Source organism: Pseudomonas sp. No.21 (assembly GCF_054558415.1).
The window spans coordinates 1-115,343 of the sequence record NZ_BAAJNO010000001.1 but is presented as its reverse complement, the minus strand read 5'-3'; the positions used below and the strand labels follow the sequence as shown (position 1 = coordinate 115,343).

Here is a 115,343-nt window from a genome sequence, read left to right as displayed (position 1 = left end):
ACCCCGGCCCCGGTGCAACGGGCCGGCGAATCCTGGACCCGCCAGGTACTGGTGGCCGACGACATGCCACTGGGCGAGCTGATCACCGCCCTCGCCCGCTACCGCCACGGTCACCTCGGCTGCCACCCGGCGGTCGCCCAACTGCCGGTGATGGGCGCCTTCCCCCTGGGCGACACCGAGCAGGCGCTGGAACTGCTCAGCGCCGCCCTGCCCATCCGCGTGCACCGCCTCACCGACTGGTGGCTCAGCGTCGAGCCCGCCTGAACACCCCGCTGAACCCGTCACGCCGACGCCCCGGAAAATAATTTTCAGCGAGCGGTTCCCTTTTTCATTTCTCGTTCGGTTCAACCAGATAACAACGCCATCCGCCACCGAACATTTCCAGGGGACACCATGCACTTGCTCGCCAACCCGACCCTCCGTTTCGCCCTGCGGCCGCTCGCGCTCGCCATCCCGGTCACCCTGCTCGGCGCCGCGCAACTGGCCCTGCCCGCCTCGCTGGCCCAGGCCGAAACCGCGCAACAGGGTGTCGCCGAGCGTCAGTACGACATCGCCCCAGGCCCTCTGGTCGCCTCGCTCAACGAATTCAGCAGCCAGGCCGGCATCTACCTCGCCGGCCACAACAGCCTGGCCGCCGGCAAGACCAGCGCCGGCCTGCACGGCCGCTACAGCGTCGCCCAGGGCCTCGCCCTGCTGCTGCAGGACAGCGGCCTGCGCGCCATCGACCAGGGCAACGGCGGCTACGTCCTGCAGCCGGCCCCCCAGGACGGCGTGATGCAACTGGACCCGACCTCCATCGTCGGCGCCGGCCTCGCCAGCGGCCCGGGCCAGGCCGACCGTGGCTACCGCGCCGAAGTCAGCAGCACCGCCGGCAAGACCGCCACCGCCCTGGCCGACACGCCGCGCTCGGTCTCGGTGGTCACCCGCCAGCGCATGGAAGACCAGAAGTCCCAGACCCTCACCGAAGTGCTCGGCTACGTGCCCGGCATCTTCGCGCCGCCCTTCGCCGCCGGTGACGGCCAGGCCGGCGACCTGTTCTTCGTCCGTGGCTTCAACGCCACCGACTGGGGCTACGGCCTGCTCCGCGACGGCCTGCGCGTGCAGGGCAACCGCTACGACACCAGCAGCGAGCCCTACGGCCTGGAGCGCGTCGAAGTGTTCCGCGGCCCGACCTCGATCCTCTACGGCGAGAACGCCCCGGGTGGCGTGGTCAACATGGTCAGCAAGCGCCCCACCGCCAACCCGCGCGGCGAGGTCGAATTCACCTACGGCAGCAACAACCGCCGCCAGTTGGGCATCGACGTCTCCGGCCCGCTGAGCGAAGGCGACAACGTCCTCGGCCGCCTGGTGATGCTGGGCCGCAACGCCGACAGCCAGGTCGACGGCCAGCCGGATGATCGCCTCTACATCGCCCCGTCCATGACCCTCAACCTCAGCGACGCCACCTCGCTGACGCTGCTGTCGACCTACCAGCGCGACCGCACCCTGATGGAGCTGGGCTACCCCGCCGCCGGCACCCTGCTGCGCAACCCCAACGGCAAGATCGACAAGGACACCCTGCTCGGCCACCCCGACTGGGACAAGTTCGAGCGCGAAACCTGGACCTTGGGCTACGAGTTCTCCCACCAGCTCAACGACACCTGGCAGTTCCGCCAGAACTCGCGCTACATGCAGTCGCGCATCGACCGCCACGAGATGTGGCCCGGCAACCTCAACGCCGGCGGCTTCGGCACCACCCTCGCCTACACCGCCTACGACCGCACCAACAAGTCCATCGCCTACTCCCTGGACAACCAGTTCGAAGGCCACTTCGCCAGCGGCGACTTCGACCACACGGTGCTGCTCGGCGCCAGCCTCGACCGCACCTCGTTCAACCAGAACTGGGATGCCGGCGCCGGTGGCCAGATCAACGTCTTCAACCCGGTCTGGACCAGCACCCCGACCACCCCGGTGCACATCCAGAACGCCCAGCTCGACCAGTCGATGTACGCCGCCTACAGCCAGCTGCAGACCCGCTACGACAACTGGGTGCTGCTGCTCGGTGGCCGCCTCGACCGGGTCAACAGCCAGTACCGCAACAAGCCCGGCACCACCAACGCCGCCGCCGACCTCGACTACTGGGACACCGACTTCACCTGGCAGGCCGGCCTGATGTACCAGTTCGACAACGGCCTCTCGCCCTACGTCAGCTACTCCACGGCCTTCGCCCCGACCCAGCAGACCTCCAGCCGCTCCGGCCCCCTGGACCCGACCACCGCCGAGCAGTACGAAGCCGGCATCAAGTACGAGCCCAAGGGCTGGAACACCTCCTTCACCGCCTCCGTCTACGACCTGCGCAAGACCGATGACGTGATCTTCGACAGCGCCGCCAACGACTACCGCCAGGTGGGCGAGAGCCGCGCCAAGGGCGTGGAGCTGGAACTCAACAGCGACGTCACCGAGAACATCAACCTCACCGCCGCCTACACCTACACCGACTCGCGCATCACCAAGGACGCCCAGGGCTCGCTGCTCGAAGACCACCAGATGACCGGCGTACCGCGCAACCAGGCCTCGGCCTGGGCCAGCTACCGCTTCCTCGACGGCGCTCTCAAGGGCCTGCGCATCGGCGGCGGCGTGCGCCACTTCGACAGCACCTTCGCCTACACCGCGCCCTCGCTCTACGGCCGCCTGGACACCGGCGACGTCACCCTGCTGGACGCCGCCGTCGGCTACACCATCAACGACAACTGGTCCGCCGAGGTGAACGCCAAGAACCTCCTCGACAAGGAATACGTCGCCGGCTGCAACAACGCCGGGCGCTGCTACTGGGGCGAAGAACGCAGCCTGCTGGGCTCGGTCTCCTTCCACTGGTAAGCGGCCCCCCCAAGCCACCACGCCGACCGATGCGTAGGGTGGACGACGCTCTTTTCGTCCACCGAACGGTGCCACCAGGGAGCACGGAGCCAGGGCAGCCCTGCGGACTGCTTGGCGACTGAAGTCGCCCCTACAAATGATTGCCGCCTGGGAGCGCGGAGCCTGTAGGTCGGCGATCAATTCCGAGCCGCCCCCTTGCCGGCGAACGAGGGCCCATGCCAGGATTCGCGCCATGAACAGCTTCCCGAGCAACCGCATCCATCATCACGGCACCCCTTCCGGGCGCCGTGATTGCTCATGCCCGTTGCAAGCCGACTGAACCGGCTGCGATGGACACGCAAAGGCGCCCAAGGGCGCCTTTTTTCATGCTTGTAGAAAACCAGAGAGGAACCAGAAATGACCATGCTACGAGGAACCCGGATCATCACCGGCGAAGAAGCCAAAACCATGCGCGAAATCGAGGGCCGCTTCCGGAGCTGGCTTCATCGACGCCGGGGCTGAGGAAGCGATAGTCCCCGCGCTGTGGGGCCAGGACACCTTCATCGAGAAGACCGGCGGCAGCGAGATCATGGGCCAGATGTGGACCTTCGACGACAAGGCCGGGCGCCCCTGCTGCCTGATCCCCGAAGCCACCGCGCTGTTCCAGGAGCGCAGCGCCCTCCTGCTGGCCGGGCGCCGGGAAGCCACCTTCTTCTACGCCGCGCGCTGCTACCGCTACGAGCGCCCCCAGGCCCTGCGCTACCGCGAATTCACCCAGCTGGGCGTCGAGGTGCTCGGCGACCCCGAGCGCGGCCTGGCCTGCAGCCAGGCACTTTGCATCGGCTTCCTCGACTCGCTCGGGCTGGCGTATGAGCTGGACCTGCGCGCCAACCGCGGGCTGACCTACTACCTGGGTGGCCAGGGCTTCGAAGTGCGCTGCCCGGTGCTCGAGAACCAGCGCCAGGTGGTAGGCGGCGGCGCCTATGCCGAAGGCGCCGGCTTCGGTATCGGGCTCGAACGCCTGGCCATGGCGCTGGCTCTGCAGCGTGGCCGGGAAACACCCACCTCTTCGTAGGTTGGACTGAGGCACGAAGCCCAACGTTGTACGGCTGAACATCGCTGCGTTGGGCCTCGCTGCGCTCGGCGCCAACCTACGGTGCCGTACTCACCCAAACCCCCATGCCGCCCCATGCGTAGGGTGGACGACGCTCTTTTCGTCCACCAGACGGTGCCACCGGGGAGCGCAGAGCCAGGGCAGCCCTGCGGCCTGCTTGGCGACTGAAGTCGCCCCTATCGCCGTATGCGGAATGCCTTGGGCGATTGCCCCGTGCCGCGCTTGAAGAAGCGCGAGAAGTAGGCCGGTTCGGAGAAGCCCAGGCTGTCGGAGACCTGGTTGATGGTCATGGCCGTGTACACCAGGCTGCGCTTGGCCTCCAGCAGCAGGCGCGCGCTGATCATCTGCAACGCCGATTGCCCGGCCAGGCGCCGGCACAGGGCGTTGAGGTGGGCGGCGCTGATGCCGAGGGCGGCGGCGTACCAGTCGATGGGGCGGTGCTCGCGGTAATGGGCTTCGAGCAGGCGGGTGAAGCGCTGCAGGTGCTCGCGTCCCCGGTCCTGCACCGGCGCCTCGGCGCGGGAGAGATCCAGCGAGCGGCGCCCCACCCACACCAGCAGCGCGCTGATCAGCGATTGCAGCATCAACTCGCGCCCCGGTGCCTGCTCGGCGTATTCCTGGGCCAGGGATTCGAACAGCGCATCCAGGTAACGCTTCTGCCCCGCCACCGGGTAGCAGGCGGCGCGGGCCAGCGGCGGCTCGTCGAAGGCTGCGCCGAGCTGCTCCACCAGCGGCAGCGCCAGGCTCAGCACATAGCCCCGGATGTCCTCCGAGAAACGGAAGCCGTGCACGCAGAGCGCCGGCACCACCTGCAGCGCGGCCACATCCACGCGGTTGACCACGCCCTCCACCTCCAGCTCCGCCTTGCCGCCCTGCACGTAGAGCAGCTGCACCAACTCGCCATGGCGATGGGGGCGGATGTCCCAGTCGTGCAGGGCGCTGCGCGCGGGAATCGACTCGCAATGGATCAGGTCCGGCGTCGGCCAGGCGTCGGTCTCGCCATAGAGACGGAACACCGGGACCGGAGAAACCTGCGACATGAAAGCCTCGGAAAGTCCATGAAACCAACTGGATAGTGCCTTCAAAGGCACCCGCCATCCACCAAAAATACAGAGGATCACAACAACAATGGGCCAGGCGACGTGCCGACCGAGGCCCCCATGAGGACAACAACAATGAAGACTCGCATCGCCATCATCGGCGCCGGCCCCTCCGGCCTCCTGCTCGGCCAGCTGCTGCACAAGGCCGGTATCGACACCGTCATCCTCGAACGCCAGTCCGCCGACCACGTGCTGGGCCGCATCCGTGCCGGCGTGCTGGAACAGGGCATGGTCGAGCTGCTGCGCGAAGCCGGGGTCGGTGCGCGCATGGACCGTGAAGGGCTGGTCCACGACGGCTTCGAACTGGCCTTCGACGACCGCCGCGAACGCATCGATCTCAAGGGGCTCACCGGCCGCACGGTGATGATCTACGGCCAGACCGAAGTCACCCGTGACCTGATGGAGGCCCGCCAGGCCTGCGGCGGGCCGACCTTCTACAGCGCCACCGACGTCGCCCTGCACGGCCTACAGGGCGACAACCCCTACGTCACCTTCACCCACGGCGGCGAGGTGCACCGCCTGGACTGCGACTACATCGCCGGCTGCGACGGCTTCCACGGCGTGGCGCGCAGATCCATCCCCGCCGGCGTGCTCAGGGAATTCGAACGGGTCTACCCCTTCGGCTGGCTCGGCGTGCTGGCCGACACCCCGCCAGTGGCCGAGGAGCTGATCTACGCCGCCCACGAACGCGGCTTCGCCCTGTGCAGCATGCGCTCGCCGACCCGCACCCGGTACTACGTGCAGGTGGGCATTGAAGAGCGGGTGGAGGACTGGTCCGACGCGCGCTTCTGGGAAGAACTCAAGCGCCGCCTGCCGGCCGACACCGCCACGAGCCTGGTGACCGGCCCCTCCCTGGAAAAGAGCATCGCGCCCCTGCGCAGCTTCGTGGTGGAGCCCATGCAGCACGGCCGGCTGTTCCTGGTGGGCGACGCCGCACACATCGTCCCGCCCACCGGTGCCAAGGGCCTGAACCTCGCCGCCAGTGACGTCAGCACCCTCCATCGCATCCTCCTGGCCGTGTACCGCGAAGGCCGCCACGCCCTCGCCGCGCGCTATTCGGAAATCTGCCTGAAACGCGTCTGGAAGGCCGAGCGCTTCTCCTGGTGGATGACCTCGATGCTGCACCGCTTCCCCGACACCGACGCCTTCAGCCGGCGCATGCAGCAGGCCGAACTGGACTACTTCGTCGGCTCCGAGGCCGGCCGCACCAGCATCGCCGAGAACTACGTGGGGCTGCCCTACGAGCCGGTGGAGTGAGGGGTGGCCGTCAGCGCTTTTCCACGGTGATGGGGATGGCCTTCAGCCGATAGGCGTCGACTATGGCCTGCGCCTCCGTCTTCGACAGCACGTCGAGCTGCGCCTGGCGCAGGGTCTCCGCGGAGCTGTACATCGAGCGCAGCAACACCAGGCGGTAGACGTCCATGCGCTCCTCGGGTCGGCTGCAGCGGCTGGCGCAGAACTCGCGGTAGACCCGCGCCATCTCCTCGAAGATCACCAGGTTGGCCTCGGGGTCGGCGTCGCGCTTGTAGAGGTCGACCGCCCGCTCGTAGCTGATGCCGTCGATGGGCTCGAACACCTGGGTCACCGCACGGATGCGCGCCAGCAGTGGCGCCGGCAGTTGCTCGTGCACGCGGTCGTTGAGGCGCACGCTGTTGGGGTCGACCGTCTGGGCCGCCGGCACCTGGCCGCTGATGAGGAGTGCCAGGCAGGTGCCGGTGAATGTCTTGAAGCGCATGGGAAAGGTCCGTCTCTCGGGGAGCGTCATCCTAGCGCGCGAAGCCCGGCGCCGCACCGGGTCGCCGTCCGGCAGTGGGAAAACCCGGTGATGTTCCCGCAGGCGCCCGGCCCGGTTGACGTTGCCGAGGGGCCGGCGGCAGGATGGCGCCACCCCGGCCGCCACCGATGCGGTCGTCACGACAAGTACAAGAATGAAACGCAAGATCCCTGCCCTCAACGCCCTCAAGGCCTTCGAGATCGCCGGCAGCACCGGCAGCTTCACCCGCGCCGCCGAGCAGCTCAACGTCACCCAGAGTGCGGTCAGCCGCCAGGTGCGCCAGCTGGAAGAGCAGATCGGCGAAGCGCTGCTGATACGTCGCCACCACCACCTGGAACTCACCCGCGCGGGGCGCAAGCTGCTGGACGCGCTGAACCAGTCCTTCGACCGCATCGAGCTGGCGGTGCGTGCCATCCAGCAGAAGAGCCACCTCAACCGCCTGCGCGTCAACGCCCCGCCGACCTTCACCAGCCGCTGGCTGCTGCCGCGCCTGGGTCGCTTGCGCGAGCAGCACCCGGAGCTGGAGCTGAGCATCACCACCCGATTGCAGGACAGCCTGGCCGAGACCGGCACCCTGGATTGCGCCATCCGCTTCGGCAACGGCGAGTGGGAGCAGCTGGACGCCACCCTGTTGATGCAGGAGCGCCATATCGCCGTGTGCTCGCCGGGGCTGCTGGCCAGCGTGCAGGGCAACGGCGAGGCGCCGGACCTGGAGCGCATGACGCTGCTGCACGTGCTGGCCAGCGAGGACCGCCGCTACCAGACCTGGCAGCACTGGCTGGACGCCGCCGGAATCCGCGGCGTGGACACTCGCGGCGGCTATGAATTCGACCTGCTGGACCTGGCCATACGCGCCGCCCTGGACGGCCTCGGCATCACCATCGCCGACTGGCACATGGTCACCCGCGAGCTCGCGGCGGGCCAGCTCACCCAGGTGCTCAACGTGCACGTCGAAGGCCACCAGTCGTACTGGCTGGTGACCCGCCCGGAGCAGGCCGAGTCGGCCGCTCTGCGCACCTTCCAGGCCTGGTTGCAGCAGGAGGTGTGGCTGTCCACTCGCAACCTGGCGCCCTCCACCGCCGCAGGTGAAGAGAATGCGTGAACTGCCGTCGCTCAACGCCCTGCGGGTGTTCGAGGAAGTGGCCCGCCACAGCAGCTTCAGCCGCGCGGCCCTGGCGCTGAACGTGACCCAGGGCGCGGTGAGCCGGCAGATCAGGCAGCTGGAGGACTACCTCGGCGTGGCGCTGTTCGTGCGCACGCCCCAGGGGCTGGGAATGACCCCGGCCGGCAGCGCCCTGGTGCCCGGCCTCACCGATGCCTTCGACCGCATGCAGCAGGCCCTGCGCGAGGTGCGGGTGCCCAACCTGCGCCAGCGCCTGCGCATCCTCGCCCCGCCCACCTACGCCACGCGCTGGCTGTCGCCCCGGCTCAAGGGCTTTCACAAGCGCTACCCGGACATCGCCCTGAACGTGCGCAACGACGCCGGGCCGGAAAGCCCCAGCGAAATCGACTGCCGCATCCGCTTCGGCAAGGCACCGGCCCAGGGCTGGCACAGCCGCCTGCTGCTGTTGGAACGGCACCTGGCCGTCGCCGCGCCGGAGCTGTTCGAAGCAGGCCGGCCGCCGGTGCTGGCGGCCCACCCGCTGCTGCACATCCTCCACGAGGGCCGGCACCTGCAGGTGTGGGAGAACTGGCTGGAGGCCACCGGCCGCAGCGACATCGACCCCAGCCAGGGCCTGGAATTCAGCACCCTCGACCAGGTGATCCACGCCGCGCTGGCTGGCGGCGGGCTGGCGGTCATCGACCGGCGCATGATCGAGTACGAACTGGCCACCGGGCAGTTGCTGCCCATCAGCCCGGTGGAGGTGGAAGGCCCCTACGGTTACTGGCTGGACGTGCCCGCGAGCAGCCAGGGGCTGTCCAAGGTGAGCGTGTTCTGCGAGTGGATCGAGGCACAGAGCGCCACCCACGCCCCAGGCTGACTCAAGGCCGCTAGGCAGTCTTTGCCACGCGCCCGAGCGTGCCGCCCTCCTCGTCCGGCGCGCCGGCCTCCGCCAGGGACAGCGCCTTGGTCTCCGGCGCCCAGGCCATGGACACCAGGGCCCCGAACACCAGCACCCCGGCCAGCAGCGCCATGGTGGCGTTGAGGCCGATGCCGGCCACGCTCACCGGCAACAGGAAGGTGCTGATGGCCGAGCCCAGGCGGCTGGCCGCCGTGGCCAGGCCGACCCCACTGGCGCGCACCTCGGTGGGGAAGCTTTCCGCCGGGAACACCCCCACCAGGTTGCTCACCGCCGACAACACCAGGGTGAACAGCCCGAACAGCGCCACCAGCGCCCAGGCCATGCTGCCGGGCAGGATCGCCAGCAGGAGCAGCGTCACGGCCAGGAGCCAGAAGGAGCCGATGAGGAAGCCGCGCCGGGAGAACTTCAGCGTGCAGCCGATGCCCGCCACGGCACCCAGCACCAGCAGCGCGTTGAGCATCATCTCGGTGCCCATGCCCTCGGCCAGCCCCATCTTCGCCAGGATGGTGGGCAGGAAGGTGTAGATGGCGAAGTACGGCATCACGATGCAGATGAAGAACAGGCAGTTGAAGGCCGTGCGGGTGCGGTACTCGCGGCTGAACAGCACCGCGTAGCCGCCGCGGTTGCGCTGCGGACGCTCGTCGTCCAGCACCACGTTGGCCCCGATGTGCTTGCGCACGATGGCCCGCGCCTCTTCCACCCGGCCCCGGTTCACCAGCCAGCGCGGCGATTCCGGGGTGCCGATGCGGGCGATGAGGATGATGGCCGCCGGAATCGCCGAGGACGCCAGCATCCAGCGCCAGGCGTCATCCCCCAGGCTCAGCATGGCGGTGCCGATGAAGGTGGCGGCGACATAGCCGAAGGTCCAGATCACGCTGAAAGACCCCAGCAGCACGCCGCGATGCTTCCTCGGCGCGAACTCCGCCAGCAGGGTATGCCCGACGCTGTAGTCGCCACCCAGGCCGATGCCGATCAGCACCCGCAGGAGGAACAGCTGCAGCGCCGTCTCGGCATGGAACTGCAGCACCGAGGCCAGGGTGATCAGCGCGAAGCTGACGACGAAGATCTTCTGCCGGCCGACGTAGTCGGAGATCCAGCCGAAGAACAGGCTGCCGAGGAACAGGCCGATCAGCGCCGAGGCGCCGATCAGGCCCTGCCAGAACGGATCGAGCTGCATCTGCGGGCTGATCAGGGTGAAGGCGATACCGATCAGGCCGAGGATGTAGCCGTCGGTGAAGTGCGCGCCGAAGGTGAGGCCGGCGATACGGAGGTGGAAGCGCCCGAGGGGCGCGTCGTCCAGCTTGATGGTGGGTGACATGGTGAGCTCCCTTTTGTTTTTGTTCGCCGTAGCGTTGGGAACAGGGCTCCATGTGGAGCCCCGGATTGACGATCGAGCGGGCCGTGAAAGCCCCCGGTTCAAACGACCGCGAGCCCTCCCATCAGGAGGTACTTGATCTCCAGGTAGTCCTCGATGCCGTACTTCGAGCCTTCGCGGCCCAGGCCGGATTCCTTGATGCCGCCGAAGGGCGCCACCTCGGTGGAGATGATCCCCTCGTTGATGCCGACCATCCCCGCTTCCAGCCCTTCGGCCACGCGCCAGACCCGGCCGATGTCGCGGCTGTAGAAGTAGGCGGAAAGGCCGTATGGGGTGTCGTTGGCCTGGGCCAGCACCTCGGCCTCGTCCTTGAAGCGGAAGCAGGCCGCCACCGGGCCGAAGGTTTCCTCGCGGGCGATGAGCATCTGCGGGGTCGCCTCGGCCAGCACGGTCGGTTCGAAGAAGGTGCCGCCCAGGGCATGGCGACGACCGCCGCACAGCAACCGGGCGCCCTTCTCCAGCGCATCGCCCAGGTGCTGCTCGACCTTGGCCAGGGCGGCCGTGTTGATCAGCGGACCCTGGTCGCTCTCGCCCTCCAGCGCGGCCCCCACGCGCAGGGCGCGCACGGCATCGGCCAGCTTGGCGGTGAAGGCCTCGTAGACCCCTTCCTGGATGTAGAAGCGGTTGACGCAGACGCAGGTCTGCCCGGTGTTGCGGAACTTGGAGGCCATGGCCCCGCGTACCGCCGCGTCCAGGTCGGCGTCGTCGAAGACGATGAAAGGCGCGTTGCCACCCAGCTCCAGGGAGACCTTCTTCAGGGTGTCGGCCGCCTGGCGCATCAGCAGCTTGCCGGTGGCCGTGGAGCCGGTGAACGACAGCTTGCGCACCGCGCTGGAGGCCTGCAGGGCGCCGCCGATGGCCGGGGCGTCGCCGGAGACTATGTTGAACACCCCGGCGGGAATCCCCGCCTCTTCCGCCAGTACTGCCAGCGCAAAGGCCGAGAGCGGCGTCTCTTCGGACGGCTTGAGGATCAGCGTGCAGCCGGCCGCCAGCGCCGGGCCGACCTTGCGGGTGACCATCGCCAGGGGGAAGTTCCAGGGCGTGATGGCAGCGACCACGCCGATGGGCTCCTTGGTGACGACGATGCGGGCATCCGCCTTGTGGCTGGGGATGACATCGCCATAGACGCGCCTGGCCTCCTCGGCGAACCACTCAAGGAAGCTCGCCGCATAGACCACCTCACCCATCGCCTCGGCCAGGGGCTTGCCCTGCTCGCAGCTGAGCAGCTCCGCCAGCTCGCGCTGGTGGGCCAGCATCAGCTCGGCCCAGCGCCGCAGCGGCCGGCTGCGCTCCTTGGCGGTGAGCCCGCGCCAGGCCGGCAGCGCCCGTTGGGCGGCGGCGATGGCCTGGTCGGTTTCCGCCACCCCGGCTTTCGCCACCTCGGCGATCAGCGTGCCGTCCGCCGGGTTGCGTACCGGGTAGCGCGGGCCGTCTTCCAGCCAGCGACCGTCGATGTAGTGTCCCTTGCGCAGCAGCCGGCTCATGCAATGGCCTCCTTGAGGGTGAAGGTTTTGGTGGCCGGGCGTGCAACGCGCAGGATGCGCTTGCCGGCGGTGTAGTCGTTGATCAGGTCGCAGGGCGTGTAGTTGCGCTCCAGCTCGTGCAACTCGTCCGCCTCCAGGCGGGTGTCCAGGGCCGCCAGGGCGCTGTCGAACTGCTCGGTGGAGTCCGCCCCCACCAGCATGCAGTCCACCCCCGGGTGGCCGAGCACCCAGGCCTGGGCCACCTGCGCGTTGGACACGCCACGCCGCCGCGCCACGCGCTGCACCGAACGGGCGATCTCGAAGGAGGCTTCATCGGCGTACATCTGCTGGGTGAAGAAGTCGGTCTGGTTGCGGGTGGACTGCACATCGCCGGTCAGCAGGCCCCGCGCCAGCGGGCTGAACACCGAGACGCCCAGGCCCTGGTCGCGGCAGAACGGGATCATCTCCCGCTCTTCCTCGCGGTAGGCGCAGTTGAGCTGCAGCTGCATGTTGATGGGCCTGACCCAGCCATGGCGCTCGCAGGCCATGAGGATCTTCGCCAGTTGGCCGGTGAGCATGGTGGACACGCCGATGTAGCGCGCCTTGCCGGCTTTGACGATGTCGTGCAGGGCTTCCATCGTCTCTTCCACGGGGGTGTTCACGTCGAAGAAATGCAGCATGTAGAGGTCGACGTGATCCATGCCCAGGCGCGCCAGGGAGGCGTCGATGCTGTCCATGATGTGCTTGCGCGAATGGCCGCTGGCGTTGATCCCCTCGCGAGTGCCGTAGCCCACCTTGGTGGTGACCACGATGTCCTCGCGACGCACCAGGCGCTTGAGGATGCGCCCCACCACCTCCTCGCCGACACCGGCGGAATAGAAGTCCGCCAGGTCGATGAAGTTCACGCCCTTGTCCAGGGCATGGCGGACGATCGGCTCGCTCTGGCGCTCGTCGAAGATCCACGGCTTCCACTGCGGCGTGCCCATGTTCATGGTGCCGAGGCAGAGCTTGGACACCTGCAGGCCGGACTGGCCGAGACGGACGTACTGCATGGCGGCCTCCTCAGGCTTTCGGGGTGTAGAAGGGGTTGGCGATGGCGCCCACCACGTCGGCCAACTGGGCCCGGGAGGGCAACCCGGCCAGCGCCGCCTTCAGCGCCGTGCGGCAGGCGGTGTAGTTGTTGCGGTACACCGCATCCAGGTCGTCACAGGCGGGGTTCACCCAGTTGGCGGTGACGATGGCCCATTCGTCCTCGGCCTCCGGCGGCAGGGTGCCGTCCAGCAGGGCCTCGGTGATGGCCTTGGCGATGCCCGCCTGGGAGGCGCCCCAGGTGGCGTTGGCGTGCAGGTCGCCGCTGATCTCGGCCTTGTTCACGTACAGGGTCATGGGTTTGACCGGCACGTTGGGCTGGGCGATGACCATGAAGGGGCAGTGGCCCTGGCTGGGGGACGCCAGGCTGTTGGCGAAGGCCTGGCCGGCCGGCCCGTTGCGCGGGCCGATCAGCAGGTTGATGTGGGCGGCGTTGACGCCGGGGCCTTCGAAGCCCTCGCCGATGTAGAGGTCGAGCTGTTTCATGGGGTCATCCTCAGAGCTTGCAAAAAAGTCGGGTAGCTGCCGTGACCCAACGCTGTGGCCGGCTTGCGCCGGAGCGGCTGGGGGCACGTCGTCGGGGAGACGGGGCCGGGCGTCATCCACCAGCGCCAACGCGGGGCAGTGACGACCCGATGCAGAAGCGACTCCAGGGATGGAGGGGCATACATGGGTGCGGTGCTCGTTGTTGTTGTTGGAGGAGCGGTGCCGGTCGAACCAGCTGCGGCGATTTCTAGCACCGCCCGGGCGGCGGCCGGTAGCCAGGAAAACTCAAGGGGCCATGACTAAACCTCATGACCACTAACATGCGTTTTTCGAATGATCAGCCCCGAATTTAATCGTTTGTCCGACAACCGGGCGGCAACCAACATGGCGCGACCTCACACACAACAACAATCGAGGACGTCAACGTGCCCCACCCTGCCCGCTTACTGCCCAGGCTTCCTACCCTCACCCTCCTGCTCTGCGGCCTGCCGCTGCTCGCCACGGCCGAGGAGAAGGCTCCCGAGGGCTTCATCGAAGGCAGCTCGCTGAAGCTGATCAACCGCAACTTCTACTTCAACCGCGATTTCCGCTCCCGGGGGGACGGCCTGTTCAACGGCCGCCGGCAGAGCTATCGCGAGGAATGGGCCCAGGGCTTCCAGGGCTTCTACAGCTCCGGCTACACCGCCGGCACGGTCGGCGTCGGCCTCGATGCCCACGCCCTGCTGGGGCTGAAGCTCGACAGCGGTGGCGGCACCGCCGGCACCAACCTGCTGCCGCTGGACAGCCGCAACCATGCCGAGGACGACTACGCCGCCGCCGGCGCCGCGCTCAAGCTGCGCGCCTTCGACACCGAGCTGAAGCTGGGCGACCTGTTCCCCGTCACCCCGGTGTTCCAGCGCGGCGACGGCCGCCTGCTGCCGCAGAGCTTCCGCGGCGTCTCGCTGGAGAACCGGAGCATCGACGGCCTGAGCCTGCAGGGCGGCCACCTGCACGCGGCACGCAACAAGGCCAGCAGCAACCACGACGGCGAGATGAGCACCGAGTACGGTGGCACCGCCTATGAATCCGCCAGCTACTTCGGCGGCGACTACGACGCCCCCGACGGCACCCTGCTGAGCCTCTACCAGGCGCGCTACGAGGACGTGTGGAGCCAGACCTACCTGAGCCTGGCCCACAGCTTCACCCTCGATGACCACAGCGCCCTGGCCCTGGGCGCCAACCTCTACCGCACCCGCGACCAGGGCAGCGCCCGTGCCGGCGAGATCGATACCGACAGCTGGAGCGCCTACGCGCGTCTGAGCATCGGCGCCCACAGCTTCATGCTCGCCCACCAGCGCATCGACGGTGACCAGCCGTTCGACTACCTGGGCGATGGCGACTCCATCTACCTGGCCAACTCGGTGCTCTATTCGGACTTCAACTCGCCCAACGAGCGCTCCTGGCAGGTGCGCTACGACCTCGACCTGGCTCCCTTCGGCGTGCCGGGCCTGAGCCTGATGACCCGCTACCTGCGCGGCACCGGCATCGACAACTCCAGGGTCGACCCCAACGGCGCCTATGCCTACTACGCGCGCCTGGGCGACGGCGGCCGCCACTGGGAACGGGACGTCGAGGTCAAGTACGTGGTGCAGAACGGCCCGGCCAAGGACCTCTCCATCGCCGTGCAGCAGACCATCCACCGTGCCAACGCCGCCCAGGCCGATGGCGACGTGGACCAGGTCCGGATCATCACCCAGTACCCCCTGGAAATTTTCTGAGAGAGCGGCGCCCGGCCCCGTGCCGGGCACCATCCGCGCAACAAGGTAGAGAACCATGCGACACGAGCAGATATTCGTCGGCGGCCAGTTCGTCGAACCCAGGAGCGATGCGACCATCGCCGTGCACAACCCCGCCACCGAGGCGCTGATCGGCCAGGTACCTTCAGCCACCGCCGCCGAAGCGCTGCACGCGGTGGACGTGGCCGCCGCCGCGCAGAAGCGCTGGGGGCGCCTCACCAGCATCGAGCGCGCCGAGCACCTGCGACGCTTCGCCGATGCCCTGGTGGCCGATGCCGAGGCCATAGGCGCGGCACTGGCGGCCGAATCCGGCAAGAGCCTGGAGGACGCCAGCAACGAGGCGCGCTACGCCGCCGAGATCACCCGCTACCACGCCGAATGGGCGCGGCGCATCGAGGGCGAGGTGATCCCCAGCGACACCCCGGACGAGACCCTGCTGCTGCAGCGCGAGCCCATCGGCGTGGTGGCCTGCCTGATCCCCTTCAACTACCCGGTCTACACCCTGTTGCGCAAAGTGGCGCCGGCGCTGATCGCCGGCAACACGGTGGTGGTGCGCCCGAGCAACAACACGCCGCTGTCGGCCTTCGCCATCGCCCGTGCCGCCCAGCGTGCCGGGCTGCCGGACGGGGTGTTCAACCTGCTGACCATGGACCATGCCACCGCCGGCGCCCTGTGCACCCACCCGGCGGTGGGCATGATCACCCTCACCGGCAGCGTCAACGCCGGGCGCACGGTGCTGGAGTACTGCAAGGCCAACATCGCCAAGCCCTCCCTGGAGCTGGGCGGCAAGACGCCGGCGATCATCGCCGCCGACGCCGACCTGGAGAAGGCCGCCACCGACCTGGTGCGTTCCAAGACCACCCACTGCGGCCAGCTGTGCACGGCCATCGAACGGGTCTACGTGCAGGCCGGCGTGCACGACCGCTTCCTCGCCCTGCTGAAGGAGAAGATGGCCGCCGTGCGCAGCGGCGACCGCGCCGAGGACCCGACGTGCATGGGCCCGCTGGTCAATGCCGCCGCCCGCGAGCATATCCACGCCCTGGTGCAGCGCGCCCAGGCCGAGGGCGCGGTGCTGGAGACCGGCGGCGTGCTGCCGCAAGGGCCCGGCCACTTCTACCCCGCCACCCTGCTCAGCGGCTGCCGCCAGGCCATGGAGATCGTCCGCGAGGAAAGCTTCGGCCCCATCCTCCCGGTGCTCGCCTACCAGGACCTGGACGAAGCCATCGCCCTGGCCAACGACCACCAGTTCGGCCTGGCCTCGGTGCTCTACACCGAGGACTACCGCAGCGCCATGAAGGTGGCCAACGCCATCGAGGCCGGCGAGCTCTACATCAACCGCACCCCGGCCGACCCCTACCAGGGCTACCACGCCGGCTGGAAGCGTTCCGGCCTCGGCGGTGACGACGGCAAGCACGGCATGCTCGAGTTCACCCAGACCCGCCTGGTGGTCATGAAGTACTGATCCACGGCTGCCCCCCTGCACGGCGCAGCCGTGCGGGGCATACCAACAAGAACAATGATTGAGGTGCGCGCCCGGCGCGTGCCCGAGGATGCCTCGATGTCCAGAACCGCTGCCCAGATCGACGCCGCCCCCGGAACCGGGGAGAACGGCAAGGCCCAACGCTATATCCAGCTGATCCTGCTGGTGCTCGCCGCCGGCGCCATCTACCCCGTCCTCTACCTGCGCCAGGTGTACCAGAGCACCATGCTGGAGGTGTTCGCCATCAGCAACACCGAACTGGGCTACCTCTACTCCATGCTCGGCACCCTGTTCCTGGTCAGCTACCTGCCCAGCGGCTGGCTCGCCGACCGCCTGCCGCCGCGCCTGCTGATCAGCTTCTCCCTGGTGGCCACCGGCCTGCTGGCGCTCTGGTACGCCACCGCCCCCGGCTTCGACAGCCTGCTGGTGATCTATGCCGGCTGGGGCATCAGCACCGGGCTGACCTTCTGGGCCTCGGTGCTCAAGCGGGTGAAGATGATCGCCCGCACCGACGAGCAGGGCCGCTTCTTCGGCATCCTCGACGGCGGCCGTGGCCTGGTGGAAGCGCTGCTGGCCACGGTGGCCATCGCCCTGTTCGCCTACGCCACCGAGACCCGGGGGCAATCGACCCAGGTCGGCTTCACCCACGTCATCTACCTCTACGCCTGCACCTGCATCCTGCTCGGCGTGCTGATGCTGGGGGTGAAGGACCCGAAAGGTGCCGGCCGCGACCCGGCGGAGCGCCAGGCCAACAACCTGCTGCAGGACCTGCGCACCCTGGCACGCATTCCCGAGCTGTGGCTGGTGGCCGCCATCGTCTTCTGCGGCTACCACATCTTCTGGGCCACCTACAGCTTCTCCGCCTACCTGCAGGAAGGCGGCTTCGGCCTCAGCGCCGTGATGGCCGGCACCATCACCACCATCAAGCTGTGGATGCGCCCCATCGGCGGCATCGGTGGCGGCTACCTGGGCGACCGCTTCTCCACCATCTCGGTGCTGATCGCAGCCCTGGCCCTGGCCACCCTGGGCATGCTCGGCCTGATCCTCCTGCCCGCCCTGCACAACCTCGCCGTGCTGGTGGTGCTGGTGCTGTTCATCGGCCTGCTCACCTACGCCATCCGCGGCCTCTACTGGGCCATCCTCGACAGCTGCCACATTCCCCTGCGCATCACCGGCCTGGCCATCGGCATCATCTCGGTGGTGGGCTACTCCCCGGACGTGTTCATCCCGCTGATCAACGGCTGGATCGCCGACGCCTTCCCCGGCTTCCCCGGCTACCGGATCTATTTCGGCTACATCGCCGCCATCGGCGCCCTCGGCGTGCTGGCCGCATTCACCCTGAAAAAACGCATCGACCGCAAGGCAGGCAACCGCCCATGAAGATCGTCTCCCTGGAAACCCACGTCGTCGCCGTTCCCCCGCCCCACATCGGCGGCATGTACTGGCTGTTCGTGAAGCTCAAGACCGACTGCGGCATCGAGGGCGTCGGCGAGGTCTACGCCGCCACCTTCGGCCCCCAGGCCATGGTGCCGGTGATCGAGGATGTGTTCGCCCGCTACCTGCTGGAGCAGGACCCGCACCACATCGAGCGATTCTTCCGCCGCGCCTACTCCAGCGGCTTCACCCAGCGCCCGGACCTGACCATGATGGGCGTCGTCTCGGGCCTGGAAATGGCCTGCTGGGACATCATCGGCAAGGCCGCCGGCAAGCCGGTGTACGAGCTCCTCGGCGGCCTGGTGAACGAGCGCCTGCGCGCCTACACCTACCTCTACCCGGTGAACGCCAGGGGCGAGTACGACTACGACGACCCGGACCTCGCCGCCGAATGCGCGGTGAAGAATATGGAGCTGGGCTTCACCGCCCTGAAGTTCGACCCCGCCGGGCCCTACACGGCGTTCTCCGGGCACCAGCTGTCGCTGGAGGTGATGGACCGCTGCGAGACCTTCTGCCGGAAGATCCGCGAAGCGGTGGGCAACCGCTGCGACCTGCTGTTCGGCACCCATGGGCAGATGGTGCCCTCCTCGGCCATCCGCCTCGCCCAGCGCCTGGAGAAGTACGACCCGCTGTGGTTCGAGGAACCCATCCCGCCGGGCCAGGAAGCCGCCATGGGCCAGGTGGCGGCGAAGACCTCCATCCCCATCGCCGCCGGCGAGCGGCTGACCACCAAGTACGAGTTCCACAAGCTGCTGGCCGCCGGTGGCGCCTCCATCCTGCAGATGAACCTCGGCCGCTGCGGCGGCCTGCTGGAGGCGAAGAAGATCGCCAGCCTGGCCGAGGCCTACTACGCGCAGATCGCCCCGCATCTCTACAACGGCCCCATCGGCGCCGCCGCCAGCTTCCAGCTGGCCGCCTGCACGCCGAACTTCCTGATCCAGGAAAGCATCGAGACCTGGGGCGGCTTCCACGCCCAGGTGCTGAAGCGGCCGCTGCAGCTGGAGGACGGCTACATCATCCCGTCCCGCGAGCCGGGGCTGGGCGTCGAGCTGGACATGGACGTGGTGCGCGCCCACTCGCCCTATCGCGGGCAGCGCCTGCACCTGCAGATGGCCCCGGACCCGGTTGACGTGCGCGACACCGCGCCGGCCAGGGGCTGATCACGCATTCACGCCCCCCATCGGGGCACCCAACGGACAACGCGGTAATCGATCCATGAAGTACGACTACATCATCGTCGGCGCCGGCTCCGCCGGCTGCATCCTCGCCAACCGCCTCAGCGCCTCCGGCGAGCACTCGGTGCTGCTGCTGGAAGCCGGCGGCAAGGACAGTTCCCCCTGGTTCAAGGTGCCGGTGGGCTTCGCCAAGATGTACTACAACCCCACCTACAACTGGATGTACTACAGCGAGCCCGAGAAGCAGCTCGCCGGCCGCCGCATCTACGCCCCGCGCGGCAAGGTGCAGGGCGGTTCCGGCTCGATCAACGCGATGATCTACGTGCGCGGCCAGCCCCACGACTTCGACGACTGGGCGGCGGGCGGCAACGACGGCTGGTCGTTCAAGGACGTGCTGCCCTACTTCCGCAAGCTGGAAAGCCACCCCCTGGGCGACACCGCCTACCACGGCGCCGACGGCCCCATCCACATCAGCCCCATGAAGGGCCACACGCACCCCATCTGCGACACCTTCATCGAAGGCTGCCAGCAACTGGGCTACGGGCGCAGCGAAGACTTCAACGGGGCCGACTTCGAGGGCGCCGGGCTCTACGACGTCAACACCCGCAACGGCCAGCGCTGCTCCAGCAGCTTCGCCTACCTGCACCCGGTGCTGGGCCGGCCGAACCTGGCCATCGAGCACCACGCCCTGGCCCAGCGCCTGCTGTTCGACGCCCGGGGCCGGGCCACCGGCGTGGTGGTCAGCCAGCACGGCGTGGAGCGCAGCTTCAGCGCAGGCAAGGAGGTGATCCTGGCGGCCGGCGCGGTGGACACGCCCAAGCTGCTGCAGCTCTCCGGCGTCGCCGACCGCGAGCTGCTGGCCCGCCACGGCATCCCCCTGGTGCACGACCTGCCGGCCGTGGGCCGCAACCTGCAGGACCACCTCTGCGTCAGCTACTACTACAAGGCCAGGGTGCCCACCCTCAACGACGAGCTGAGCTCGCTGCTGGGCCAGGTGAAGCTGGGCATCCAGTACCTGCTGACGCGCAAGGGCGCGCTGTCGATGAGCGTCAACCAGGCCGGTGGATTCTTCCGTGGCGACGCGCACCAGCCGCACCCGAACCTGCAGCTCTATTTCAACCCGCTGTCGTACCAGATACCCAGGAACAACAAGGCCAGCCTCAAGCCCGAGCCCTATTCAGGCTTCCTGCTGTGCTTCAACCCGTGCCGCCCCACCAGCCGGGGCAGCATCGAGATCGCCTCGAAGGACCCCACCGACGCGGCGCTGATCCGCCCCAACTACCTGAGCACGCAAAAGGACATCGACGAAGCCATCCAGGGCAGCCGGCTGATCCGCAGGATCATGGCCGCCCCGGCGCTCAAGGCGATCACGGTGGAGGAAGTGCTGCCCGGCCCTGCGGTGGACGACGACGAGGCCATGCTGCGGTACTTCCGCGAGAACTCCGGCTCCATCTACCACCTGTGCGGGTCCTGTGCGATGGGCGCCGACCCGCGCACCTCGGTGGTGGACGCGCGGCTGCGGGTGCACGGCGTCGAAGGGCTGCGCATCGTCGATGCCTCGATCTTCCCCAACGTCACCTCGGGCAACACCAATGCCGCGGTGATGATGGTGGCGGAGAAAGGCGCCGACCTGATCCTCGCCGACGCCTAGCGGAGGGAGGGCGTGGAACTAGCCGATCTGCCGCGCCCTGCCCGCCAGCCAGCCGGCCACCGCCATGGCCAGGGACAGCGCCAGGCACAGGGCCAGCGCCAGGCCCCAGCCGCCGGCGGCGTCGTGCAGGCGGCCCATCAGCGGCGGGCCGAAGGCGGCCAGCAGGTAGCCCACGCACTGCACCATGCCGGAGAGCGCGGCGGCCTGCTGGGGGTTGCCGGCGCGCAGGCTGATGAAGGTCAGGCCGAGGATGATCACCGCCCCCGCCCCGGCGCCGAAGAGCATGGCCCAGAGGATCGACCAGCCCGGCGCCAGCATCAGGCCGAGCAGCCCGACACCCGCCAGCAGCGCCATGGCCAGGGCGATGAAGCGCTGGTCCTTCATGCGGTTGACCAGCGGCGCCAGCACCAGCCCCGGCAGCGCCGAAGCCAGCTGCAGCAGGCCATGGGCGGTGCCCGCCTCGGCCGGTGAGTAGCCGGCACTGGCCATGATCGACGGCAGCCAGCCCACCAGCACGTAGTAGAGGAAGGAGTTGATGCCCATGAACAGGGTGATCTGCCAGGCCAGCGCCGAATGCCAGACGCGCCCGCCATGCAGCGGCCCCGGCGTGCCCTGGGCCGGCGCGCTGTGCTGGCCCAGCTGCGGGCTCCAGGCCACCATCGCCAGCAGCGGCAGGACGATCACCGCGCCCAGCGCCAGGCGCCAGCCGCTCTCGGCCGCCTGGGCCAGGGGCACCGCGACCATGGAGGCCAGGGCCGCGGCGACGCCCATGGTCACCGCATAGGCGCCGGTGAGGCTGGCGATGCTGCGGGGGAAATCGCGCTTGAGCAGGCTCGGCAGCAGCACGTTGCCGACGGCGATGCCCGAGCCGATCACCCAGGTGCCGAGGTACAGGCACCAGACCGGCCCCAGCGAGCGCATGACGATGCCGCCGGCGATCAGGATCAGTGCGCCGAACAGCGTGGGTTCCAGGCCGTATTCCCGCGCCAGCATGGCGGAGAACGACGAAATCAGGGCGAAGGCCAGCAGCGGCAGCGTGGTGAGGATGCCGGCCTCGGCGTTGGACAGGCCGAACGCCGGCTGGATCAGCCCCAGCAGCGGCGCCACGCCGGTGACGGGCGCGCGCAGGTTGGCGGCGATGAGCAGGATGCCGACGATCAGCAAGGCGGGTCGGGCGACCGAGGCGGTCAGGGTGCGGGTGGACATGGAAACGGGCCGAAGAGGAGTGGGCCGCTACGTTACGGCCTACACGCATCGGCTGAATCTGGATATATTGCCGATCGATTTGCAAATCCGGCCAGATTCACCATGTCCCTGGAACGCGCCCTCAGCATCGACCCGGACCTCTCCCACCGCCCTGCCGTGGCGATGAAAGTCGACATCTCCGACAGCCGCAGCGAAGTACCCATGCACAGCCACCGCAAGGGCCAGCTGATCATCGCGCTGCGCGGCGGCGTCACCTGCGAGGTGCCCAACGCCCTGCTGATGGTGCCGCCGCAATGCGCCATCTGGCTGCCTGGCGGCACGCCCCACAGCAACCGTGCCACCGCCAACGCGCACATCTGGTTCCTCTTCATCGAACCCGGCTGCGCGGATCTGCCGGACGAGTGCTGCACCCTGAGCATCACGGCGCTGCTGCGCGAGGGCATCCGCCACCTGGCCGAGCTGCCCTGGGACTACGAGCCCGGCAGCGCCACCGACCACCTGGTGCGCTTCCTCCTCGCCGAACTGGCACGCATGCCCCGCGAGCGGCACCTGCTGCCGGTCTCCGACGACCCGCGCATCCGCCTCATCGCCACCGCCCTGGCCGACGACCCGGCCGACCGCAGCACCCTGGCGCAATGGGCCGCGCGCGTGGCCATGAGCGAACGCAGCCTGGCGCGCCTGGTGCAGAAGGAAACCGGCCTCAGCTTCGGCCGCTGGCGCCAGCAGCTGCACCTGCTGGTGGCCCTGCGCCTGCTGGCCGGCGGCGCCACGGTGCAGCAGGTCTCGGGCGATCTTGGCTATGAATCGGTGAGTGCGTTCATCACCATGTTCAAGAAGGCCCTGGGCATGCCGCCGGCCCGCTACTTCGCCGCGCTGGAGGGCTAGAAAGCCACCGTCGACCTACGGCCGATCCGTGCCGGTGGATGGCCCGTAGCCCGGGCTTCGGCCCGGGGTTTCAATCGACCCCGCCTGGTGGATGAAAAAAGCGTCATCCACCCTACCCGCGCCGGCTACGCACGCGCCCGGAAGCCCCACCGTCGTGGGGTGGACCACGCTCCACCGGTCCACCAGGCGAGGCCGGGCCTGGCACCCAGCCCCCAATCGCAGGAGCGAATTCATTCGCGAAAAACAGGCCGGCACCCGGGCATCGGTTCGGGCTCAAGATCAGCTCCGATCGGTGGATGAAAAGAGCGTCATCCACCCTACCCACGCCGGATATGCACGCGCCCGGAAGCCGCACCGTCCGTAGGGTGGACCACGCTCCACCGGTCCACCAAGCGAGGCCGGGCCTGGCACCCAAGCCCGGCCCCAGCCCCCGATCGTGGGAGCGAATTCATTCGCGAAAAGCAGGCCGGCGCCGGGCATCGGTCCGGGGTCAAGATCAGCGCCGCCCCTGCCCTTCCCCCTTGGCGCAGCCCGCCCGCGAATGCGATTCTGTCGCCCGTCCTGCAGCAGTCAACGGGGGAGAAGCAATGGACGCGTCACGCATCGAAGGTTTCCTGCTCGACCTGGACGGCACCCTGGTCGACACCGAGAGCATCAACCTGGCGAGCACCGTGGCGGCCATCGAGACCCTCGGCCTGGTGGGCGCCGCCGAGCTGTGCGAGGCGTTGGTGGGCATCGACTGGCCGGCCTATCGCCAGCGCTTGTTCGACCACTACGGCGAGGACTTCCCGCTCAAGGATTTCGGCGCCGCCTACTTCGCCCACAAGGCGCGGATCATGGAGAACGGCCTGCCGCTCAAGGAAGGCGTGGTGCCGCTGCTGGAGGCCATGCGCGCCAGCGGCCGGCCCATGGCGATCGCCACCTCCTCGGGCCGCGAGACCGCCGAGGAGCACCTGGAGCTGGGGGGCATCGCCCATTACTTCGACGCCGTCGCCACCCGTGACGATGTGCCCCTGGGCAAGCCCGACCCGGCCCTGTACCTGCTCGCCGCCCGGCATATCGAGCGCCACCCCGGCGCCTGCCTGGCCATCGAGGACTCCATCCCCGGCGTCGCCGCCGCCCACGCCGCCGGCGTGCCGACGCTGATGGTGCCGGACCTGCGCCAGCCGCCCGAGGCGACCCGCGCCCTGTGCCTGGACGTGCTGCCGAGCCTGGTGCAGGTGCTGGAGCTGCTGCGCCGCCAGGGCGTGGTCTGAGATCACCTGAACAAAGCCCGCGCTCCATCGCTCTCAACAAGGGAAGCGCTGCCGGCCCGTTCCCGGTGGCCCACCACCCAGGGAGCGAACGATGCCCATCCCCGACAGCGACCAGGTCACCTGGCTGGTCGAACACTCCATGCTCGAAGCCGCACGCCAGCGGGCGCGCCTCTACGCCGGCCAGCCGCGCCTGTGGCAACACCCCTATGCGCAGACCCGCCCGCGCAGCGTCACCGCCGTGGCCTCGGTGTGGGTCACCGTGTATCCCGCCTCGATCATCACCGCCGAGGGCGGCTCGGTGCTCGAGGCGCTGGGCGACGAGCGCCTCTGGGCGGCCTTCTCCGACCTCGGCATCCAGGGCATCCACACCGGGCCGCTGAAGCGCTCCGGCGGGTTGCGCGGGCGTGACTACACACCGACCGTGGACGGCAATTTCGACCGCATCGGCCTGGACATCGACCCGCGTTTCGGCACCGACGAGCAGCAGGTCCACCTCAGCCGCGTGGCCGCCGCGCACAACGCGGTGACCATCGACGACAGCATCCCCGCCCACACCGGCAAGGGCGCCGACTTCCGCCTGGCGGAGATGGCCTACGGGGACTACCCCGGCATCTACCACATGGTGGAGATCCAGGAGGCCGACTGGCCGCTGCTGCCGGAGGTGCCCGAGGGCCGCGACGCGGTGAACCTGCCGCCGGAAACGGTGGACACCCTGCGGGACCGCCACTACCTGGTGGGCCAGTTGCAGCGGGTGATCTTCTTCGAGCCCGGGGTCAAGGAGACCGACTGGAGCGCCACGGCGCCCGTGCGTGGCGTGGACGGCAAGCTGCGGCGCTGGGTCTACCTGCATTACTTCAAGGAAGGCCAGCCGTCCCTGAACTGGCTGGACCCGACCTTCGCCGCGCAGCAACTGATCATCGGCGACGCGCTGCACTCCATCGACGTGCTCGGCGCCCGCGTGCTGCGCCTGGACGCCAACGGCTTCCTCGGCGTCGAGCGGCGCGCCCAGGGCAACGCCTGGTCGGAGAGCCACCCGCTGTCGGTCACCGGCAACCAGCTGCTCGGCGGCATGATCCGCAAGGCCGGCGGCTTCAGCTTCCAGGAGCTGAACCTGACCCTGGACGACATCGCCGCCATGTCCCAGGGCGGCGCCGACCTCTCCTACGACTTCATCACCCGTCCGGCCTACCAGCACGCCCTGCTCACCGGCGACACCGAGTTCCTGCGCCTGATGCTCAACCAGATGCACGCCTTCGGCATCGACCCGGCCTCGCTGATCAACGCCCTGCAGAACCACGACGAGCTGACCCTGGAGCTGGTGCATTTCTGGACCCTGCACGCCAACGACACCTATGTCTTCAAGGGCCAGAGCCTGCCGGGCAACATCCTCCGCGAGCACATCCGCGCCGAGATGTACGAGCGCCTGGCCGGCAAGGACGCGCCCTACAACCTCAAGTTCGTCACCAACGGCGTGTCCTGCACCACGGTGAGCATCATCACCGCCGCCCTCGGCATCCGTGATCTCGACGCCATCACCGAGGCGGACATCGCACGCATCCGCCAGGTGCACCTGTTGCTGCTGATGTTCAACGCCATGCAGCCGGGCATCGTCGCCCTCTCCGGCTGGGACCTGGTGGGCGCCCTGCCGCTGGCGCCCGAACAGGTGGAGCCGCTGCTGGCCGACGGCGACACGCGCTGGATCCACCGCGGCGCCTACGACCTGGCGGACCTGGCGCCCGAGGCGACGCTTTCCAGCGAAGGCATGCCCAGGGCGCGCAGCCTGTACGGCAGCCTGGTGGAACAGCTCAAGGACCCGGACTCCTTCGCCGCCCAGGCGCGGCGCATGCTCGCCGTGAGGCGCGCCTACGGCGTGGCCTCCAGCCGGCAGATCCTGATTCCCGAGACGCAGCACCCCGCGCTCCTGATGATGGTCCACGAGCTACCCGCCGGGCGCGGCATCCAGGTCACCGCGCTGAACTTCGGTGCCGAGCCGCTCACCGAGGTCATCGTGCTGCCCAACGTCCCGCCGGGCCCGGTGGTGGACATGATCAACGAGCGCCTGGAGGGCGACCTCACCGAACAGGGCGAACTGCGCCTGGAGCTGGACGGCTACGAAGGCCTGGCCTTGCGCGTGGCGACCAATGCGCCGCTGGGCATGTAAGGCAGGGCACGGCGCCCGCCGCGGGCTCTGACGCAGGAGCGAGCTCTGCTCGCGAAGCGCTCACCCGCCGCCTCTCCCGGGCTGAAGCCCGGGCTACGGGGCTACGTTCGGTGACCAATGCGCGTTGCCTCTCTAGGCGACGCCGATACCGCTGCCGCCCTGGGGCCCCTGGTTATCACGATCGCCGCGATAGGTGCTGCGGGTCGCCCTGCGCTTGCGGTTGCGGGAGCCGCCATTGCACTCGGAGCAGGACAACACCAGGTTCCAGGCGCTGCCGTCATCGTTTTCCCAGCCCTCGGCATCCTCGAACAAGCCCCGGATTTCCTTGTAGTCGATGTCGTGCTTGCCCTGGCTCTTGCGTTTCGGCGCCCGCCCCATTTGCTGATTGACCACGTGATCGCCCTCGACCCCCGAGGACGAGACGGGGTAGCCGCACCAGGCGCAGCGAAAGAACACGAGCTGCTGGCCCCGCACCGACTCCACGAAGAAATTGCCCGTTCTGTAGGCGTTATTGATCACCTGGGCCTTGTACGAGGTACCGGGCCAGTCCGACAGGGTGTGTTTGTTTCCATCTTCATCGTAGTAATCCGGCATGACATATCGCTCCTTGTGCTGGTGAAACTCCGGAAAGCAACAGACTAGAAGCCCATCGGAACAGCGCAAGGGCGGTGCGCAGGCGCAGTGGGGCGGGCCGCGAGCGAAAGGGTCGTCGACCACGCTCACCGGCCCGGAGCGTCAATCGTAGGGCGGGTACTGCTTGCCGGGGGCGCGTGGCCTGGCCGGGTGGGCACCGTCGGTAGGGGCCTGCGGCGGCCCGGGCGGGTCGATCTGCGGGTCGGCGAGGTCGGGGGAGTCGGGGTCGAAGCCCGGCTCGTCGCCCATCTGGCGCCGCGGGCGTTCGCCGTCGCGCTCTTTCGGGTAGCCCGGCAGGCCGCGCGCGTCGCCGGGCGAGTCACGCCGGAGCCGGTTCGTGGGGTCGGTTTCGTCCTGTTGGGTCATGACGCGTCTCCTCTGTGGCTGTACAGGGTTCGAGAGGCGACGGCGGCGGGGGTTCGGCCCATCTGACGCGCGGATCGCTTTTTTTCATCCGACGATGGTCGCGCCCCCGACGCTGGATTACCCTGGCGGCCTTTCGCCCCCGGGCGCGCGCCTATCACTGGAGACCTTGCATGTACCAAGACACCGCCACCCTGACCGTCAGCGCCGAACACTTCGGCCGCGAAGCCGAGGCGGTGGACAACGCCCGCGTGGACATCGGCCTGGAGACCGTCTCCCCGGGCGTGATGAAGGTGCACTTCAAGGGCCAGCTGGCAGCCCCGGACGAGCCGACCCACGTCTGCATCACCCTGGACATCGGCCTCACCTACTACGGCCCGATCACCGGCGGCGACGCCGGCGTCGAAGGCGGCTGGCTGAGCTTCGAGTGCGACATGCTCGACCCCGACCTGCTCAACTGACCGCCCCGGTGCGCCGCTCCAAAACAGGGAACGGCGCGCCCCAGCGCCCCATCATGGTTCAGCCGACCGCCACGGCCGCCGCCTGATTCCACCGCGCGGGCAAGCGCCACATCCGCGCCGCATGCCTTGCCCCGCAAGGGCCGCGCCCGCCCCGCCACCGCCCCTTCACGCACCTGGCATGCAACCTGCTTTTCCCTGATCGGCTCCGTTGGATTTCTCCACCGGGGCCTCCCGCACGGTCGCCGATGACCCAGCACAGCGGGACGGATGGCCAGGGCAACGGAGCCCGTACGGCCCTCCCCGACACCCACCAATACCAGGCAAAGGCGCCTGGAGCCGCTCGACGGTTCCAGGCGTTTTTTTTTGCATTTTTTTCCGCAGGCCCTGGCAGCGGCTTCGACAGAGGAAGGCTCATGAACGCCATCGTCACCCCGATCAAAAGCGAGATCCTGGTCGTCATCGGCAACGGCATGGTCGGTCACCACTGCGTGGAGCAGTTGATCGAACGTGGCGCCCTGGGGCGCTACCAGGTGCATGTCTACGGCGAGGAGCGCCAGCGCGCCTACGACCGCGTGCACCTTTCCGAATACTTCACCGGCAAGGACGCCGAGGCCCTGGGCCTCGGCGAACCCGGCCTGTACGCCCGCCACGGCGTGCACCTGCACCTGGGCGTGCAGGTGCTGGAGATCGACCGCCAACGCCGCGAAGTGATCACCGCCGAAGGCCGCCAGCCCTACGATCGCCTGGTGCTGGCCACCGGCTCCTACCCCTTCGTGCCGCCGATCCCCGGGGCCGAGGGCCGCTCGCGCCTGGTCTACCGCACCCTCGACGATCTCGACGGCATCCGCGAGGCCGCCGCCAGCGCCCGCCGTGGCGTGGTGGTAGGCGGCGGCCTGCTCGGCCTGGAGGCGGCCAACGCGCTGAAGTCACTGGGCCTGGAAGCCCAGGTGGTGGAATTCGCCCCACGGCTGATGCCGGTGCAACTGGATGCCGACGGCGGCGCCGCCCTGCGTGCCCGCATCGAGGCCCTGGGCGTGGGCGTGCACCTGGCCCGCGCCACTCAGGAGATCGTCCCCGGCGAGGAATACGCCTACCGCATGCGGTTCAACGACGGCGAATTCCTCGAGACCGACCTGATCGTCTTCTCCGCCGGCATCCGCCCGCAGGACGCCCTCGGTCGCGCTGCCGGCCTGGAGATCGCCCCGCGCGGCGGCGTGGCGATCGACGACGACTGCCGCACCAGCGACCCGGCGATCTTCGCCATCGGCGAGTGCGCCTCCTGGAACGGCAGCGTCTTCGGCCTGGTCGCCCCCGGCTACGCCATGGCGCGCAACCTCGCCGCGCTGCTGGCCGGCCAGCCCCACGAGCCCTTCAGCGGCGCCGACATGTCCACCAAGCTCAAGCTGCTGGGCGTGGACGTCGGCTCCATCGGCGATGCCCACGCCGCCACGCCCGGTGTGCGCAGCTACCGCTTCATCGACGAAGCCAGCGCCAGCTACCGGCGCCTGGTGGTGTCCGCCGACGGCAAGCGGGTGCTGGGGGCGGTGCTGGTGGGTGACAACAGCTACTACGACACCCTGCTGCAGTACGTGCAGAACGGCATCGAGCCGCCCCGGGACCCGTCCGGCCTGATCCTGTCTCTCTCCGACGGCGCGCCGGCCCTGGGGGCCGACGCCCTGCCCGCCAGCGCGACCATCTGCTCGTGCCACAACGTCAGCAAGGGCGCGGTGTGCTGCGCGGTGGACGAAGGCTGCACCGACCTCGGCGAACTCAAGGCGCAGACCAAGGCGGCCACCGGCTGCGGCGGTTGCAGCGCCCTGCTCAAGCAGGTGTTCGAGCACGAGCTGAGCGCCCGGGGCGTGGCCGTGGACAAGAGCCTGTGCGAACACTTCGCCCACACCCGCCAGGAGCTCTACGCACTGGTGCGGGTGGAGGGCATCCAGAGCTTCGAGGAACTGCTGGCCCGCCACGGCCGTGGCCACACCGGCTGCGACACCTGCAAGCCGGCGGTGGCCTCGATCCTGGCGTCCTGCTGGAACCAGTCGATCACCGACCCGCTGCTGGTGCCGCTGCAGGACACCAACGACACCTTCATGGCCAACATGCAGAAGAACGGCACCTACTCCATCGTGCCGCGCATCGCCGGCGGCGAGATCACCCCGGACAAGCTCATCGTCCTCGGCCAGGTGGCGAAGAAGTACGACCTCTACACCAAGATCACCGGCGGCCAGCGCATCGACCTGTTCGGCGCCCAGCTGCACGAGCTGCCGGCTATCTGGGGCGAGCTGATCGAGGCCGGCTTCGAGACCGGGCATGCCTACGGCAAGTCCCTGCGCACGGTCAAATCCTGCGTCGGCAGCACCTGGTGCCGCTACGGCGTGCAGGACAGCGTGGCCATGGCCCTGCACCTGGAGAACCGCTACAAGGGCCTGCGCTCGCCGCACAAGATCAAGTTCGCCGTCTCCGGCTGCACCCGCGAATGCGCCGAGGCGCAGAGCAAGGACGTCGGCGTGATCGCCACCGACAAGGGCTGGAACCTTTACGTCTGCGGCAACGGCGGCATGCGCCCGCGCCATGCCGAGCTGCTGGCCACCGACCTCGACGACGAGGCCCTGGTGCGCGCCATCGACCGCTTCCTGATGTTCTACGTGCGCACCGCCGACAAGCTGCAGCGCACCTCGGTGTGGCGCGAGAGCCTGGAGGGCGGGCTGGACTACCTCAAGGCGGTGATCCTCGACGACAGCCTGGGCCTGGGCGCCGAGCTGGAGGCGCAGATGCAGCAGGTGGTCGACCGCTACGAATGCGAATGGGCCAATGCCCTGAAGGACCCGGAGAAGCTCAAGCGCTTCCGCACCTTCGTCAACGACCGGCGCAGCGACCCCGACATCCACTTCGTCCGCGAACGCGGCCAGCGCCGGCCGGCGACCGCCAGCGAACTCCACCTGATCCCCGTCACCGAGGAGGTGCACCAATGAGCCAGACCCGCGCCCTGCGAACCACTCCCCAGCCCACCTGGCGCACGCTCTGCGCGGCCCGCGACCTGGTCGCCAACTCCGGCGTCGTCGCCTGGCTCGACGGCGCCCAGGTCGCCCTCTTCCTGCTGCCCGGGGCGGAGGACGGCGAGCGCCTCTACGCCATCGAGAACCGCGACCCGAAATCCGGCGCCAACGTCATCGGCCGCGGCCTGCTCGGCCACATCAAGGGCGAACTGGTGATCGCCTCGCCGCTGTACAAGCAGCACTTCCGCCTGGAGGACGGCAGCTGCGTGGAATACCCCGAACAGCGCCTGCGGGTGTGGCCGGCACGGCTCAACGGCGAGGCGGTGGAAGTGGCGGTGGACGCATAAAGGCCCCGCCAAGGTTGTAGGGGCGAATTCATTCGCCCAGGGCGTAGGTCGGGTGAAACCCGGTGATCCAGGCACCGCGCCACACGCGGGTTGCACCCGCCCTACGGGGCCACTCCTTGCCTCGACCTATCGTCGTGGGAATTCATTCGCGAAATAGGCGAGCGCCGCTGCGTCGGAGGGACACCGCTGGTGGAGGTAAAGAGCGACCTCCACCCTACGCAGCGGTCAAGGCCGTGCTTGAGGTAGCCCGGGAATGGCAGGCAGCGCAGCCGTTCAGGCTGTTCCGCCCTGCTCCTGCCGGGCCTCGGTGTCAGTCCACTGGCCGGCTTCGAAGCGGTTGCGGCCACCCTGCTTGGCCCGGTACAGCAGGCGATCGACGGATTCGACGAAGGCAAGCGCCTGGTCGTGCTGGGTGGGGATGATGGTGCCGACGCCGAGGCTGACGGTGAGCAGCGAGGCGACCCCGGATTTCTCGTGGGGGATGCAGCGCTCGCGAAGCAGGCGGCGGCAGCGCTCGGCCACCTGGCGGGCGGCGTCGGCATCGGTTTCCGGGAGGATCAGGACGAATTCCTCGCCTCCGAAGCGCCCGACGAGGTCACGCGGGCGGTTGGCGGCCTCGCTCAGCGCCTGGCCGACGCTCTTCAGGCAATCGTCGCCCTGGATGTGGCCGTAGTGGTCGTTGTACTGCTTGAAGTAGTCGATATCGAGGAGGATCAGCGACAGCGGCTGCTGGGTGCGCTGGGCGTTGGCCCACTCCACGTCCAGGGTCGAGTCGACCATGCGCCGGTTGGCCACGCCGGTCAGGCCATCCTTGTAGGAGAACTCTTCCAGCTGCTTCTGCAGCTCCACCAGCTTCTGCTCGGCGTGCTTGCGCTCGCTGATGTCGAACATGAAGCCGATCAGCGCTTGCACCTCGCCGGCCTCGTCGCGCATCACATGCACCACATCGCGGATCCACACGTAGTCGCCGGCGGCGGTAAGGGCGCGGTAGTCGGCCTCGTGATCGGTGCCGGCCTGGGACTGGGAGACGCAGAAGGCGACCACGGCGTCGCGGTCCTCGGGGTGCATGCGTTCGGCCCAGTCATTGACGCTGATCCAGCTGGACGGGCTCCAGCCCAGCAGCGCTTCGATCTGCGGGCCGATGTAGGCGAAGTTCATGGTCTTCCAGTCGATCTTCCAGGGGATCGCCCTGGTGGATTCCAGCAGCGTCTTGTAGACCGCGTTGGTGGTTTCGACTTCGTCTTTCATGGCGGCGTGTTCCGGCGACTGCGTGATGGCCCATGGCTTTTATACAGCAAGCCCGACGCTCTGGAACCCCCGCCGACAGGGCGTCTGGTCGGCGGGCGCAGTGCTATTTCCCGGAGAGGCGGTAGCGCGCCAGCTCCGCCGCCGAGAGCACGCGCATCTGCCGGGGGTCGGTGCGCTGCATGTCCTCCAGCAGGCTGGGCGGGATGTTCATTTCCTTGAAGTAGGCGGCAGCGTTGTAGCGCACGCCCTTGTACAGCGCCTCGTCGCGGGAGGAATCGCCATGGGCGTAGTAGGGGCGGTGCAGGCCCACCGAGCCGCTGACGATCTTGCCGCGCCCGGCGGCCAGCAGGTAGACGCAGGTGCCCTGGCACAGGCCGGTGGACGGCACCAGCGCGTCGAAGCCGGTCTCGCGCAGCAGGCGGCCCATGCGGATGGCCTCCGGCACGCTGCCGCCGATGCTGTCCAGCAGGACGATCTTGCGCACGAACGTGCCGGGATTGCCGAGCACGCCCTTCATCAGCGTGTCGTAGTCACCGGGGGCGATGTCTTCGGACACCTTGGCCACCAGCATCGGGCCGGAGGTGTGCTGGACGGCCTCCACCTCGACCCGCGCGAAGGCGGTGGCCGAGCAGAGGGCGCCGAGGCAGAGGATGGCGGCGCGGAGGAAGGTGCAGGTCATGCGGCGAAACCCTGGGGAACAACTGGAAAGTGCGCACGATACCTGTTGGCACGGACGCCGCACAGGGCCGCCCGCCTATCCGTGGCCCTCGCCCCGGTGCAGGCGCAGGCCGCACTCGCGGGCGGCCTCGAAGTCCAGCTCGTCCACCAGGCGGACGAAGACCAGGCAGGCCTCGCGCAGGGGCGGCGGTGCCTTGTGCAACAGCGGTTCCGTGTGGTCCAGGGCGGCCAGGCTGCCGGTCTCCAGCAGCTCCATCACCTTGCCCAGCGCCGCCTGCCAATCCGCCATGGCCTGCGCCCCGACCTGCTCGGAATGCGGGTCGCGCACGGGCACCGGCGGCGCGGCCTGGGGAGCCGCCGCACCGGGGAAGAGCTGGTCCAGCTCCGCGCTGCTGCGCTGCAGCAACGCTTGCAGCTCGTCGACCCAGGGCGGCTCGTGGAGGAAGGCGGCGGCCTCCTCGGGTGCCAGGTGCAGGCCCTGCTGCTCCAGTTCGCCGGAACGCAGGCACAGGGCGCTGGCCCCCATGGTCCCGGAGCTGCCCTTGAGGCCATGGAGCACGCCGACCACCGCGCGCAGGTCGCCGCTGGCGACGGACTCGCGCAGGTGCTGCATCTGTTTCTGCATCTCGGTAGCGAAGCTGGCGAGCACCGTCATCAGCAGGTTCTGGTTGCCACCGAAGCGCGCCAGGATGGCCGCACGGGGTTCCACCACGGATGCCTGTTCCGGCTCTGCCTGCGGCGGTGCCTCGCGGATGACGGCGCCGGGCTGGGTCCAGCGCAGCAGCGTGGCCACCAGTTGGTGGATGTCGATGGGCTTGCCGACATGGTCGTCCATGCCGGCGTCCAGGCAGCTCTGCCTGTCCTGGGCGGCGGCATTGGCGGTCATGGCGATGATCGGCAGCGTCGGGTAGCGGCCGTCGGCGCGGATGCGCCGGGTGGCTTCCAGGCCATCGATGTCGGGCATCTGGACGTCCATCAGCACCGCATCGAACGTTTTCAGGCTGCCAAGCACCGCTTGCACGCCCTCCAGGCCACCCTCGGCCAAGCGCACCTCGGCCCCCTCGCCCGCCAGCAGCTCGGAGGCCACCTGGCGGTTGAGCGCGTTGTCCTCCACCACCAGCAGGCGCAGCCCGGCAAGACGTCGCCGCGCCCCGTCGAGGGCCGCGGCGACCGGGGCCTCCACCTGCCCCAGGGCGCGCTGCACGGCACTGGCCAGCTGCATGGGAGTGACCGGCTTGGTGAGGAAGCCGGCGAACGGCGCCCCGCCCTGCTGGCTGCGGTCGGCCAGCACCTCGCTGCCGTGCGCGGTGATCATCAGGATGCGCGGCACCTGCAGCTCGCCCGCCATGGCCTGGATCGCCTCGCTGGCGGCCAGGCCGTCGAGGCCGGGCATGCGCCAGTCCATCAGCACCAGGTCGAAGGGCTCCTGGCGCTGCGCCGCCTCCCGCACCTGGTTCACGGCCGCCTCGCCGGTGGCGGCGTATTCGGCCTGCCAGCCCAGGGACAGCAGGGTGCGCAACAGCACTTCACCCGCCACCGGGTTGTCATCCACCACCAGCAGGCGCAGCGGTGCATCGACGCCCGGGCAGGCCGCGCGCAGGGCACCGGGCTCGGCCAGGTCCAGGGTGACGTCGAACCAGAAGCGGCTGCCCTGGCCCGGCTGGCTCTCGACCTGGAGCCTGGCCCCCATCAGCTCGACCAGGCGCTTGCAGATCACCAGCCCCAGCCCGGTGCCGCCGAAGCGCCGCGAGGTGGAGGCCTCGGCCTGGGTGAAGCCGTCGAAGATGCGTTCCATCTGCTCCGGGCTGATGCCGATGCCGGTGTCGCTGACCGAGACCCGCAGCAACGCCGAATGCTCGGACAGGTCGAGCAGGTGGAAACCCACCACCACCTGGCCGACGCTGGTGAACTTGAGGGCATTGCCGGCCAGGTTGATCAGCACCTGCTGCAGCCGGAAGCTGTCGCCGATCAGCCGCTGCGGCACCCGCGCATCGAGGTCGAACATCACCTCCACGTCCTTGTCGCCCTGGTTGCCGGCGAGCACCACGGCGAGGTCGCGCATCAACGCCTCCAGCTCGAAGTCGTGGGGGTCGAGCTGCAGCTTGCCGGCTTCGATCTTGGAATAGTCGAGGATGTCGTTGAGCAGCCCCAGCAACGAACGGGCGGCGGTCTGCGCCTTGAGTACGTAGTCCAGCTGTCGCTCGTTGAGCGCGGTGCCCTGGACCAGTTGCAGCATGCCCAGCACGGCGTTCATCGGCGTGCGGATCTCGTGGCTCATGTTGGCCAGGAAGAAGCTCTTCGCAGCGCTGGCGGCATCGGCCCGGTCGCGGGCCTCGAGCAGCCGCGACTCCAGTTCGCGCTGGGCGGTGATGTCGCGGTTGATGCCGGTGACCTTGGTCGGCTGGCCCTGGGCGTCGCGCTCGATCTGCGCCGCAGCCTGGATGAAGCGCACCTGGCCGTCGGGGCGGACGATGCGGAAGATCGGCTCGTAGCGCGCGCTGCCGTCGATGGCGGCGCGCAGTTGCTTGGCCACCCGGTCGATATCCTCCGGGTGCACGCGCGCCTGCCAGTGCTCCAGCAGCAGGCCCCGCTCGCTCTGCTCGGGCGGCTGGCCGTAGATTTCGAACATGCGGGCGTTCCATTGCAGGGTGTCGTCCGCCAGGGTCCAGGACCAGATGCCCAGCTCGGCCACCTCGGCGGCCAGCAGCAACTGGTCACGGGCGGCCAGCAGGCTCTTGCGCTGCAGGTGTTGTTCGGTCAGGTCGGTGATCACGCAGACCAGGCGCTGCTCGCCGTTGGTCCCCATGGCCGCCAGGGTGAGCTGCATGGGGAAGCTGCTGCCATCGCCGCGCAACCCCCAGAGTTCCAGCCCGCTGGTGCCCGCGCCGCCGGCCGGGCCGGTATAGCTGGCGATGAGCGCGGCGAAGGCCTCGCGCGAGGCCGGGTCCACCAGCTCTTCCAGGTGGCGTCCGGGCATGGTCTGCGGGTCGCAGCCGAAGACCACGCCACCGGCGGGGTTGAATGACTGGATGCGCCCGTCGGGGCCGAAGGTGATGACCGGGTTGACTGCCGTGTCCAGCACCGCGCGGGTGGTGGCCAGGCTTTCCTGCAGCCGATGCTCGGCGGCCTTGCGCTCGGTGATGTCCAGGGCGATGCCGAGGTAGCCGGTGGGCTTGCCGCTGGCGTCGCGGATGGCGGTGACCACCAGGGTCACCGGGAAGCGCGTGCCGTTCTTGCGCACGTAGGTCCACTCGCGGGCCTCGGCACCCTCGTACTCGGGCACGTGGACGAAGACACGGAAGCCCTGGATCGGTTGCCGGAAGCGCTCGCTGAGTTCGTGGCCGCGCTCGACCACCTCTTCGGTGACGTGCAGCAGCGCTGGGGTCTGCCGACCCACCAGCTCCTTCGCCGTGTAGCCCAGCAGGCGCTCGGCCCCCCGGTTGAAGACGCGGATCAGGCCGTCGGCATCGGTGGCGATGATGGACACCTCCGAGGCGGAGCTGAGCACGCTGTCGAGCAGGACGTTGGTCGCGGTCAGTTCCTGGGTGCGCGCCGCCACCTGCTCCTCCAGCCCGGCGTTGAGTTCGAGGATGCGGGCTTCGGCGCGCTTCTGCGCGGTGATGTCGCGTACCGTCTTGGAGATGCCCACCACGTGCTGCTGGTGATCGAGGATGGGGGCGATGGACAACGAGACGTCGACCAGGCTGCCGTCCTTGCGATGGCGCTGGGCATCGAACAGGGCGAGGCGCTCGCCCCGGCCGACCCGCCGCAGGATGTCGGTCTCCTCATCGGCGCGCGCCACGGGGACGATCAGTTCCTTGAGCGTGTGGCCGATGGCCTCCTCCGCGTCGTAGCCGAAGATCGCCTCGGCGCCGGCGTTCCAGCTGGTCACCACGCCATCCAGGGTCTGGCCGATGATGCCGTCGGGCGAGCTTTCGACGATGGCCGCCAGGCGCGAGCGCTGCTCGAACACCTGCTGCTTGCGCCAGCCGCTGACGCCGTTGGCCCCCACCAGCGCGGCCAGCAGGCAGGTCAGTGCCAGGCCGCCGCCCCAGGCCAGGCGGGGCGAGAGCAGGTTGAGCTGGGCGGTGAAGGCCGGGTAAGCGGCCAACTCCACCTCCCAGTGCCGCCCGTAGAGGCTGCGTTCGACACGCAGGCTCATCACCTCGGTGCTGCCGTCGGGGGAGGCGGCACTTTCGTAGAACACATCTGAAGAACCCGGCGTGGTGATGTCGCGCAGGCGCAGTTGCAGGGAGTGGGCATCCACCTGCAGGCCGTCGAGCACCTCCTCGGTGAGCAGCGGCGCGTAGCTCCAGCCGACGAGCTGCCGTTCGCGCTCCTCGACGGTCCCGGGGACGGTCACGCCCTGGTAGATGGGCATCAGCATGAGGAAGGACTGCAGCGGCTTGCCGATCGCCTGCACCAGGGTGATGGGCGCGGTGAGACGCACCTCGCCGCTGCGCATGGCGGCCAGCGCGGCCTCGCGCCGGTTGCTTTCCGAAGCGATGTCAAGGCCGATGGCCGCCGCGTTGTTGGTCACCGGCTCCAGGTACTGGATGACGAAGCGATCACCCTCGTGCTGGCTGATCTGGCGAAGGGTGAAATCCGGCTTGCCATCGGCGCGGGCGCGGCGGAGGAAGTCGGCTTCATCGGCCTGGGCGACCTTGCGGATCAGCCCGAACCCCCGCGCCCCGGGAAATTCGACGGCGATGTCGCGCGAGCGTGCGTAGCGATTGAACAGCTCGCGACTGATGCCTGCCTCGCCCACGGTCACCAGGGCGCCACGGGCGCCGCGCAGGCCGTATTGGTAGAGGCCCAGGCGACGCACCACGGCATCGGCCATGGTGTCGGTGGCCCGCTCCAGTGCCTCGTGGATGCGCTGCTGGTTGTGCTGCTGCAGCTGGCTGGCCACCAGCGCGGTGGCCAGCACGCCGGCCAGGACCACGGCCAGCATGCTGTAGACCGGTGCGGACAGGCGCCGGCTCATTGGCCGGCTCCGTCGTCGGCGTCGAGCCAGCGTTGCGGGTGGGTGGTGTTCTCGGCGAGGAAGCGGCTGGCCTCGGGAAAGGGCACCGGCCGGCAGAACAGGTAACCCTGCATGATCCGGCAGCCCAGCCCGAGCAGCAGCCGCGCCTGTTCGCGGTGCTCGACGCCTTCGGCCACCAGGTCCAGCTCCAGGGCCTGGGCGAGGCGGATGACCGCTTCGATGATCGCCGCGTCACTGCGGTCGGTGAGCATTTCGCGGACGAAGCTCTGGTCGATCTTCAGCACATCGATGGGCAGGCGCTTGAGGTAGGCGAGGCTCGAGTAGCCGGTGCCGAAGTCGTCGATGGCGATGCGCACGCCCACTTCCTTCAGCGCCAGCAGGGTCTTGCGTGCCTGGTCGATGTCGTGGGCCAGCACGCCTTCGGTGATCTCCAGCTCCAGGTGGTCGGGCGGCAGGCCGGACTCCTGGATGATGTCCTTGACCATGCCGAGGAAGCTTTCCTCGCGAAACTGCACGGCGGAGATGTTCACGCTCAGGCACAGCGGGTAGCCCATCTCGAGCAGGCGCCTGGCGTCGTTGCAGGCCTGCAGCATCACGTACTTGCCGATGGGGATGATCAACCCGGTCTCCTCGGCCAGGGGGATGAAGTCTGCTGGCGACACCAGCGAGCCGTCGGAGGTGCGCCAGCGGATCAACGCCTCGATGCCCGTCGGGCGGCCATCGGCGGCATCGATCTTGGCCTGGTAGAACACCTCGAACACCCGCTGTTCCAGGGCCCGGCGCATGTGGCGCTCGAGCATGTGGCGGGCGCGGGTGCTGGCCTCGATCTTCTCGGAGAAGAAGCGGAAGCGGTTCCGCCCCTCCACCTTGGCCTGGTACATGGCCGAGTCGGCGTAGCGGTAGAGGGACTCCAGGTTGTCGCAGTCATCCGGGTAGACGCTGATGCCGATGCTGGCCGAGAGGTCGTAGCGGGCGCCGTTGATGGTCAGCGGCAGGGCGATGATCGACAGCAGGCGCTCGGCGAAGTCCCCCACCGCGTCGAAGCCCTGCACATCCGGCAGCAGCACCACGAATTCGTCGCCACCCTGGCGGCTGACGGTGTCGACGGTACGCACCGAGGCCGAGAGCCGCAGCGCCACCTCCCGCAGTACCTGGTCCCCGGTGGTGTGGCCGATGGAGTCGTTGATCAGTTTGAAATTGTCCAGGTCGAGCATCAGCATCGCCACCCGGCCCTGGCCCCGGCGGGCCTTCTGCAGCGCCTGGACGGCGCGGTCCTGCAACAGCGCGCGATTGGGCAGGCCGGTCAGCGCATCGACATAGGCCACGCGCTTGGCCTGCTCGCGCAGGCTCAGGTGGGCTTTCACGTAGGCCCGCACCACGGGCAGGTTGAGCGGCTTCTGGATGAAGCCCAGCGCACCGGATTCCAGGGCCTGCAGCTCGTTCTCCGGCCCGTTGTGGGAGGTGACGAAGATGATCGAGGCGTCGCACAGCTTGGGGTCGGCCTTGATCTGCCGGCAGATGTCGAACCCGTTCGTCTGCGGCATCTCGATGTCCAGGAGCACCACGTCGGGCCGGCAGGAGCGGGCGATCTCCAGGGTTCCCGGGCCGCCATTGGCGATGTGCACGGCCGCCAGGTCGCGCACCGCTTCGCTCAGCACCCGGATGTGGCTGACCTGGTCATCGACGATGAGAATCACTGGATCGTGGCTGTAGAGGTCGTGCATTCCCTGGCTACCCCGATTGACACTCTGGTGCGGACTAACTGACAGCCTAGACGAAGTTATCCGACGCTCGGGTTCCACCCGGCCGTATGAGAGAAAGACTCCAGCAGGTTGGGCGGTGTGACGGGCGGCCCATGCCGCCTGGCGACTGGAGTCGCTGCGGCCGTTCTTTAGTGGCTCCCCGTGTCCGCGGGGATGACGGGTGGCGGATGAGCGCGGTGCAAACCCCGTCCCCTCGCGAACGCGGGGGCCCGGTGAAGGGGACGCAACGAAAGGCACGAAAACGAATCCTTCGCGAATGCACCGGTTTCCGTTCAGCCCGGGGCCGGCGGATTCGGACTGCTCTTTGAGTGGCTGCCCGCGTTCGCGGGGATGGCGCGTGGCGGATGAGCGCTGTGCCAGCCCCGTCCGCCCTAGCCCACGCCGGCCAGGCGCTTGAGGCGCTCGATCTCTTCCTCGGGCTCCCCGCTGCACAGGGCGGCGGCCAGGCGCATGACCACCTGCTCCTGACGCACCTGGAACTGCGGCAACGCATAGCAGGCACCGATCAGGTCGCGCAGGGCCATGGGCAGGCCCCAGTGCGCCTTGAGGCGGATGGCGAGCGGTTCGGCGAAGTCGGCGATGGCCCTCATCAGGGAGTTGTCGTCGAGGCTCTGGCGGCTCTGTCGCATCCACTGCTGGGCCTGGAAGATCACGCACATCTCGCCCAGCCGGTAGAGCAGTGCCGCTGCCTGCAGTGGAGCATGGTCGAGGCCGCATTGGCGGGCGGTGCGCACCACGGTTTCGGCGAGCTGTTCGATCTCTTCCAGGTAGTTCTGCAGGAATATCTTCAGCAACGGATCGGTGGAGCTGCCGGCCTGGCGCAGGGCCAGGGCGATGGCGTGGTTCATGCACGTGCGCGCGCCCATGCGCTTGAGCGCGTCGGGCAGGCTGATGCACGGCGCCTGGCTACTGCCGTAGGTGGCGCTGTTGGCGGCGGCGATCAGGTAGGCGCACAGCGCCGGGTCGTGGTTCCAGTCAGCGGCCAGCGCCTTGAAATCCATCGGCACGCCCCGGCTGGCCTGCTGCAGCTTGTCCTTCACGTCGGCCAGCAGCGGCACATCCAGCTGCTCGGCGGTCAGGCCGCGCAGGTGCTCCTCGAAGCTGCCCTGGCGTGCTTCGGGCTCCACCGCCGGGTCGTCGCCGGGCAGCAGGTCCTCCAGGCAGGCGATGACCTTGGGCACATCGAAGGGCTTGGTGATATAGGCGCTGATGCCCATGGGGCGGGCGGCCATCACACTCTCCCGGTCGGCGCGGCCGGTGACCACCAGCAGCGGCACGGCCTTGTCGATGCGGCGGATCTTGTGCATCACGTCCAGCCCGGTGCCATCCGGCAGGTTCCAATCGACGATCACCAGTTGGTAGCGGTTCGACCGCCAGGCATCGACGGCCGCCTGTACCGCCGCGAAACTGTCGACCGTCGCCCCCGGGCGGATGCTCAGCACCAGTTGCTGGAGCAGGTTGGCGATCCAAGGATCGTCGTCGACTATCTGAATCCGCATCGGCTCCCCTCGTATTCGCCTGCCGGGACGTTTCCAGGGCGCGGTTCCCGGCCCCGGCAAAGAATAGAACAGCCCCGCCGCCATCGCCCGGGACGCTCTGCGGCGCCATCCGTGCGATCGGCCCCCGGCCCGTCCAGCCTTGCCTATAGTGAGTGCGTGACCGCCCGCGCCGGGGGGTTGCCGGGCCCCAGCCACTCCATAGGATGTCGATTGTGCTGAAGCGAATTGCGACCGCCGACCTGCAGCTCGGCATGTATGTCCAGGAATTCTGCGGTTCATGGATGGACCACCCCTTCTTCCGCGCCAAGTTCGTGGTCAAGACCGAAAAGGACCTGCAGCGCATCCGCAACAGCGAGATCGCCGAGGTGTGGATCGACACCAGCAAGGGCGCGGACGTGGCCGAGCACCTGCCCAGCCGCACCGTCGAGGAGGTGGAGGCCGAGATCGACGAGCGCCTGGCCGCCGCCGAGCACAAGCCGCCCCTGCGCCCCGCCAGCCTGGAGGACGAGGTGGCGCGTGCCGCCGAGCTTTGCGCGCGCTCCAAGGAGGCGGTGGTGTCGATGTTCGGCGATGCGCGCATGGGCAAGGCCATCGATGTCGAGAACGCCCAGGGGCTGGTGGAGGAAATATCCGATTCGGTGCTGCGCTGCCCCAACGCGCTGATCAGCCTGGCCCGCCTGAAGTCGGCCGACGAATACACCTACATGCATTCGGTGGCGGTCTGTGCCCTGATGATCGCCCTCGCCCGCCAGCTCGGCCTGGCCGAGGCCCAGGTGCGCGAGGCGGGCATGGCCGGGCTGCTGCACGACATCGGCAAGATGGCCGTGCCCATGGAGGTGCTGAACAAGCCGGGCAAGCTCACCGACAGCGAGTTCGAGCAGGTGCGCAGCCACCCCGAGGCGGGTGCGCAGATACTCCTGCACAGCGGCCAGGTCAGCGCCCTGGTGCTGGACGTCTGCCTGCACCACCACGAGAAGATCGACGGCACCGGCTACCCCCATCGCCTGCAGAGCGACCAGATCAGCCTGCTGGCGAAGATGGGCGCCGTCTGCGACGTGTACGACGCCATCACCTCCGACCGCCCCTACAAGCGCGGCTGGGACCCCGCCGAGTCCATCCGCCGCATGGCCGAGTGGAGCCAGTCGCACTTCGACGAGGCGGTGTTCCAGGCCTTCGTCAAATCCATCGGCATCTACCCCACCGGCTCCCTGGTGCGCCTGGACAGCGGGCGCCTCGGCGTGGTGCTGGAGCAGCACCCGAAGTCGCTGACCATGCCGCGGGTCAAGGTGTTCTATTCCGTGCGCCTGAAAGCGGCCATCCCGGTGGAGGTGATCGACCTGGCGAAGCTCGCCGGGCGCGACAAGATCGTCGCGCGGGAATCCTCCGCCGACTGGCCGTTCAAGAACCTCGACGAGCTCTGGTCGGGGATCGACGACGTGCGCCGCAGCCGCGCGACAGAGGGGCAGCGCTGAAGCGGCGCTTGTGCGGGGCGCGCCGCTGCTGTTCCATGTGCGCTCCCCACCCTGCAAGGACGATCCCATGTACCGCCTGGACTGGCTGCGCAACCACCCGCAGCACAGCGACACCTACGCCCTCTGGCTCCACCGGCAGTTCGCCTACGAGTTCGCCGACCAGCCCCTGGAGGACTGGCAGCGCGAGTTCGCCGACGGCCAGCGCAGCGGCGAGTGGCAGTGCCTGGTGGCGCTGGATGGCGAACGCCTGCTCGGCGGCGCGGCCCTGGCCGGGGACGACCTGCCCGGCCGCGATGACCTGGGCCCCTGGCTCGCCTGCGTGTTCACCACGCCCGAAGCGCGCGGCCAGGGCATCGCCGAGCGCCTGATCGAGGGCATCTGCGAACAGGCCCGCCACCTGGGCCACACGCGGCTCTACCTGCACACCCAGGATCGCGCCGACTACTACGCCCGCCGTGGCTGGGCGCCGCTGGAACGTTTCCAGGCCTGGGGCGCCGAGCACACCCTGATGTGGCGGGCCCTGGACGGCGCGGCATGAGCGCGCTGAACCCTGGGCGCGGAAATGGGTCAGAGCGGCTCCATGGCGCCCGGCGTACCGGCCGGGCAGAATGCCGCCCCCGTGATCGATGGAGTGTTCCGATGCGTTTGCTCGCCAGCCTCGCGCTGCCCCTGTTCGCCGCCAACCTGGCGGTCGCCGCCCCCGCCCAGCTGCCCCAGCTGGAGGCCTACAAGGGCCTCGACGCCTGGCTGGTGCCGGTGGAGCCCCTGCGCATCAGCGACCACGTCTGGCAGATCGGCACCGCCAGCATCAGCGCCCTGCTGGTGAAGACCGACGCCGGCGCGGTGCTCATCGATGGGGGCATGCCCCAGGTGGCCGACCACCTGCTGGCCAACATGAAGAAGCTCGGCGTGGCCCCGCAGGATGTGCGCCTGATCCTCCACAGCCACGCGCACATCGACCATGTCGGCCCGCTGGCGGCGATCAAGCGCGCCACCGGCGCCGCGCTGGTGAGCAACGCCGAATCCGCCGTGCTGCTGCAACGCGGCGGCGCCGACGACATCCACTTCGGCAGCGGCATGCTCTTCGAACCGATCCAGACCGACCGCCTGGTGCAGGACGGCGAGGCCGTGACCCTGGGCGACACCACCTTCACCGTGCACTTCACCCCGGGGCACACGCCCGGCAGCATGAGCTGGACCTGGACCGACACCCAGGACGGCAAGCCCCTGCGCATCGCCTACAGCGACAGCCTCAGCGCGCCGGGCTACCAGCTGCGCCACAACGCCCGCTACCCGCACCTTGTGGACGCCTTCCGCGAAAGCTTCGCCGCCGTCCGCGCCCTGCCCTGCGACCTGCTGCTCACGCCCCACGCCGAAGGCAGCGGCTGGGACTACGCCAACGCCGCCAGGCCGCATCCGCAGCCGGTCAGCTGCAAGGCCTACGCGGACAAGGCCGAGGCGAATCTCGACAAGATGCTCGCCGAGCAGGCGAACAAGCGCTGACATCCAACGACGAGGGGGCCCGGACATGGTCAGCAAAGACGCGATCGCGAGTTTCATCAGGGACGCCTTCCCGCAGACCCGCGTGGTGATCGACGCCGTCGGGCCGATGAGCGCCACGGTGTCGCTGCAGGTGGACGACAGCGACCTGCGACCCGGCGGCACCGTATCCGGCCCCACGCTCATGGCCGTGGCCGACGTGGCCCTCTACGTCGCCGTGCTGGGGCAGATCGGCATCGTGCCGCTGGCGGTCACCACCAGCCTGACCTTCAACTTCCTGCGCCGGCCGGAAGCCGCCCGCCGGGTGATCGGCGAGTGCCGCCTGATGAAGCTGGGCAAGACCCTGGCCATGGGCGAGGTCTCCCTCTATTCCGAAGGCCTGGACGACCCCGTCGCCCATGTGGTCGGCACCTACTCCATCCCGCCGGAGCACCTGCGGCAGGTGCCGTGACACCGTGTTGGGGCGGGTTCATTGGCTCTGTCTGCGCTAAGTGTCGCCAGAAGGCTTTGGCCAAGCCGATCGCCGAGCTTTGCTGATGGTTTCTGTTTCGCCTTGCCGGGCGAGTCCCTTCTGACAATCGCCGGAATGCCGAACCACATAATAGGAACCCAAAGCGCTCGGCCTCATGAACAGGGCGTCTGGCCGCTGCTCCAACCTCTTCGCCAGCAGCTTCATCGGTGTGCGCATCACGCTCAGGGCGCAACGGCTTGCGTAGGGGGGCGTAGAGCGAAGCGAAACCCACGTGGTGGGCGTGACGGGGAGCCATAAATGCCCCAGAAAGCACCGGGCTTGAGGCCTCCCATCAAGTTCACAACAGCTAACGCAGACACAACCGACTCATTCGCCCAGCCCATGCTCGCGGGTTGCACCGATGCGAACCCCATCAACGGCGCTTGCCGGCCCAGCATGGGTTTCGCTTCGCTCTGCCCATCCTACGAATAGGCGCATGACGGGGCGTGGGAGCGAATTCATTCGCGAAGAACCGGCAGGCCCGGTCATCGCTGGGCCTCGCACCTCCGCGATCCGTCAGTCGGTCAACCACGCCTCGCGCAGCTGTCCGCCTTCGAAATAGAGCACGCGGGTTGCGGACTCGAAGGTGAACAACGCCAACGCTGGATGGCTCAAGGTCACCGCTTCGGTGCACGCCGCATCCAACTGGCCCGCCCCTTTGCCACAGGCGGTCGGGTAGCGCCCCGGCGCCTGGGTGGCAAGGCCGACCCGGGCGATGTCGGTACCGGTGCTGACGATATGTGGCACCTGCCGTTCGCTCGACAGTGCCAGGGCCACGGCGAACTCGCCATCACCCGCAGCGCTGACCAGCAGACGCGCGGAATCCTCCTGGCCATCGCCATCGAAATCCCCCACGGCGCGGGTGTAGCCGCTCGGTTCCTGCTTGCGCAGCGCCTCGTCGGCCGTGCCGGCAAAAAGGCCTGGCGATACCTCGACCCATTGTTTCTCCGCAGCGACGGCCTGGAGGCCTGAAGCGAGCAGAAACCCCATTACGGCAAGACGAACTTCATTGTTCAGGAGCATGCGATCCTCCGATCACATCGGGTTGGCGGCAGTTTCGACAGGCTGGCGAAGCAGCAAAAGGTGCAGATTAGAGCGGTTTTGTGACTTTATCCTGACGAGCGCGACAGGATGAAGCAGATTTCGAATGTGGGTTGGCGCCGAGCGCAGCAAGGCCCAACGGTGCAACGCCGCCCCGACCTGCAGCTCGTGGGGCAGCCATTTGCGAACAATCGGCACCTTGGTCGCATTGACCGCCGTCGCGCGGCCGCGCTTGTATGGCGCCACGACAACGACCACCCGACGCTAACGGGACCCGCCATGACCGTGCCTGCCGCCCACCCGACCACCACCCGAGGCTCCACCTTGCTGCTCACCGGCCTGGCGATGCTCGCCTTCGCCGGCAACTCGGTGCTTTGCCGCCTGGCCCTGAAGCACACGGACATCGATGCCGCCAGCTTCACCGTGCTGCGCATCGCCAGCGGCGCGCTGATGCTGTGGTTCCTGCTCAGGTGGCGCAGCGCCGGCAAGCCCATGGCCGGCAGTTGGCCGGGTGCGCTGGCGCTGGTGGTGTACGCGGCGGGCTTTTCCATGGCCTATGTCCACCTGGAGACCGGCACCGGCGCCCTGCTGCTGTTCGGCGCGGTGCAGCTGAGCATGCTCTCCTACGGCTTCCTGCGCGGCGAGCGGCTCGGGCTGCAGGGCGCGGCCGGCCTGTTGCTGGCCATGGCCGGCTTGCTGGTGCTGCTGTTGCCGGGTGCCAGTGCGCCGCCCCTGGGCAGTGCGTTGCTGATGCTGGTGGCAGGGCTCGCCTGGGCGGTCTATTCGCTGCTGGGCAAGGGCTCCGGCGATCCGCTGGCTGCCACCACCGGCAACTTCGTGCGCGGCATCCCGATCGCCCTGGCCTGCGCCCTGCCCTTTCTCCACGACCTGCGCTACGACCCCGCCGGTGCGGGCTTCGCCCTGCTCTCCGGCGCCGTCGCCTCCGGCCTGGGCTACGCCATCTGGTACGCGGCGGTGGCCCGGCTGGCTGCGATCCAGGCCGCCACGGTCCAGCTCAGTGTGCCGATCATCGCGGCGACGGCGGGCATCCTCCTGCTCGGGGAAGCCCTGACCCTCACCCTGGCGGTCTCGTCCATCGCGGTGCTGGGAGGCGTGGGGCTGGTTTTAGGCAGCAAGGTGCGCTGAAGCAGGGGACTGGCCTCTGGCTTTTGGTGGTCTGTCAGATCTTTGCCGTTTCGCTATAGCAAAAGGCTTACAAGAGGCGGGTGAAATCTCCTCTGCCCGACTTTATCTGACAGACCTATCCTACACACACGACTGAAGCGCAGGACGCGCCCGGTCAGGGAAGATCGACCAACGCCAGGATGGCAGCCGACAGGATGTCGGACGGTCTGGAAAAAGCCCGCTTCGGCGGGCTTTTTACTTTTCTGCGTTCTGCAGGCCTTGCATCCGCCCGCTGCCCCTCACCTGCCCTGCATCGAGCACGCCCTGTCGACGGCTCGCCTGGGGCTCGTTGGCCGCCATCCAGGCTGGAAGGATCGGCCGACCTGGAGGATGATCGAGCCCCTCCCCACGCAGCCCGGAGCCTTTCGATGAGCTGGTCCGCCGCGCAATACCGGAAGTTCGAAGACGAGCGCAATCGCCCCATCCATGACCTGCTGGCGCAGGTGCCCGAGCACCCGGTGACGCGGGCGATCGACCTGGGCTGTGGCCCGGGCAACTCCACCCAGTTGCTCCTCGAGCGCTTTCCCGCTGCCCGGGTCACCGGCCTGGACAGCTCGGAGGACATGATCGCGGCCGCCCGCCAGCGCCTGCCGGCGGTCGACTTCCAGGTGGGCGACATCACCGGCTGGAGCAGCGTCGAGCCGGTCGACCTGATCCTCGCCAACGCCTCCCTGCAATGGGTGCCGGACCACGCCAGCCTGCTGCCGGCGCTGCTGGCCCGGCTCGCCCCCGGCGGCAGCCTGGCGGTGCAGATGCCCGACAACCTGGACGAACCGGCCCACCGGCTGATGCGCGAGATCGCAGCGCAAGGCCCCTGGGCCGAGCGCCTGGCCGATGCCCACCGCGCCCGGGAAAGCCGCCATCCGGCGTCGTGGTACTTCGGCGTCCTGCGCGAAGCCGGTGCACGGGTCAACGTCTGGCGGACCGTCTACCACCATGCGCTGGCGGGCGGCCCGAAGGCCATCGTCGAGTGGTTCAAGGGCAGCGGCCTTCGCCCCTTCCTCGCGCCGCTTTCGGCCAGCGAACAGGACCAGTACCTCGCGCGTTACGAGGCCGCACTGGCAGAGGCCTATCCCAGCTATGCCGACGACTGCGTGCTGCTGCCCTTCCCCCGCCTGTTCTTCGTCGCCACCCGCTGAAACGCACCCAGGGCACGGCGCGGGGGGCTCGATGAGCCCATCAGCCCGGGGCGATGCATGCAGCGAGTCGGCTCAACCCGCCACGGCCTGGCGACCGACCGAGCCATGGCGCAGGGCGCGTCGGGCGAACAGGGTCTTGGCGGCGGTGACCTGGATCGGGCCGCCGGTGAAGGTCGGCAGCTCGCCGCGCACCCACTGGTTGCCTTCGCCCTTCCAGCTCACCTCGCCTGCGGCGAGCTTGATGTCGCGGATCAGCTCGCGGATCAGGCCGCGCACCCGCTTCTGGCAGAACACCGCATCGCTGTCGATGGCCTTGCGCAGGGTCGGGTGGTCGTCCTTGTCGAGGGTCAGCAGCAGCTTGCCGTCGGGGCGGGGCGTGATGGAGACGGTGTAGCCAGGGAAGGCGTCGAAGAATTCTTTGATGGCGATCTGCATTGAAAACACTCCTGTCCGGTTCATTGCCGTAACAGGAAGTGCATCCGCCGTGCCAGCCTTTGGCCAGCCTTTAAATCCTTATTAATCAATCAGTTGCACAAAGCTGATATCAAGCTGTCATTTGCAGGATGCAAGGCGGGCCAATTGTTGAGGCCGTATTCTGCAAGGGCTCAGGCACCGCGCAGGCAGCGGGCGAAGAGTTGCAGGATGGGCTGGCTGCGCTGGCCCTGTCGGGTCAGCAGGATGATGCGCCGCTGGAAGGTCAGCTCGCCCAGGCGGATGACACGGATGGCGGCCTCGCGCTCCAGCCACAGGCCCGCCTCGGGGATCAGCGAGACCCCGAGCCCCGCTTCGACCATGCGCACGATGGCGTCGAGCTCGTCGAGCTCCAGCGCCACCTGGACCTCTAGCCGTTGCCGACGGAGGAAGCGGGTGACCTGGCGCCCGCCGAAGGAGGTGCGGTCGTAGCGCACCAGCGGCTGGCTGGCGAGGATGTGCAGCGGGTCATCGCCCTCCAGCCCGCGGGGCACGATGAGCACGAAATCCTCCTCGCGCAGGACCTCGGCGTGCAGCTCCTTGGGCAGGTCGAACGGCGGCTCGATGAGGATCGCCAGGTCCAGTTCACCCGCGTCCACCTGGCTCAGCAGGTTCAACGAGACACCGGGAATCAGCTTGGGCTCGACCTTGGGCGCGGCCTCGCGCAGGCGCAGCAGTGCGGCGGCCAGCAGGCCGGTCTGCACCGTGGCGATGGCGCCGATGCGCAGCTCGCCGCTGAACTGCTCGGCCGCCTCCGGGGTGGCCATGCGCGCGAAGATCTCCAGCATCTCCCGCGCCATGGGCAGGGCGCGGTGTCCGGCGGCATTGAGGATGGCCTGGCGCCCGGTGCGATCGAACAGGCGCACGCCGAGGGCTTGCTCCAGGTTGCGGATCTGCGCGCTGACCGCCGACTGGGTCAGGCCGATGTGCATCCCGGCGGCGGCGAAGGTGCCGTGGCGGGCGACGGCGATGAAGGTACGGAGTTCGCGCAGCATGGTCGGCCTCTGATCGAAATTATTCGTGCTCGGCACAAATTATCCCGACTTTCCATCGACAATCCCATCTCTAGAATGGAGCGCAAACCACCACGAGGCAGCGCCCCATGAGTCTTTCCCCCTTCCACTTGGCCATTCCCGTCCATGACCTCGCCGCCGCCCGGCACTTCTACGGCCAGGTGTTCGGCCTCGCCGAGGGTCGCTCCAGCGAACACTGGGTGGATTTCGATTTCTTCGGCCATCAACTGGTGATCCACGAGCACCCGAAGACCTCCAGCCAGGAGGCCGCGCACACCAACGCGGTGGACGGCCACGACGTGCCGGTGCCGCATTTCGGCGTGGTGTTGCCCTGGGCGCAATGGGAGGCCCTCGCCGAGCGCCTGCGCGGGCTGGGCACGCAGTTCGTGATCGAGCCCTACGTGCGCTTCAAGGGCCAGGTGGGCGAGCAGGCGACCCTGTTCCTCTTCGACCCGTGCGGCAACGCGCTGGAGTTCAAGGCGTTCAAGGACATGGGGCAGTTGTTCGCCAAGTGATGCGAAGCACCGGGCTTCTGTTCAGTGGCCCCCCGCGTTCGCGGGGATGACGGGGTGACCTGGCCCCGCTGCGGTCGGCGCCGGGCCCTGCAGGGGCTGCTACGCCTCGGGCAGTTCGCGGGAAAGCAGCGCCTTGATGGTGTTGGCGTGGCGCTGTTCGTCCCGCAATACGGCCTGGAAACGGCGCAGCCAAGAGTCGTCGCCCATGGCACCGACCAGGGTCACCAGGGTTTCCCAGGCGGCCTGCTCGCCCAGCTCGTAGATGAGCATGGCGTGCAGGCATTGCGGCACGGTGCTGTCCGGTTGCGCCAGCACCTGGGCCACGCGCTGGGCGGCGATGCCCCAGGTGCGAGGGTGCTCGGCCAGCGCGGTGCGGGCCCGCACGCCAACGGTTTCCAGGGCCTCGATCAGGGTCCAGACGTGGGCCAGCTCTTCGTCGCGGATCTGCCGGAAGGTCGCCACCAGTTCGGCGCGGTTGCCGTGGTGGTGCATGGCGCGGTCCAGCAGCGAATCGTAGAGCTGCACGCAGATGCTCTCCGCAAGCACGGCCTCTTCCAGCTTGGCGATGAACAGGCTCGAATCGCTGCGCGCCATGGCGGCGAAGGCGTGCTCGCCACGGCTGCGCCAGCCGTCACCGGGCTCATCGGCCGTGGACGGGGCCTGGCCGATGACGCCGACATTGGCGAGCTCGCTGCGCTCGGGGCGTGCTGAGGTGACACTGGGCATTGTTATTCTCCTCTCGTGACCCGGCGGGTGCGTGCCTGAGCACCCGCCTTGGTCATGGGAAAATCCGTCCGGTGGGAGGTTCAAGAAGTTTTCAGCCGAGCTGACGACGGGCCGGCATGGCGGTTCAACGCGCCATGCAGCGCTGGTAGCGCTCGTCGACACGCTTGGCGAACCAGGCCGTGGTCAACTTGCGGGTGATCTTCGGGCTCTGCAGGGTGATGCCCGGCAGTACCGCGCGGGGCAGCCTGCGCCCGGCGCCCTTCTCGGCCAGGGCGAAGACCTTCTCGTACAGCTCCGTCTCGGCGAAATCCGGCCCCTCGCCCTGCTCCAGGGCCCGGCGGATAGCGCCCTCGCCCATGTCCAGGCGCCGCCCCAGGGTGCGCACCGCCTTCTCGGTGGAGCCGGCATCGCGGCTGCCGTGGATGATCAGGTCGCCATCCAGCGCCAGGGGCATGCCGCTGGCCAGGCTCACGGCCTGCTGGAAGGCGGCGTTGCGGCTGGCGTACCAGCCGGCATTGAAGTCGGCGAAGCGGTACAGCGGCTCGGGGTAGTCCGCCTCGTAGCCGAGCAGGTGGGCAATGCCGAAATACAGGCCGCCACGGCGGGTGAACACCTCGTCGCGCACGCTGCCGGTGGTCGGGTACGGGTAGTGCTCGGCGTGCTGCTGGGCGAAGGCGATGCTGACCTGCATGGGGCCGCCGGTGTGCACCGGGTTGAAGGTGCCGAACAACTGGCGGCCGAGGGGCACCATGCCGATGAAGTCATCGAAGATCACGCTCAACTGGCGCTCGGTGCGCACGGCTGCGAGGCGCTGGGCGTAGGTCTTGCCGGTGGGCGAGCGGATGTCCAGCGCCGAATCCACCAGGAAGCCCGGCAGGTGCAGGCGCGCGGCGCGACGGTCGATCTCCTGCCGGGCGATCTTCGACAACCCCGGCACCGGCGGGTCGGCCTGGTAGGTGGATTCCTGCTCGGTCACCGCCAGCACCGCGCAGAAGTTGCTCTTCACCGTGGCCAGCTCCTGGGCGGTGAAGGCGACCTGGATGTCGGTGGCCCAGCCCTGGCGGTCCACCACGCTGCTGGGAATCAGCCGCGCCACCTGCGCGCGCACCTCGGCCGGGCTGAGCTGCGGGCCCTCCTGGCTGCGCTGGCTGCCGCAGCCGGCCAGCAGCGCGGCGGCGACGAGGACGAGACTGGCGGGGGCGAGATTCATGGTGGCTCCGACGGCGGCAAACGAAACGGCATGGCCCAGCTTCGACAGGCGTGCCGTGCAGCTGTTCAACCGACATGCCGGCAATCCGTGCGCGAACGCGTGCGTCTCTGTAGAGTCGCTCCATCCACGCAAGGAGTTGCTGCATGACTGACGATTGGGATTTCTATTTCGCACAGGTCGACGACCGCCCCGCTTCCCTCTACGTCGACCTCGGCGCGGCGGGTGAGGCGCCCCTGGAGCACCTGCCGTTCATGGCCTACGTGCGCCTGCACATGCGCACGCCGCGTGAGGACGGTCTCTCCAGCCAGGATGAATTCGACCGGCTGATCGAGATCGAGGACCTGTTGACGGCACGCCTGATCAACGAAGGCTGCGCCTACCTCGGTCGCTACACCGGCAGTGGCCTGCGCGATTTCTTCTTCTACGTGGGCGACCCGTCGCTCTGGGAGAACCGCGTGGCCGCCGTGATGGAGGGCTTCCCCGAGTACGAGTACGAAGCCGGCACCCAGGAGGACCCGGACTGGAGCACCTACTTCGACTTCCTCTTCCCGCCCGCCGAAGACCAGCAGCGCATCAGCAACCGCCGCCTGTGCGCGGTGCTGGAAAGCAATGGCGACACGCTGGAAACCCCGCGCGAGATCGACCACTGGTTCTACCTGCCCGACGCGGCCCGTGGCCAGGCGCTGATCGCCGAGGCCGCCACCCTCCAATTCGCCGTGCGCAACTGTGGCTGGACCGAGGATGAGGACGCCTATCGGGTGCAGCTGTGGCGCGAGGACATCCCCCAGCCGGGCTCCATCGACGAGCTGACCCTGGCGATGCTGGCCCTGGCGCTGTCCTTCGACGGCGACTACGACGGCTGGGAGACGGTGCTGGTGACGGACGAGCCGACGACCTTGCATTGAGGTCGGGATGGTTGATAGGGCCGCTGCGCGGCCCTTTTCGCGAATGAATTCGCTCCCACAAGCATCGCGCGCGTAAACAGCCACGCCCTTAGGACGTGGCTGTGCTTTTTGCCCCTGGAAGGGCCTCGGAGCATGCAGCCGCCGCTCACTCCGCACGTAGGGTGTGCTGCGCGCACCTGGGGCTCGCCGGAAGCACCGTGCGGCGGTGCGCGGCACACCCTACGGCACGTGTTCATCCTGTCGAATCCTCGCGCGAATGAATTGGCTCTGTCTGCGTTAAGTGTTGCTAGAGGATTTGAGTCCAGCTGATTGCCGAGCTCTGATGATGTTTCTGGTTTCGCCCCCCGGGCGAGTCTCTTTCTTCAGTCGTCGGGATGCCGAACCACAAGAAAGAAACCAAAGAGGCTTGCCCCATCATCCGGCCCCGGCTTCGCCGGGGTTCCCTCACTCCATCGCCGTTACTCGCTACGCTCGCCCTTCGGGCCGCACTGAAGTGCGTTCGCCGCAAGCGTCGTCTGGGGGCCGGCGCGATGGGCCATCCATGGCCTGGCGCGCCTCTCGCGGCATCCATGCCGCTCGTCCCCCGGCGCAACGACTGCGTTCGGCCTCCTGGAGGGGCGTTGGCGGCTGCTCCAACTTCTTCGTCCAGCGCATCGCCATGTGGTGCGCACGGGCTTTCGTAGGATGGGTCGGGCGGCGTTCCGCGAGCGAAGCGAAACCCATGCGGTGGCGGTGGCACGAACCCTTGGGCGCCCGGAAATGGCCGTGCTTGAGGCCTTGCATTAAAACCACAACAGCTAACACAGACAGAGCCAATGAATTCGCCCCTACAGGCTCCCGATCTCCTCGATGCTGATTTCGCGCATGCGGAATTTCTGGATCTTGCCGGTCACGGTCATGGGGAATTCGCTGACGAAGCGGAAGTGGCGCGGGACCTTGAAGTGGGCGATGCGTGAGCGGGCCCAGTCGCGCAGCTCTTCCGCCGTGGCCGCATGGCCGGGGTGCAGCTGGACCCAGGCCACCAGCTCCTCGCCGTAGCGACTGCAGGGGATGCCGATCACCTGCACGTCGGCCACCGCCGGGTGGGTGAAGAAGAACTCCTCCAGCTCGCGCGGATAGATGTTCTCGCCACCGCGAATGATCATGTCCTTGCTGCGCCCGACGATGCGCACGTAGCCCTCCTCGTCCATGGCCGCCAGGTCGCCGGTGTGCATCCAGCGGCCGGGGTCGATGGCGTCCGTCGTCGCCTGCGGGTTGTTCCAGTAGCCGAGCATGACGCTGTAGCCCCGGGTGCACAGCTCGCCGATCTGCCCGCGCGGGACGATGCGGCCGTCGGCGTCGACGATCTTGCTTTCCAGCTGCGGCTGGGTACGGCCGACGGTGGTGACGCGCAGTTCGAGGCCGTCATCCGGGCCGGTCTGCAGGGACACCGGGCTGGTCTCGGTCATGCCGTAGGCGATCTGCACCTCGGCCATGTGCATCTCGTCGATCACCCGGCGCATCACTTCGATCGGGCAGGTGGCGCCGGCCATGATCCCGGTGCGCAGGCTGGAGAGGTCGAATTCGTGGCGCCGGGGGTGGTCCAGCTCGGCGATGAACATGGTGGGCACGCCGTAGAGCGCGGTGGCCTTCTCCTCGGCCACGGCGGCCAGGGTGGCCAGCGGGTCGAAGGCGTCGCCCGGGTAGATCATGGTGCTGCCGTGGGTCAGGCAACCGAGGTTGCCCATGACCATGCCGAAACAGTGGTAGAGCGGCACCGGGATCACCAGGCGGTCGTGTTCGGTGAGGCCCAGGCTCTCGCCGACCATGTAGCCGTTGTTGAGGATGTTGTAGTGGCTGAGGGTGGCGCCCTTGGGGAAGCCGGTGGTGCCGGAGGTGTACTGGATGTTGATCGGGTCGTCGAACTGCAACTGGCCCTCGCGCTCGGCCAGCGCGGCGGCGTTCACCTCCCCGGCCCGCACCTGCAGGGCGGCCCAGGGGAGGAAGCCGGCCGGTGGCTCGGCGGCCAGGCTGACCACGCCGCGCAGCTCCGGCAGTTTCTCGCTGGCGAGGGTGCCCGGCTCGCCGTCGGCCAGGGCCGGGGCCAGCTCCAGCAGCATGGCGTGGTAGTCGGAGGTCTTGAAGGCGTCGGCGCAGATCACCCAGCGGCAACCGGATTGCTTGAGGGCGTATTCCAGTTCGCTGCTGCGGTAGGCCGGGTTGATGTTGACCAGGATGGCACCGACCTTGGCGCTGGCGAACTGGGTGATGGTCCATTCGGCGCAGTTGGGCGCCCAGATGCCGAGGCGATCGCCCGCCTCCAGGCCGATGGCCATGAGCGCGCGGGCATGGCGTTCCACTTCCGCCGCCAGTTGCGCCCAGCTCAGGCGCAGGCCCTGGTGGCGCACCACCAGCGCTTCGCGCTCGGGGAAGCGCGCCACGGTGGCGTCGAAGGCGGCGCCCAGGGTCATGGCCAGCAATGGCTTGTCCTGGCGCCCACGGGTGTAGCTGGGGTGATTCATGGCTTTCCCTTCTTGTGCTTGTTGGGATCGACGCAGAACCGACTGCCGCTGCCAGGCAGGCAACGCGGGGTGCCGGTCATATTTAACCTTTACGTAAACGTTAAGCCAGGCCTGGAGGGGTCTCCGTTGGTCGTAGAGGCGCTGTGCCATGGGCCTGGCTTGCTAGCGGGCCGCCGCGTTCGCGAGGGTGACGAGGTGGCGGTCCCCGTCATCCCCGCGAACCTGGGGAACCGCTGGACAACGCCTCAGCGCACGAACACCTGCGTCGTGGTGATCGCCATGTCGCCACCGGGCAGCTTGATGTTCTTCACCTTCTCCAGGCTGTCCGGGTCGAACACGGCGATGTCGTTGAAGGTGCCGGCGAGGTAGAGCTTGCTGCCGGCCTTGTTGAACGCCACGCAGTAGTAGGTGTGTTCGAGGTTGGCGGCCTTGATCAGCTTCTGCTGCCTGATGTCGTACTTGGCCAGGCGGTTGAGCACGCCGAACATCAGGTTCGGGTCCTTGGGCGAGCGCATGCCGGTGAAGTACAGCTCGGTGAGCGGGGCGAAGTCCTGCACCGTGCTCTTGCCGGTCTTCAGGTCGATGCTGACGAAGCCGTAGATGAAATCGGCGGTGGCCAGGTCCTGCTTGTCGTCCTTGAACCTGGCCGTGGTGTAGAGCATGGAGAAGTCGTGCAGCGCGCTCTGGTGCGGCCAGAAATACAGCACGTCCGGGGCGCTGTAGTTGGGGCGTTGCCAGTTGCGCCCGGGTACTGCTACCTCGTACCGGCCGGTGTGCACGTCCATCTTGTAGATGTCCGGCCCCGCCACGAACAGGCTGCCGTCGTCGGCGGCACGCATCAGGTACACCTGGCGCGGCATGGGGAAGCTGCGCACGGGCTTGGCGTCGAGGCCGTCGGCGGTGCGGAACACCTCCAGGCGCGGCGGCTTGACCACGTAGTGGTCGCTCATCATCTGGGTCGGGTTGACGGTGGTGTAGAGCTCCTTGCCGTCCGTGCTCAAGGCGAAGGAGAACATCGAGCGCACCTTCTCCCCCGGGTTGCGCGAGAGCCGGGCGTGGAACACGGTCTTGCAGTCATCCAGGTCGACGCCATAGAGGTCGCCGAAGTGGTTGTTGAGCAGGTAGGCGGTCTTGTTGTCCGGCGCCATCATCGCGGTGCCGGGGCCGAAGGCGTCGGGCAGGCGGCAGGTCTTGTAGAGGCTGTCGCTGGCCAGGTCGACCACGTGGAGGTTGTTCGGGTAGTTGGTGGCGATCAGGTATTCGCTGCCGGGCTTGAGGGCCGGGCCGGCGTTGTCGGCGGCCCAGGCACCGGAGCCCAGGGCGAGCCCGGCGACGGCGGTGGCCAGGCGGGCGATGACGGTGAGTTTCATGCGGATTCCCCTGTTGTTCTTCTTGTCGTCACTTGTCTTTCGGGAAGACGGTGCCGAGGTTGCGCCAGTCCTGCGAGGAATCCGCGGCGTTGGCGTTCCAGTCCTGGTAGGTGCTCATCATGTCCGGCACCTGGGCCGGCCACCAGCAGGGGTCGGAGCAACCGTAGAGGTCCGCCTCCATGGGCTGGCAGAGCGAGGAGACGCCCACGAAGGCGTCCACTTCCCAGCCCGGGTCGGTGGTGGAGGTGCAGCCGGCCACGGCGCTCATGGCCACGACGTCTTCGACGCGGTCTTCGGCCACGGCCTGGTCCAGCAACTGGGCTTTGTTGTTCAGCGGCTTGAGATGCTTCATGTCAGTGCGCCTTCCGCGGGGTGATGTAGCGGCTGATGAAGGCCGGGTTGGCGGCCATGATCCGGCTGTAGACCTCGATGCCGAAGTCCACCCAGTCGCGCATCAGGTCGCAGTAGTGGTAGGTCGGGTGGGTGGGGTCGCCGTAACGGGCGTAGCTCTCGTGGTAGCAGCCGCCGGAGCAGAGGTTGCGGATGCGGCAGGTGTCGCAGCCGGTGCCCTGGCGGTCCAGGCGCTGGGAGAGGAAGTCGTTGAGCTCGGCCTGCTTCACCCCGCTGTGCACGTCGCCGAAGGTGGGCAGGCTGGAGCCGGTAAAGCGGTGGCAGAGGTTGAGCCCGCCGGCGTGATCCACGGCCAGCATCTTCAGGCCGGCGCCGCAGGGCAGCGCCTTCTTCTGCCCCTCGTGGATATCGGTGATCAGCTGGTGCAGGTTGGAGAAGCCGATGTTGCGGTGCTCCAACGCCGCCGCCAGGTAGCGCCGGCCGAGGGCCTTCATGTTGGCGAAGACCTGCACCAGTTCCTCGGCCGTGAGGTTGTAGTCGCTGAGATCGCCCGAGGTGACCGGGGCGAAACCGACCTCGGCGAAGCCCATCTCGTTGAACAGGTGGTTCCAGATGGTTTCGACATCGGTGATGCCCCGGGTCAGGGTCACCCGCGCGCCCACCGGGCGGCTGCGGTAGCGCGACAGCAGCATGTCGGCCTTGCGCCGGACCACGTCGTAGGTACCCTGCCCGCCCACGGTGATGCGGTTGCGGTCGTGCACCGTCTTCGGCCCGTCGATGCTGATGGAGAGGCCGAAGCGATGGGCGTCGAGCCAGTCGACGATCTCCTCGGTGAGCAGCGTGGCGTTGGTGGTCATGATGAATTCCACCGGCTTGCCGGCCTGTGCGAAACGCCGCTCGCAGTAGCCCACCATGTGCTCGATCAGCGCGCGGTTGGAGAGCGGTTCGCCGCCGAAGAACACCACGCTGTAGCGGGGCTCGTCGGGGGACTCGCGCAGCAGCATCTCCACCGAGGCTTCGGCGGTCTCGACGGCCATCTTGCGGCCGGCCGAGGGCTTGTCGAGGTCTTCCTTATAGCAGTATGTGCAGCTGAGGTTGCAGCCGGTGTTGACGTTCAGCACCACGGTGTTCAGCGCGGTGCGCTCGACCCGCTTGATGCCGATTTCCGGCGTCAGCGGCGAGCCGTCGCTCACCAGTTCCAGCGCGATCAGCTCGCGCAGGGTCTCGCTCACCTCCTGGCCGGGGAAGCGCCCGGCCAGGCGCTGCACCAGGTCTTCGGGCGAGCAGCCCTGCTGACGCAGCGTGTCGATGATGCCGCCGGTGACGGCGTCCGTGGCGAACAACGAACTGCTGGGGATGTGGAACAGCATGCGGTCCGCGTCCACCTGCACTTCATGCAGGTTGCGCTCGACCAGATTCAAGATTGCGCCCATGGCGACCTCCGGGGAATTTGCCCAATCGTCGATGCGGTTCGCGGCCGGTTCATGGCAGCGGCGGGTTGTTCCAGCGCTGCACGGTGACGATCAGGTGGCCTTCGCCCTTCTGGCCGCCCTCCTCCAGCTCGGCGATCACCTTCAGGTTGCCGGCGTTGTTGGTCATCATCCGCCGCTCGGGGTTGGGGCCGGCGGCACCGGGGATGAACACGCCGTCCTTCTGCATCTGCCCGGCGAACTTGACGTCCTGGTCCTCCTCGGCGCGTGCGTCGAAGGGCGCGACCGACCAGCTGGCCGGCAGGTAGCCAATGCGGTACGGCTGGCCGGCTGCATCCCGGCCCCAGGCCTCGGCCTCGAAACGGCCCTGCACCTTGGGCGTGGAGCCGCCGTTCTCACCCACCCGGGCGATGGAGAAGGCGGGCACCACCTTCACCTCGGTGACCTGGCTGTAGACCGCCAGGGACACGCCCTTGAGCTCGCCCAGCGCCACATCACGCACACCCGGCGCAGCATCGGCGGCAGCCTTGACCCGCACGCGCACCTGCTCCGGCGTCGCCTCCAGCACCTTGACCACTTGCAGGCCGGCGCCCAGCTGCGGGGTGCCTTTCAGGCCGCTGCCCACCAGGGTCAGCTCCGCTTCGCTACCGGCCTTGATAGAGGCCGGCTGCACGGCCAGCAGCTTGGCGCTGCCTACCTTGGCGGCGCTGAAGTCGAGGCCGCGCTCATCGTGCTCGGCCTCGAACATGCGGCCCTTCATCTCGCCGTCCAGGGCGGCGAAGACCTGGCGCATGGCGGTGTCGCCGACCTTCACATTGCCGCGCCATTCATAGCCGTTGTAGAGGATGGCCGAGCCGCTGCCCGTAAAGGGCGTGCCATCGGCGTAGGCGCCCTTCACCTGCAGGGTGAAGCTGTCGCCGGCATCGGCCGTCACCGTCATCACGCCGCGCACATCGCCCTTGGCGAGCATGTGGCCGCTGAAGCTCCATTGCCCCGGCAGCGCATCCGCCCCGGGTCGCGCCTTCTGCCAGTCGGCCCAGGCCTGGTCCTCCAGCGGGAAGCGCTTGGCGAGCTCGGGCACCATCTGCTTGAGGGCGATATCCAGCCAGTCGCGGTCGCGGGACTGGGCCTGGTACTCCAGCGACGGCCACTGGCCGAGGTGGAAGTTGACCAGGTGCTCCCACTCCCTGGCCGGGCGGCGCTGCAGGGCCACCCGTGCGCCGGAGTGGCAGCGGCCGCACATCTGGGTCAGCTGCTCGTCGAACTGCTCCACCGTGTTGAGGCGTCGCTCCATGGCGTAGCGCACGCCCTCGGTCTCGCTGGGGGCCAGGCCCTGCTGGTCGGCCAGGTACTTGACCAGGGTGCGGCGGTCGTCGTCGCTGATGGAGAGGCCATGCATCACCTGCATGCGCGCAATGCTCATCAGCCAGCCTTCGGGCGTCTTGCGCTGATGGCTGATGCGGCTGTAGCGGTCGCCGCCCTCGGCAATGTGGCAGCCCATGCACTTGCTCTTGAGCAGGGCCGGGCCCTCCTCCGCTGCCTGGGCCTGGGTGCACAGCAAGGCTGCCGCAGCCAGCAACAGGCTGCCCGCACGCCACCGGAGTCGAATCGTCTTCAAGGTCGGACCTCCACGGTTTTGTTCTTATGGTTCGCACCCGTCTCGCCAGCGGTGCGTCTGCAACGGCAAATACACAATGTGTGCCATCGCCTGGCAGGGCCTTGCAGAACAACGACTTAAGCCATTTCCGGGGGTGTGCCGGGGCCTTCGGTAACGGAGCCGGGCGTCTAATTTCGCGACAGCTCGTCACAGGCTGAGACAGCGGCACCCACCGGGCCGAGGGGACCGGGCGGCGGCACTGTCCAGCGCCTGTCTCACCCCGTCTCAAACTGCAACAGTGGGGAACGGCGGCGGTGCGTGCCATGTTCGAGAAAACCGTTCCCATTCAATCACTTGCCTGCATACAGGGGCCCTGGCACGGGCGTTGCGCGAGCCGCTGCACTGCCCATCAACAGAGGCCCTACCCATGCATTCCGAACTGCCCGTATTGCCCCAGACCCGAGACTTCCTCGACCGCCCGCTGAAGATGCTGATCGGCGATGGCTGGCAGGACGCCGCCAGCGGCGCCACCCTGGACTTCCGCAACCCCGCCACGGGCGATGTGCTGGGGAGCGTACCCTCCGCCGCCGCCGAGGATGTCGACCGCGCCGTACGTGCCGCGCGCCAGGCCTTCGACGACTCGCCCTGGAGCCGCATGCGCCCGCGCGAACGGCAGAACCTGCTGTGGCGCCTGGCCGACCTGATGGAACGCGACGCCCGGCAACTGGCCGAGCTGGAATGCCTGAACAACGGCAAGAGCGCTGCCGTCGCCCAGGTGATGGACGTGCAACTGGGCATCGACTTCCTGCGCTACATGGCCGGCTGGGCCACCAAGATCGAAGGCACCACGGTGGAGCCCTCCCTGCCGCTGATGCCCGACGACCGCTTCCACGGCTTCATCCGCCGCGAGGCGGTGGGCGTGGTGGGCGCCATCGTCGCCTGGAACTTCCCCCTGCTGCTGGCCTGCTGGAAACTCGGCCCGGCGCTGGCCACCGGCTGCACCCTGGTGCTCAAGCCCGCCGACGAAACCCCGCTCACCGCCCTCAAGCTGGCCGAGCTGGTGCTGGAGGCGGGCTACCCGGCGGGGGTGTTCAACGTGGTGACGGGCACCGGCCTCAACGCCGGCGTCGCCCTCACCCGCCACCCGGGCGTGGACAAGCTGACCTTCACCGGCTCCACCGAGGTGGGCAAGCAGATCGGCAAGGCGGCCATGGACAACATGACCCGCGTGACCCTGGAGCTGGGCGGCAAATCCCCCACTATCGTCATGCCCGACGCCAACCTGCAGGAGGCCGCCGCCGGCGCCGCCACGGCCATCTTCTTCAACCAGGGCCAGGTGTGCTGCGCCGGCTCGCGCCTGTACGTGCACCGCAAGCACTTCGACAACGTGGTCGCCGACATCGCCGGCATCGCCAACGCCATGAAGCTCGGCAACGGCCTCGACCCCAGCGTGCAGATGGGCCCGCTGATCTCCGCCAAGCAACAGGACCGCGTCACCGGCTACATCGACCTCGGCCGCGAACTCGGCGCCACCGTCGCCTGCGGCGGCGAAGGCTTCGGCCCGGGCTACTTCGTCAAACCCACCGTCATCGTCGGCGTGGACCAGAAGCACCGCCTGGTGCAGGAAGAAATCTTCGGCCCCGTGCTCGTCGCCATGCCCTTCGACGACCTCGACCAAGCCGTGCGCCTGGCCAACGACAACCCCTACGGCCTGGGCGCGAGCATCTGGTCCAACGACCTTTCCGCCGTGCACCGCATGATCCCGCGCATCAAATCCGGCTCCGTCTGGGTCAACTGCCACAGCGCCCTCGACCCGGCGCTGCCGTTCGGGGGCTACAAGATGTCGGGGGTCGGCCGCGAGATGGGCGCGGCTGCGATCGAGCACTACACGGAGGTGAAATCGGTGTTGATCAGGGTGTGAGGGAGGAAGAAAGGTCCGCCTTAGGGGCGGGCCTTTGCCTTTGCGGTAGTGCGAGGGCGTGCCTGTCTACGGAGCAACTTCCGCCTCGAGACCACAATTGCTCCCCCATCGCCCACACCCGAACTGCCTGTACAGGCCCTACCATGGGCAATCCAAGCATCTCGCCAGCATGGATTTTTCGCCTTCAAACTGATTGACTAGCGCGCTGATCGCCGGAGGCGGTCCCCTCTCGGCAAAGGACTGCTCAATGTACAAACCTCCAGGCACGCACCGTTAGCACCCAACCCTGCTTCCGCTGACGACTGTCACAGACCCTGACCGAACGACCCGTTACAGTTCTGACGTACAGGGAAGACCGATTGGGCAAACCACTGCGCCGCGATAAGCGCTGTCACATCAATACCCAGTAATTTTGCAAACTAAGGATGGTCCAAATTGCAAACTCGTTTCTTAGCAAAGCTCGGCACCCTGCTTGCTTTGCTTCTTATAGCCTCTACCGCCAAGGCGGAATATTTTTATTGGTGGGCCCCCATCTACGGATTCGACAAATTCCCCTCACGCGATGCGGCAGCCCAAGCGGTACTTTCTATCTATACAGAAAATGACAGAGACTATTACAGCAACTATTCCATAACAAGCATTGATTATGTACGAGAAGGAACTTACATAGTAGAGATGCTTGGCTACTTCGTCGGGACAACACCATCGCGCGCCAACAACCTTGTTTATCTTGGTGGCGATAGCTGCCCACCTGGTGCGTCCTATGACACTATTTCGTATAAATGCAGCAGCCCGCTACTGGATGCTAATAAAGGCCTACCACCTACTGACTTGACCTGTGCAGTCCCGAATGACCGTCAGGGAAACCCAATAAATATATCTATTGGCAACAAGGTCCAGACTATCGTAGACGCCCCAGCTGCAAGCAACTCACTCATCAGCCTTACGAGAACCTACAACAGCGCTGATGGTGTATGGCGACACAGCTACTCGACCCATCTAGAGAAATATGGAAGCTCGTTGATTCTTGTTCGCGCGGATGGCCGCGAGACAAGATTCCAGTTGCAAGAAGGCGTGAATAGCTATGGCATAGCGGCTAGCGGCATCCTCACCCGCCAAGGGGAGGAATGGTTATTTGAAGAGCCTAACGGCACCAAACTCGCCTTCAATTCGGCACTTCGGCTTTCAAAAATCACTGAAAAAAATGGTCAATGGCAAGCGCTGACTTACTTCGACGCCCTCATAACCATTACCGACTCTTTCGGCAACACGGCCACTCTCCGACAGGATGCTGAATATCAGCCCAAGCTATTTGCAATGGGAGAAATGTCCATCAGCTACACGTACAACTCCATCAGAAGGTTGACTGCTGTTACCACCACCCGAGGCGCAGCTGTTTCCAGCCAGACCTATCAATACGAAGACGCCAACCCCAACCTCCTCACCGGCATCACCGACGAGCGCGGCATCCGCTACGCCACCTGGACCTACGACGACCAGGGCCGGGCCATCTCCAGCGAGCACGCCGGCGGTGCGGAAAAGGTCACCGTGGCCTACAACGCCGACGGCTCCTCCACCGTCACCAATGCCCTCGGCAAGCGCACCACCTACCGCTTCCAGACAATCCAAGGCATACGGCGCATCACCGCCATCGAAGGCGAACCCTCGGCCAATTGCCCCAACAGCAATTCCACCTTCACCTACGATGACCGTGGCCTGGTGAAGACCCGCACCGACAACAAGGGCAACGTCACCACCTTCGATTACAACGAACGTGGTCTCGAAGTATCCCGCACCGAAGCCTTCGGCACGCCCCAGGCCCGCATCGTCACCACCACCTGGCACCCGACCCTGTTCCTACCGGCCACCGTGACCGAGCCTGATCGCATCACCACCTACAGCTACGACAACCAAGGACGACCACTCAGCCAAGTTGTCACGCCGCACTGAATCAAAAAGGATTGTGACTAATGCTTGCACTACCGCCTTCGGGGAGCTTTAAAACTAGGCTTTGGCAGCTCTGCACTTCCCGGCGACATTTATCTGCTTCGGCTTACGTCTCAAATAAAGCTAGTGCCTCAATGAACCATAAAGACATTCAAAAAAACTGGAACCCCTTACTGTATTTGGCGATTCTTTTAACTTCTTCCCAGAATGCCAGCGCTACGACTTATTATTGGCGAGTCGCCACACTAGAATTCGGTGTCCATGCTAACAAGAGCCCTGTTGCCGCGTGCTCTTCTTATGCGTCCACCCGAAACTGGCCCTATTACGGCATTGAACTCTATACTTTTGACGGAAAGTGTACATTTAAAGATCAATCCGGCTCGTGGAGAACCGAGATAATTTATAGAATTGGTGACTCCTGCCAGACCAATTCAAGCTATAACCCCTTGACCGGCGAGTGCGAAGCCCCCGACCCCGATCTTGCAGCGTCTCCAAAAGGCATGCCCGACGAAGCCACCTGCCCCTTAGCAGGCAATACAATCGTTTTTTCCACGGGAAATAAAATTCAGACCGAAGACCTGCTACCGAACTTAAATCTCTTCTATAACTCCAGCGATGGAGTGTGGCGCCACAACTACTCAGACCAAATAACTACCCAAGACAATCACATAACCATCACAAAAAACGACGGTAAAGCTGTACACTTCACAAACGCTGGCAATCCTTTGCTTACACCAAACCTGCCAAGAACCGGCTCACTAATAATAGAAAACGGGCTGTTCACTTATATCACTCAAGAAAATAAAATCCTGAACTTCGATAGCAGCGGCAGGCTTTCAAGAGTCATCAGTAACGATGAAACCACATATATAAATCAGTCAGCAGACACGACCATTATAAAGCTACCCACCAAAGAAATAGAGCTAAAAACACGAAACACAGCGCTGCTCTCCGCCAAGTTAGGGGATATAAAAATCGACCTTACTTACAATGCCCATGGAAAGCTTTCGCGATTAAATTACTCTAACGGAGAGACCAGAAACTATTTCTATGATGATCCTCGCAACCCCAACCTCCTCACCGGCATCACCGACGAACGCGGCATCCGCTACGCCATCTGGGCCTATGACGACCAGGGCCGCGCCATCTCCAGCGAGCACGCCGGCGGCGCCGAGCGCACCCTGGTGAGCTACAACGCCGACGGTTCCTCCACCGTCACCAACGCCCTTGGCAAGCGCACCACCTACCGCTTCCAGACCATCCAAGGCATACGACGCATCACCGCCATCGAAGGCGAGCCCTCAGCCAACTGCCCCAACAGCAACTCCACCTTCACCTACGACGACCGGGGCCTGGTGAAGACCCGTACCGACAACAAGGGCAACGTCACCACCTTCGACTACAACGACCGTGGCCTCGAAGTCTCCCGCACCGAAGCCTACGGCACGCCCCAGGCCCGCACCGTCACCACCACCTGGCACCCGACCCTGTTCCTGCCGGCCAGCGTGACCGAGCCCGACCGCATCACCACCTACAGCTACGACGACCAAGGACGCCCACTCAGCCAGAGCGTAAGCCCGCGCTGATCTGCACAAGGACTTGCCCATGAAACCCCTGCACCACCACTTGAGCGTCCTCACGCTCGCCCTGGTCGGCACCCTCGCCGCCACCGGCCTCCAGGCCGCCCCGCGCAACTGGAGCTACACCTACACCGCCAGCGGCCAGATCGAAACCGCCGATGGCCCGCGCACCGATGTCCAGGACATCACCCGCTACGCCTACGACGCCCAGGGTCACCTCACCAGCGTCACCAACGCCCTCGGCCACATCACCCAGCTGTCCAGCTTCGACAGCTACGGCAACCCGCAGACCGTCATCGACCCCAACGGCGTCACCACCGCCCTCACCTACACCCCGCAGGGCTGGCTTGCCTCGGTCAGCGTCGGCGGCGGCAGCACCGCCTTCGAGCACGATGCCATCGGCCAGATCACCAAGGTCACCCGCGGCGATGGCAGCTGGCTCGCCTACACCTGGGACGATGCCCGGCGCCTGACCAAGATCACCAACAACCTCGGCGAGCAGGTCGAGTTCGACCTCGACGCCATGGGCAACCGCACGGCCCAGCGCATCAAGGACGCCTCCAACAACCTCACCCAGCAGCAACAGTGGGTGTACGACGAGCTCGGCCGCCTGCTGCGCTCGGTCGGGGCTGGTGGCCAGACCCACAGCAAGCAGTACGACCTCAACGACAACCCCACCACCGACACCAACCCGCGCCAGTTCAGCCACACCCAGGCCTATGACGCCCTCGACCGCCTGGTCTCCAGCACCGACCCGCTGAACAAGGTCACCAGCCTCGGCTACGACGCCCAGGACAACCTCACCCAGGTCGTCGACCCGCGCGGTGTCACCACCCGCTACGAATACGATGGCCTCGGCAACCTCACCCAACTCATCAGCCCCGACAACGGCACCACCACCTACGCACACGACGCCGCCGGCAACGTCATCCGCAAGACCGATGCCCGCGGCATCGTCACCACCTACAGCTACGACGCCCTCGACCGCCTCACCGGCCGCCAGTACCCCGCCACCCCCGCGCTCAACGTCCAGTACCACTACGACATGACCGCCAACGGCAACAAAGGGGTGGGCCGCCTCACCGCCGTGCAGGACGCCAGCGGCGTGCTCGGCTACAAGTACGACGAGCGCGGCAACCTCATCGAGCAACTGCGCTCCGTGGCGGTATTGGGGAGCGATCAGTACGACACCCTCGGCTACGCCTACGACGCCGCCAACAACCTCATCCGCATCGACTACCCGGCCGGCTTCAGCATCCACTACAGCCGCAACGCCGCCGGCCAGGTCAGCCAGGTTGGTTTCGCCGTGGGCAACGCTACGCCCACCAGCCTCGCCAGCAACATCGGCTACGCCCCCTTCGGGCCGCTCAAGAGCCTCACCTGGAACAACGGCATCGTCCTCACCCGCACCTACGACCAGGACTACCAGCTCACCGCCCAGCAGGTCGGCAACTGGCAGAGCAGCTACAGCCACGACGCCAACGGCAACATCACCGCCCACGCCCACAGCCTGTTCGGCAGCCTCGACTACCAGTACGACGCCCTTGATCGCCTGACCGAGGAAAAGGCCGCCGCCAGCCGCAAGGCCTATGCCTACGACGCCACCGGCAACCGCAGCTCGCGCACCACCTACGCCACCAGCAACGGCAGCGAAGCGCAGACCGCCAAGCAGACCCTGCACTACGCCCCCGACAGCAACCGCCTCGCCCAGCGCAGCACCAGCTACGCCGTCGAAGCCGATGCCGCCGGCAACTACACCCGCTACAGCCAGAGCCGCCGCTACACCTACGACGACCAGGGCCGCCTCAACGCCGTCACCGACGAGGCCGGCACGCCCATCGCCACCTACGCCTACAACGCCCTCGGCCAGCGCGTGCTCAAAGATGTGCAGCAAGGCACCGCCCACACGCCCTACACCTACCTCTACGGCCCCGACGGCCAGGTGCTCGGCCAGGTGCGCTACACCAGCAGCGGCAAGAAGAGCAAAGCCAGCTACTACGTCTGGCTCGACAGCCTGCCCATCGCCCAGATCGACCTCGGCTACGACGCTGCCGGCACCACCATTGCCAGCACCACCCTCACCTACCTGCACAGCGACCACCTCAACACCCCGCGCCTGGCCACCAACCAGGGCGGCAACCTGGTGTGGAGCTGGCAGAGCGATGCATTCGGTGTGGGGCAACCCAACACCTATGGCAGCAACATCGATGTGATCCTGCGCTTCCCGGGCCAAGTCGCCGATGCGCACAGTGCGCTCTACTACAACTACTTCAGGGACTACGATCCGGAGACCGGGCGGTATGTGGAGAGTGATCCGATTGGGTTGGATGGGGGATTAAATACCTATGGATATGTAGAAGGTAATCCCCTGGGCTACTTCGATGCGTATGGTTTAACAGCTGAAGGAAACCATAAACTTGATCAAGCACAAGTAGACCGAATCAAAGAGCAATTAAAAGACCCAAACCTCGACAAAAAAACTAGAAACGCACTGCAGAAAAAGCTAAAAACTCATGAAAAAGCTATGGGGGAGAGAGGTAGTCGAAAATCCAAGGGGGGAAAGATCAGATCTATTCGCGGCCCACTTATTCACATCGAACTTGCATGCATCGCTGGCGCAGCTCCTTGTGCACTGTGCGAAGAGCTTAACTTCCCTAATCCCAACTGCCCTGTAGATCTACGGTGTGAAGAAGAACACAACACTCCAGCGTCACATGCTCAAGCCTCCCCTTCATTTCCGGGCTGGAGCTCACCTACGCGCCCAGACATCATTGACCTAGGCCAACAATGACTAGTTTTGTAGATAGGTTAGCCGGCGAAGGCAACGTGCTAAGTCGACGAAGCGATATCGTAGTGCGGGTAGCGCGAGGATTGTGGAGTGAATATGAGTCGCAATCGGCGCGGTCGAATGCCCCCTTTGTAAGGATAAGACTCATATCCCTAGCCTGACAACAGCACTTACTCCATCTCGGAGCTAGCATGCGAAGTCAATAACAAAATACGAGTTATGTGATAGTTCAAATATATGAAAAAGAAACATTAGGAGGCCACATGCCTTGGTACGCTATAAGAAATGTATATCTCTTTGGGAAGAAAGAGGATGGAAAAAATATTTTTGAAGAGCGCACAGTCTGTTTTGAAGCGCCGGACCTTGAAACAGCCTACCTAAAAGGTGAACAGGAAGCAGTTGAATATGCAGAATGCTGCGGATTTGAATCTCACCCTGAGCAAGCTTGCTTTTTACAAGATGGAGAGTCTTTGATAGATGGCTATGAGGTCTGGTCTGAACTTTATGAATCAGAGAAAGATCTAGCCACATTTTATGCTGACAGGTATACAGCATATGAATATAAGCCTTGACTTTAGGGCAAACAATTATCAAGCGTGCGAATCGAAGCTCACCTCAATTTCCTGCCGCCGGTTGAGACGACAACAGCATGGCTTGGGTTGCGACCACAACATTACTCAACGAGTTACCTCTTCGACTAACCCGCCTCAGTTGCTGTCGGGATTTGAGTTGTGTTTGCGTCGAATGAGGCAATGCTCAGCCATTGATCGCATATTACTGTCACCAGCCCCCCAGCAGGCCGCTCTGACCACGGTTTCAGGTTGTACCAGCACGGCGTTCAAGTTGGTGCAGCGCCTACAACCTAGCCTGTACTAATGCGATTTCACACTGCCAACCACTGGCATGGGCACCTATTTACGCAGTAGCACCTCCTCGACAATCGATGCCTCAGAAGACTAAAAATAGAGTTCTCAAAATTAATAAATCACTATACACATGCATAACAGCAGGCATCTCCGCCCTGTGTTTTTTGTTGTGGAAATTTACAGATGAGAAAAATCCAGAATTCATTGCATTAGTGGTATTTTTTTCGATTTTAGCGGCAAAATTTTTCTCCCCAAATCGAAATTTAGCCTTGGGTTTAACCAGAATAAAATCCTATGACTGGATAACTGCAATAGGTTTCTCTGGGGCACTTGCATACACCGCAAGCAACGAATCACTCAAAACAGCTCTGATGCTTTTTGGGGTGCTATTTATTTTCGCCATATCATGCGTGATTCGGATCAGGAGGTAATCAATAAACTTTGATCAGTGCAGTTTAAAGGCAAGATGCATTGAAGGGCTTCATGAGAAGGGATGGCCACGCGTAGCCCGGCGAATAGATACTGACTATATCCCCTTGCCCTCCCGCCCCCTCCTCCCTATCCTGCCCCGGCCACGGTCAATCCCGTGGCCGGGTTTGACAGCCCGAAACTAACGGGCGCGAATGCGCCACGACGTGCATGCGAGAAACAGCGAATGTTTTTTGCAGGCATCGGTACGCATGCAGCTTTCATAGCTGCTCTGCTCTATGGCAGATCGCGCGGGGAGACCTTCGCGGTCTGCCGGTTCCCGTTAGCCGGTCTGTCAACCCCGCGCGGTCTGCCACCCTTCGATTGACAGCGAATTGGTGCCAGCTCCTGACCCCATAACGGAGAACCACCATGCACGAAGCTTATGTCCCTCTTGCTCACCCCCTCCACGTATCCACAAAGGAGGCCTCGGCATGAACAGCGCCCCTCTAATCGATTACAAGGAGCAACGCATCCAGCAGTTGGTCGACCACCTCGACACGCGACTGCACACCACCCAGGTGATGGCGGAGTTGCTCCTGGATTTCGCAGCCTTGCGCGACGGCGCTGACTACCCCTACCTCAGCCGATACCGGGAAGGGGCCTTGATGGACGCGATGGTTCACCTGTCGCGCAACAACTATGAGGACTTCTGCAAACTGGCGGAGTTGGCGCAGTTGCCGGGTAAATAGCCGGGACCCCGTCCCATCTACCTGAGGATTCGCCTGGAGCAACCGTGTTGCTCCAGGCGATACAGCCCGACCGTACATGGAGGTCGCCATGTCACTCGTTTCGCTCACTATTTCCGAGAAGGTCGCCCAGTACCTGGCCAGCCTGGCCAAGGCCACTGGCCGCAGTGAAGACTCCCTGGCGGAGGAAGCGCTGTGGCAATACCTGCACCGTGAAGTCTGGCAACTGGCGGAAACAGAGCGCGCCTTGAAGGAGGCTGATGCCGGCGACTTCGCCAGCGATGAGGAGGTGCAGGCCGTACTGGAGAAATGGTCCGGCGATGCATATTGAGTGGCTGGGTCACTTTGCCGACGCGCCGACCACCGGCCACCCCTCCTCCACGGATTCAGGCCTCTCTCACAGAATTCCCTCCCCAGCTCCCCCGATAATCGCGGCCTCAAGTACAACCCGATCCCCCACCCATCCGCTGCCGCCGGCAGCCGATGGAATGAGCCCGACAGGACGCACCATGGCCAACGCCCCGAGCCCCGCTCTCGCCGCAATCGATTACGACCGCATCCAGGCCCTGCTGAACTCGGAGTACGTGGAAGAGCACTTCCACGCGTACATCGAAGGCAATGACAACGACGAGTGGGTGACCCTCGAACTGGACGATGGCGAGGAGACGGAGGCGTTCGTCGTGTTCGACCAGCACCGCATCCGCGTCGCGGTGGAGAATTTCGACAGCCCGGCCGCCAGGAACGGGCACAGCGACCACCGCCACTACATCTTCAAGCTGGTGGACCACGAGACCCGCGAATACGAGGTGCGCTACCAGCCCGTCGAGGTGGATGCAGAGGGCGAGGACACGCTCGATACCTTCCCCATCGCCGAGCAGAGCGCGGCGATCCAGGAAAGCGCCGTGAAGCACTTCGAGGCGCTGGAGGCCTACATCGCCGCCAAGGACGAGCAGCTGACCAACATCAAGGCCAACCTGCCGCCGGCGATGATCCTCAACGTGCTGGGCAACATGGATTCCTTCGATGCGCTGAAGTCGGAGTTCGAGGAAATGGCCGCCGCAGCCTTCGTCGACACCTATCGCCTGGACCCGGAGTTCAGCGAACTGGTGAACGACGACCGCATGCCCCGCTCCTACTCGGCCTGCATGGACCGCACCGAGCCCTCGATGACCGACCAGGACTGGGAGAACATCGAGAACCACACCGCCTCCGCCTACTTCATCGTGCGCAACATCTTCTCCGAGCGGACGCGCATCTCCGTGGCGATGGTGACCGCGCGCTGCCTGGGCAACCTGATCGACAAGGGCATGATCACCGCCGCCAAGATCGAGACCGCCGGCCTCGCCCATGGCCTCGTGCGCTGGCGCGAGCTGATCACCCAGATGACCGACGCGGTGGAGCAGCGCGACCAGAAGGCCATGCTGCTGGCCCTGTACAAGATGTTCGTGCGCAAGCCCATCAGCGACGACGACAAGCTCTACACCTGCGGCATGCAGAACCTGGGGCTGCCGGACTTCGTGATCGCCTTCGGCGAGGATGCGGAGCCGTCGGAGCAGGAGCAGATCGACTCGGTCGCGCGCTTCGAGAAGGCCTTCCTGGCGACCTTCGGCCTGGAGGAAGCCAGCGAGCCGCTCACTCCCTACAAGAAGCGCCCCGACTTCGGCTACAAGCTCGGCGACCTGCGCCACAACCCCTTCGGCTATACCCTGATCGGCTGAGTCGGCGCCTTCGGCCATGCAACGAGCCCGCTCCGTGGAGCGGGCTTTTTTTCGGCTGCCAGCGACTCCACTCCGGTGCTCGCCGGATCGGCCTACCAACCCGGCCGATACCCCACCCAGCCCCTGAAGGTGAAGCCGGCGTAGAACAGCTCGACGCCCTCGAAACCGGCCTGGCGTAGCAGCGCCTCATCCTGCTCGGGCGAGAGCAGCGGCAAACGTTCGCTGATGGCCACAATCGCACTCCCGGCCTGGGCGGCGGGAACCCCGGATGCCGTGGCGAAGGCTGCGTAGCGCCTCAGCCAGCGCGTACGTTCCCCAAGCGGTTGCGCAACGCTGTGGTGGGCGACCACCAGCGGCGCGCCGGGCTTCAGGCGCAGCAGCAGCTCCCGGAGCGTGCGCAGGCGCTCTTCCTCCGGCAGGAAATGCAGCGTGAGCAGGCAGGTGGCGCCGTCGAAGGGCTCAAGGGAAGTCGATTCGATATACCCCTCGTGCAGGTCCACGCGCGCCTCGAGCTCGCCCAGGGTCTGGCGGGCCAGGGCGAGCATGTCCGCCGACGGGTCCACCCCGACGAAGCGCCAGCCGAGCTGCGCCTCGGCGAACACCTTCAGCTCCAGGCCACCACCAGCGCCGAGCACCAGCACCCGGCCCTGCGCAGGCACCCGCTCGGCCAGCAGAATGCTCGCCATCCGCTGCAAGGCATGGAACCCGGGCACCTGGCGGACAGGCCCCTCCGCGTAGCGGGCGACGGCCTGCGGGTCGGAAAACGCTTGCATGGGCGCCTCCACCATCAGTGGCTGTCGAAGATCAGTGACTGGTGCGCGGCGGCACCGGCCAGGGTCCCATCGCCCACTGCCAAGGGCACCGAGCCGCCCATCCGCGCCGCATCACCGCAGGCGTAGACGCCCCTGACGCTGGTCGCCTTCATCGCGTCGGTGCGGATGATCCGGCCGTAGAAGCCCTCGTCGAACTCGCAGCCCAGCATCTGCGGCAGCGAGCTGGCGACATCGATGCGGGTGGGCACGAACAGCCCGTCCAGGCTGATCACCCGCCCGTCGTGCAGCACCACATCCAGCTCGCCGTCGATACTGCGTACGGGCTCGTGCTCCAGCGTCACGCCGCGCGCGGCGAGCTTGGCCAGTTGTTCCGCGTCGGGCTCGAACGCCTCATTGAGGAACAGCGTCGTGCTGCCCCAATCCGGCAGCAGCAAGGCCAGGTGCATGGACATGGCCGAGGTGGCGATGACGCCGATCCGCCCTTGCTGCAGCTCGTAGCCGTGGCAGTAGGGGCAATGGAACACCCGGCTGCCCCAACGCTCGGCCAGGCCGGGAATCTCGGGGAGCTGGTCGACGACACCGCCCGCGAAGATCAGCCGGCGCGCCTCGCGCGGTTCCTCGCCCTCGATCTCGACACGGAAACCCCGCGCCGTCAGCGCAACGGCGACGGCCTTGCCGGTGAGCCACTCGACCGTCTCGTAGGCCATTACCTGCTCGCGCGCCTGGCTGGCGATGGCACCGGGCGCGTTGCCATCCTGGGTCAGGAAGCCATGTGAGTGGGCGGCGAAGCGGTTACGCCGCAGCCCCTCGTCCACCACCAGGATGCGCCGGCGCGCCCGCGCCAGGGGCATGGCCGCCGACAGGCCCGCATAGCTACCGCCGATGATGATCACGTCGTACTGCATCGCTGCTCTCCTCCGTTGCTCGCCGGCATCCGGGCCTCGGAATGGCCGGCTGATAGTCATGAAACTTTTAGAGCTACATGATAGAGCGAGGATTTTTTATCACGCAACTTATAAAGTGGCGTCATTCATTCCACCTGACGCAAGGCGCAACAGAGGCAACTCGATGAGAAAGGACAGCAGGCTCTCCCGCATGCTCCACGTGCTGCTGCACATGGCCCGCCACGACCAGCCCTTCACCTCGGAGCAGATCGCCCGGATGCTGGACACCAACCCAGTGGTCGTCCGCCGCACCATGGCCGGCCTGCGCCAGGCGGGCTACGTAAGCTCCGAAAAAGGCCACGGCGGCGGCTGGAGCCTGGCCGGCGACCTGGAAACCATCACCCTGCTGGACATCCACAACGCGGTCGGCGGCCCCAGGATCTTCGCCATCGGCATCGAGAACGAAACCCCGGAATGCGCCGTCGAGCGCGTGGTCAACGCCGCCCTGGAAGACGCCCTGAACCAGGCCGAAGCGCTGCTCATCGACCGCCTCGGCGCCATCACCCTGGCGGAGCTGGCACGCGACTTCGACGTGCTGTGCAAGGCGAGCGGCTGGGGCGTCGAGGGGCGACACCAGGAGTGATGTCTAGAGCGGGCGACTGAACTCGCCCCTACAATTCGGCGCCCGGCACTTCCGTCGATAGCCAGGCCGCAAGAACGATCAAATCCCCCCTTTGCTCCCCTGCTAACGTCGCCCCGTCTTCAAGGAGCCCCTATGCCAAGCATCGAGAAAGTCCTGTGGTTCATCGAAACGGAGCTGGGCTCCGAGCTGGATCTCGGGCATGTCGCGCGCCAGTTCGGCCTGTCGCCTTTCGCCCTGTCGCGGTTCTTCTCGATGGCGACGGGCTGGTCGGTGATGCGCTACATCCGCGCGCGCCGGTTGAGCCAGGCGGCGCTGGCATTGGGCGAGAGAAAGCGCGACATCCTCGATATCGCGCTGGATGCCGGCTACGGCTCCCATGAAGCCTTCACACGTGCCTTCAGCGACCTGTTCGGCGTAACGCCCCGGCAGGTTCGCGAACAGGGGCACGGGAACCTGTCACTGGTGGAGCCTTTGCGCATGAAAGAAATGAGCTTCGTGGAACTGTCCGAACCCCGTTATGAAACCCGTGCCGAATTCATCATCGCCGGCCTGGGCGAACGCTTCACCTTCGACCGCAACGAAGGCATCGTCGGCCTGTGGCAGGCCTTCGTGCCTTATCTGGGCAACATCCCCGGGCAAACCAGCTACGTCACCTACGGGCTGTGCTGCAACCCGGGCGAGGACGGCAGCTTCGAATACATCGCCGGCGTCGAGGTGCCCCGTACCGAGGGCCTACCGCCCGCCCTGCGCCATTTCAAGGTGCCCCGGCAGGACTACGCCGTGTTCCGCCACCTGGGCCACATCTCGACCATCCACCAGACCTTCCTCACCATCTTCAACAAGTGGCTGCCCGAGTCCGAGTACGTCTTCGCCGACGCCCCGGAATTCGAGCAGTACAGCGCCGATTTCGATCCGATGGAGGGGACGGGGTTCGTGGAGGTATGGGTGCCGGTGGTGCGGCGCGGGTAGCGCCCTACCCCACCCGCAACCAGATCACCGAGGCATCGTCGCTGGCCTTGAAGCGCGGGTAGCGCAGGCAGGCGGCGTCTTCGAGTTCGATGCGGCGCAGTTCGGCGGCCAGGGGCAGCAGGCCGCTTTCCAGCACGCGGGCCACCAGGGTGGCGGCGTCGTAGTGGCGGTAGGTGTCGAACAGCGCGGCGAAGCCATCGGTCATCAGCAACAGGTCGTCGCCCCTGGCCAGCGGCGCGCGGGCGTAGTGCATGCCGGCCTTCGCCTGCTCGGCGTCGACGCTCAGTACCGCCTTGGGGCGTTCGCGGGCGGCGCGGCGGTCGGCCAGCACGTGGGCGCTGCGCACGTTGTCGGCACCGGTGCCCGGGCCCAGGGCCGCGGCTTCGGCCTGTTCGGTGTCGCGGTTCGGCTCGGGGGTGAGGAAGGCGACGCCGCTGGCGCTGCGGTGGATGACGACGCAGTCGCCGAGATGGCCGCAGGCGAGGCTTTCGCCCTCGATGGCCACGGCGGCGAGCGAGGCGCGGGGCAACTCCCAGTGGGCGACCGGCTCGCGCTGGCGGTCACGCGCATAGTCCGTGGCGACGCGGTCGAACACCCCGTTGCACAGTTCCGCCAGCGGGCCCGAGGCGCTGGCGAACGCGCGATGGGCCGCGCCGGCCAGCCAGGCCGCGCCGCCGCGCTCACCCATCAGCCCCGGCTCGCCGAGGTCGGTAGCGCCGTCGATGACCCAGGCATGCTGCTCGGCGCTGCCGATGCGGTCGTCGTTCGGAACCGAGTTCTTGCCCGCGAGGCTGAGGGTCTGGATCAGGTCGAAATGCATGGGGGTCCCTTCAATGGCCAGGCTGAATCAGCGTCGCATTCTAGCCTTCGCCCATTCCGAACAGGACAGGAAACACACGAATCAGGGCCGATAGCCCTGCCCCAGCAGCCAGCCCTGCACCTTGCGCCGCGCCTCGGGCGCCAGGCCCGCCAGCGCCTCGGCCAGTTGCCCGGCGTGCAACGCCTGGATGATGGGCGCGAGTGCAATGCCGTCCAGGTGCCAGATGCCCAGGGGCTGATCGGCGGTGACCACCACCTCCCGTTCCTCGATCAGGTCGCCCTGGATCACGGGCGCGCGCGCAACACGCAGCTGGTTGATATCGGCCGGTGCGTGCAGTGGCTCGGCATCCGGCCAGGTGCTGCGCTCCCGCCAGAACGGCTGCTCGGCCCAGCGCCGTTCCAGGGCGTAGAAGTCGCGGCCGGTGCGGGCGAAGCGCAGGAACAGCTGCTCCACCCGCTGCTGGTGGAAGCGCCGGGCCAGTGCGATGCGTTCCGGCCGCTGCAGCAGGGTGTTGATCACCGCCGGCGCCTGCAACGCCGAAGACAGGGACTGGAAGATGCCGTTGCCCGAGAGCGGGTCCACCGCCATGGCGGCATCGCCCACCCGCAGCCAATCCACGCCGACGGCCTCGTTGAAGAGGATGGCGGTGCTGCTGCGGGCATGCAGGTCGGCCGGCTGCAACGCGGCCTCGCCGAACAGTTCGCGCACCAGGGTGGATTCGCCGCGCCGCACCGCGCACCAGGCCGGCAGGTGCTCCTTGGGTGGCAGGCCTTGGGCGTCGCGGGTGATCTGCCAGTAGCAGCGCCCGTCTTCCCGCCGTGCCATCCAGGCCCAGCCGTCGGCCAGGCTTTCCAGCGCCGAGCCGGGGCGGCCCGGCGCATCGCGCCAGGTATTGAGCAGGCTGAGGGTTTCCGGGCCACGCAGGCGCCCCCCCGCCAGCGGTGCCTGGCGACCCCGGGCCTCTACCAGGAAGTCCGCACGCAACGGCGCGCCGCCGTCGAGATGCACGAGGTGCCCACGCTCCAGCGGCTCGACCCGCAGCACCCGCGCTTCCTGCACCGCGATACCGGCAGCGGCCAGGTCCTCGCGCAGCGCCGCATCGAAGCGCGGGCGATCCAGCAGGCATTCCTGGTTGATCGACTGGCTGCCAGCGCCCCAGGCAACCCGCCGTGGCGACGGCGCATCGGCACAGGCCAGCGCATGGGTGAGGCCAGCATGACGCAGGCCTTCGAGCACCCGTTGCGACACGCCCTCCAGCGCCGCGAAACGCCGCCACTCGGTGACCACCCGCACCGGGTAGCCCAGCCGCTTCAGCCCCAGGGCGACCGCCGCCCCCGCCGGGCCGGCGCCGAGCACGACGACCTCAGCCATGGCGACGCTCCGGCCCGGTGAAGGCGGCACCGTCGTGCAGCCAGCGCAACACCGCCTCGCGGCCGGCGCCAGGGTGCTCGCGCAGGTAGGCCGCAATGGTTCCGCTCAGCGCAGCGCAGGCCATGCTGGCGCCGGCCGCGCCATTGGCGGCGCGGACATGGGCACCGAAATCGGCCTGGGGGCTGCTCAGCCAGGACCACTGCCCGGGCGCGCAGCGGGCATCACCGGTGATGCGGATCACCCCCGGGTAGCCGGCCGGGTAAACCGGAGCGCCCTGGGCGGGGCTGGAAGCGCAGAGCAGCACACCGGCGCTCTGCACCAGCGCGCAGGCTTCGCGCAGCACGGGGCGGTCATTGCGCAGGCCAAGGCTCATGTTGATCAACGCCACGCCCTGCTCCGCCAGCCAGTACAGGGCGGCGGCGACCTGCAACGGGCTGGTCTGCCAACGCTCGCCGAAGACCTGCGCCATGCAGATGCGCGCCGGCGCGCTGGGTGGGCAGATGGCATCCAGCACCAAGGGGCCGTGGCCGAGGGAATCGGGCTGCGCCTCGCCTTCCTGCAGCTCGCCGCCCTCCAGCCAGAAGCGTCGGGCCAGCGTCACCCGCGCGGCCTGCTCGGGGGCGAAGCCGCTGTCGATGATGCCGATGGCCCGCTCAGTGCCCATGGCTCACCGGCTCCAGGCGCTGCAGGCGGCCCTGCTCCAGGCGGAAGGCGAGATCGGCTTCGGCCAGGGTGGAGGGGCGATGGCTGATGAGGATGCGCGTACGCCCGGCGAAGAGCTGGTCGATGGCGGCGATCACGTCGCGCTCGGTGGCTTCGTCCACCGCCGAGGTGGCCTCGTCCAGCACCAGGATCAGCGGGTCCTGCAGCAACGCGCGGGCGATGGCGATGCGCTGCTTCTGCCCACCGGAGAGCTGCTGGCCGCGCTCGCCCAGCGGGTTGTCCAGCCCCAGGGGCAGGGACGCGATCAAGCCGTCGAGACGGGCCAGCCGCGCCACCTGCTCGACGGCTTCGCGGCTGGCATCGGGGGCGGCGTAGGCGAGGTTCTCCGCCAGGGTGCCGCGGAACAGCACGATGTCCTGGCTGACCACGGCGATGCGCCGGCGCAGGGCCAGCAGGTCCAGTTCGCGCAGGTCGGCGCCATCCAGCAGGATGCGGCCCCGGTCCGGGTCGTAGAAGCGTTGCAGCAGGTCGATCAGGGTGGACTTGCCGACGCCCGACGCCCCGCTGATGGCCACCTTGAGGCCGGCGGGGATATCCGCCTCCACGCCATCGAGCAACAGGCCGGCACGCTGCTCGTGGGCAAAATGCACGCCCTCCAGGCGCAACGCGCCGCGGCCCTCCGGCATCGGCTGCGGCGCGTCGCTCTGGCGCACCGTCACCGGCTCCTGCTGCAGCTCCATCACCCGGCCGAGGCTCACCGTCATGCGCTGCAGCGCGACGTAGAGCCCGAGCAGGCTCTGCACCGGCCCCACGGCCATGCCCAGGTAGGTGGAAAAGGCGATCAGCGCGCCCAGTTGCCAGGTGCCCTGGATCACCCAGTAGCCACCGATGAGAAAGGCGCAGGCGCGGGACAGCGAGGTGAGCGTGCCGGGCACCGCGTGGGTGAAGAACTCGGTGACCTGCACCCGCAGCAGCTGGCGCATGTAGCCCTGCCCGAGCCCTTCCAGGCGCCGCGCCTCGCGCTGCTGGGCACCGGCGGCCTGGATGAATTTCATCGCCGGCAGGGTTTCCACCAGGAAGGACGACACGTCCGCCGAGCGCTCGCGCAGGCTGCGCACCTCGCGCTCCACCTTGCGCCGCATCCAGCGCAGCCAGAGCACCTCGATGGGGATCAGCAGCGCCAGCAGCAGCGACAGCTGCCAGGACAGCATCAGCATCAGCGCCACCGCGCCGACCAGGCCGATGACGCTGGAGACGGCGGAGAACAGCGAGTCAACGGCGAAGCGCTGGATCTCCGCCACGTCGCCATCGAGCCGGGACAGGATGTCGCCCAGGCGCTTGCGCCCGAAGAAGGCCGGCGACAGGCGCTGCAGGTGGCGATAGAGGTCATCACGCAGGGCGAAGAGGACGCGCCCCGAGAGCCGCGTGTGCAGGTAGCGGTTGATACCCGACAGCGCCGTGCCGAGCAGGCCGACCAGGATCATCGCCAGGGCCACCTGCACCAGGGTGCCGAAATCCCGGGCCAGCAGGCCGTCGTCGATCAGCGTCTTGGTCAGCCAGGGCTGCGCCAGCACCAGCAGGCTGGCACAGAGGGACAGCCCCAGCAGCACGGCGATGGCCCGGCCGTGGGGGCGGACGAAGCCGTAGAGCCAGGCCAGGGCGCGGCGCAGCAGGTCGGGGTCGTTGGCGTCGACGAGCTTGAGCAGGAGGCGGGTCATGTGATCACCCGCAGGCCCGTACAAGAACAATGTGCTCCTGCATGGAACAGACTCATCCCCTCAGCGGCTTCAGCTTGCGATACAGCGTCGCGCGGCTGATGCCCAGGGCGTCGGCCGCGGCGGAGACATTGCCCTGGTGGCGTTCCAGGGCGCTACGGATCAGCTCCAGCTCGTTCTCGCGGATGCTGCCGGGCTGGCGGCGGCTGCTGGTCAGCTCGTCCAGCAGGCTGTCGGTGAGGTGGTCCAGGCCCAGCGTCCGTTCGCCGGGCTCGCGCATGGCCAGGGCCGAGCGCAGCACCATTTCCAGCTGGCGGATGTTGCCCGGCCAGTCGTAGCCGGTGAGCAGCTCGGCAAGGTCCTTGTCCAGGCTCATGCCGGGCTCGCCGAGGCGCGCCAGCACCTCGGCGATCAGCGCCGCCAGGTCATCGCGCTCACGCAGGGACGGCAGGCGCAGGCTGACGCCATTGACCCGGTAGTAGAGGTCTTCGCGGAACTGCCCGCCCTGCACCAGGCGCTGCAGGTCGCGGTGGGTGGCGCAGATTACGGCGATGTCCAGCTCCTGCTCCTCGCCGGCGCCCAGGGGCGCGACGCGGCGTTCCTGCAGCACGCGCAGCAGGCGCGCCTGAAGGGCCAGGGGCATGTCGCCGATCTCGTCGAGGAACAGCGTGCCGCCCTGGGCCTGCATCACCCGGCCGACCATGCCGCCCTTGCGCGAGCCGGTGAAGGCGCCCTCGCGGTAGCCGAAGAGTTCGGATTCGATCAGCCCTTCGGGGATCGCCGCGCAGTTCACCGCGACGAAGGGCTTGCCCGCCCGCGCACTGGCCTGGTGCAGCGCACGGGCGACCACTTCCTTGCCGGTGCCGGTTTCGCCCAGCAGCAGCACCGGCAACTCGCCGGCCAGCCCCTGGCGGGCCATGCGCAGGGCACGGGCCAGGCGTGCGTTGCCGCCGGCCAGGGCGTCCAGCTCCGGCGCGGGCGTGGCGCTCGGCCTGGCCGGTGCCACCGGGGCGACACCGATATGCCGGGGCAGCTGCAGGGCACGGAAGAAGAACTCGCCGCGCGGGGTCTGCACGCTGCTCACGCCGCCTTGCAGCAGGCGCGCGAGGAAGCCCGAGGCGCGGGCGCCGAGCAACTCCTCACAGCTGTGGCCCACCAGCGCCTGGCGCTCCACCCGCAGCAGGTGGCAGGCCTGGTCGTTGGCGGCCAGCAGTTCGCCATCCAGGCTCAGGGCCAGCAGGCCGTGCCAGGCGGAGCCGAGGTACTGCGGGCGTGAATGGAAGGCCAGCACCAGTTGCTGCGGGTAGCTGAGGCCGAACAGGCGGCTCTCGATATTGCCGGCCGCCAGCAACAGCGTGGCGAAGCTGTCGCGGGGCTCGGCCAGGTGCCCTTCGCGGGTCAGGTCGATGACGCCGACCACCCGGCCGTGGGGGTCCTTGAGGGGCACCGAGGTGCAGGCGAAGCGGCTGAGGCGGTCGAGGTAATGCTCGCCGCTGTTGATCAGGGTCGGTCGGCCCTCGATCACGGCGGTGCCCAGGGCGTTGGTACCGCGCAGGGACTCGCTCCAGCAACTGCCCGGGCGCAGGTCGCGCAGGCCGGCGAGCTGCAGGGCGTCGGTCTGCCCCTCGATGGCCAGCACGTTGGCCTGGGCGTCGCCGAGTATCACCAGGCCGCCCTGCCCCTGCTGGCGCACCAGGTATTCGAGTTCGGGGGTGGCGGCGCCGATCAGCAGGCGGTTGCCCGCCAGCAGCAGGTCGAGGTCGCGCAGCTGCTCGATGCCCGCGCCGTCGCCTTCCAGGCAGTCGAGCCCGTGGCCGAGGCTGCGCCGCCAGGAGGCGTCGATCTCCTCGCGCAGCACGCCATCAGGGAGGTCGCCTTCGTTCTGCAAACGCAGGCGGGCGAGGCGGGATTGCCGCAGGACATCGTCATTTCTTGTTATTCGCATGTCATTCGTACTCCAGCGCCCTCCTCGCCTGCCCTCTCGTGGGGAAGCCGGCGGCAGGGTCGCCCAGAATGTCTACACCCGCCTTCCGGCGCCGTAAAGAGTCGTGTCGTCCGTTGGCATGGCGAGCAATCTTCGCGCCAGAAGAGGCCAGCGGAACGACCGTGACGAGCGTTGACAGGCAGGTTCGCACAGGTTTACGTTAACGTAAAGGTAAACACAGCCGAGCCCTTTTCCATGTCCAAGACCTACAGCATTTCCGACCTCGCCCGCGAACTGGATGTGACCACCCGCGCCATCCGCTTCTACGAGGAGCAGGAGATGCTCTTCCCCGAACGCCGGGGCCAGGAACGCATCTACAGCCCCAAGGACCTGGTGGCGCTGAAGCTGATCCTGCGCGGCAAGCGCATCGGCTTCTCCCTGGCCGAGTGCAAGGAGCTGATCGACCTCTACGACCCGAGCAGCGGCAACCGCAAGCAGCTGGAGACCTTCATGGAGAAGATCGCCGCCCGCCGCGCGCAGCTGGAACAGCAACTGCTCGACATCCAGCAAATGCAGCTGGAGCTGGACACCGCCGAGGAACGCTGCCTGGCCGCCCTCGCCGAAACCAAGAAACAGGGCGCCAGCGCCTGACCCGACAACCCGTTTCCCGACAATCACAAGCACAGGTGGAACCATGACTTACCCGAGCCTGAACTTCGCCCTCGGCGACACCATCGACATGCTGCGCGAGCAGGTGCAAGCCTTCGTCGCCGCCGAACTGGCGCCCCGCGCGGCCCAGGTGGACAGCGACAACGCCTTCCCCATGGACATGTGGAAGAAGTTCGGCGAGATGGGCCTGCTCGGCATCACCGTGCCCGAGGAGTTCGGCGGCGCGGGCCTGGGCTACCTGGCCCACGTGGTGGCCATGGAGGAGATCAGCCGCGGTTCCGCCTCGGTCGCCCTCTCCTACGGCGCCCACTCCAACCTGTGCGTCAACCAGATCAACCGCAACGGCACCGCCGAGCAGAAGCACAAGTACCTGCCCAAGCTGATCAGCGGCGAGCACGTCGGCGCCCTGGCCATGAGCGAGCCCAACGCCGGCTCCGACGTGGTCTCCATGAAGCTGCGCGCCGACCGCAAGGGCGACCGCTTCGTGCTCAACGGCAGCAAGACCTGGATCACCAACGGCCCCGACGCCAACACCTACGTGATCTACGCCAAGACCGACCTGGAGAAGGGCCCACACGGCATCACCGCCTTCATCGTCGAGCGCGACTGGAAGGGGTTCTCCCGCAGCAACAAGTTCGACAAGCTCGGCATGCGCGGCTCCAACACCTGCGAGCTGTTCTTCGATGACGTGGAAGTGCCGGAGGAAAATATCCTCGGCGTACTCAATGGCGGCGTCCGGGTGCTGATGAGCGGGCTCGACTACGAGCGCGTGGTGCTCTCCGGCGGCCCCACCGGGATCATGCAAGCGTGCATGGACGTGGTGGTGCCCTACATCCACGACCGCAAGCAGTTCGGCCAGAGCATCGGCGAGTTCCAGCTGATCCAGGGCAAGGTCGCCGACATGTACACCCAGCTCAACGCCAGCCGCGCCTACCTCTACGCCGTGGCCCAGGCCTGCGACCGTGGCGAGACCACCCGCAAGGACGCCGCCGGGGTGATCCTCTACACCGCCGAGCGCGCCACCCAGATGGCCCTGGACGCGATCCAGATCCTCGGCGGCAACGGCTACATCAACGAATTCCCCGCCGGCCGCCTGCTGCGCGACGCCAAGCTCTACGAGATCGGCGCCGGCACCAGCGAGATCCGCCGCATGCTGATCGGGCGCGAGCTGTTCAACGAAACCAAGTAAACGAACTAGCTGGAAGCCAGAAGCTGGAAGCCGGACGCATGCACTGCCCTCTTCCAGCCTCCCGCTTCCGGCGTCAAGCCCGCGGAGCCCCGAATGACCATTCTCACTACACAGCTGAATCCGCGTTCTCCCGACTTCGCCGCCAACGCCGCGGCCATGGGCGAGCAGGTCGACGCGCTGCGCGAGCTGCTGGCGCGCGTCCATGAAGGCGGCGGCGCCAAGGCCCAGGAACGCCACACCTCGCGCGGCAAGCTGTTGCCCCGCGAGCGCATCAACCGCCTGCTCGACCCCGGCTCGCCCTTCCTCGAGATCGGCCAGCTGGCCGCCCACGAGGTGTATGGCGAGGACGTGCCCGCCGCCGGCGTGGTGGCCGGCATCGGCCGCGTGGAAGGCGTCGAATGCATGATCGTGGCCAACGACGCCACGGTGAAAGGCGGCTCCTACTACCCGCTGACGGTGAAGAAGCACCTGCGCGCCCAGGCCATCGCCCGCGAGAACCGCCTGCCCTGCATCTACCTGGTGGACTCCGGCGGCGCCAACCTGCCGCGCCAGGACGAGGTCTTCCCCGACCGCGAGCACTTCGGCCGCATCTTCTTCAACCAGGCCAACATGAGCGCCCTGGGCATCCCGCAGATAGCCGTCGTCATGGGCTCCTGCACCGCCGGCGGCGCCTACGTGCCGGCGATGAGCGACGAAACCATCATGGTGCGCAACCAGGCCACCATCTTCCTCGCCGGCCCGCCGCTGGTGAAGGCCGCCACCGGCGAGGTGGTGAGCGCCGAGGACCTGGGCGGCGCCGACGTGCACTGCAAGACCTCGGGCGTGGCCGACCACTACGCCGAGGACGACGCCCACGCCCTGGCCCTGGCCCGGCGCAGCATCGCCAACCTCAACTGGCGCAAGCTCGGCCAGCTCAACCACCGCCAGCCGCTGCCACCGCGCTACGCGGCGCAGGAGCTGTACGGGGTGATCCCGGCGGACGCCAAGCAGCCCTTCGACGTGCGCGAGGTGATCGCGCGCCTGGTGGACGGCTCCGAGTTCGATGAATTCAAGGCCCTGTTCGGCACCACCCTGGTGTGCGGCTTCGCCCACCTCAACGGCTACCCGATCGCCATCCTCGCCAACAACGGCATCCTCTTCGCCGAGGCCGCGCAAAAAGGCGCGCACTTCATCGAACTGGCCTGCCAGCGCGGCATCCCGCTGCTGTTTTTGCAGAACATCACCGGCTTCATGGTCGGCCAGAAATACGAGGCCGGCGGCATCGCCAAGCACGGCGCCAAGCTGGTCACGGCCGTGGCCTGCGCCAAGGTGCCCAAGTTCACCGTGATCATCGGCGGCAGCTTCGGCGCCGGTAACTACGGCATGTGCGGCCGCGCCTACGACCCGCGCTTCCTGTGGATGTGGCCCAACGCACGCATCGGCGTGATGGGCGCCGAGCAGGCCGCCGGCGTGCTGGCCCAGGTCAAGCGCGAGCAGAGCGAACGCGCCGGGCAGGTGTTCAGCGCCGAGGACGAGGCGCGCCTCAAGCAGCCGATCCTCGACCAGTACGAGCGCCAGGGGCACCCCTACTACTCCAGCGCGCGGCTCTGGGACGACGGCGTGATCGACCCGGCACAGACCCGCGAGGTGCTCGCCATGGCGATCTCCAGCGCTCTCAACGCGCCGATCGAGCCGACCACCTTCGGTGTGTTCCGGATGTGAAAAAACCAGCCGCAAGCTGCCAGCCGCACGCTTCAAGAGACGCGGCTCGCACTTGCAGCTTGCCGCTTGAAACGTGCAGCTGGGGAATCCCATGACCGACTTCGACACCCTGCAACTGGAGTTCGCCGACAACGGCGTCGCCACCCTCTGGCTCAACCGCCCGGAGAAGAACAACGCCTTCAACGCCGGCATGATCCGTGAGCTGATCCTCGCCCTCGAAGCCGTCAAGAGCGCCGCCAACGTGCGCTTCCTGATGCTGCGCGGCCGGGGCCGGCACTTCTCCGCCGGCGCGGACCTGGCCTGGATGCAGGAGTCCGCGCGCCTCGACTACAACGCCAACCTGGACGACTCCCGCGAGCTGGCCGAGCTGATGTACAGCCTCTACCAGCTCAAGGTGCCCACACTCGCCGTGGTGCAGGGCGCGGCCTTCGGCGGCGCCCTGGGCCTGATCAGCTGCTGCGACATGGCCATCGGCGCCAGCGACGCGCAGTTCTCCCTGTCCGAAGTACGCATCGGCCTGGCCCCGGCGGTGATCAGCCCCTTCGTGGTCCAGGCCATCGGCGAGCGCGCCGCACGCCGCTACGCCCTCACCGCCGAACGCTTCAACGGTGAGCGCGCCCGCGAACTGGGCCTGCTCGCCGAGTGCTACCCGGCGGAGGAACTGGAACAGGCGGTGCAGGACTGGACCGCCAACCTGCTGCTCAACAGCCCCCAGGCCATGCGCGTGAGCAAGGAGCTGATGCGCGAAGTCGGCAGCGGTGCCCTCAGCCCCAACCTGCGCCGCTACACCGAGAACGCCATCGCCCGCATCCGCGTCAGCCCCGAAGGGCAGGAAGGGCTCAATGCCTTCCTGGAAAAACGCAAGCCGGGGTGGCAAACGAACAGCTAGAAGCTGGAAGCCCGAAGCCGGAAGCAATCGCAGCCAGCATTAGCCCCCAGCTCGCCAAAGGAGCAGAACAATGATTACAACCTTGCTGATCGCCAACCGTGGCGAAATCGCCTGCCGGGTGATGCGCACCGCCAAGGCCCTGGGCCTGACCACCGTGGCCGTGCACAGTGAAATCGATCGCCACGCCCGCCACGTGCGCGAGGCCGACATGGCGGTGAACCTGGGGGGCGCCAAGCCCTCGGAAAGCTACCTGCAGGCCGAGCGCATCATCGCCGCCGCCCAGGCCAGCGGTGCCCAGGCCATCCACCCCGGCTACGGCTTCCTCTCCGAGAACGCCGCCTTCGCCCGCGCCATCGAGGCCGCCGGCCTGGTGTTCCTCGGCCCGCCGGCCAGCGCCATCGACGCCATGGGCAGCAAGTCCGCCGCCAAGGCGCTGATGGAAGACGCCGGCGTGCCCCTGGTGCCCGGCTACCACGGCGAGGCCCAGGACCTGGAGACCTTCCGTACCGCCGCCGAGCGCATCGGCTACCCGGTGCTGCTCAAGGCCGCCGCCGGTGGTGGCGGCAAGGGCATGAAGGTGGTGGAGCGCGAAGCCGAACTGGGCGAAGCCCTGGCCTCCGCCCAGCGTGAAGCCCAGTCGGCCTTCGGCGACGCGCGCATGCTGGTGGAGAAGTACGTGCTCAAGCCACGCCACGTGGAAATCCAGGTCTTCGCCGACCGCCACGGCAATTGCCTGTACCTCAACGAGCGCGACTGCTCGATCCAGCGCCGCCACCAGAAGGTGGTCGAGGAAGCCCCCGCTCCCGGCCTGTCGCCGGAGCTGCGCCGCGCCATGGGCGAAGCTGCCGTGCGCGCTGCCCAGGCCATCGGCTACGTCGGTGCCGGCACCGTGGAATTCCTCCTCGACGAGCGTGGCGACTTCTTCTTCATGGAGATGAACACCCGCCTGCAGGTGGAGCACCCGGTCACCGAGGCCATCACCGGCCTGGACCTGGTGGCCTGGCAGATCCGCGTCGCCCGTGGCGAGGCGCTGCCCATCACCCAGGAGCAGGTGCCCCTGAACGGCCACGCCATCGAAGTGCGCCTCTACGCCGAAGACCCGCAGCAGGACTTCCTCCCCGCCAGCGGCCGCCTGGCCCTGTACCGCGAACCCGCCGCCGGCCCCGGCCGCCGGGTGGACAGCGGCGTCGCCGAGGGCGACGAGGTCTCGCCCTTCTACGACCCGATGCTGGCCAAGCTGATCGCCTGGGGTGAAACCCGCGAGGAAGCCCGCCAGCGCTTGCTGGCCATGCTCGACGAAACCGCCGTGGGCGGCTTCGCCACCAACCTGGCCTTCCTCCGCCGCGTGCTGGCCCACCCCGCCTTCGCCGCTGCCGAGCTGGACACCGGCTTCATCGCCCGCCACCAGGAGCAGTTGCTGCCCGCCCCCGCCGCGCGCCCGGAGCTGTTCTGGCAGGCCGCCGCCGAAGCCTTCCGCCAGGGCAGCGTCGCACGCCTGCGCGAGGACGACCCGCATTCGCCCTGGAGCCGCAACGACGGCTGGCGCCCCGGCCTGCCCAGCGAAACCGACCTGCATCTGGCCTGCGGCGACGAACGCCATCTGGTGCGCCTGCGCGGCACCGCGCCGAGCACCCTGCGCCTGGACGGCGAACGCCTGTGGCAGGAACAGGACGGCATCACCCGCCAGCGCCTGGCGATCCGCCGTGGCAACGCCCTCTACCTGGAATGGGACGGCGAGCTGCAACGCGTCGAGCAGGTCGACCCGGTGGCCGAGGCCCAGGCCGCCCACGCCCACCACGGAGGGCTGACGGCGCCCATGAACGGCAGTATCGTGCGCGTCCTGGTGGAAGCCGGCCAAGCCGTGGAAGCCGGCACCGCCCTGGTGGTGCTGGAGGCGATGAAGATGGAGCACAGCATCCGCGCGCCCCACGCCGGCACCGTCAAGGCGCTGTACTGCAGCGAAGGCGAACTGGTCGCCGAAGGCACCGCGCTGGTGGAACTGGAAGAAGCCTGACAGGGCACCGCTGGTGGACATGAAAAGCGATGTCCACTCTACCCATCCTACGCTCATAGCATTCCATGAGCCCGGCACTCGAACCCCATCAGGCCACGAACGCCGATGAATGAGAGAGAAGACGCGATGACGATTCCCAAGAAGGTCCGCCTGGTCGAAGTCGGCCCCCGCGATGGCCTGCAAAACGAGAAGCAACCCATCAGCGTGGCCGACAAGGTGCGCCTGGTGGACAACCTCTCCGCCGCCGGCCTCGACTACATCGAGGTGGGCAGCTTCGTCTCGCCCAAGTGGGTGCCGCAGATGGCCGGCAGTGCCGAGGTGTTCGCCGGCATCACCTACCGCCCGGGCGTCACCTACGCCGCCCTGGCACCGAACATAAAGGGCTTCGAGGCCGCCCTGGAGGCCGGGGTGAAGGAAGTGGCGGTGTTCGCCGCCGCCTCGGAGGCCTTCTCGCAGAAGAACATCAACTGCTCCATCGCCGAGAGCCTGGAGCGCTTCGTACCGCTGATGGACGCGGCGCGGGCCAACGGCATCCGCGTGCGCGGCTACATCTCCTGCGTGCTGGGCTGCCCCTACGAGGGCGAGGTGCCCGCCGAACAGGTGGCCGCCATCGCCGCCCAGCTGGACGCCATGGGCTGCTATGAAGTCTCCCTCGGCGACACCATCGGCACCGGCACCGCCGGCGCCACCCGCCACCTGTTCGAGGTGGTGGGCGCCAGGGTGCCGCGCGAGCGCCTTGCCGGGCACTTCCACGACACCTACGGCCAGGCCGTGGCCAACGTCCACGCCGGCCTTCTGGAAGGCATCGCCGTGTTCGACAGCTCCGTCGCCGGCCTCGGCGGCTGCCCCTACGCCAAGGGCGCCACCGGCAACGTCGCCACGGAAGACCTGCTCTACCTCATGAACGGCATGGGCATCGAAACCGGCATCGACATGGACCGCCTGGTGGACGCGGGCCAACACATCTGCGCCGTGCTCGGCAAGGAAAACGGCTCCCGCGTCGCCCGCGCGCTGCTGGCCAAGCGGAGCAGATAGTTCCGGTCTACTTGCCATTTTCAAAAATTAACGCTGGGGTCTCATCCACCCCACAGGCAACGATCTCTGCAACCAGGAAGGCGGAGCCAGTCCGCCACCTACCCGCTCCTGAATTTGCAGTTCAAGCGTTCGCATAGATTCCGCTCCCTATCGGCTAACCAAGGCCAAATAAATCCATCTGTTATCCCCGCTCCTTCGCGAAATTTTATTCGCCGCTTTTTGGCAATAAGAAACCGGGCCTGACGTGATCGAAAACAGCGGTCCTTTTAACGCCTATCGCTTCCCTCCTGAAAACTCCCAATATAACGATCAGACCGCTGCGTACGAATTCAGGACCCCACCCGTAAGACCATTCAAAAAACTACTGTTATAAAAAGTCTACACGCCAAGTATTTTTCCATCTCCAATCACAATCCTAAGAAAATTCGCAAGCAACACCACTACCTTTCGCCAGTCTTCATAAGCCGCCACCCGTTGAAATTCATATCCTTTTAAAAGAGCATCAAGTGGCATCACATTGATGCAGTTAAAGGAGTGAATTCTAATGTTCAAAAAAATCAGGCCTTTGAAAACCAATTCCTTCGTAACAATCAAAGCAAGCACCTCTACCAAGGGGCGCGGAGGCGGTGCAATTATGGAGGGGAAATTCTGGATCTATCGAGGAAAATGGAACTAACGCAGCCAAGAAGACCCTCTTCATGAGGGTCTTCCTTTAAAAAACGGAATGGATACCGATCAATGATATTTGAGGCGATCAAACTAATAACAAGAGAAAGCGAAAACTCTTTCAAAAGCTGGAAGATAACTAAAAACAAGTTAGCAAAAACCGTAAAAATCGCCATTTGCAATGAACATATAACGATAACCAACCCTATCGATAATCACATCATACTTCACATAGAAATCACCAAAAACCGCATAGTAATTTCAAATCAAATAATTAACATACTCACTGAAAAATCAAGGCTTTCCAGACCAGCCATCCTCCGATACTTAAACAATACCAAACAGCTTGGAGATTCAATCTGGGAAAATATTTATACCATTACACCGGGTACGTCTGGAAAAATCAGAGCCGACCTTTCAATAAGAATATCTATAGACATCCCAAAGGCAGTTCGATGCGATCCAGCCGAAACCCTTACCGAAGTAATAAGCAAGCAAACTCGCGGTCAAAATATTTCGGTTAGATTTTCTGGGGGTATAGAATCAACGGCGATTTTAGCGGCCTGCAAAGCTATAGCCGACCCCAGAAATATAGTAGCAACGACGTGGTACTCTGAAGCTGAAGGCTATAACTCCGACGTTTCAGAGTCGAGTAGGATTGCGAGAATTCTACAAATTGAGCACCTTCTGGTTCCAATTGATGAGAGCAGATTATTTACAATCCCCTCAACGATGAACCTGCCAGCTTATCCGTCTCCGGCTCTAGCTTTTTCCGGCATTCTAGAAATCTTAGATAGGCACGCCACTGAGCACTTCGGAGGTCGTGCGCCTATAGTTCTAGATGGGCATGGAGGCGATCATGCTTTCCTGGAGCATCCAGACCCCAGGTTATTGCGTAACTGTATTGGCAATAATTTCTTCAAAAAACTTAATGAATACTGCGACCTTAACGCAACCAGCTACTCAAGAGTAATAAAACGAATTCTTTTAGGTCCTGAGCCGCACAAAAATAACATTCTTATCAAGAAATATCGCAAGCAACGCCAGTTCCCTGATTTAACGAAAACCACAAACCGTCTAAGAGCGGAGATAATCCAAGAAGCGCTCGAGGAAATCTGCATAACACCATCTAGGCCAGAAGAAAAAATACTCTACCCATTTCTCCACTCGCCAATGATTGAATGCGCCTTAGCATTTGAGATATCTGAAGCATTCAATTCAAGTCTTAGCAGGATTGCCTTCAGAAAGTCCGCAGCAAAAGCGTTTGGGAATGGCCTTTTCACTAGAGATAACAAGGGCTCTGTAACCGGTTCCTTTCAAAAAGCCCTTAGCCTTCAGCGAGAAAGGCTCTTAGCCATTATAGAAAATGGCTATTGCACGAAAGAGAAATTAATTGATTTATCTAAATTCAAGAGCGCCTATAACATTTCTGCGCAAGGAGCGGAAGGGCTCAACTATGAGATGATGAAAATACTAAACCTTGAGCTATTAATATCGTATTCCTTTAATAAATTAAAGCGACTAACAAGCAATGCAATTTTCTAAATATGTGCACCATGTCGTAATCAACGACGAAATGGTAATTCTCGACGAACCAGGAGACAAGTACTGGCTGCTTAGCCACTCGGACACCCAAGCAGTTATCCATGCTGTGCAATCGAGGCTTGACACATACCCACCCGAACTTCAAGAGCTCGTACAATGTAAAATACTAACCCTTGAGAGAGGAACTACCCACATTAATATAGGCTCTCCTAGAAAGCTTGGATTAAATAATCACGAGTGGTCTCAATCCTTCAAAGCAAATTTAACCAAAGTTTCAGCTTTCTCAATCATAAAAGCCTCCCTCGCACTAACCCTCTCCTTCATCACAACAAAGACATTTGGCCTACACAAAACCCTGAACCTTATAAGGAAGATAAAAAGAAATCGCCTCAGCACATGCAAGCTTGAATTAAAAGAGCTTCAGCAAATATCTTCCAGCATAAAACAGGCATCTAAAATCTTGCCTTTCAGTACATCATGCTTGCAGCATTCAATATGCACCTTCCTTCTCTGCGCAATTAAGGGAGAGGTTGTCACACTCAAAATCGGAGTAAAAACTTATGATTTTTTTGCCCATGCCTGGACGGAAAGTGATAGCGGTTTGGTTATAGGCGACAAACAAGAAATCCCTGAATCACTTCATGAAATCCTCTCTATCTAGCAAGAGATCATTATTCCGACCATGAGCACCAAACTATCTCATTCCTACCGTAACGCGCTCGACATAACCAAACAAAAATACCCGGCATTCTTCAGAGACTTCTCATTAGTACTTGCTATTATTTTATTCATTTCCGCGTTCAGCTCTATCGTACCGCTACTTTTGAGGGAGTCAGCAAATTTACTGAGCAACTCTTCTGCCGAGAGAAGCCTTTTATATATAGTTGTCTCTGCCTATGCACTAGCCTGGACAGTCAGCAATGCAATGGAATGGCTCAAAAGCATAGCAACCTCTTATGTCATGGTACGCTGCGATGCGTCTTTTTATAGATCACTATTCGAATGCTTCTTAAAGCTCACCCCAGAAAATCATAAAATCCTAACAAAGGGAGAGATTCTTTCAGATTTTGACAGATCAATGACAAGTTTTGGACAAATCAATCAAACACTATTCTGGACTCTAGCACCATTAGCCTTCGAATTAATTCTTGTATTCATCATCTTGTGGAAATCAACGAGCCTAGCTTTCTCCTTCGCATTTTTAGTTTCCATCACCCTGCTATTTCTTATCGCAATATGGGTATCACAAAGAACAGAAGACGTGCACCTGGACTGTTTCAATGCAGTAAATGAACTTACTGAGTTCCTGTCTGAAAAAATTGATGCAACCAACGAAATACTTATAAACGCCTCGCAACCTAGAGAATCAAGAAAAATCAAAAGCGTCATTCATAATTATACAAAGGCTATCTTCAAAGCAAACTCACGAATGGCTCTCCTACTAAGCTTGCAAGTCATTGCGATCGGTATGACCCTCCTCGCATTCACCCTTACATCGGCCAACCTTACACTTAATAACCAATTCTCGGTCGGCGACTTTGTGATGGTGGTCTCCTATGTCGTCCAGCTAACAGCCCCATTCGCAGTAATCGCCAGCTCCTTAGTCGGCCTGAAGAGAGATCATCTTGCACTGGAGGCCGGCCTCAAATATTTCAAGCTCACCGCCCCCTCTCCAAGCGGTACAACTCAGTGCAAAAAATCCTCTATATTGTTCAAGATAGACAAATATCAAACCGAGCATATCAAACCACTGTCCACCAACATCCAGCTCGGAAAGACCTACGCAATCTGCGGCCCTTCCGGCAGCGGAAAGACAACATTAATCAATAGTATGATCGGGTTAAATCGCACCTATACAGGTTCCATAGCCCTCTTCGGGGCGGACCTGAAGACCCTTTCGTCCGATGCGGTAATTGACCAAATAAGCGTTGTCCAACAAACCCCATTCATCTTTTCGGGAACGGTTCGTGAAAACCTGCTTTACGGCACGGACAGGGTGGTGGATGACAGCGAGCTGATTGAAGTAATTGACGCACTAGACCTTCACCTGAGCGACGATGTCAGCACAAATAGCCTAGACATAGCTGTCGGTGGAGAAAACCGTTCACTTTCAGGGGGGGAGCAACAGCGAATTGGCATTGCCAGAGCAGTATTACGTCAGAAACGTATAATTATTCTCGATGAACCAACTTCCGCTCTAGATGAAAACACTGCAAAAAAAGCGCTTCGTTTCCTTAGGTCACAGGGTGGTACTTTGATCTTTGCCAGCCATCAAGGCTCCATCATAGAAATGGCGGATGAGATAGTGCGTATAGAACTTATGACACACGCCGAGAGCTTCAATGAAGCAGAATCGGATTGGGCGCAGCGTTGACTGCGCCCAACATCCATCGCTGTTTACCTAACCTCGCCTTTCCCCATCACGGCATCACCGGCGGCACGTATTCCAGGGTGGTGCCCAGGGCCCACAGCAGCACCAGCACCAGTGGGGTGTGCACCAGCAGCTGGACGAAGGAGAAGCCGATCAGGTCGCGCGCCTTCAGGCCCAGCACGCCCAGCAGGGGCAGCATGTAGAAGGGGTTGATCAGGTTCGGCAGCGCCTCGGCGGCGTTGTAGATCTGCACCGACCAGCCCAGGTGGTAGCGCAGCTCGTTGGCCACCTGCATCACGTAGGGCGCCTCGATGATCCACTTGCCGCCACCGGAGGGGATGAAGAAGCCCAGCACGGCGGAGTACACGCCCATCAGCAGCGCGTAGGTGTCGTGGGAGGCGATCTGCACGAAGAAGGTGGAGATGTGGTGCGCCAGGGTCTGGCCATCGCTGCCGTTGACGGTGGTCATCAGCGCGGCGATGGAGCCGTACAGCGGGAACTGGATCAGCACCCCGGTGGTGGTCGGCACGGCGCGGGCCACGGCGTCGAGGAAGCTGCGCGGGCGCCAGTGCAGCAGCGCGCCGGCCATGATGAACAGCAGGTTGTAGGTATTGAGACCGGAGATGGCGGTGATCGCCGGCTTGCTGGCGAACTCCTGGGCCAGCCAGCCACCGGCCAGCACCACCAGCAGGATGATCAGCAGCGGGCTGTGCTCCAGCCACTCGCCCGGGCGGGTCGGCTTGGGTTGCGGCGGCGCGGTGAAGCTCGGGTCCACGCCGCAGGCCTTGGCGTCACGGGCGCTGGCCGCGCTGGGCGCGGTCATGTAGGCGATGGCCAGGGACACCAGGATCAGCGCCAGCAGCATCACGCCCGACTGCCAGAGGAAGATGGTCTCGGTGAAGGGGATCACGCCGGTGATGGCGAGGATGGACGGCGGCAGGCTGGCCGGGTTGGCCTGCAACTGCGCGGCGGAGGACGACAGCCCCAGTGCCCAGACGGCGCCCAGGCCCAGGTAGGCGGCGGCACCGGCGGCGCGGTAGTCCATCCTGATGTCTTCACGGCGGGCCAGGGCGCGCACCAGCAGGCCGCCGAACACCAGGGACAGGCCCCAGTTGAGCAGCGAGGCGACCATGGAGATCAGCGCCACCCAGGCCACCGCGGTGCGGCCGTTCTTCGGCACCCGCGCCAGCAGGTCGATGAGCCGCGATGCCGGGCCGGAGCTGGCGACCACATAGCCGCCGATGACCACGAAGGCCATCTGCATGGTGAAGGGGATCAGGCTCCAGAACCCATCGCCGAAGGCCTTGGCCGTGGCGCTGGCGGGTGCGCCCATGGCCAGCACGGCGACGGTGACGATCAGAACCGCCAGCGCGGCGAATACCCAGGAGTCGGGGAACCAGCGCTCGGCCCAGGCTGAGCAGCGCATGGCGAAACGGGCGGAACGGCTTTCTTCGAGTTGCGTGACCATCGGTCTACCTCACTTTTATTCTTGTCGGCATGGCACGGCCGGGGCCGGGCACCGGATAAGGGTTGGAACCAGCACGAGGGTCTTTGCCCCCTGTTTGCCTGAAACGACGACGCCACGCCCCAGGGCGTGGAATGCGTCTTGCCCCGCTCGGTGAGCGGCGCGGTGCGTGATGCAACTTGTTCAGTGGGCCCCCGCGTTCGCGAGGGTGACGAGGTGCGCGGGACGTCCCTCACTCACCGTCATTCCCGCGCATGCGGGAACCCACTAAAAGCGCCTTCGTTCCGTTTCAGTAGGCCCCCGCGTTCGCGAGGGTGACGAGGTGCGCGGGGCTTCCCTCACTCACCGTCATTCCCGCGCATGCGGGAACCCACTAAAAGCGCGGGAACCCACTAAATAGCCCTCGTTCTGTTTCAGTGGCCCCCGCGTTCGCGAGGGTGACGAGGTGCGCGGGGCTTCCCTCACGCACCGTCATTCCCGCGCACGCGGGAACCCACTAAAAGCGCGGGAACCCACTAAATAGCCCTCGTTCTGTTTCAGTGGCCCCCCGCGTTCGCGAGGGTGACGAGGTGCGCGGGGCTTCCCTCACGCACCGTCATTCCCGCGCACGCGGGAACCCACTAAAAGCGCGGTAACCCACTAAAAGCGCTCGATCGCCAGGGCCACGCCCTGCCCGCCGCCGATGCACAGGGTCGCCAGGCCCTTCTTCGCATCGCGCTTGATCATCTCGTGTAGCAGGGTCACCAGCACGCGGCAGCCGGAGGCGCCGATGGGATGGCCGATGGCGATGGCGCCGCCGTTGACGTTGACCTTCTCGGCGTCCCAACCCAGCTCCTTGCCCACGGACAGGGCCTGGGCGGCGAAGGCTTCGTTGGCTTCGATCAGGTCCAGCTCGTCGAGGTTCCAGCGGGCCTTCTCCAGGCAGCGGCGGGTGGCCGAGACCGGACCGATGCCCATGATCGCCGGGTCGACGCCCGCGTTGGCGTAGGCGGCGATGCGCGCCAGCACCGGCAGGCCCAGGGCCTTGGCCTTCTCGGCACTCATCAGCAGCACGGCGGCGGCGCCGTCGTTGAGGCTGGAAGCGTTGCCGGCGGTGACGCTGCCGTCCTTCTTGAACGCCGGCTTGAGCTTGGCCAGGGATTCGGCGGTGGTGCCGGCGCGGGGCTGCTCGTCGGTGGCGAAGGCGACGGGGTCGCCCTTCTTCTGCGGGATCAGGATCGGGGTGATCTCATCCACGAAGCGGCCGGCTTCGATGGCGGCGGAGGCCTTTTGCTGGGACGCAGCGGCGAAGGCGTCCTGGGCTTCACGGCTGATGCCGTACTTCTCCACCAGGTTCTCGGCGGTGATGCCCATGTGGTAGTCGTTGAAGGCGTCCCACAGGCCGTCCTGGATCATGGTGTCGATGAGCTTGGCGTGGCCCATGCGCAGGCCGGTGCGGGCACCGGGCATGACGTAGGGGGCGAGGCTCATGTTTTCCTGGCCGCCGGCGATGATCACCTCGGCGTCGCCGCAGCGGATGGCCTGGGCCGCCAGGTGCAGGGCCTTGAGGCCGGAGCCGCAGACCTTGTTCAGGGTCATGGCCGGCACGGCATGGGGCAGGCCGGCGAGGATGGCGGCCTGGCGCGCAGGATTCTGGCCGGAACCGGCAGTGAGCACCTGGCCGAGGATGACCTCGTCCACCTGGGCGCCATCGAGGCCGGTCTGGGCCAGCAGCTGGCGGATCACCGCAGCGCCCAGCTCGGGGGCGGGGATGTTGGCCAGCGAGCCCTGGAAGCTGCCGACGGCGGTGCGGGTGGCGGCGACTATGACGACGTCTTGCATGTGCGGATCTCCTGCGGGGCCACGCCGCACGGGCCTGGCCGATGAACAAAGGACCGCCCCGCGGACGAAGCGTGCGTGGCGTTTCGTCCGCGGGGCGGCAGAGCAATCAGAAGCTCATTTCGATCACGTCGTCCGGGACGATCAGCTCGCCGGCGGTCTTGGCGACGATCTCCTCGATGCTGACGCCGGGGGCGCGCTCGCGGAGGATGAAGGCGCCGTCCTCGATCTCCAGGTAAGCCAGGTCGGTGAGCACCTTGCGGATGCAGCGGCAGCCGGTGAGCGGCAGGCTGCAGTGCTTGAGCAGCTTGGACTCGCCGTCCTTGGAGGCGTGGGTCATGGTGACGATGATGTTGTCGGCACCGGCCACCAGGTCCATCGCGCCGCCCATGCCCTTGACCAACTTGCCGGGGATCATCCAGGAGGCGATGTTGCCCTGCACGTCCACCTCGAAGGCGCCCAGCACCGTGAGGTCGACGTGGCCGCCACGGATCATGGCGAAGGATTCGGCGGAGTCGAAGATCGCCGCGCCCTTGCTGGCGGTGACCGTCTGCTTGCCGGCGTTGATCATGTCGGCGTCGACTTCATCCTCGGTGGGGAAGGCGCCCATGCCCAGCAGGCCGTTCTCCGATTGCAGCATCACTTCCATGCCCTCGGGCACGTAGTTGGCCACCAGCGTGGGGATGCCGATCCCCAGGTTCACGTAGTAGCCGTCCTTCAGTTCGCGGGCCACGCGCTGGGCCATCTGTTCGCGGGTCAGTGCCATTTCAAACGCCTCATCTTGTTCTATTGTCGAAGAGGATCGAGCGAGCTAGAGACCGGCTAGGCGGAAGTGTGCGAGGACGCGGAGTTCAGTCGCCTGAATGAGCAGTCCGAGCACGCTTCCAACACCGCCGGGCCGACGCGCAGCCGATCCTCAGGAGCGAGTGGTGCGCTTTTCGATGCGCTTCTCGAAGGTCCCGCATATCAGGCGATCGACGTAGATGCCCGGGGTGTGAATCTGGCTCGGGTCCAGCTCGCCGGGTTCGACGATCTCCTCCACCTCGACCACGGTGATGCGGCCGGCTGTGGCCACCACCGGGTTGAAGTTCTGCGCGGTGTGGCGGTAGATCACGTTGCCGTAGCGGTCGGCCTTCCAGCCCTTGACGATGGCGAAGTCACCGGTGATGGCCGGCTCGAGGATGTAGGGGCGGCCGTTGAATTCGCGGGCCTCCTTGCCTTCGGCGACCGGGGTGCCGTAGCCGGTGGCGGTGTAGAAGGCGGGGATGCCGGCGCCACCGGCGCGCAGCTTCTCGGCCAGGGAGCCCTGGGGCGTGAGTTCGACTTCCAGTTCGCCGCTGAGCAGCTGCTGCTCGAACAGGGCGTTCTCGCCCACGTAGGAGGCGATCATCTTGCGGATCTGCCGGTCTTCCAGCAGCACGCCGAGGCCGAAGCCGTCGACGCCGCAGTTGTTGGAGACCACGGTGAGGTCGCGCACGCCACGGCGGCGGATCTCGGCGATCAGGTTCTCGGGGATGCCGCACAGGCCGAAGCCCCCGGCGAGGACGGTCATGCCGTCGGTGAGCCCTTCGAGGGCTTCCTCGTAGCTGCCTACGCGCTTGTCGAGTCCACTCATGGTGCTGCCTCTTGTGATTGTCGTTGGCCCGGCATGGGGCCGGTGAGTGAGCCCAAGCTTCTCCTCGTTCGACTCATTTGTTAATTTTGTTTTTCCTCGCTATTGATCGGCAAAACAAATCAATGACCGTCAAGCAACTGCGTGCCTTCCTCGCCGTCGCCCAGAGCCTGAGCTTCGCCCAGGCCTGCGAGCGCCTGCACCTGTCCCAGCCGGCGCTGTCCCTGGCGATCAAGAACCTGGAGGAATCCCTCGGCGGCCAGCTGCTGGTGCGCACCACCCGCAGCGTGGCGCTGACGCCGGAGGGCGAGACCCTGCTGCCCATCGCCCGGCGCCTGCTGGCGGACTGGGACAACGCCGAGGAACTGCTGCGCCAGCACTTCACCCTGCAACTGGGCAAGGTGGCCATCGCCGCCATGCCCTCCTTCGCCGGCAACCTGCTGCCGGTGGGCCTCAAGGCCTTCCGCGACCGCCACCCGAAGGTCAACGTGGCGGTGCACGACGTGATCAACGAGCAGGTGCTGGAGATGGTGCGCAACCATCGCGTCGAGCTGGGCATCGCCTTCGAGCCGGAGTCCCTCGACGGCCTGGCGTTCACGCCCTTCTACAGCGACCGTTTCGTCGCCGTGGTGCCCGGCGATTGCGCATTGGCGCAGCAGAGCGAAGTGAGCTGGGCAGAGCTGCTGGGCGAGCCCTTCATCACCCTGCAACGCCCCTCCGCCGTGCGCCTGCTGCTGGAGGAGCGGGTGGCGGCGCGGCACGGCCGGCTGCCGGTGGCCCTGGAGAGCCATCAGTTGGTGACGGTCGGCCGCATGGTCGCCCAGGGCCTGGGCGTGAGCGCGGTGCCCAGCCTGTGCATCCAGCAGATGGAGGAACTGGGCGCCCGCTGCATCGCCCTGCGCGACCCGCAGATCGAGCGTCGCGTGGGCCTGCTGTGGCTCGCCGGGCACAGCCTCTCCACCGCTGCCCAGGCCCTGGCCGACGTGCTGCTGCACCTGCGCGACTGGAACCGCCAGGGGGCCTGCGGAACCCGGCGAGTGAGGCCACCCCTAACCTAGTACCAGCGCGGCCGCCAACGCCCGTGCCATGCTATGGACATCGCCCGCCAGCGCAGTGGGCCCAGTCGTAGAAGAAGAGGAGTCGCCCGATGAGCCAGCCCCTGTGGACCCCCAGCCCGGAACGCATCGCCGCCACGCGGATGGACGCCTTCCGCCGCGAGATCGCCCGCCGCCACGGCCTCGACCTGCCCGACTACGCCGCCCTGCACGCCTGGAGCGTCGGGCAGCGGGAAGCCTTCTGGCAGGCGCTGGTGGAGCTGTTCGATGTGCACTTCCACACACCGCCCCGCGCGGTGCTGGAGGAAGGCCCGGCCATGCCCAGCGCCCATTGGTTCCCCGGCGCCACCCTGAACTTCGCCGAGCACCTGCTGCGCCGCCGTGACGACCACCCGGCGCTGGTGGCCGTGGCCGAGGATGGCCGCCGCGAGCAGCTCAGCCATGCCGATCTGGCCGCCCATGTCGCCGGCCTGCAGCAGCGCCTGGCCGCCGCCGGGGTGGGCGTCGGCGACCGCGTGGCGGCCTTCATGCCCAACACCTGGCAGACGGTGGTGGGCATGCTCGCCACCGCCAGCCTCGGCGCCACCTGGTCATCCTGCTCGCCGGACTTCGGCACCCAGGGGGTAATCGACCGCTTCGGCCAGATCGAACCCAAGGTGCTGATCGCCGCCGCCGGCTACCACTACGCCGGCAAGACCCTGGACCTGACCGCCAAGCTCAATGAAATCCTCCAGCGCCTGCCCACCCTCGCCCAGTTGGTGGTGGTGCCCTATGCCCGCCAGGAGGCCCGCGCGGAAGACTTCGCCACCGCCGCCGGCGTCAGCCTGTGGGACGACTTCTACCGCCCCGGCGGCGAACCCGCGTTCGTTCCCGTGCCCTTCGAGCAGCCGCTGTACATCCTCTACTCCAGCGGCACCACCGGGGTGCCCAAGTGCATCGTCCACGGCGTCGGCGGCACCCTGCTGCAGCACCTCAAGGAACACGCCCTGCATGGCGACCTGAAGGCCGACGACACGCTGTTCTACTTCACCACCTGCGGCTGGATGATGTGGAACTGGCTGGCCTCCGGCCTGGCCCTGGGCGCCACCCTGGTGCTCTACGACGGCTCGCCGTTCCACCCCGGCCCCGAGCGGCTGATGGACCTGATCGACGCCGAGGGCATCAGCATCTTCGGCACCAGCGCCAAGTACCTGGCCGCCCTGGAGAAGGCCGGCGCCAAGCCCCGCCAGAGCCATCGGCTGGAACGCCTCAAGGCGCTGCTCTCCACCGGCTCGCCCCTGGCCCACGAGGGCTTCGACTACGTCTACCGCGAGATCAAGGCCGAGCTGTGCCTGTCGTCCATTTCCGGCGGTACCGACATCGTCTCCTGCTTCGCCCTGGGCAACCCAGTGCTGCCGGTGTGGCGCGGCGAGCTGCAGTGCAAGGGCCTGGGCATGGACGTGCAGGTGTGGGACGAGGACGGCAGGCGGCTCGCCTCCGGCAAGGGCGAGCTGGTCTGCGCCCGGCACTTCCCCTCGATGCCGGTGGGCTTCTGGAACGACCCGGACGGCGAAAAATTCCGCGCGGCCTACTTCGAGACCTTCTCCGGCGTCTGGGCCCACGGCGACTACGCCGAGGAGACCGCCCACGGGGGCCTGGTGATCCACGGTCGCTCGGATGCCGTGCTCAACCCCGGCGGCGTACGCATCGGCACCGCCGAGATCTACCGCCAGGTGGAGAAGGTGGAACAGGTGCTGGAATCCCTCGCCATCGGCCAGGATTGGCAGGGCGACGTGCGCGTGGTGCTGTTCGTACGCCTGCGCGAGGGCGTGGCGCTGGACGACACCTTGCAGGCGCGCATCCGCCAGGTGATCCGCGACAACACCACGCCGCGCCACGTGCCGGCGAAGATCATCGCCGTCGCCGATATCCCGCGCACCCTCAGCGGCAAGATCGTCGAGCTGGCGGTGCGCAATGTCGTCCACGGCCGCCCGGTGAAGAACACCGACGCCCTGGCCAACCCCCAGGCGCTGGAGCTGTTCAGGAACCTGCCGGAACTGGCGGAGTGAAGGCGACGCGGCCGTAGGTCGGGGGCAACCCGACGGCTGCCTGGCACTCGCGCGCGTCACCCGCCCTGCGAACCCCATCACGCTTGCATCAACGGCCAAGGGAATGCCCGTGGTGCCGGCGCTAACATGGCGGCCTCACTCGTACCTGGAACCCGAGATGGATCTCATCCCCCGCGCCCTGCTCTGCCTGGGCCTCGCCCTGCCCTCCATCGCCCTGGCCACGCCCTGCCAGGAGTTCGAACCCGCCCTCGCACGCCTCGAAGGCAAGCTGGAACGCCAGACCCACCCCGGCCCGCCCAACTTCGAAAGCATCGAGAACGGCGACGAGGCGCGCACCGGCTTCTACCTGGTGCTGGCCGAGCCCGCCTGCGTGAAGGGCAACGACTACGAGACGGACATGGGCGCCGAGCAGGACGTGCGCCTGGTGCAACTGGTGCTGGACGAGGCCGGCTACAAGAAGCTCGAACCGCACCTGGGGCAGCAGGTGACCCTCGCCGGCCACCTGTTCTCCGCCGAGACCGCCTTCCACTACGCCCCGCTGCTGATGCAGGACGTGCAATGGCTGGAGGACCAGCCGACCGCCAGCGCCGACTGCGAAGCCCTGGCCGCCAAGGCCAACGAGGCCGTGGGCTTTCATCCGCCCTGGTGGGGCACGGTGAAGGGCGAAGGCCGGCTGCACTTTCACAGCGCGCCGGACAAGGCCTGCGCCATCCCCGGGCTGTTCATCATCCCCGGCGACGGGGTGACCATCTACGCCGCCGAGAACGGCTGGATGCAGGTGATGTACATCAACGCCAAGGGCGAGGACTTCAGCGGCTGGGTGGATGAAAACCGCCTGGACGCCGCCCCCTCGCGCAGTGAAGGCGACGACCAGCCCGAACCGGCCGCCAGCGGCCAGCCCGAGGACGTGACCGCATTCGCCGACCGCTACGCCAACTGCGAACACTTCCTCGGCGAGGAACCCTACGACGCAGAGCGGGCCAAGGAGCTCGCCCAGGCGGTGGAGGAGCTGTGCACCGGCATCGACGCCCAGCTCGACGCCCTGCGCCAGCGCTACAAGGACGACGCCAGCGTGACCCAGGCCCTGGCCGGCTACGAGAAGGTGGAGTGACCCCTCCGGCAGGCCGCCCCGAGCCGGCGACGGCCTCTCCTATACTCCAGGCGTCGCCCTGAAACGGACCCTGCCGTGCTCGCCAGAACCCTGTGCCTCGCCGCCCTGCTCTGCTGTGCCCTCCAGGCTTCCGCCCGGCCGCTGAAGGTCGACCTGTACCTGCCCGATGCGCCCCCATTGACGATGCTGGAGGCCGGCAACAGCCACGGCATCGTCGGCGACGCCACCCTGCTGGCGCTCAAGCGCGCCGGCTACCAGGTACGCATCCTCGTCGCGCCCTGGGCACGGGCGCAGAAGCGCACCATGGAAGGCCGCGACATCCTCGTCATCCCGCTGTCGCGCACGCCGGATCGCGAGGCCTCCTACACCTGGATCGCACCGATCATGGAGTTGCAACGGGCCTTCTTCAGCCTCGACGAGCCGGTCAAGGATTTCGCCGAAGCCCGCGCCCGCTACCGCCAGATCGGCGTCGGCCTGGGCACCGCGCAGAACGAGATCCTCCGCCGCGAAGGCTTCGACAGCGGGCAGATACGCTCCCTGGTGCTGGGCGACAAGCCTGCGCAGCTGCTGGAGATGGGGCGCATCGACGCCTGGTTCACCGGCGTCCCCGAGGCGCTCTACATCTGGCCCAAGGTCTCGCACCAGCGCCTGCGCATGAGCCCGCCCCTGGCGGCCACCGACCTCTACCTCGCCTGCTCCCTGGCCTGCGACCCGCAGCTGGTGGACGACCTGCGCAAGGCCATCGACGCCCTGCGTGCGGACGGCAGCCTGAAGCGCATCCAGGCGCGGTATCTGAAGGATGCCCAGCCGCTGCTGGAACGACAGGCTCCGTAGGTCGGGTGCAACCCGACACGATTGTTGAGGTGCAGCGCGGGTTTCACCCGCCCTACGCGCTGGCGGCAGGTTCAGTAGTGCTTGCCCGGGTCTTCCGGTGGCGGCTCGTCCTCGGGCAGGTCTTCGAGCTTGAGCTCCAGGCCCCAGCTAGCGGCATCCTGGGTCGGCGTGGCCTGGGGCGTCGGTGCGGGCGGCGGGGTGGGTGCAGCGGCGGCGGGCCGGGTGCCGGGGCCGTCGCGGTGCAGCTTGAGCTTCAAGCGCAGGTTGTTGGCCGAGTCGGCGTTCTTGATCGCTTCCTCTTCCTGGATCGAGCCCTCGATCACCAGGTCGAACAGCGCCTGGTCGAAGGTCTGCATGCCCAGGGCCTTGGATTTCTCCATGATTTCCTTGATCGAGCTGAAGTCGCCGCGCTTGATCAGGTCGCTGATGGTGGCGGTGCCCAGCAGCACTTCCACCGCCGCGCGGCGCTTGCCGTCGGAGGTGCGCACCAGGCGCTGGGAAACGAAGGCCTTGAGGTTGTTGCCCAGGTCGTTGAGCAGCTGCGGCCGGCGCTCCTCGGGGAAGAAGTTGATGATGCGGTCCAGCGCCTGGTTGGCGTTGTTGGCATGCAGGGTGGAGATGGCCAGGTGACCGGTGTCGGCGAAGGCCAGGGCGTGTTCCATGGTCTCGCGGTCGCGGATCTCGCCGATCAGGATCACGTCCGGCGCCTGGCGCAGGGTGTTCTTCAGGGCGGCGTGGAAGCTGCGGGTGTCCACCCCCACCTCACGCTGGTTGATGATGGATTTCTTGTGCCGGTGCACGTACTCCACCGGGTCCTCGATGGTGATGATGTGCCCGCCGCTGTTGCGGTTGCGGTAGTCGATCAGCGCGGCCAGGGAGGTGGACTTGCCGGAGCCGGTGCCACCGACGAAGAGCACCAGGCCGCGTTTTTCCATCACCACCTTGAGCAGCACCTCGGGGAGCTTGAGGTCCTCGAACTTGGGGATATCCAGCTTGATGTTGCGCGCGACGATGGAGACCTCGTTGCGCTGCTTGAAGATGTTGATGCGGAAGCGGCCGATGTTGGGCAGGGAGATGGCCAGGTTCATCTCCAGCTCGCGGTCGAATTCGCCGCGCTGCTCCGGGTCCATGATCGATTCGGCGATGCGCGCCACGTCGCCCGGCTTGAGCGGGTCGGTGCCCAGCGGCTTGAGTACGCCGTTGAACTTGGCACAGGGCGGCGCACCGGTGGAGAGATAAAGGTCCGAGCCATCCTGGGAGGCCAGGACCTTGAGCATCGAGGGGAGATCCATGGGGCGAACGTCCAAAGGGCATTTCGAATAACGGTAGGCGAATTTCGCCCGGCTTCCTGCGCGCGAGCGCGCAACCGATGAACTGTATGGGCGCACCGCGCGCTGGCACAATGAACGGCTCCACAAACCACGAGGAAATCCCATGGCCAAGGCCCTTGCCCGCCACATCCTGGTCAAGACCGAGGCGGAAGCCGAACAGATCAAGCAGCGCCTGGCCAAGGGCGAGGACTTCGCCGTGCTGGCGAAGAAGCATTCCATCTGCCCTTCCGGCAAGCGCGGCGGCGACCTGGGCGAGGTGCGCCCCGGGCAGATGGTGCGGGTGATCGACCAGGTGATCTTCAAGAAGCCGGTGCGCACCATCCACGGCCCGGTGAAGAGCCAGTTCGGCTACCACCTGGTGCAGGTGTTCTTCCGGGACTGAGCCCCTGCCCGCCCCGCCCGAAACGAAAAAGCCCGGCACCTGGCCGGGCTTTTCGCATCCACCGCCTCACTTCATCGAGTTGGCGAAGGCGTTCCATTCCTCGGTGGCCTTCAGCGCGGCCTCGCGGTGCTTGCGCACGGCTTCGTTCTGCTCGGTGACGAAGGCGCTGATGCACTTGCTGTAGCTGTCCACGTCGCGGCTGAACTGGTCGCGGTGCGCTTCGTCGCGGAACTGCTTGGGCACCTCGGGCTTGTTGCAGTCGTGGCGGGGCTGGGCGGAATCGGCGAAGGCCAGGGGGGAAGCCAGGAGAAGTATCGCGAGCGCTTTGTGCATGCTTTCCTCACGGGGTTTGCGGCGTGCGCCGGTCGGTTCGAGGGTGCCGACCCGTCGCGGGGCAGGGTCGGCCGGGGGTCGTACTTTCCGGCATCCCGTCCGCCCGATCAAGTTCGGCGGCCCCGGCCGGGCGGCCCGCAGGCAGAAAAAAGCCCCGCATCGGCGGGGCTTTCTCGGGGCACCGGTGGGCGCGTCAGACGATCACGCCCTGGCTGCGCAGGTAGTCGTCGTAGGTGCCGCTGAAGTCGGTCACGCCGTTCTCCGAGAGCTCGATGATGCGGGTGGCCAGGGAGCCGACGAACTCGCGGTCGTGGCTGACGAAGATCAGCGTGCCCGGGTAGTTCTCCAGCGCCAGGTTGAGCGCCTCGATGGACTCCATGTCCAGGTGGTTGGTGGGTTCGTCCATGACCAGCACGTTGGGCTTCTTCAGGATCAGCTTGCCGAACAGCATGCGGCCCTGCTCGCCACCGGAGATCACCTTCACCGACTTGAGGATCTCGTCGTTGGAGAACAGCATGCGGCCGAGGGTGCCGCGCACCAGCTGCTCGCCGCCCTGGGTCCACTGGCCCATCCAGTCGAACAGGGTGACGTCGTCTTCGAAGTCATGGGCGTGGTCCTGGGCGTAGTAGCCGAGTTCGGCGCTCTCGGTCCATTTCACGCTGCCGGCGTCCGGGGTCATCTCGCCCACCAGGGTGCGCAGCAGGGTGGTCTTGCCGATGCCGTTGGGGCCGATGATGGCGACGCGTTCGCCCGCCTCGATCTGCAGGTCCAGGCCCTTGAACAGCTGCTTGCCTTCGAAGCCCTTGGCCAGCTTCTCCACGGTGACCGCCTGGCGGTGCAGCTTCTTGTGCTGCTCGAAGCGGATGAAGGGGCTGACGCGGCTGGACGGTTTGACCTCGGCCAGCTGGATCTTGTCGATCTGCTTGGCGCGGGAGGTGGCCTGCTTGGCTTTCGAGGCGTTGGCGGAGAAGCGGCTGACGAAGGTCTGCAGCTCGGCGATCTGCGCCTTCTTCTTGGCGTTGTCGGCCAGGAGCTGCTCGCGCGACTGGGTCGCCGCGGTCATGTACTCGTCGTAGTTGCCCGGGAACAGGCGCAGCTCGCCGTAATCCAGGTCAGCCATGTGGGTGCACACGCTGTTGAGGAAGTGACGGTCGTGGGAAATGATGATCATGGTGCTGTTACGCGCCGTGAGGACGTTTTCCAGCCAGCGGATGGTGTTGATGTCCAGGTGGTTGGTCGGCTCGTCCAGCAGCAGCACTTCCGGGTCCGAGAACAGCGCCTGGGCCAGCAGCACGCGCAGTTTCCAGCCGGGCGCCACTTCGCTCATCGGGCCGAAGTGCTGGGCCAGCGGGATGCCCAGGCCGAGCAGCAGTTCGCCGGCACGGGATTCGGCGGTGTAGCCGTCCATCTCGGCGAACTCGGTCTCAAGCTCAGCCACGGCCATGCCGTCTTCCTCGCTCATCTCCGGCAGGGAGTAGATGCGGTCACGCTCGGCCTTTACCCGCCACAGTTCCTCGTGGCCCATGATCACGGTGTCGATGACGCTGAAGTTCTCATAGGCGAACTGGTCCTGGCGCAGTTTGCCCAGGCGTACGTTCGGCTCCAGCATCACCTGGCCGCCGGAAGGCTCCAGATCACCGCCGAGGATCTTCATGAAGGTCGACTTGCCGCAGCCGTTGGCGCCGATCAGGCCGTAGCGGTTGCCGTTGCCGAACTTGACGGAAACGTTCTCGAACAGCGGCTTGGGGCCGAACTGCATGGTGATGTTGGCGGTGGAGATCAAGGGGGCTACCTGTCAGATGTGTGCAGCTTTCGAATGTCGCCGGGTACCGGTCGGATACCCGTCTGGAGCGTTCGCAAGGCCCGCCGGCCGGCGTCATGGCCGACCCGTTGGGCACAGCGCAGGAGCAGCGCCCGGGCCTGGGGCCCGTGCTGCCTGGCGATGAAAGCGGGGTTCATGTGAAAAAGCGCGCGGATTGTCGCATAGCTGTGACGACAGTTATACGGCAGCGTTCGCCGAAAGCCGGCGGCCGGCCGGACGGTGCATGGACGTGGCTGCCGGTGCCGCCGAGCAACGGCAGTGCTGGCCGTTCAATGGCCCCCCGCGTTCACGGGGATGAGGGTGGATCGAAGCCCCCTGCCCCCCTGCCCCCGGCGTGAACACGAGGCCCACTCGACGGGCGCCTCTAGCCAGCCGACCCCGCCAGTGCCGCGCGCAGGCGCAGGGTTCCGGTGCGCTGGCAGGTGATGGCGACCTCCTCCAGCCCCAACCAGGCAGCGAGGCGGCGCAGGTTCTCGGCCAGGGCGTGCAGGCCCGCCTCGCCGAGCCCGGGTGTTTCCTCGTGCAGGGCGTGCACGGCCAGGCGGCTGTGGGCACGCTCGGCGCGCAGGTCGACGCGGGCGGGGATGCGCTCGTCGTGGAGGAACGGCAGCACGTAGTAGCCGTACCGGCGCTTGTCCGCCGGGGTGTAGATCTCCAGGCGGTAGTGGAAGTCGAACAGGCGCTCGGTGCGGGCGCGCTCCCAGATCAGCGAATCGAAGGGCGACAGCAGCGCGCTGGCCCTGACCTTGCGCGGCACCGCCGGCTCGCCGAGGCAGTAGCCCACCTGCTTCCAGCCGCGTACCGCGACCCTCTGCAGGTCGCCGTTCTCCACCAGGTCGGCCAGGCCCTGGCGGGCATCGGCGACGTCGAGGCGGAAGTAGTCGCGCAGGTCCTTCTCGGTGCCGACGCCCAGGGCCCGGGCCGAGTGCAGCAACAACTGGCGGATGGCATCGGCCTCGGCCAGCTCCGCGCCATTGCGCAGGTCCGCCGGGATCACCCGCTCGGGCAGGTCGTAGAGCCGCTCGAAGCCGCGCCGCCCCGCGACCGTCACCTCGCCGGCGGCGAACAGCCACTCCAGCGCGTGCTTCTCGGCGCTCCAGTCCCACCAGGGGCCGGCGCGTTCCTGGCGGGTGCTCAGGGTCCCGGCACCCAGGGCGCCCTGCTCGTGCACGGCGGCGAGCACGCGCTGGATCACCCCCTGCTGCTCGCGGCCGAAGCGCGCCAGCTGCTGGTAGATGCCCCGCCCCTGGGCAGCCCGCTGCATGCGCCAGCGCATCGCCGGGTAGAGCGCCAGGGGCAGCAGCGAAGCCTCGTGGCCCCAGTACTCGAAGAATTCGCGGCGGCGCGGCTTGCCCCAGGCCAGCTCGTCCAGCAGCTCGCGCGGGTAGGCGCCGAGGCGCGAGAAGAACGGCAGGTAGTGCGAGCGCACCAGTGCGTTGACCGAGTCGATCTGCACGACGCCGAGACGCCCGGCCAGCGTCCGGATGTGGCTGGCACGGACGGCGCCACGGGGCGGCCGCAGGAAGCCCTGGGCGGCCAGGGCCAGGCGGCGGGCTTCGGCCGCGCTGAGTTCGAGGGGCATCGGAGCGGTCCTTGCGCGGGAATCAGCCGAGGACATTAGCACCCGCGACAGCGGCTTTCCCATCGCCCGCGAGCGGGGCCGGCGGCGGGAAGGGATGGCGGAAGGTGAAGGCTCCGGGCCCCGGGCCCCGCTCGCGCAGGAGGGCCAGGCGCTCGGCGGCTTCCTGCGCGTCGGGCCGATGCCCGGCGGGCACCCACCAGCACACCAGGTGCGCGTCGCCGATGCGCGAGAACCACTCGTTGCGACGCTTGAGCATCTCGGTATGGGCGCCGCGGTAGGTGAAGTCGCGCAGGGACTCCATGTCGCGCCAGACCGAGAGGTTGACCAGCACGTCGTCGCCGAAGGGGCGGATCGCCGTGGCGTCGCCGCCGTCGTCCTCCAGCCGCCAGAGGTACCCCGGCGAGGCTTCCGCCAGGCCGTTGATGCGCGCCAGGTTGGCCACGAAATCGGCCATGCCGGGCGACTCCAGGGGGGCGAGCATCCGCGCGATGTTCAGTTGCGCCAGTTCGAAGGCAGGGGCCATCGGGAACTCCTTCCTCGGGTCAGATGGCGAGGCTCAGCGTGCGCACCACCTGGGCGTTGCCGCCGGCCATCAGGCGCTGGATGCGCCCTTCGCCGTCCAGGTCCAGGTCGACGGTGATCAGGCTGGGCGAGGCCGGCCGCATCAGGTAGCCCTGCTCGATCAGCAAGTGTGCGCCGGGCACACCCACGCGGTCGTGCAGGTAGCACGCCAGCGGGCCGGCGGCCATGCCGGTGGCGGGCTCCTCGGGGATGCCGAAGCGCGGCGCGAACATCCGTGCACCGGCTACGCGGCCAGGCTGGCGGCTGTCACGGGAGAAGGCGTAGAAGCCGATGACGTCCAGCTCCTCGCTGATGCGTTCGAGGGCCGCCAGGTCGGTGTGTATGGCGGCGACATCGGCTTCGCTGCGCAGCGGCACGACGACGAAGGCGACACCGGTGCTGACCCGCGAGCTCAGCAGCCCCTCGGCCAGTTGCCCGGGCTCAAGGCCCAGGGCCGCGAGGCTTTCCGCCAGCAGGCGCGAGCCGGGCTCGACGTCCTGGTACTGCGGTGCGCGTTGCTCCATGAACACGCGGTCACCTTCGATGTAGATGTCGCGATTGCCGTCGATGGTTTCCTTGTCGCTCCAGCCCTCGCCGACCTTGCCCAGCTGGCGCAGCAGCGAGAAGGTGGCCACGGTGGCGTGGCCGCAGTGGGGGATCTGCCGGTTGGGGGTGAAGAACTCCAGCTTGAAGGCGGCCTGGGCGGAGGCGGAGACGAAGGCCGTCTCCGACAACCCGAGCCGTGCGGCGATCGCCTGCTTCTGCACGGCAGTGAGCGCATCGGCATCGAGCACCACGCCAGCCGGGTTGCCACCTTGTCCGCCATCGACGAACGCATTCACGATCCTGACTTCGACTTGCATCGCGTTTCCTTGTTGTGTGGGTTCACTGCATGTGGGGTCACTTGGCCAGCGGGTCGTCCCAGAACGGCCGTTCGCTTTCCTGCATCACGTCGCCTCGGGACAGGCCCAGGTCCTTGAGCATGGCATCACTCAGGCCGGCGAGCTCCCGGCGCTGGCTGTACAGCCGGTACCAGCGCAGCAGGCGCGCGCCGATGGAAAGATGAGGGCCACGAACGGCGGGCCGGTGGGTGGGGTGCAGCGTGCCTACGAAACCGAATTGACCTTTCATCGCATCGCCCTCCTTGTGGGGTTGGCGCCAGTTTCCTGCGACGCATATGATCAATCCAACGAATGTTTCTTATGCACTGCATCTCGGGAATTGATGAATGAGCTACCCCGCCATCGACACGGAACTGCTGCGCACCTTCGTCGCCATCGCCGACAACGGCGGCTTCACCCGCGCGGCCGAAGTGGTCAACCGCACCCAGTCGGCAGTGAGCATGCAGATGAAGCGGTTGGAGGAGGATGTGCTGGAACGCACGGTGTTCGAGCGCGACGGCCGGCAGGTGCGGCTGACCGCCGAGGGGCAGATCCTGCTGAGCTACGCGCGACGCATCCTCAAGCTGCACGGCGAGGTGATGACCACCCTGCGCGAGCCGCACATGGTCGGCTCGGTGCGCATCGGCACGCCGGATGACTATGTGATGCGCTTCCTGCCGGGCATCCTCTCGCGCTTCGCCCAGTCCTACCCGCTGGTGCAGGTCGAAGTGCATTGCGAGTCGTCCTCGCAGCTGCTGCAACGCCAGGACCTGGACCTGTCGATCATCACCCGCGAGCCGGGCACCGAGATCGGCCAGTTGCTGCGCCAGGAGCGCTTTGTCTGGGCCGAGGCCATCGGCTTCAGCCCTCATGAGCAATCCCAGCTGCCGCTGGCGATGTTCAACACCGACTGCTTCTGCCGCGCCTGGGCCTGCAACGCACTGGACGCCATCGAGCGCCCCTACCGCGTCGCCTACACCAGCCCCAGCCTGTCGGCGATCATGGCGGTGGTCAGCGCCGGCCTCGCGGTGACCGCCCAGTTGCAGAGCCTGATCACGCCCGACATGCGCATCCTGGGCGAAGCCGAGGGCCTGCCCACCCTGCCCGCCTGCAGCATCGTGCTGGTACGCAATCCGCGCAGCAGCTCACCGGTGACCGAGACCCTGGCCGAGCACATCGTCGAAGGCTTCCGCTTGTGAGTGGTGCTGGGCTTCGCTCTGGCGAAGCCCAGCAGCGTTCCCGCAGGATGCAGGCGGCTCGCCCCCGCGCAGGCTCGATCACTCGAACGCCAGCATCACCGCACAGACCAGCAGGAAGACGCAGAACGCCGTGCGCAGCACGCGCTCCGGCAGCGCATGGGCCAGGCGGACACCCCAGCTGATGCTGAGCAACCCGCCGACAGCCAGGGGAACGCCCATCGCCCAGTTGACGTGATGGTTGAGGCCGTAGGTGGCCAGGGTCACCGCGGTGCTGGGCGCGGCAAGGGACAGCGACAGCCCCTGGGCAACCACCTGGGTGGTGCCGAAGACGCTGGTCAGCACCGGCGTGGCGACCACCGCTCCCCCAACCCCGAACAGCCCACCCATGGCACCGGCGAACCCGCCGAGCACGCCCAGCCAGGGCCAGGGATGGCGCAGTTCCGCGCTGACCCTGGCCTTGGCCATGAACATGCGGGCGAAGTTGTAGGCCGCCAGGGCCAGCAGGAAGCCGACGAAGGCCAGGCGCATGCTTTCCGCCTCCAGGCGCACCGCGAACAGCGAAGCCAGCCAGGCGAAGCCGAAGCTGGTCACCGCCAGCAGCAGCGCGTAACGCGGGTCGATGCGGTTGCGCTGGTGGTAGCGCCAGAGTGCGAGCAAGACGTTGGGCACCACCATCACCAGGGCGGTGCCCTGGGCCAGTTGCTGGTCGAGGCCGAACAGCACCCCCAGGGCGGGGATGGCAATCAGCCCTCCGCCGATACCGAACAACCCACCCAGGGTGCCAAGGGCCGCACCGAGCAGCACATTCAACGCGATAGCAAACAGATCCATAAGGCCTCCGATCAGATGCCGCGCATGCTACGCAGCCTTGGCTAGCACGGAAACGCACAGCAACGCACAATGGCTTTGCGTAATTGGCATAGGCACCACCATGAATCCCGATGCTCTGACCGAACAGCTGGCCCTCTTCCTCGACGTGCTCGAGGCCGGCAGCTTCTCCGCCGCCGCCCGGCGCCATCCGCTGACGCCCTCGGCCGTGGCCCGGCGCATCGATACCCTGGAACGCAGCCTCGGCAGCACCCTCTTCACCCGCAGCACCCATGCGGTGCGCGCGACGCCGGCGGGGCTGGCCTTCGCCGAACGGGCCAGGCGGATACTCGCCGAGCTGCGCCTGGCACGGGCCGAGGCCGTGTCCCTGAGCAGCGCGCCGGAGGGGCTGATCCGCATCGATGCGCCCGCCCCCTTCGGCCGTCGCCACCTGGCGCCGGCCATCGCCGAATTCCTCGTCACCTACCCGGGGCTGGACGTGCAGTTGCGGCTGATCGACAGCTTCATCGACATGCACGGCACCCACCTGGGCGAGGTGGACCTGGTGCTGCGCATCGGCCCGCTGGCGGACACCCGCCTGGTGGCGACACCGCTGTCGCCGCTGGTCCGCGTGCTCTGTGCCAGCCCCGACTACCTGCGCCGGCGCGGCGTGCCCCAGGACCCGCGCGAGCTGACCGACCACGACGGCCTCGACTGGGACGCCCTCGCCCCACCCTACGCCTGGCGTTTCGAGGTGGAGGGCCGCAGCCAGGTGATCCGCCCCCGGCGCATGCGCATGACGGCCAATAACGCCGAGACCCTGTTGTTCAGCGCCGTCGCCGGGCTGGGCGTCGCCCACCTGCCGACCTGGCTGATCAGCGACTACCTGCTGCGTGGCGAACTGGTACCGCTGCTCTGCGAAAACGGCTTGCCCGCCCCGGAGCCCAGCGGCATCTATGCCCTGCGCCTGGAAGGCGAAGCCAGCTCGCGGAGCCGGCTGTTGCTGGAATTTCTCAAGAACCGCTTCGGCCCCGTGCCACCCTGGGACCTGGCCCTGAGCGGGCTGGGGCAGGCCTGAGGGGCTCACCCGCCCTACCCGTAGGATGGCGTAGAGCGCAGCGAAACCCATCAGTGCAGCCCCTCAGTCCCGGGCTGAAGCCCGGGCTACCGAGGCCGATGGGTCAATTGGGCAGTTGCACCACGCGGGTGCTGGCGGTCAGGTCATGCAGGCAACGGCGATCCGCGCGGAAGATGAACAGGTAGTTCGCCAGCAATATCAGGCCGCCGATGATCGGGATGTAGGCGACCAGGCCCCAGAGCAGGTAGCGCTTGAGGTACATGGTGATCCACTCGGGCTTGTTGCCCTGCAGGTCGACGATGGCAAGCTTGAGCACTCGCTTGCCGACGGTCTGCCCGTAGTTCTTCAGGAAGTGCCCGTTGATCGCCAGGAACACCACGATACCCACCAGCGAACCCAGCGCCTGCTGGCCGAAGCCGGGCTGCACGCCCTCCATGAGCCCATCGTAGACACCCAGCAGGTAGCTGATGGGGATGGTGACGCACAACAGGATCAGCCCATCGATCAGCGCGGCGCCGAAGCGCGAGCCGCGGGCGGCCAGCGGCAGGCCGGTGGCTTCGTGGGTCAGCTCCGCCTGGGGCGATTGGTAGGGGTTCTGGGCATCGGTCATTTGCAGCTCTCCTTGCAGGGGTCTAGCCGGCAATTCTGGCTGCTGCGCACGGCGGCGCAAGCCCCCGTGCGCCGAAATGAGAACCGGTCAAATTTTGCTCACGAAAGGCTTGTGCGCTAAATTACGACCATTCCAGCCCCCAAGGAGGCCGCCATGAACACCCCGCTCGAACGTTGCGACGACCTGCTGCTCGACAACCAGCTGTGCTTTGCCCTGTATTCCACCTCCCTGCTGATGACCAAGGTCTACAAGCCATTGCTGCAGGAGCTTGGCCTCACCTACCCGCAGTACCTGGCGATGATGGTGCTCTGGGAAGGCGACGGCATCACCGTGGGCGATATCAGCGCGCGCCTGCTCACCGACCCGGGCTCCCTCACCCCCCTGCTCAAGCGCCTGGAAGCCGAAGGCCTGATCACCCGCACCCGCAGCAGCGCCGACGAGCGCGTGGTCGAACTGCACCTGACCGACAAGGGCCGTGCCATGCACAAGCAGGCCCAGCGCGTGCCCGCCTGCATCCTCGCGGCCAGCGAGATGGACATCGCCAGCCTCGGCCAGTTGAAGGACGAACTGGTGAACCTGCGCAGGAGCCTGCAAAAGGCCGTCTGACGGCCTTATTCCTGTTTCGCTGGGTTGTTATTCGGTTTTCTTCTGAATAAACATCTTGCGCGCAAACTAAATGATCGCTAATTTCCACATCACGCACTTAGTTAGCGCGCAATATTTTACGAAGCCAAACGAATCCAGCGGAGAACCACCATGAACACCCAGCGCATCGGCACCCTCCTCACCGGCAGCCTT

The 115,343-nt window shown here is 66.5% G+C and carries 97 protein-coding genes (1 of these 97 running past the window's edge); 52 read left to right on the top strand and 45 right to left on the bottom strand.

Translation table 11 applies throughout. From position 1 onward, the window contains the following. From ACYJSS_RS00485 to ACYJSS_RS00475, 3 genes are all read left to right on the top strand, one after another. A protein-coding gene (locus ACYJSS_RS00485) for a FecR domain-containing protein (protein WP_236205151.1) crosses the window boundary here: on the top strand, positions 1-264 show its 3' portion. Its footprint begins 717 nt before the window's first position; only the last 264 of its 981 coding nucleotides appear in the window; its start codon lies off the left edge, out of view; the stop codon is at positions 262-264. A 129-nt stretch (positions 265-393) separates the two neighbouring features. Then, a complete protein-coding gene (locus tag ACYJSS_RS00480) occupies positions 394-2,856 on the top strand; it encodes a TonB-dependent siderophore receptor (protein WP_236205150.1) in 2,463 nt (820 codons plus the stop codon). A gap of 484 nt (positions 2,857-3,340) precedes the next feature. Beyond that, positions 3,341-3,910: an ATP phosphoribosyltransferase regulatory subunit gene (locus ACYJSS_RS00475; RefSeq protein WP_111264118.1), complete on the top strand. Its 570-nt coding sequence runs from the start codon at positions 3,341-3,343 to the stop codon at positions 3,908-3,910. Between the two features lie 215 nt (positions 3,911-4,125). Here the strand turns inward: ACYJSS_RS00475 and ACYJSS_RS00470 are convergent, their stop codons facing one another. Beyond that, entirely contained in the window at positions 4,126-4,989 is an 864-nt protein-coding gene (locus ACYJSS_RS00470; RefSeq protein WP_236205149.1) for a helix-turn-helix domain-containing protein, read from the bottom strand. Between the two features lie 135 nt (positions 4,990-5,124). Between ACYJSS_RS00470 and pobA the strand changes: the two genes are divergently transcribed. Then, positions 5,125-6,306: a 4-hydroxybenzoate 3-monooxygenase gene (pobA, locus tag ACYJSS_RS00465; protein WP_236205148.1), complete on the top strand. Its 1,182-nt coding sequence runs from the start codon at positions 5,125-5,127 to the stop codon at positions 6,304-6,306. Positions 6,307-6,316: 10 nt separating this feature from the next. Here pobA and ACYJSS_RS00460 read toward each other — a convergent pair whose 3' ends face one another. After that, positions 6,317-6,784, bottom strand: coding sequence for a hypothetical protein (locus tag ACYJSS_RS00460; protein ID WP_236205147.1), 468 nt, complete (start codon positions 6,782-6,784; stop codon positions 6,317-6,319). Between the two features lie 193 nt (positions 6,785-6,977). Between ACYJSS_RS00460 and ACYJSS_RS00455 the strand changes: the two genes are divergently transcribed. Together ACYJSS_RS00455 and ACYJSS_RS00450 are read left to right on the top strand one after the other, a co-directional pair. Then, positions 6,978-7,925, top strand: coding sequence for a LysR substrate-binding domain-containing protein (locus ACYJSS_RS00455; protein ID WP_111264114.1), 948 nt, complete (start codon positions 6,978-6,980; stop codon positions 7,923-7,925). Continuing rightward, positions 7,918-8,805, top strand: coding sequence for a LysR substrate-binding domain-containing protein (locus tag ACYJSS_RS00450; RefSeq protein ID WP_236205146.1), 888 nt, complete (start codon positions 7,918-7,920; stop codon positions 8,803-8,805). The genes ACYJSS_RS00455 and ACYJSS_RS00450 overlap by 8 nt, the downstream gene beginning before the upstream one ends. A gap of 10 nt (positions 8,806-8,815) precedes the next feature. Here ACYJSS_RS00450 and ACYJSS_RS00445 read toward each other — a convergent pair whose 3' ends face one another. The 4 genes from ACYJSS_RS00445 to fae all read right to left on the bottom strand — a co-directional run bounded on the left by ACYJSS_RS00445 (position 8,816) and on the right by fae (position 13,260). Then, the gene (locus ACYJSS_RS00445) at positions 8,816-10,165 is read right to left on the bottom strand and encodes an MFS transporter (RefSeq protein ID WP_236205145.1); all 1,350 of its coding nucleotides are present in this window, start codon (positions 10,163-10,165) and stop codon (positions 8,816-8,818) included. 98 nt (positions 10,166-10,263) lie between these two features. Continuing rightward, entirely contained in the window at positions 10,264-11,706 is a 1,443-nt protein-coding gene (locus tag ACYJSS_RS00440; RefSeq protein WP_236205144.1) for an NAD-dependent succinate-semialdehyde dehydrogenase, read from the bottom strand. Continuing rightward, positions 11,703-12,737, bottom strand: coding sequence for an aldo/keto reductase (locus ACYJSS_RS00435; protein WP_236205143.1), 1,035 nt, complete (start codon positions 12,735-12,737; stop codon positions 11,703-11,705). Before ACYJSS_RS00435 ends, ACYJSS_RS00440 begins: the two co-directional genes overlap by 4 nt. Positions 12,738-12,747: 10 nt before the next feature. Beyond that, complete coding sequence (fae, locus tag ACYJSS_RS00430) at positions 12,748-13,260, bottom strand: formaldehyde-activating enzyme (RefSeq protein WP_236205142.1); 513 nt, start codon at positions 13,258-13,260, stop codon at positions 12,748-12,750. A gap of 446 nt (positions 13,261-13,706) precedes the next feature. Between fae and ACYJSS_RS00425 the strand changes: the two genes are divergently transcribed. The 5 genes from ACYJSS_RS00425 (at position 13,707) to ACYJSS_RS00405 (ending at position 20,775) form a co-directional block, all read left to right on the top strand. Then, a complete protein-coding gene (locus tag ACYJSS_RS00425; protein WP_373875110.1) occupies positions 13,707-15,017 on the top strand; it encodes an OprD family porin in 1,311 nt (436 codons plus the stop codon). 55 nt (positions 15,018-15,072) lie between these two features. After that, complete coding sequence (aldA, locus tag ACYJSS_RS00420) at positions 15,073-16,497, top strand: aldehyde dehydrogenase (protein WP_236205140.1); 1,425 nt, start codon at positions 15,073-15,075, stop codon at positions 16,495-16,497. 96 nt (positions 16,498-16,593) lie between these two features. Then, on the top strand, positions 16,594-17,895 hold the full coding sequence (locus ACYJSS_RS00415) for an MFS transporter (protein ID WP_236205139.1): 1,302 nt from the start codon (positions 16,594-16,596) through the stop codon (positions 17,893-17,895). Further along, positions 17,892-19,109 carry a mandelate racemase/muconate lactonizing enzyme family protein gene (locus tag ACYJSS_RS00410; protein WP_236205138.1) on the top strand — a complete coding sequence of 406 codons (1,218 nt, stop codon included), beginning with the start codon at positions 17,892-17,894 and terminating at the stop codon, positions 19,107-19,109. The genes ACYJSS_RS00415 and ACYJSS_RS00410 overlap by 4 nt, the downstream gene beginning before the upstream one ends. Positions 19,110-19,164: 55 nt before the next feature. Then, positions 19,165-20,775, top strand: coding sequence for a GMC family oxidoreductase (locus ACYJSS_RS00405; protein WP_111263170.1), 1,611 nt, complete (start codon positions 19,165-19,167; stop codon positions 20,773-20,775). An 18-nt stretch (positions 20,776-20,793) separates the two neighbouring features. Here ACYJSS_RS00405 and ACYJSS_RS00400 read toward each other — a convergent pair whose 3' ends face one another. Next, entirely contained in the window at positions 20,794-21,981 is a 1,188-nt protein-coding gene (locus tag ACYJSS_RS00400) for an MFS transporter (RefSeq protein WP_236205137.1), read from the bottom strand. 102 nt (positions 21,982-22,083) lie between these two features. Between ACYJSS_RS00400 and ACYJSS_RS00395 the strand changes: the two genes are divergently transcribed. The 3 genes from ACYJSS_RS00395 (at position 22,084) to treS (ending at position 26,283) form a co-directional block, all read left to right on the top strand. Next, a complete protein-coding gene (locus ACYJSS_RS00395) occupies positions 22,084-22,866 on the top strand; it encodes an AraC family transcriptional regulator (protein ID WP_111263172.1) in 783 nt (260 codons plus the stop codon). 587 nt (positions 22,867-23,453) lie between these two features. Beyond that, positions 23,454-24,122 (top strand): HAD family hydrolase, encoded by a 669-nt coding sequence (locus ACYJSS_RS00390; protein ID WP_236206568.1) that lies wholly within the window; start codon positions 23,454-23,456, stop codon positions 24,120-24,122. A gap of 91 nt (positions 24,123-24,213) precedes the next feature. Further along, a complete protein-coding gene (treS, locus tag ACYJSS_RS00385) occupies positions 24,214-26,283 on the top strand; it encodes a maltose alpha-D-glucosyltransferase (protein WP_459479096.1) in 2,070 nt (689 codons plus the stop codon). Positions 26,284-26,415: 132 nt separating this feature from the next. Here treS and ACYJSS_RS00380 read toward each other — a convergent pair whose 3' ends face one another. After that, positions 26,416-26,877, bottom strand: a complete 462-nt coding sequence (locus ACYJSS_RS00380) for an HNH endonuclease (protein ID WP_236206570.1) — start codon at positions 26,875-26,877, stop codon at positions 26,416-26,418. A gap of 141 nt (positions 26,878-27,018) precedes the next feature. Next, entirely contained in the window at positions 27,019-27,165 is a 147-nt protein-coding gene (locus ACYJSS_RS00375; RefSeq protein WP_373874544.1) for a DUF6021 family protein, read from the bottom strand. Between the two features lie 287 nt (positions 27,166-27,452). Here ACYJSS_RS00375 and ACYJSS_RS00370 point away from each other — a divergent pair, with 287 nt between their 5' ends. The 3 genes from ACYJSS_RS00370 (at position 27,453) to nirD (ending at position 31,086) form a co-directional block, all read left to right on the top strand. Then, the gene (locus ACYJSS_RS00370) at positions 27,453-27,740 is read left to right on the top strand and encodes a hypothetical protein (protein WP_236206572.1); all 288 of its coding nucleotides are present in this window, start codon (positions 27,453-27,455) and stop codon (positions 27,738-27,740) included. Between the two features lie 413 nt (positions 27,741-28,153). Beyond that, on the top strand, positions 28,154-30,715 hold the full coding sequence (gene nirB, locus ACYJSS_RS00365; protein WP_236206573.1) for a nitrite reductase large subunit NirB: 2,562 nt from the start codon (positions 28,154-28,156) through the stop codon (positions 30,713-30,715). Next, positions 30,712-31,086, top strand: coding sequence for a nitrite reductase small subunit NirD (nirD, locus tag ACYJSS_RS00360; protein WP_111263179.1), 375 nt, complete (start codon positions 30,712-30,714; stop codon positions 31,084-31,086). The genes nirB and nirD overlap by 4 nt, the downstream gene beginning before the upstream one ends. Before the next feature lie 273 nt (positions 31,087-31,359). Here nirD and ACYJSS_RS00355 read toward each other — a convergent pair whose 3' ends face one another. From ACYJSS_RS00355 to ACYJSS_RS00335, 5 genes are all read right to left on the bottom strand, one after another. Next, the gene (locus tag ACYJSS_RS00355; RefSeq protein WP_111263180.1) at positions 31,360-32,334 is read right to left on the bottom strand and encodes a sensor domain-containing diguanylate cyclase; all 975 of its coding nucleotides are present in this window, start codon (positions 32,332-32,334) and stop codon (positions 31,360-31,362) included. Between the two features lie 103 nt (positions 32,335-32,437). Further along, positions 32,438-33,013 carry a COG3904 family protein gene (locus ACYJSS_RS00350; RefSeq protein ID WP_236206574.1) on the bottom strand — a complete coding sequence of 192 codons (576 nt, stop codon included), beginning with the start codon at positions 33,011-33,013 and terminating at the stop codon, positions 32,438-32,440. Between the two features lie 75 nt (positions 33,014-33,088). Further along, positions 33,089-37,999 carry a PAS domain S-box protein gene (locus ACYJSS_RS00345; RefSeq protein WP_236206575.1) on the bottom strand — a complete coding sequence of 1,637 codons (4,911 nt, stop codon included), beginning with the start codon at positions 37,997-37,999 and terminating at the stop codon, positions 33,089-33,091. Next, positions 37,996-39,723: a two-component system response regulator gene (locus tag ACYJSS_RS00340; protein ID WP_111263183.1), complete on the bottom strand. Its 1,728-nt coding sequence runs from the start codon at positions 39,721-39,723 to the stop codon at positions 37,996-37,998. Before ACYJSS_RS00340 ends, ACYJSS_RS00345 begins: the two co-directional genes overlap by 4 nt. 410 nt (positions 39,724-40,133) lie before the next feature. Then, the gene (locus tag ACYJSS_RS00335) at positions 40,134-41,261 is read right to left on the bottom strand and encodes a response regulator (RefSeq protein ID WP_236206576.1); all 1,128 of its coding nucleotides are present in this window, start codon (positions 41,259-41,261) and stop codon (positions 40,134-40,136) included. A gap of 212 nt (positions 41,262-41,473) precedes the next feature. On the opposite strand from ACYJSS_RS00335, the gene ACYJSS_RS00330 reads away from it, so the two are divergent. The 4 genes from ACYJSS_RS00330 (at position 41,474) to ACYJSS_RS00315 (ending at position 44,684) form a co-directional block, all read left to right on the top strand. Further along, on the top strand, positions 41,474-42,733 hold the full coding sequence (locus tag ACYJSS_RS00330) for an HD-GYP domain-containing protein (RefSeq protein ID WP_111263184.1): 1,260 nt from the start codon (positions 41,474-41,476) through the stop codon (positions 42,731-42,733). 67 nt (positions 42,734-42,800) lie between these two features. After that, complete coding sequence (locus ACYJSS_RS00325) at positions 42,801-43,271, top strand: GNAT family N-acetyltransferase (protein ID WP_236206577.1); 471 nt, start codon at positions 42,801-42,803, stop codon at positions 43,269-43,271. Between the two features lie 101 nt (positions 43,272-43,372). Continuing rightward, positions 43,373-44,236: a subclass B3 metallo-beta-lactamase PAM-3 gene (locus ACYJSS_RS00320; protein WP_111263186.1), complete on the top strand. Its 864-nt coding sequence runs from the start codon at positions 43,373-43,375 to the stop codon at positions 44,234-44,236. Between the two features lie 25 nt (positions 44,237-44,261). Next, complete coding sequence (locus ACYJSS_RS00315) at positions 44,262-44,684, top strand: PaaI family thioesterase (protein ID WP_236206578.1); 423 nt, start codon at positions 44,262-44,264, stop codon at positions 44,682-44,684. Between the two features lie 576 nt (positions 44,685-45,260). Here ACYJSS_RS00315 and ACYJSS_RS00310 read toward each other — a convergent pair. Next, complete coding sequence (locus tag ACYJSS_RS00310) at positions 45,261-45,767, bottom strand: hypothetical protein (protein WP_236206579.1); 507 nt, start codon at positions 45,765-45,767, stop codon at positions 45,261-45,263. A gap of 12 nt (positions 45,768-45,779) precedes the next feature. Beyond that, positions 45,780-46,031: a hypothetical protein gene (locus ACYJSS_RS00305; RefSeq protein ID WP_236206580.1), complete on the bottom strand. Its 252-nt coding sequence runs from the start codon at positions 46,029-46,031 to the stop codon at positions 45,780-45,782. A 33-nt stretch (positions 46,032-46,064) separates the two neighbouring features. Here ACYJSS_RS00305 and ACYJSS_RS00300 point away from each other — a divergent pair, with 33 nt between their 5' ends. Further along, positions 46,065-46,931: a DMT family transporter gene (locus ACYJSS_RS00300; protein ID WP_236206581.1), complete on the top strand. Its 867-nt coding sequence runs from the start codon at positions 46,065-46,067 to the stop codon at positions 46,929-46,931. A gap of 407 nt (positions 46,932-47,338) precedes the next feature. Further along, a complete protein-coding gene (gene tam, locus ACYJSS_RS00295; protein WP_236206582.1) occupies positions 47,339-48,109 on the top strand; it encodes a trans-aconitate 2-methyltransferase in 771 nt (256 codons plus the stop codon). Positions 48,110-48,181: 72 nt separating this feature from the next. Here the strand turns inward: tam and ACYJSS_RS00290 are convergent, their stop codons facing one another. Both ACYJSS_RS00290 and ACYJSS_RS00285 read right to left on the bottom strand, forming a co-directional pair. After that, entirely contained in the window at positions 48,182-48,544 is a 363-nt protein-coding gene (locus tag ACYJSS_RS00290; RefSeq protein WP_111263190.1) for a DUF3509 domain-containing protein, read from the bottom strand. 170 nt (positions 48,545-48,714) lie between these two features. After that, complete coding sequence (locus tag ACYJSS_RS00285) at positions 48,715-49,575, bottom strand: LysR family transcriptional regulator (RefSeq protein WP_236206583.1); 861 nt, start codon at positions 49,573-49,575, stop codon at positions 48,715-48,717. Between the two features lie 107 nt (positions 49,576-49,682). Between ACYJSS_RS00285 and ACYJSS_RS00280 the strand changes: the two genes are divergently transcribed. Continuing rightward, positions 49,683-50,108, top strand: a complete 426-nt coding sequence (locus tag ACYJSS_RS00280; RefSeq protein WP_111263192.1) for a VOC family protein — start codon at positions 49,683-49,685, stop codon at positions 50,106-50,108. 99 nt (positions 50,109-50,207) lie between these two features. On the opposite strand, the gene ACYJSS_RS00275 is transcribed toward ACYJSS_RS00280, so the two are convergent. Then, on the bottom strand, positions 50,208-50,834 hold the full coding sequence (locus ACYJSS_RS00275; protein ID WP_111263193.1) for a ferritin-like domain-containing protein: 627 nt from the start codon (positions 50,832-50,834) through the stop codon (positions 50,208-50,210). A 124-nt stretch (positions 50,835-50,958) separates the two neighbouring features. Continuing rightward, a complete protein-coding gene (locus ACYJSS_RS00270; RefSeq protein ID WP_236206584.1) occupies positions 50,959-52,044 on the bottom strand; it encodes a DUF1615 domain-containing protein in 1,086 nt (361 codons plus the stop codon). Between the two features lie 143 nt (positions 52,045-52,187). On the opposite strand from ACYJSS_RS00270, the gene ACYJSS_RS00265 reads away from it, so the two are divergent. Next, positions 52,188-52,949: a DUF695 domain-containing protein gene (locus ACYJSS_RS00265; RefSeq protein ID WP_236206585.1), complete on the top strand. Its 762-nt coding sequence runs from the start codon at positions 52,188-52,190 to the stop codon at positions 52,947-52,949. An 827-nt stretch (positions 52,950-53,776) separates the two neighbouring features. Here ACYJSS_RS00265 and ACYJSS_RS00260 read toward each other — a convergent pair. The 5 genes from ACYJSS_RS00260 to peaA form a co-directional block, all read right to left on the bottom strand. Further along, positions 53,777-55,450 (bottom strand): AMP-binding protein, encoded by a 1,674-nt coding sequence (locus ACYJSS_RS00260; RefSeq protein ID WP_111263197.1) that lies wholly within the window; start codon positions 55,448-55,450, stop codon positions 53,777-53,779. Between the two features lie 245 nt (positions 55,451-55,695). After that, positions 55,696-56,820, bottom strand: coding sequence for a quinohemoprotein amine dehydrogenase subunit beta (peaD, locus tag ACYJSS_RS00255; protein WP_236206550.1), 1,125 nt, complete (start codon positions 56,818-56,820; stop codon positions 55,696-55,698). A 28-nt stretch (positions 56,821-56,848) separates the two neighbouring features. Then, positions 56,849-57,172, bottom strand: a complete 324-nt coding sequence (gene qhpC / locus ACYJSS_RS00250; protein WP_236206549.1) for a quinohemoprotein amine dehydrogenase subunit gamma — start codon at positions 57,170-57,172, stop codon at positions 56,849-56,851. Position 57,173: 1 nt separating this feature from the next. After that, positions 57,174-58,604, bottom strand: coding sequence for a quinohemoprotein amine dehydrogenase maturation protein (gene peaB, locus ACYJSS_RS00245; protein ID WP_236206548.1), 1,431 nt, complete (start codon positions 58,602-58,604; stop codon positions 57,174-57,176). 49 nt (positions 58,605-58,653) lie between these two features. After that, entirely contained in the window at positions 58,654-60,219 is a 1,566-nt protein-coding gene (gene peaA, locus ACYJSS_RS00240; protein ID WP_236206547.1) for a quinohemoprotein amine dehydrogenase subunit alpha, read from the bottom strand. Positions 60,220-60,625: 406 nt separating this feature from the next. Here peaA and ACYJSS_RS00235 point away from each other — a divergent pair, with 406 nt between their 5' ends. From ACYJSS_RS00235 to ACYJSS_RS00200, 8 genes are all read left to right on the top strand, one after another. Continuing rightward, positions 60,626-62,119: an aldehyde dehydrogenase family protein gene (locus tag ACYJSS_RS00235; RefSeq protein WP_236206546.1), complete on the top strand. Its 1,494-nt coding sequence runs from the start codon at positions 60,626-60,628 to the stop codon at positions 62,117-62,119. A 435-nt stretch (positions 62,120-62,554) separates the two neighbouring features. Continuing rightward, positions 62,555-64,069, top strand: coding sequence for a DUF6531 domain-containing protein (locus ACYJSS_RS00230; RefSeq protein WP_236206545.1), 1,515 nt, complete (start codon positions 62,555-62,557; stop codon positions 64,067-64,069). Positions 64,070-64,200: 131 nt separating this feature from the next. Continuing rightward, on the top strand, positions 64,201-65,652 hold the full coding sequence (locus ACYJSS_RS00225) for an RHS repeat domain-containing protein (protein ID WP_236206544.1): 1,452 nt from the start codon (positions 64,201-64,203) through the stop codon (positions 65,650-65,652). A 13-nt stretch (positions 65,653-65,665) separates the two neighbouring features. Continuing rightward, positions 65,666-68,437 (top strand): RHS repeat-associated core domain-containing protein, encoded by a 2,772-nt coding sequence (locus tag ACYJSS_RS00220; RefSeq protein ID WP_373875166.1) that lies wholly within the window; start codon positions 65,666-65,668, stop codon positions 68,435-68,437. A gap of 260 nt (positions 68,438-68,697) precedes the next feature. After that, positions 68,698-69,006, top strand: a complete 309-nt coding sequence (locus ACYJSS_RS00215) for a hypothetical protein (RefSeq protein WP_146603071.1) — start codon at positions 68,698-68,700, stop codon at positions 69,004-69,006. A 1,196-nt stretch (positions 69,007-70,202) separates the two neighbouring features. After that, positions 70,203-70,460: a hypothetical protein gene (locus ACYJSS_RS00210; protein WP_043246445.1), complete on the top strand. Its 258-nt coding sequence runs from the start codon at positions 70,203-70,205 to the stop codon at positions 70,458-70,460. Positions 70,461-70,548: 88 nt separating this feature from the next. Then, entirely contained in the window at positions 70,549-70,788 is a 240-nt protein-coding gene (locus ACYJSS_RS00205) for a CopG family ribbon-helix-helix protein (RefSeq protein WP_043246443.1), read from the top strand. A gap of 178 nt (positions 70,789-70,966) precedes the next feature. Continuing rightward, the gene (locus tag ACYJSS_RS00200) at positions 70,967-72,175 is read left to right on the top strand and encodes a hypothetical protein (protein WP_236206542.1); all 1,209 of its coding nucleotides are present in this window, start codon (positions 70,967-70,969) and stop codon (positions 72,173-72,175) included. Positions 72,176-72,267: 92 nt separating this feature from the next. Here ACYJSS_RS00200 and ACYJSS_RS00195 read toward each other — a convergent pair whose 3' ends face one another. After that, positions 72,268-72,948, bottom strand: a complete 681-nt coding sequence (locus tag ACYJSS_RS00195) for a class I SAM-dependent methyltransferase (RefSeq protein WP_236206541.1) — start codon at positions 72,946-72,948, stop codon at positions 72,268-72,270. A 14-nt stretch (positions 72,949-72,962) separates the two neighbouring features. Further along, complete coding sequence (locus ACYJSS_RS00190) at positions 72,963-73,853, bottom strand: NAD(P)/FAD-dependent oxidoreductase (protein WP_236206540.1); 891 nt, start codon at positions 73,851-73,853, stop codon at positions 72,963-72,965. A 163-nt stretch (positions 73,854-74,016) separates the two neighbouring features. Here ACYJSS_RS00190 and ACYJSS_RS00185 point away from each other — a divergent pair, with 163 nt between their 5' ends. Together ACYJSS_RS00185 and ACYJSS_RS00180 are read left to right on the top strand one after the other, a co-directional pair. Further along, complete coding sequence (locus ACYJSS_RS00185; RefSeq protein WP_236206539.1) at positions 74,017-74,475, top strand: Rrf2 family transcriptional regulator; 459 nt, start codon at positions 74,017-74,019, stop codon at positions 74,473-74,475. A gap of 132 nt (positions 74,476-74,607) precedes the next feature. Next, the gene (locus tag ACYJSS_RS00180) at positions 74,608-75,444 is read left to right on the top strand and encodes an AraC family transcriptional regulator (protein ID WP_459479081.1); all 837 of its coding nucleotides are present in this window, start codon (positions 74,608-74,610) and stop codon (positions 75,442-75,444) included. Between the two features lie 4 nt (positions 75,445-75,448). Here the strand turns inward: ACYJSS_RS00180 and ACYJSS_RS00175 are convergent, their stop codons facing one another. The 5 genes from ACYJSS_RS00175 to ACYJSS_RS00155 all read right to left on the bottom strand — a co-directional run bounded on the left by ACYJSS_RS00175 (position 75,449) and on the right by ACYJSS_RS00155 (position 81,958). After that, positions 75,449-76,264, bottom strand: coding sequence for a protein phosphatase 2C domain-containing protein (locus ACYJSS_RS00175; RefSeq protein ID WP_236206537.1), 816 nt, complete (start codon positions 76,262-76,264; stop codon positions 75,449-75,451). An 81-nt stretch (positions 76,265-76,345) separates the two neighbouring features. Continuing rightward, positions 76,346-77,635 (bottom strand): flavin-dependent monooxygenase QhpG, encoded by a 1,290-nt coding sequence (gene qhpG / locus ACYJSS_RS00170; RefSeq protein WP_236206536.1) that lies wholly within the window; start codon positions 77,633-77,635, stop codon positions 76,346-76,348. Next, the gene (gene qhpE, locus ACYJSS_RS00165) at positions 77,628-78,299 is read right to left on the bottom strand and encodes a subtilisin-like serine protease QhpE (protein ID WP_236206535.1); all 672 of its coding nucleotides are present in this window, start codon (positions 78,297-78,299) and stop codon (positions 77,628-77,630) included. The genes qhpG and qhpE overlap by 8 nt, the downstream gene beginning before the upstream one ends. Then, positions 78,289-80,016 (bottom strand): ABC transporter ATP-binding protein, encoded by a 1,728-nt coding sequence (locus ACYJSS_RS00160; RefSeq protein ID WP_236206534.1) that lies wholly within the window; start codon positions 80,014-80,016, stop codon positions 78,289-78,291. Before ACYJSS_RS00160 ends, qhpE begins: the two co-directional genes overlap by 11 nt. Positions 80,017-80,068: 52 nt before the next feature. After that, positions 80,069-81,958: a sigma-54-dependent Fis family transcriptional regulator gene (locus ACYJSS_RS00155; RefSeq protein ID WP_236206533.1), complete on the bottom strand. Its 1,890-nt coding sequence runs from the start codon at positions 81,956-81,958 to the stop codon at positions 80,069-80,071. Positions 81,959-82,192: 234 nt separating this feature from the next. Between ACYJSS_RS00155 and ACYJSS_RS00150 the strand changes: the two genes are divergently transcribed. The 9 genes from ACYJSS_RS00150 to ACYJSS_RS00110 all read left to right on the top strand — a co-directional run bounded on the left by ACYJSS_RS00150 (position 82,193) and on the right by ACYJSS_RS00110 (position 94,019). Further along, positions 82,193-82,588 carry a MerR family transcriptional regulator gene (locus ACYJSS_RS00150; protein WP_021218137.1) on the top strand — a complete coding sequence of 132 codons (396 nt, stop codon included), beginning with the start codon at positions 82,193-82,195 and terminating at the stop codon, positions 82,586-82,588. A gap of 43 nt (positions 82,589-82,631) precedes the next feature. After that, entirely contained in the window at positions 82,632-83,795 is a 1,164-nt protein-coding gene (locus ACYJSS_RS00145) for an isovaleryl-CoA dehydrogenase (protein WP_236206532.1), read from the top strand. Positions 83,796-83,888: 93 nt separating this feature from the next. After that, positions 83,889-85,496, top strand: coding sequence for a carboxyl transferase domain-containing protein (locus ACYJSS_RS00140; protein WP_111264202.1), 1,608 nt, complete (start codon positions 83,889-83,891; stop codon positions 85,494-85,496). 91 nt (positions 85,497-85,587) lie between these two features. Continuing rightward, on the top strand, positions 85,588-86,385 hold the full coding sequence (locus ACYJSS_RS00135) for a gamma-carboxygeranoyl-CoA hydratase (RefSeq protein WP_111264203.1): 798 nt from the start codon (positions 85,588-85,590) through the stop codon (positions 86,383-86,385). A 70-nt stretch (positions 86,386-86,455) separates the two neighbouring features. After that, positions 86,456-88,399, top strand: coding sequence for an acetyl/propionyl/methylcrotonyl-CoA carboxylase subunit alpha (locus ACYJSS_RS00130; RefSeq protein WP_236206531.1), 1,944 nt, complete (start codon positions 86,456-86,458; stop codon positions 88,397-88,399). Between the two features lie 126 nt (positions 88,400-88,525). Further along, positions 88,526-89,434: a hydroxymethylglutaryl-CoA lyase gene (locus tag ACYJSS_RS00125; protein ID WP_111264544.1), complete on the top strand. Its 909-nt coding sequence runs from the start codon at positions 88,526-88,528 to the stop codon at positions 89,432-89,434. Between the two features lie 738 nt (positions 89,435-90,172). Further along, entirely contained in the window at positions 90,173-91,645 is a 1,473-nt protein-coding gene (locus ACYJSS_RS00120) for an asparagine synthase-related protein (protein ID WP_111264543.1), read from the top strand. A gap of 31 nt (positions 91,646-91,676) precedes the next feature. Further along, a complete protein-coding gene (locus tag ACYJSS_RS00115) occupies positions 91,677-92,306 on the top strand; it encodes a lasso peptide biosynthesis B2 protein (RefSeq protein ID WP_158545639.1) in 630 nt (209 codons plus the stop codon). Positions 92,307-92,327: 21 nt separating this feature from the next. Further along, a complete protein-coding gene (locus ACYJSS_RS00110; RefSeq protein WP_111264541.1) occupies positions 92,328-94,019 on the top strand; it encodes an ATP-binding cassette domain-containing protein in 1,692 nt (563 codons plus the stop codon). Positions 94,020-94,065: 46 nt separating this feature from the next. Here the strand turns inward: ACYJSS_RS00110 and ACYJSS_RS00105 are convergent, their stop codons facing one another. The 4 genes from ACYJSS_RS00105 to ACYJSS_RS00090 all read right to left on the bottom strand — a co-directional run bounded on the left by ACYJSS_RS00105 (position 94,066) and on the right by ACYJSS_RS00090 (position 98,914). After that, positions 94,066-95,484, bottom strand: coding sequence for a short-chain fatty acid transporter (locus tag ACYJSS_RS00105; protein WP_111264540.1), 1,419 nt, complete (start codon positions 95,482-95,484; stop codon positions 94,066-94,068). Positions 95,485-96,120: 636 nt separating this feature from the next. After that, entirely contained in the window at positions 96,121-97,302 is a 1,182-nt protein-coding gene (locus ACYJSS_RS00100) for an acetyl-CoA C-acetyltransferase (protein WP_459479074.1), read from the bottom strand. 106 nt (positions 97,303-97,408) lie between these two features. Continuing rightward, the gene (locus ACYJSS_RS00095) at positions 97,409-98,065 is read right to left on the bottom strand and encodes a CoA transferase subunit B (protein ID WP_236206628.1); all 657 of its coding nucleotides are present in this window, start codon (positions 98,063-98,065) and stop codon (positions 97,409-97,411) included. 150 nt (positions 98,066-98,215) lie between these two features. Continuing rightward, positions 98,216-98,914 (bottom strand): CoA transferase subunit A, encoded by a 699-nt coding sequence (locus tag ACYJSS_RS00090; protein WP_043246821.1) that lies wholly within the window; start codon positions 98,912-98,914, stop codon positions 98,216-98,218. Positions 98,915-99,036: 122 nt separating this feature from the next. On the opposite strand from ACYJSS_RS00090, the gene ACYJSS_RS00085 reads away from it, so the two are divergent. The 4 genes from ACYJSS_RS00085 (at position 99,037) to ACYJSS_RS00070 (ending at position 103,959) form a co-directional block, all read left to right on the top strand. Next, a complete protein-coding gene (locus ACYJSS_RS00085) occupies positions 99,037-99,969 on the top strand; it encodes a LysR family transcriptional regulator (RefSeq protein ID WP_236206629.1) in 933 nt (310 codons plus the stop codon). An 89-nt stretch (positions 99,970-100,058) separates the two neighbouring features. Next, positions 100,059-102,014: an acetoacetate--CoA ligase gene (locus tag ACYJSS_RS00080; RefSeq protein ID WP_236206630.1), complete on the top strand. Its 1,956-nt coding sequence runs from the start codon at positions 100,059-100,061 to the stop codon at positions 102,012-102,014. 157 nt (positions 102,015-102,171) lie between these two features. Then, positions 102,172-103,125, top strand: a complete 954-nt coding sequence (locus ACYJSS_RS00075; RefSeq protein WP_236206631.1) for a DUF4431 domain-containing protein — start codon at positions 102,172-102,174, stop codon at positions 103,123-103,125. A gap of 75 nt (positions 103,126-103,200) precedes the next feature. Beyond that, entirely contained in the window at positions 103,201-103,959 is a 759-nt protein-coding gene (locus tag ACYJSS_RS00070; RefSeq protein WP_236206632.1) for a substrate-binding periplasmic protein, read from the top strand. 71 nt (positions 103,960-104,030) lie between these two features. Here ACYJSS_RS00070 and ACYJSS_RS00065 read toward each other — a convergent pair whose 3' ends face one another. Then, positions 104,031-105,251: a PilT/PilU family type 4a pilus ATPase gene (locus ACYJSS_RS00065; protein WP_178083037.1), complete on the bottom strand. Its 1,221-nt coding sequence runs from the start codon at positions 105,249-105,251 to the stop codon at positions 104,031-104,033. Between the two features lie 142 nt (positions 105,252-105,393). Here ACYJSS_RS00065 and ACYJSS_RS00060 point away from each other — a divergent pair, with 142 nt between their 5' ends. Further along, positions 105,394-105,672, top strand: coding sequence for a peptidylprolyl isomerase (locus ACYJSS_RS00060; protein WP_044409048.1), 279 nt, complete (start codon positions 105,394-105,396; stop codon positions 105,670-105,672). 66 nt (positions 105,673-105,738) lie between these two features. Here the strand turns inward: ACYJSS_RS00060 and ACYJSS_RS00055 are convergent, their stop codons facing one another. The 6 genes from ACYJSS_RS00055 to ACYJSS_RS00030 all read right to left on the bottom strand — a co-directional run bounded on the left by ACYJSS_RS00055 (position 105,739) and on the right by ACYJSS_RS00030 (position 111,101). After that, on the bottom strand, positions 105,739-106,005 hold the full coding sequence (locus ACYJSS_RS00055) for a hypothetical protein (protein ID WP_111264819.1): 267 nt from the start codon (positions 106,003-106,005) through the stop codon (positions 105,739-105,741). A 193-nt stretch (positions 106,006-106,198) separates the two neighbouring features. Continuing rightward, positions 106,199-107,788 carry an ABC-F family ATPase gene (locus ACYJSS_RS00050; protein WP_111264820.1) on the bottom strand — a complete coding sequence of 530 codons (1,590 nt, stop codon included), beginning with the start codon at positions 107,786-107,788 and terminating at the stop codon, positions 106,199-106,201. A 403-nt stretch (positions 107,789-108,191) separates the two neighbouring features. After that, positions 108,192-109,409 carry a winged helix-turn-helix domain-containing protein gene (locus tag ACYJSS_RS00045; protein ID WP_236206633.1) on the bottom strand — a complete coding sequence of 406 codons (1,218 nt, stop codon included), beginning with the start codon at positions 109,407-109,409 and terminating at the stop codon, positions 108,192-108,194. A gap of 22 nt (positions 109,410-109,431) precedes the next feature. Further along, entirely contained in the window at positions 109,432-109,932 is a 501-nt protein-coding gene (locus ACYJSS_RS00040; protein WP_236206634.1) for a DUF3291 domain-containing protein, read from the bottom strand. A gap of 19 nt (positions 109,933-109,951) precedes the next feature. Beyond that, positions 109,952-110,833 carry a PhzF family phenazine biosynthesis protein gene (locus tag ACYJSS_RS00035; RefSeq protein ID WP_236206635.1) on the bottom strand — a complete coding sequence of 294 codons (882 nt, stop codon included), beginning with the start codon at positions 110,831-110,833 and terminating at the stop codon, positions 109,952-109,954. Between the two features lie 37 nt (positions 110,834-110,870). Continuing rightward, entirely contained in the window at positions 110,871-111,101 is a 231-nt protein-coding gene (locus ACYJSS_RS00030; protein WP_236206636.1) for a DUF1127 domain-containing protein, read from the bottom strand. A gap of 97 nt (positions 111,102-111,198) precedes the next feature. On the opposite strand from ACYJSS_RS00030, the gene ACYJSS_RS00025 reads away from it, so the two are divergent. Beyond that, complete coding sequence (locus ACYJSS_RS00025) at positions 111,199-112,050, top strand: LysR substrate-binding domain-containing protein (protein ID WP_111264154.1); 852 nt, start codon at positions 111,199-111,201, stop codon at positions 112,048-112,050. Positions 112,051-112,128: 78 nt separating this feature from the next. On the opposite strand, the gene ACYJSS_RS00020 is transcribed toward ACYJSS_RS00025, so the two are convergent. Continuing rightward, positions 112,129-112,881, bottom strand: a complete 753-nt coding sequence (locus tag ACYJSS_RS00020; protein WP_236206637.1) for a sulfite exporter TauE/SafE family protein — start codon at positions 112,879-112,881, stop codon at positions 112,129-112,131. A 100-nt stretch (positions 112,882-112,981) separates the two neighbouring features. On the opposite strand from ACYJSS_RS00020, the gene ACYJSS_RS00015 reads away from it, so the two are divergent. Next, positions 112,982-113,935, top strand: coding sequence for a LysR family transcriptional regulator (locus ACYJSS_RS00015; protein WP_111264152.1), 954 nt, complete (start codon positions 112,982-112,984; stop codon positions 113,933-113,935). Between the two features lie 103 nt (positions 113,936-114,038). Here ACYJSS_RS00015 and ACYJSS_RS00010 read toward each other — a convergent pair whose 3' ends face one another. Next, positions 114,039-114,545 carry an RDD family protein gene (locus ACYJSS_RS00010; protein ID WP_021216696.1) on the bottom strand — a complete coding sequence of 169 codons (507 nt, stop codon included), beginning with the start codon at positions 114,543-114,545 and terminating at the stop codon, positions 114,039-114,041. 153 nt (positions 114,546-114,698) lie between these two features. On the opposite strand from ACYJSS_RS00010, the gene ACYJSS_RS00005 reads away from it, so the two are divergent. Further along, positions 114,699-115,151 carry a MarR family winged helix-turn-helix transcriptional regulator gene (locus tag ACYJSS_RS00005; RefSeq protein WP_111264151.1) on the top strand — a complete coding sequence of 151 codons (453 nt, stop codon included), beginning with the start codon at positions 114,699-114,701 and terminating at the stop codon, positions 115,149-115,151. Positions 115,152-115,343 lie beyond the last annotated feature (192 nt).

Coding starts and splice junctions, on each gene's coding strand:
- ACYJSS_RS00480 (WP_236205150.1), top strand. CDS start 394: ATGCACTTGCTCGCCAACCCGACCCTCCGTTTCGCCCTGCGGCCGCTC.
- ACYJSS_RS00470 (WP_236205149.1), bottom strand. CDS start 4,989: ATGTCGCAGGTTTCTCCGGTCCCGGTGTTCCGTCTCTATGGCGAGACC.
- pobA (WP_236205148.1), top strand. CDS start 5,125: ATGAAGACTCGCATCGCCATCATCGGCGCCGGCCCCTCCGGCCTCCTG.
- ACYJSS_RS00460 (WP_236205147.1), bottom strand. CDS start 6,784: ATGCGCTTCAAGACATTCACCGGCACCTGCCTGGCACTCCTCATCAGC.
- ACYJSS_RS00455 (WP_111264114.1), top strand. CDS start 6,978: ATGAAACGCAAGATCCCTGCCCTCAACGCCCTCAAGGCCTTCGAGATC.
- ACYJSS_RS00450 (WP_236205146.1), top strand. CDS start 7,918: ATGCGTGAACTGCCGTCGCTCAACGCCCTGCGGGTGTTCGAGGAAGTG.
- ACYJSS_RS00445 (WP_236205145.1), bottom strand. CDS start 10,165: ATGTCACCCACCATCAAGCTGGACGACGCGCCCCTCGGGCGCTTCCAC.
- ACYJSS_RS00440 (WP_236205144.1), bottom strand. CDS start 11,706: ATGAGCCGGCTGCTGCGCAAGGGACACTACATCGACGGTCGCTGGCTG.
- ACYJSS_RS00435 (WP_236205143.1), bottom strand. CDS start 12,737: ATGCAGTACGTCCGTCTCGGCCAGTCCGGCCTGCAGGTGTCCAAGCTC.
- fae (WP_236205142.1), bottom strand. CDS start 13,260: ATGAAACAGCTCGACCTCTACATCGGCGAGGGCTTCGAAGGCCCCGGC.
- aldA (WP_236205140.1), top strand. CDS start 15,073: ATGCGACACGAGCAGATATTCGTCGGCGGCCAGTTCGTCGAACCCAGG.
- ACYJSS_RS00415 (WP_236205139.1), top strand. CDS start 16,594: ATGTCCAGAACCGCTGCCCAGATCGACGCCGCCCCCGGAACCGGGGAG.
- ACYJSS_RS00410 (WP_236205138.1), top strand. CDS start 17,892: ATGAAGATCGTCTCCCTGGAAACCCACGTCGTCGCCGTTCCCCCGCCC.
- ACYJSS_RS00405 (WP_111263170.1), top strand. CDS start 19,165: ATGAAGTACGACTACATCATCGTCGGCGCCGGCTCCGCCGGCTGCATC.
- ACYJSS_RS00400 (WP_236205137.1), bottom strand. CDS start 21,981: ATGTCCACCCGCACCCTGACCGCCTCGGTCGCCCGACCCGCCTTGCTG.
- ACYJSS_RS00395 (WP_111263172.1), top strand. CDS start 22,084: ATGTCCCTGGAACGCGCCCTCAGCATCGACCCGGACCTCTCCCACCGC.
- ACYJSS_RS00390 (WP_236206568.1), top strand. CDS start 23,454: ATGGACGCGTCACGCATCGAAGGTTTCCTGCTCGACCTGGACGGCACC.
- treS (WP_459479096.1), top strand. CDS start 24,214: ATGCCCATCCCCGACAGCGACCAGGTCACCTGGCTGGTCGAACACTCC.
- ACYJSS_RS00380 (WP_236206570.1), bottom strand. CDS start 26,877: ATGCCGGATTACTACGATGAAGATGGAAACAAACACACCCTGTCGGAC.
- ACYJSS_RS00375 (WP_373874544.1), bottom strand. CDS start 27,165: ATGGGCGACGAGCCGGGCTTCGACCCCGACTCCCCCGACCTCGCCGAC.
- ACYJSS_RS00370 (WP_236206572.1), top strand. CDS start 27,453: ATGTACCAAGACACCGCCACCCTGACCGTCAGCGCCGAACACTTCGGC.
- nirB (WP_236206573.1), top strand. CDS start 28,154: ATGAACGCCATCGTCACCCCGATCAAAAGCGAGATCCTGGTCGTCATC.
- nirD (WP_111263179.1), top strand. CDS start 30,712: ATGAGCCAGACCCGCGCCCTGCGAACCACTCCCCAGCCCACCTGGCGC.
- ACYJSS_RS00355 (WP_111263180.1), bottom strand. CDS start 32,334: ATGAAAGACGAAGTCGAAACCACCAACGCGGTCTACAAGACGCTGCTG.
- ACYJSS_RS00350 (WP_236206574.1), bottom strand. CDS start 33,013: ATGACCTGCACCTTCCTCCGCGCCGCCATCCTCTGCCTCGGCGCCCTC.
- ACYJSS_RS00345 (WP_236206575.1), bottom strand. CDS start 37,999: ATGAGCCGGCGCCTGTCCGCACCGGTCTACAGCATGCTGGCCGTGGTC.
- ACYJSS_RS00340 (WP_111263183.1), bottom strand. CDS start 39,723: ATGCACGACCTCTACAGCCACGATCCAGTGATTCTCATCGTCGATGAC.
- ACYJSS_RS00335 (WP_236206576.1), bottom strand. CDS start 41,261: ATGCGGATTCAGATAGTCGACGACGATCCTTGGATCGCCAACCTGCTC.
- ACYJSS_RS00325 (WP_236206577.1), top strand. CDS start 42,801: ATGTACCGCCTGGACTGGCTGCGCAACCACCCGCAGCACAGCGACACC.
- ACYJSS_RS00320 (WP_111263186.1), top strand. CDS start 43,373: ATGCGTTTGCTCGCCAGCCTCGCGCTGCCCCTGTTCGCCGCCAACCTG.
- ACYJSS_RS00315 (WP_236206578.1), top strand. CDS start 44,262: ATGGTCAGCAAAGACGCGATCGCGAGTTTCATCAGGGACGCCTTCCCG.
- ACYJSS_RS00310 (WP_236206579.1), bottom strand. CDS start 45,767: ATGCTCCTGAACAATGAAGTTCGTCTTGCCGTAATGGGGTTTCTGCTC.
- ACYJSS_RS00300 (WP_236206581.1), top strand. CDS start 46,065: ATGACCGTGCCTGCCGCCCACCCGACCACCACCCGAGGCTCCACCTTG.
- tam (WP_236206582.1), top strand. CDS start 47,339: ATGAGCTGGTCCGCCGCGCAATACCGGAAGTTCGAAGACGAGCGCAAT.
- ACYJSS_RS00290 (WP_111263190.1), bottom strand. CDS start 48,544: ATGCAGATCGCCATCAAAGAATTCTTCGACGCCTTCCCTGGCTACACC.
- ACYJSS_RS00285 (WP_236206583.1), bottom strand. CDS start 49,575: ATGCTGCGCGAACTCCGTACCTTCATCGCCGTCGCCCGCCACGGCACC.
- ACYJSS_RS00280 (WP_111263192.1), top strand. CDS start 49,683: ATGAGTCTTTCCCCCTTCCACTTGGCCATTCCCGTCCATGACCTCGCC.
- ACYJSS_RS00275 (WP_111263193.1), bottom strand. CDS start 50,834: ATGCCCAGTGTCACCTCAGCACGCCCCGAGCGCAGCGAGCTCGCCAAT.
- ACYJSS_RS00270 (WP_236206584.1), bottom strand. CDS start 52,044: ATGAATCTCGCCCCCGCCAGTCTCGTCCTCGTCGCCGCCGCGCTGCTG.
- ACYJSS_RS00265 (WP_236206585.1), top strand. CDS start 52,188: ATGACTGACGATTGGGATTTCTATTTCGCACAGGTCGACGACCGCCCC.
- ACYJSS_RS00260 (WP_111263197.1), bottom strand. CDS start 55,450: ATGAATCACCCCAGCTACACCCGTGGGCGCCAGGACAAGCCATTGCTG.
- peaD (WP_236206550.1), bottom strand. CDS start 56,820: ATGAAACTCACCGTCATCGCCCGCCTGGCCACCGCCGTCGCCGGGCTC.
- qhpC (WP_236206549.1), bottom strand. CDS start 57,172: ATGAAGCATCTCAAGCCGCTGAACAACAAAGCCCAGTTGCTGGACCAG.
- peaB (WP_236206548.1), bottom strand. CDS start 58,604: ATGGGCGCAATCTTGAATCTGGTCGAGCGCAACCTGCATGAAGTGCAG.
- ACYJSS_RS00235 (WP_236206546.1), top strand. CDS start 60,626: ATGCATTCCGAACTGCCCGTATTGCCCCAGACCCGAGACTTCCTCGAC.
- ACYJSS_RS00225 (WP_236206544.1), top strand. CDS start 64,201: ATGAACCATAAAGACATTCAAAAAAACTGGAACCCCTTACTGTATTTG.
- ACYJSS_RS00215 (WP_146603071.1), top strand. CDS start 68,698: ATGCCTTGGTACGCTATAAGAAATGTATATCTCTTTGGGAAGAAAGAG.
- ACYJSS_RS00210 (WP_043246445.1), top strand. CDS start 70,203: ATGAACAGCGCCCCTCTAATCGATTACAAGGAGCAACGCATCCAGCAG.
- ACYJSS_RS00205 (WP_043246443.1), top strand. CDS start 70,549: ATGTCACTCGTTTCGCTCACTATTTCCGAGAAGGTCGCCCAGTACCTG.
- ACYJSS_RS00200 (WP_236206542.1), top strand. CDS start 70,967: ATGGCCAACGCCCCGAGCCCCGCTCTCGCCGCAATCGATTACGACCGC.
- ACYJSS_RS00195 (WP_236206541.1), bottom strand. CDS start 72,948: ATGCAAGCGTTTTCCGACCCGCAGGCCGTCGCCCGCTACGCGGAGGGG.
- ACYJSS_RS00190 (WP_236206540.1), bottom strand. CDS start 73,853: ATGCAGTACGACGTGATCATCATCGGCGGTAGCTATGCGGGCCTGTCG.
- ACYJSS_RS00185 (WP_236206539.1), top strand. CDS start 74,017: ATGAGAAAGGACAGCAGGCTCTCCCGCATGCTCCACGTGCTGCTGCAC.
- ACYJSS_RS00180 (WP_459479081.1), top strand. CDS start 74,608: ATGCCAAGCATCGAGAAAGTCCTGTGGTTCATCGAAACGGAGCTGGGC.
- ACYJSS_RS00175 (WP_236206537.1), bottom strand. CDS start 76,264: ATGCATTTCGACCTGATCCAGACCCTCAGCCTCGCGGGCAAGAACTCG.
- qhpG (WP_236206536.1), bottom strand. CDS start 77,635: ATGGCTGAGGTCGTCGTGCTCGGCGCCGGCCCGGCGGGGGCGGCGGTC.
- qhpE (WP_236206535.1), bottom strand. CDS start 78,299: ATGGGCACTGAGCGGGCCATCGGCATCATCGACAGCGGCTTCGCCCCC.
- ACYJSS_RS00160 (WP_236206534.1), bottom strand. CDS start 80,016: ATGACCCGCCTCCTGCTCAAGCTCGTCGACGCCAACGACCCCGACCTG.
- ACYJSS_RS00155 (WP_236206533.1), bottom strand. CDS start 81,958: ATGCGAATAACAAGAAATGACGATGTCCTGCGGCAATCCCGCCTCGCC.
- ACYJSS_RS00150 (WP_021218137.1), top strand. CDS start 82,193: ATGTCCAAGACCTACAGCATTTCCGACCTCGCCCGCGAACTGGATGTG.
- ACYJSS_RS00145 (WP_236206532.1), top strand. CDS start 82,632: ATGACTTACCCGAGCCTGAACTTCGCCCTCGGCGACACCATCGACATG.
- ACYJSS_RS00140 (WP_111264202.1), top strand. CDS start 83,889: ATGACCATTCTCACTACACAGCTGAATCCGCGTTCTCCCGACTTCGCC.
- ACYJSS_RS00135 (WP_111264203.1), top strand. CDS start 85,588: ATGACCGACTTCGACACCCTGCAACTGGAGTTCGCCGACAACGGCGTC.
- ACYJSS_RS00130 (WP_236206531.1), top strand. CDS start 86,456: ATGATTACAACCTTGCTGATCGCCAACCGTGGCGAAATCGCCTGCCGG.
- ACYJSS_RS00125 (WP_111264544.1), top strand. CDS start 88,526: ATGACGATTCCCAAGAAGGTCCGCCTGGTCGAAGTCGGCCCCCGCGAT.
- ACYJSS_RS00120 (WP_111264543.1), top strand. CDS start 90,173: ATGATATTTGAGGCGATCAAACTAATAACAAGAGAAAGCGAAAACTCT.
- ACYJSS_RS00115 (WP_158545639.1), top strand. CDS start 91,677: ATGGTAATTCTCGACGAACCAGGAGACAAGTACTGGCTGCTTAGCCAC.
- ACYJSS_RS00110 (WP_111264541.1), top strand. CDS start 92,328: ATGAGCACCAAACTATCTCATTCCTACCGTAACGCGCTCGACATAACC.
- ACYJSS_RS00105 (WP_111264540.1), bottom strand. CDS start 95,484: ATGGTCACGCAACTCGAAGAAAGCCGTTCCGCCCGTTTCGCCATGCGC.
- ACYJSS_RS00100 (WP_459479074.1), bottom strand. CDS start 97,302: ATGCAAGACGTCGTCATAGTCGCCGCCACCCGCACCGCCGTCGGCAGC.
- ACYJSS_RS00095 (WP_236206628.1), bottom strand. CDS start 98,065: ATGGCACTGACCCGCGAACAGATGGCCCAGCGCGTGGCCCGCGAACTG.
- ACYJSS_RS00090 (WP_043246821.1), bottom strand. CDS start 98,914: ATGAGTGGACTCGACAAGCGCGTAGGCAGCTACGAGGAAGCCCTCGAA.
- ACYJSS_RS00085 (WP_236206629.1), top strand. CDS start 99,037: ATGACCGTCAAGCAACTGCGTGCCTTCCTCGCCGTCGCCCAGAGCCTG.
- ACYJSS_RS00080 (WP_236206630.1), top strand. CDS start 100,059: ATGAGCCAGCCCCTGTGGACCCCCAGCCCGGAACGCATCGCCGCCACG.
- ACYJSS_RS00075 (WP_236206631.1), top strand. CDS start 102,172: ATGGATCTCATCCCCCGCGCCCTGCTCTGCCTGGGCCTCGCCCTGCCC.
- ACYJSS_RS00065 (WP_178083037.1), bottom strand. CDS start 105,251: ATGGATCTCCCCTCGATGCTCAAGGTCCTGGCCTCCCAGGATGGCTCG.
- ACYJSS_RS00060 (WP_044409048.1), top strand. CDS start 105,394: ATGGCCAAGGCCCTTGCCCGCCACATCCTGGTCAAGACCGAGGCGGAA.
- ACYJSS_RS00055 (WP_111264819.1), bottom strand. CDS start 106,005: ATGCACAAAGCGCTCGCGATACTTCTCCTGGCTTCCCCCCTGGCCTTC.
- ACYJSS_RS00045 (WP_236206633.1), bottom strand. CDS start 109,409: ATGCCCCTCGAACTCAGCGCGGCCGAAGCCCGCCGCCTGGCCCTGGCC.
- ACYJSS_RS00040 (WP_236206634.1), bottom strand. CDS start 109,932: ATGGCCCCTGCCTTCGAACTGGCGCAACTGAACATCGCGCGGATGCTC.
- ACYJSS_RS00035 (WP_236206635.1), bottom strand. CDS start 110,833: ATGCAAGTCGAAGTCAGGATCGTGAATGCGTTCGTCGATGGCGGACAA.
- ACYJSS_RS00030 (WP_236206636.1), bottom strand. CDS start 111,101: ATGAAAGGTCAATTCGGTTTCGTAGGCACGCTGCACCCCACCCACCGG.
- ACYJSS_RS00025 (WP_111264154.1), top strand. CDS start 111,199: ATGAGCTACCCCGCCATCGACACGGAACTGCTGCGCACCTTCGTCGCC.
- ACYJSS_RS00020 (WP_236206637.1), bottom strand. CDS start 112,881: ATGGATCTGTTTGCTATCGCGTTGAATGTGCTGCTCGGTGCGGCCCTT.
- ACYJSS_RS00015 (WP_111264152.1), top strand. CDS start 112,982: ATGAATCCCGATGCTCTGACCGAACAGCTGGCCCTCTTCCTCGACGTG.
- ACYJSS_RS00010 (WP_021216696.1), bottom strand. CDS start 114,545: ATGACCGATGCCCAGAACCCCTACCAATCGCCCCAGGCGGAGCTGACC.
- ACYJSS_RS00005 (WP_111264151.1), top strand. CDS start 114,699: ATGAACACCCCGCTCGAACGTTGCGACGACCTGCTGCTCGACAACCAG.